Raw genomic sequence first — 112231 nt, 5'->3', positions numbered from 1 at the left:
GCGGTGTTACGGTCCTGCTTCGACATGCCGGCGCAGCCGGTCAGGCCCAGGGCCACGGTTGCCAGCGTTGCGGTCGCGATGATGTGCTTGATGGTTTTCATGTTGATCTCCTTAAGGTGGGTTGCTTGCTCACTTCAGGCGCAGCTCATTCCTGACCGATCTGACGCCCCTCACGGTGCGCGCGGCCGCGGCGGCCGCCGCCACGTCGTCCGCGGAGCTCACGAATCCGCTCAGCCGGACGACCCCCTGGTCCGTATCGACGTCGATCTCGCCTACCTTCAGGCTGGCATCGCCGAGGAGGGCGGCCTTCACGCCGGCCGTGATGCCGGCGTCATCGGTTTGCCCTACGACAGCCTTCGGGCTGTCCGTTGCGCATCCCGTGATCCCGCACAGGGCCAGAGCCGCCAGCAGTGCCGATGTCGATAGTGCCGCCGGGGTCCTGCCTGTACTGAATCGTTTCATGCCTTCTGCGCTTCCTCGCGATGCCGGCCTGCTGTTCGGGAACGGCGCCGGCCTTACCATGACTCCAGATTACATGTGCATCGCATAGCGGTCTGTACGACAAATAACACTGTGACATCACAGCATCAGCGTTTCGCGCTCTTGCCCGGCGGCGGCGCAACAGGCTTCGCACCCGCCTTCGCCAGCAGCGCGTTGCAAGGGCTGTCCTTGCCCGGTCCCGTGTTGATCAGCGGGAGCAGGGCGGCGGCCGGTGCCGCGACGACGGCCAGCGCGGCCGCGGCGCCGCCTTTCAGCGCCAGCACCTTCTTGTCGAGCGACAGGTCCGGATTCTTGAAGGTACCCCGCACGTAGAACGGCGTGCGCAACGTGAACAGGCGCAGCCCTTTGGTCTCCGGTTTGATGCGCAGATCCATCTGCTCGGTCGACATGTTCACCCAGCCATTGATGTCGACGATGGCTTCGTCCGTGTCGAGCACGAATGTGCGCGTGCGGGCCACGCCATCCGTCACGGCCAGGTCGGCGGCGAGGCAGTTCAGCTGGACTTGCTTGTCGCCGAACAGTTTCGTGATGATGATGTTGCCGACGTTCAGGCCGGCCTCTTCGAGCAACAGCTTGCTGACGACGCCCTGGCTGACGAGACCCTTCACTTCGCCATTCGCATCGGCCAGCATCGCGCCGACGGAGTCGCCCGTCGCCGACAGCTTCGCTTCGCCATAGATCGAGCCGACGGTCGCCTGCATCTTTTCGATTTGCGGGAACAATTCCTTGATGTGGATGTCACGCGCCTTGACGTCGGCCGTGGCCTTGATCGGGTTGCTGGCGTTGCTGCCGTCCAGCTTGATGTTCGAGTTGACGTTGCCGCCGGCCATGACGAAATTCAGTGGCTCCAGGGTCAGCACACCGTTGTTCATCACGACATGGCTTTGCAGCTTGCTGATGGGGAGGTCCTTGTCCTTGACGATGCGGTCCGCGGTGAAGCGCACGTCGGCGTCCAGCACCTTCCAGCGCTCCGTATGAAATTTCTCGACGGGCAGGGCCTTGTTTTCCGGCTGCACGGCCTCGACGCCCCGTGCGCGCTTGCTCGCGTTGGAATCGGCGCCGATCAGCGGGCCGAGGTCGGCGAAGCGCAGCTGGTGCGACACGACGTTGCCGGTCAGCTTGTTGCGGGGCTTGCCGGTCGCGAATTCAAAGCGGCCCGCGATGTCGGACTGGCCCACCTTGCCCTTGAACTTGTCGTACACCCAGCGGCTCTTGTTCTCGCCCACTTCTCCCGTCAGGTGGCCCTGGGTCGAGAACGCGGGCGTCTCGGGCAGCAGCACGCCCGTGAACGGATACAGCCGCGCCATCGACGGCGCCGCCAGCGTCAGTTTCACATCGATGCCCGCGAGGTGGGCGGGGCGCGTGACCGTTCCTTCGACGGCGACGCGCGTATTGGCCGAATGCACGTCGGCCTGGACGGGGAACGGTTCGTCCTGGTCGCGCAGCGACAGCACGGAACCCGTCTTGCCGCCGCCGCCCACCGGCGCGCCGTTGTACTCGCCGCGCAGCTTGAAGGCGATGCCATAGGTCGGGTCGTTCGCGATCGTGTCGATGTCGGCGGTGACGTCGGCCTTGGTGACGGCGTCGATCACGTGAATCGTCCCCTTGTTCAGCACCACGCGTTCGAGGTCGAGGGTCCACTTCGATTTCTTTTGCTCGTGCTTGTAGACCCAGTTGTAGTGCGTGGCGTCGGTGCGCAGCAGCTCGGCCTGCGGGCCGTCGAAGCGCAGCACGGGCACGTGGATGCGGTGGCCGAGCAGGGCGAACGGATCGAGCGAGAACGAGAACTGGCGCACGCTGGCCATGTCGCGCTGGGGCAGGCCTTCCGGGTTGCCCACGTGGACGTCGTCCGCGTACAGGTGCGGCCACGGGATGTAGTCGCGCCACGTCCGCTGGCCTTTCGGTATGCTTTTCGACGGCTGCTCCCAATGCACGGCGAGATTGCCTCGGATGGCGAACGGGCGCTCGATCGCGTCGCTGACCTTGTCGTTGAGCCAGGGCTTCACGCGGTTCCAGTCGAACGTGAGCAGGATGATGATGGCGATGACGGGAATCGCCACCAGCACGCCGAGGATGCCGAGCGTGATCTTCACCGGGCGCGACATGCGCGCGCCCTGCCTGGGCTGTTGGGTGGGCTGGGCTGTCATGGCCTTCCTTCTGGTGGGATGGGTTGAACGCAGATTAACGTAAAGGTCCGGGCGTCAATGTGCGGTGCCGCACCGTAGCCCGGCCGTAGAGAGGCCAAGGCGGTGTCTATGTGCGCCAGCGAACCGATCTGGTCTGGTGCGAGGGTTATAACGTTACCAACACAATTTAAAAACAGGAGTCGCAAGATGGATACGAAATCGATGAACCTGCTGATGCGGGTCGGCGCAGCCGCCGCGGTACTTTCGCTGGCCGCCTGCGCCAGCCCGGAAAAGACCCCGGCCACGGCTGCCGTCGCGGTTTCGCACAATGCCGTCGAAAACGCCGTCACGGCGGGCGCGCCCGAGCTGGCGCCGGCCGAGATCTCGGCCGCGCGCGACAAGATGATGCGCGCCAACCAGGCGCTCGCCGCGAAGGATTACAAGACGGCGCGCGAACTGGCGGTCCAGGCCCAGGCCGACGCCAAGCTCGCGCAGAGCAAGGCCAATTCCGCCAAGGCCACGGCCGCCGCCGACGCGCTCAACGAGGACCTGCGCGTGCTGCGCCAGGAAGTCGACCGCGCCAATTCCGACCAGCAGCAGTAACGCCCAATAACAAGAACTGGAGAAAGGAAGCATCATGAAAATGAATTTCCTGAAGGCCATGGTATTCGCCGGCGCCGTCGCGCTGGCCGGCTGCAGCACCGTCCCGACCACCACGCCGACCCTGGACGAGGCACGCGCCGACTTCGTCGCGGCCAACAACAACCCGCAGGTCGCGACGTACGCGCAGATGGAATTCAAGCAGGCCGGCGAAGCGCTCGACCGCGCGAACCAGGCGGCCGCCCAGCGCGAAAGCCTGGACACGATCGACCGCCTGGCCTATGTCGCGAAGCAAAAGATCGCCACCGCCCAGGAAGTGGCGAAGGCGAAGGCTGCCGAGGCCGAGGTCGCCAATGCGGGCCGCGAACGCGACCGCGTCCAGCTGGAAGCGCGCACCGCCGAAGCCGACCGCGCCAAGCGCGATGCCGCCGCCGCCCAGGCGCAGGCCGCTGCCGCCCAGGCGCAGGCCCAGGACGCGCAAGCCCAGGCCGCCGCGGCCCAGCAGCAGGCTGCCCAGCAGGCCGATCGCGCAGCGCGCCTGGAAGCCCTCCTCGTCGAACTGCATGCGCAGAAGACGGAGCGCGGCATGGTCGTCACCATCGGCGACGTGCTGTTCGCCACCGACCGCGCGGAACTGAACGCGAACGGCATGGCGACCGTGAAAAAACTGGCCGAGATCATGACGCAGAACCCCGACCGCACGGTCATGGTCGAAGGATTTACCGACAGCACGGGCTCCGCGGCCCACAACAAGGACCTGTCCGAGCGCCGCGCGGCGTCCGTGGCCCAGGCCCTCGTCGGCCTCGGCGTGCCGCGCGAACGCATCGGCATGCGCGGCTATGGCGAGGCGTTCCCGGTCGCATCGAACGACACGGCCTCGAACCGCCAGCTGAACCGCCGCGTGGAGATCGTGCTGTCGAACGCCGGCGCACCGATCCCGCCGCGAGCGGCACAGCGCTGATATTTTAAGACCCCACTGAAAGAGGAAGATTCATGGAACAGAACGCATCCAACCTGGCGCACGGCTTCGACATCGCGGAAATCCGCCGCGCGGCCGCGAATCTCGAAGACGGCGCCGTGACCGAGGGCTACGCGGCCGACCGCGAAGCCGTCATCGCCATGCTCAACGCCGCACTGGCGACGGAACTGCTGTGCGTGCTGCGCTACAAGCGCCACTACTACACGGTCAGCGGCCCGAACACGGGCCACATCAAGGCCGAGTTCCTCGAGCATGCGCAGCAGGAGCAGGACCACGCCGACCGCATCGCCGAGCGCATCGTCCAGCTGAACGGTTCGCCGAACTTCAACCCGGCCACGCTGACCCAGCGCAGCCATGCGGAGTACGACGAGTCGGAAGACGTGCAAGCCATGATCCGCGCCGACCTGATCGCCGAGCGCGTGGCGATCGAATCCTACCGCCAGATGATTCAAGCCATCGGCGACAAGGATCCGACCACCAAGATCATGCTGACCGAGATCCTGGCCACCGAGGAAGAGCACGCCGACGACATGCGTGACCTGCTGGCCTGAACCTTTACCCACCACTACCTACAACAAGGAGTACATCATGTTAGAGTCCATCCGCGCCAACGCCAACGCTTCCCAACTGAACGGCGCAGCGAACAATGCTTCCGGCGACGTAAAAGCGCTCGTCAAGGACGCACAGTCGCTGCTGAGCGCCGCCGCTTCCCTCACCGGCAACAAGGCCGACGAACTGCGCGAGCGCGGCATGGAACTGCTCGACCAGGCGTTGGGCAAGGCCGGCAAGTATCAGGATCAAGCCCTCGTCAAGAGCAAGGAACTGGCGCGCGCAACCGATGTCTACGTGAAGGACAACCCATGGCGCACCGTGGCCGTGGCAGCCGGTGTCGGCCTGCTGCTGGGTGTCATTCTGGGCCGCAAATAATTCCGGTCGGGGGCAGCCATGGATAACAATGAAACCGTCGTGCATAGCCCCGGCCTCATGGGTGGGATCACGGGCCTGGCCAAGAACCTGTTCGGGCTCGTGGTGTCGCGCGTGGAACTTGCCGCGCTCGAACTGTCGGAAGTGCGCAACCACGTGATCGAACTGGTGGTCATCTTCGCGATGGCCGCCCTGGCCACGTGGTTCGCACTGGCCTACGGCACCGCGACGATCGTGGCCCTGGCCTGGGACGAAATGGGCTGGAAGATCCTGCTCGTCATGTTCGTCGTGTTCGCCGTCATCACCCTGATCCTCGTGATGAAGGGACTCTCGCTGCTCAAACAGGGCAAGCTGGCGTTCCCCGAGACCATGAAGGAATTGCGCAACGACCGCGACATGCTGTTGTAACCGGAGGAACGAGCTATGGAAAAAACGATCGGCCATCACACGCATGGCTCCCTTGAAGAGCGCAAGCGGGCATTGTTGCGCGACGGCGAGTTCTACCGCAGCGGCGTCGCCCACGCGCGCGCCCAGATCAAGCACGGGGCGCGCCCGGAAGTGATCTTTCATTCGGCGCTCGACCACGCGACCTGGGTGCTGCGGACCCGCGCCGATGCACTGCTCAAGCCGACCGGCACGAGCATCTCGGTACTGGCCCCGTATGCACTGACCGTACTGGGCTTCATCCGCAAGCGCAACCTCGGCAAGCCGGCTCTGGGCGTGGCCGCCATCCTGGGCGCGCTCGGTTGGTACTTGCAGCGCAAACGCGCGCAGCAAGTGGCATACTAGGGACAACGCGGCGTGATTCCCCACCGGATCGCGCCATGCACGAATATGGTGGGGCTTGAGCGGCGTCGCAATCTTCGATTGGACGCCGTCTTTTTTTGCCTCGCCGCAATCACTCGCCCATGAAAAAAGCCGGCAGAGCCGGCTTCAAAGTGCACGCGGCGCGCCGCTCAATAACGGTAGACGCGACCGTCGACGATGCGCACGCGGTTGCCCACGCGCAGGTCGTACACATTGTCCTGGACGATGGTACGGTATTCGCCATTGTCGAGACGGACATTGACTGCAAACTGCTGTTGTCCTGCTCCATCGCGGTTCGCTTCCACACGGTTACCGATCGCCGCGCCCGCCACGCCGCCGGCGACGGTCGCCGCCGTGCGGCCGCCGCCGCTGCCGACCTGGTTGCCGGCGAGCGCACCGACGAGGCCGCCGACGACCGCGCCGGCACCGCTCGTGCGGCCTTCACCGCTGGTCACCTGGATCGATTCGATCGTGCCGTAGCCCGTCGAAGCCGTGTTGTCGTAGCCGCTGCGGTAACCGTCGTTGGCGTAGTAGGGCTGGGACGACTGGCTGGCGCAGCCGCCGAGGAGCGCACTGGCCGCGACGAGGGCGGCAAGGGTACGAGTAGCTTTCATGACTTGTTCTCCTGGCAAAGATGTAGGGCCAGATTACGCAGTCATGCGTATGGGGTCTGTGCGATGACGCACTCACCTTCGGGTGCTCATCCGATGCTTTTTCATCATCTTTTTTCGTGTGTTCGGCAGCGAACAGAAATCGTCGTTACGGCAGAGTAAAACGTCAACATCGGTTGAAAAAAAGAGTGTCAAAAGGAGAACAAGAATGCGCACACCACACATGATCCTGCTGCTGGCTGCTGCCCTGTTGTGGGCGGCAGGCCATGTCCGCGCGGCGACGCCGGAAGCAAAGCTGGCCTACCAGCAGGCGCGCGACGCGGCGGCCGCCGAGTACAAGAACGCACGCGCCCGCTGCGATGCCATCACGGGCAATCCGAAGGATGTCTGCGTGCTGGAAGCGAAGGCTGCGCGCGTCCACGCCGACGAAGAAGCACGGGCGAAATACGAAGACACGCTGAAGGCCTATACGCGGGCACGGATGCGCATCGCCTCCGCCAACTACGACCTCGACAAGGCACGCTGCGCCGGGCTCACGGGCAACGACAAGGACGTGTGTCAGGAGCAGGCGAAGGCCCGCCTCGTCGCCGCGCAGGCCGATGCGAAGGCCGACCAGAAAACGATCGAAGCGCGCAACGAAGCGCGCGAGGACAAGCTGTCCGCCGCGTACCGCGTCGCCATGGAGAAATGCGATGCGTTCGCCGGCGCCGCCAAGGATCAATGCGTCTCGGCTGCGAAGGCCGAGTTCGGCAAATAAGCGGAATCATCCGCACCCGCTCGTCAAGAGCACAACCATGTACCACCACTAACAGGAGTTCACCATGAACGTCACCAAACGCATCGCCACCGCCATCTTCACCGCCACCGTCGCCTTCACCATCGTCGGCTGCTCGTCGAGCCCGACCAAGGAAAGCACCGGCGAGTACATCGACGATGCCGCCATCACCGCGAAAGTGAAGGCCGCGATCTTCAACGAGCCGACCCTGAAATCGACCGAGATCAATGTCGAGACCTACAAGGGCGACGTGCAGCTGTCGGGCTTCGTGGCCCAGCCGCAGGATGCACAGCATGCCGCCGACGTCGCACGTGGCGTGAAAGGTGTGTCGTCGGTCAAGAACGACATCCGCGTAAAATAAGCTGACCGGGCGGCTCGCGCGCGGGCCGGCCCGACAGTCGTTTCGATTGCCGCGCCATGCGGCATCCGCCTCGGCAGGAGACTGCCGGCGGATGCCCGGGACCGGCATTTTTTTCAGGCAGGTACCATGCAGCTCGCCCAATCCGGCCCCGCAACGTCCGAGGCATCCAACCCAGTCACTCCGGTTGCCGCGGCGTCCGCGGATGTGGAACAGGCGGCGCGTGAAGCCGGCCTCGTCAACACCGGCGGGGCGCCGACGGGCGAAGAGCTCGGCGCCGCCCACGGCAACCTGCGCCTGCCCATCCATGTCAACGCGCGCGGTCTCACGCTGGGCGTCATTGCCACCGTCGCGTTCGTCTTCGGCCTGCAGTGGGCCAAGAATTTCCTGGTGCCGCTTTTGCTCGGCATCTTTATCGCCTACACCCTGAGTCCCGTCGTGCGCTGGCTCGAGCGCTGGCACATCCGGCGGGCCATCGGCGCCACGCTCGTCACGGGCCTGATCCTCGTCGGCATGGCGCTCACGATGCAACGGGTGCAAGGCGAAATCCTCAACATCGTCGACGAACTCCCGACCCTGACCCACAAGGTCACGCGCATCCTCACGGATGGCTCGGACGGGCCGTCGACGATCCAGCAAGTGCAAGCGGCCGCGGCTGAGCTCGAACAGGCCGCCGCCAATGCCGCCAGTGCGAAGCGCAATGCGCCGCCGAGGCGGGCATCGGCCCCGGCCGTCGCACAGACGCCGGGCGGCAGCAACTTCCGCATCATGGACTGGCTGCTCGCCGGTTCCGTCGGCCTGGCCAGCTTCGTTTCGCAGGCCACGATGGTCGTGTTCCTCGTATTCTTCCTGCTGCTGGCGGGAGACACGTTCAAGCGCAAGCTCGTCAAGCTGACGGGGCCGTCGCTGACGCAGAAAAAGGTGACGGTGCACATCCTCGAGGACATCAACACGTCCATCCAGAACTATATGTTCATGCTGCTCGTCACGAACGTGCTGCTGGCGCTGCTGATGTGGGTGGCGCTGCGCCTCATCGGCCTGGAAAACGCGGGTGCCTGGGCCATCTTCGCCGGCGTGGCGCACGTCATGCCTTACTTCGGCCCGCTGTTGATCACGTCCGCGACGGGCCTCGTCGCCTTCCTGCAGTTCGAATCGCTGCAGATGGTGATCCTCGTGGCGGGCGCATCGCTGGCGATCGCGACGCTCGTCGGCATGGTCGTCACGACCTGGATGACCGGCAAGATCGCCAAGATGAACCCGGCCGCCGTGTTCGTCAGCCTGCTGTTCTGGGGCTGGCTGTGGGGCATGTGGGGATTGCTGCTCGGCGTGCCCGTCGTCGTCGTGATCAAGGTCGTGGCCGAGCGCGTGGAAGGGATGGAAGTCATCGCCGAACTCCTCGGCGAATGACGGCGCCGCCCGGCAAGGGCAGCGCCGTGGCGGTTCAGTGCACGGGCGACGGGCGCGCCTCCGGCGGGGGTGCGCCGGGCACGTGCTTGTCCTTCAGGCTGCCCATCTGCAGGGCGTACTGGCGGGCGAACTCCGCGCCCAGGAAAAAGATCTGCGCCGAGTAATACACCCACAGCAGCAGCGCGATCAGCGAACCGGCCGCGCCGAAGCTGCTCGCCGTACCGCTGTTGCCGATGTATAGGCCGATCGCGAACTTCCCTACAGTGAACATGATCGCGGTGCCGAGGGCGCCGATGGTCACGTCATGCCACGACAGTTTTACGCGCGGCAGCAGCTTGTAGATGGCGCCGAACATCACGGCGATGACGAGGAAGCTGATGGCCCAGGCGACCCAGCCCAGGATGATCGTCGCGGAATGCCACATGCCGCCGAGGTATTTTTCCAGCAGGGTCAGCGCGGCCGACACGACGAGCGTGAACATCAGCAGCAGGCCCAGGGTCAGGATGAGGCCGAACGAGAGCAGGCGGGTGCGCACGGTGTCCCACCAGGTGGCGTCCCTGGGCGGCGGGACGTCCCAGATTTCATCCAGGCTGTCCTTGAGTTCCGCGAACGCACTCGTCGCACCGATCAGCAGCAGGACCGTCGCGATGATCGTCGCCAGCTTGCCGCTTTCCTTGTTGCGGGCACCGGCCAGGATCGCCTGGATGGTTTCCGCGCCCTGTTTGCCGACGAGGCCGCGCAGTTCGTCCAGCAGCTGGCCCTGGGCGGCTTCGGTGCCGTAGAAAAAGCCGGCGATTGCGATGACGAGCACGAGGATGGGCGCCAGCGAGAACAGCGTGTAGAAAGCGAGCGCGGCGCCTTTGCTCGACGCCCGGTGCGCCAGCCATTCGGTCACGGCGCAGCGCATCACATGGACAACCTGGCGGGAGAAGGGGATCCAGTTTTGTACTGCCATCAGGTATCTCCAAAAAGACGAACGCGCCCGAAGGCGCGTTCAGGGGCGTACGCCCAGAATCGGTAGCGTGAGCGGTAGCACGAGCGGGACGCCGCGATGCCGCGCCCCGCATGCCCGTGTTACTGTACGCGGCGCTCGATGGTGATCGGCTCCACTTCCACGCGGCGGTTCGGTGCCAGGCACTCGATCAGCTCCTTGCGCTTCTTCTGGTTGCAGTCGGTCACGACCGGGTTCTGCTCGCCTTTGCCGTAGGCCTTCAGGCGCTTGGCGTCGACGCCCTTGGCGATCAGGTAGTCGCGCACGGCGTTGGCGCGGCGCTCCGACAGCTTCTGGTTGTACTTGGTCGAGCCCAGGCGGTCGGTGTAGCCGTTGATGTCCACGTCGGTGATCGACGGGTCGGCCTGCAGTGCGGCGGCGATGTCATCCAGCTTCGGCTGCGGCGACGAGAGGGTGGCGCTGTCGAAGGCGAACAGTTCGCTGGCCGACAGGGTCACCTTCTCGAAGCGGGCCGGCGGCGGCGGCGGCGGAGCGGCCGGTGCCGGTGCCGGTGCCTCGACGACCGGGGCCGGAGCAGGTGCCGGGGCCGGCGCCGGTGCCGGGCGCGGCGGCGGGTTGAAGGCGTAGTTCAGGCTGAACGTCGCGTACTTGGTGTTGGCGCGCGAGAAGCCGAACTCGTCGTCGTCGCGCAGGTGGGCGCGCACGTCGCGCACGTCGGCCTGCAGGGACCACTGCTCGTTCATGCTGACCTGGAAGCCGACGCCGGCCTGGTAGTACGGCGACCAGCCGGAGGCGCTACGGAGCGGATTGCTCACCTTGTCACGCTCGCCGCCCACGCCGATCAGCAGGTACGGACGGAAGGTCTTGCGCGACAGCATCAGCAGGGCATCGACGCCGACGAGGGTCTGGCGGTAATTGACATTGTTGTCGTCGACGCGGGCCTGGGTGGCACCGATCTGGATGTCCCACAGCGGATGCACGGCCTTACCGAACTTCAACCCGCCGCCCCAGTCCTTCTTCGACGTGCCGAAATCATGGTCCGGCTTGATGCCGACCACCGTCGGGGCGATATACCACGACGGATTGATGACCTCGGTGTCCTGAGCCAGGGCCGTTCCGGCGGAGCACAGAATGGCGGCGGCCAGAGCGATCTTCTTCGTATTATTCACAGGTAACTCCCATAAGTTGTAAAGGTACTTGACATCGCATGCTTGCAGTGATGTTGATGTCAAGCTTACAAGTCGGCCATTTTTCGGGTCAGTGCGCTAGCGCACCTAACAGCCGGTTGTTGTGGCGATTTTACAACGTAGCCATTTATGCCATGGCTGCTGTTTGTTTCAGGATGTTACGAACTGCGGGGTAATCGTCGCTTACTGCGTATAACGTCGCCCTTCCTGCTTCCACGCTTACCTTCATTACAAGATTGTCATGTCGCACGATCGGGTCGATACCGCTTCGATTGCAAGGCACACAACAGGTTCCCGTTGAGCACCACCAATTTGGTATTTGTCAATTCAACGCTGGAATTCGCTTGCTTTGAAGGACGAATAACTTTCCAGAAATTTTTAGAAATGTTGGATGGCGCACAGACCGGGCATGGTGAGGCAGGCAATCTTGTACCCAGTTAAGCGGAACCGGCGTGTTGTCAGGTGGTCATACACGAATACGGCGGTCCGGGCCATACACAGAACATCGTCCTTTTCACGGAGTAGACCAATATGCATGCAGCGACTCACCACAATGCGGTACAAGGCGAACTCAACGCGGTGCACACTTCCAGCAACTCTGCGCTGATCGAACGCGTCCCACCGCAACCGACCGAGCGCGCTCCGATTTCGCTCGCGCCGATCGAGCGGGTGCGGTCGACGTCGGCTACCCAGCGCCGTATCGAAAACATGCAGAAGCTCATCGGCGAGCTGCAGACCCACGAGATGCTGGCCGATGAAATCGCCTGGTTCCTCAAATTCTCGCCGTCGGGCGCCCGCAAATACATCCGCGACCTGCGCGAAGCCGGCGTCATCGAACTGGCGCGCTACATCGAAGGTACCGCCACCTACCTGGGCAAGGCCGTGTACCGCATCTCGCCGGATCCGGACCGCGTCAAGGCCTTCCTGGGCGCCATCTGCCAGCCCAAGCGCGAAGGCGCTGCCCCGCGCAAGGAGCGTCCGGGCCTGCGCGAGCAGAGCATGGCCGGCACCGGCCGCCACTTCCACATCCTCGCCGACGACACCCATTACGCGATCCGCGTCAACCGCAGCCCGGTGACCCGCGATCCGCTCGTCGCCGCCCTGTTCGGCCCGCCGCCGAGCCAGGTCGCCAAAGAGCGCGCCTGAGCGCGCTGGCGTTGATGACGGCCGCGTGACGTGCCGCCATCAGCTGCGCCACCCCGCCGCGAGGCCGGGTGGCGCTGTTTTTTTTGCAGGATTCCAATTGAAAAGGCGACAAGCGTGCTCATATGCCGGGTGCGGCACCCCGACCGCTTACCCCATCAAGGAGACTCCATGCTGCCGAGTGCCGAATCCCTGGAAGGCCAACCCGTTCCCCAGGTGAGGTTCAAGGCGCGCCCCGACGACCAGTGGCGCGACATCACGACCGATGAACTGTTCAAGGGCAAGACCGTCGTCGTGTTCGCCTTGCCCGGCGCTTTCACCCCCACGTGTTCCTCGGCACACCTGCCGCGCTACAACGAGCTGGCACCGGCGTTCCGCGAGAACGGCGTCGACGAGATCGTCTGTGTGTCCGTCAACGATGCCTTCGTCATGCAGTCCTGGCAGGCCGGGCAGGAAGCGGGCAACATCACCATGATCCCCGACGGCAACGGCGACTTCACGGAAGGCATGGGCCTGCTCGTCGACAAGCGCGACCTCGGCTTCGGCAAGCGGTCGTGGCGTTATTCGATGCTCGTCAGGGACGGCATCATCGCCAAGGTCTTCATCGAGCCGGACAAGGAGGGCGATCCATTCGAAGTCTCGGACGCCGATACCATGCTGCGCTACATCAACCCGAACGCCGCGCCGCGCGAGCCTGTCGTGATGTTTTCCAAGCCCGGCTGCCCGTTCTGCGCGCGCGCCAAGGCCGTACTGAAGGCGAACGGCATCGTCTTTACGGACATCCCGCAGGATGCGAAGATCACGACCAGCGTACTGCGCGCCGTCTCCGGCGCCACCACGTGGCCGCAGGTCTTCATCGGCGGCAAGCTGATCGGCGATGCCGAGGCGGTCGCCGCTTATTTCGCGCCGCGCGCGCCTGAGGCCCAATAACGCCGGTATCGGGAGAACACGATGGAAGCCGCTATCGTTTGCGCCGTGCTCGCGCTCGGCGTGCTGCTGGCCTGGGGCATGCCGCGCTGGCGCCTGCACCGCGTGCTGGCGCGTCCGCTCACCGCGACCCAGCTCGGCATCATCGAGCGCAACGTCGACCAGTACCGGGGCATGGCGCCCGACCTGCGCGCGCAGTTGCAGCGCCTCGTCAAGCAGTTCCTGCACCAGAAGACGTTCGTCGGCTGTGCCGGGCTCGAGGTGACGGAAGAGATGCGCGTGACGATCGCCGCGCAGGCCTGCCTGCTGCTGCTGAACCGGCCCAGCCGCGTGTATCCGGGCCTGCATGCCGTGCTCGTCTACCCGGGCGCCTTCCTCGTGCCGCGGCGCGAGCAGGACGCCGCCGGCGTCGTCACGGAAACGCGCCAGGACCTGCTGGGCGAATCGTGGGGCGACGGGCGCGTCGTGCTGTCGTGGGAACACGTGCGCCGCGCGGGCCTGGCGGCCGAAGGCACGCACAACGTCGTGCTGCACGAGTTCGCGCACCAGCTCGACAGCGAATCGGGCAGCAACAACGGCGCGCCTTTCCTGGGCAGCCCGGAGCGCTACCGAAGCTGGTCGGAAACGCTGTCGCGCGATTTCGCGCTGCTGCGGCGCGACGCGTACTGGGGCCAGCGCGACGTGCTCGATCCGTACGGTGCCACCAATCCGGCCGAGTTCTTCGCCGTCGCGACAGAAAGTTTCTTCGAGCAGCCGCACGAGCTGGCCACGCGCCATCCGGACCTGTATGCGGAGTTCCAGTCGTATTACCGCGTGGACCCGCGCGACTGGTTCCCCGCGCCCGCGCCGGAACCGGAGCACTACGGCATGGCCTACGGACAGTGGCGCTAGCGGCGCCGCTGCGTGCGCTCGCGTACAGAGGCTCAGCCGGGCGGGAGGCATCATGGCCACACCTTTTCATGCAGGAGGTCATCCATGTCCACGATCATTGCAGGGCACTTCCAGCTGCAGGATGACGTCGAGCGGGCGCGCCGTGCCCTGGTCGACGCCGGTTTCGCGAGCGAACGCATCAGCGGTTTCTACCTGAGCCAGCCGGGCCAGCACGACCTGACGCCGATCGGCGGCGACAACATCCACTCGCCGGGCGCCAAGGAATCGCCGGAAGGCGTGGCCCAGGGGGCCGGCGCCGGTGCCGCCGTCGGCATCGTCGCCGGTGCCGCCACATCCCCCGTGACCGGTCCGCTGGGTCCCGTGGTAGGCGGCCTCCTGGGCGCCCACCTCGGCTCGCTGTTCAGTTTTTCGAAGATGAAAGATCCCGGCGAACGCGAAGAGGGCGGCCGCGCGCCCGTGGAAAACCGTCCGGCCGGCATGCTCGTGGCCGTCGCTTTCGACGATCCCGGCCTGGAGTCGCGCGCCGTCGACCTGCTGCGCGACCTGGGCGCCCACCACATCGAGCGCGCCAGGGGCAATATCGTCGACGGCGACTGGGCCGATTTCGATCCGGCGTCGCCGCCCGATATCATTCACTGAGTACCCACTGAGCATCCACTGACCCTGCCTGGTCCGATCCGCCGGTACACCGTTTATCCGGCTACCGGCGGCCGCCTTGGCCATATTCCTCTTTGCGTTTCGTCAAGAACGTCTTTGTCCATCACCCTAGACTCGGTGGTTCGTGCTGCGCACCCGGCGCGGCAGGTTGATCACAGGACGACGAAACCATGCACGATAACAAAGTAGCCTTGGTGACTGGAGGAATGGGGGGACTGGGCACGGCGATCTGCCGGCGCCTGCAGGCGGAGGGGTTCCGCGTGGCGGCAACCTATTCGCCCGGCAATGCCACGCCTGACGCGTGGCTGGCCGCCCAGCGGGACGAAGGGTACCGCTTCACGACGTATCGCGTCGATGTCACCGACTACGGCGACTGCGAATGGGTGATGCAGAAACTGCTGGCCGAAATGGGCCGGCTCGACGTGCTGGTCAACAATGCCGGCATCACGCGCGACCGCAGCCTGCGCAAGATGACACTGGAGGATTGGCAGGACGTCCTGCGTGCCGATCTCGACAGCGTGTTCAACATGAGCAAGCAGGCGATCGAACCGATGATGGCGCAGCAATTTGGCCGCATTATCAATATCTCGTCCGTCAACGGCCAGCAGGGTGCCTTCGGCCAGGCCAATTACTCGGCCGCCAAGGCCGGCATGCACGGCTTCACGAAGGCGCTGGCGCTGGAAATGGCGCGGCACGGCGTGACCGTGAACACGGTGTCGCCCGGCTACCTGCGCACGAAGATGGTCGAGGCCGTGCCGGCTGACGTCATGAACGGCAAGATCCTGCCGCAGATCCCGATGGGCCGGCTGGGCGAGCCGGACGAGATCGCCGGCCTCGTCGCCTATCTCGTGTCGGAAGACGCCGGTTTCATGACGGGCGCCAACATAGCCATCAACGGCGGCCAGCACATGTATTAACTAGCGACGCTCGGCCCGCGTCTGGCAATCGATGCACAGGCGCGCTTCGGGCCGGGCCAGCAGCCGCGATGCGCCGATCGGCTGGCCGCATTCCTCGCAATAGCCATAGCTGCCGTCTTCGATCCTGGCGAGCGCCTGGCGCAGCTGGCGCATCTCGGCCGAATGATGGCCGGCCGCTTCGCGCGACAGATCGTTCAGCAGGCGGACAGTCGCACGGTCCAGCGGCGACGCCTCCACCTCGTCCACAGGCAATTCTCCCGCGTCCGGGTGCGGTTCCTCGACGCGGGACAGGGCATCGAGGCGCTGCTCGAGCATCGTCTTGAGCAGCGCCAGCTGCTCGGATGTGAGGGCTTCCATGGTCACACGACAGGAAAGGCGTGACGACAGGCGCCGGATTCGGCGTGCGGAGTGGCTTTCATGGATGTCCCCTCGTTCGTGTCATTGGAAGCCGCGCGGCGGCGATTTCAGTGTAGCGCGGAACGAGGGGCATGGATACGGTTGCACGGCGGGCGGCACAGGGGACCGCATGGCGGCGGCATTCAGGCCGAGGAGGCGGGCAGGGGCGGCGCGTTGTCGATGGCGACGATGTCGAGCTGGGTCTTGAGCCCGTCGACGGCGGCGAGGATGGGCACGACCTGGCCCGTGCTGGCGGCCGCGGCCAGCCCCAGCAGGCGCGCGACGAGCGTGATGCCGTCGCCGATGCGGGTGATGCGCTTGATCTTGTCGGCGGCGTCCACCGTCAGCTGGATCAGGTGCGCCTGCGGCTGGCCCAGCGACGACACGATGCATGCCGCCGCCTCCGCATACAGCCGGTTGGCGCGCTGGCGCAATTCCATCTCGGCGTTCAACAGGGCGCGGGCGGCCATCTGCTCCGGTTCCGGCACGTCCTGGCCCTGGTGGCGGCGGATGTCGCGCATCACGCGCTGGTGGATGCTGTCCGCGCACTCCGACAGCTTGTCCGCCAGTTCCTCGACCTCGTGCGCGGTCGACATCGCCTCGGCCGGGCTGGGCGGCGGCGGCGCCTTCGCGCCGTCCTGTTTCGCGCCGTCCTGTTTCAGTTTATCGTCGTTTGCCATGGTCTCTCCTCGTGCGCTCAGTCGGACAGGGCGTCGCGCAGTTTCGTCAGGTCGCGGGCATAGGTGGCCAGCAGCTTGCGCACTTCGTCGCCGTGCATGTTATTCAGGTTTTCGCGCAGTTTCTGGTGGCCCTGGGCGACTTTGGTCAAACCCTGGAGGGCAAGGTCGTAGCGTTTGTCGACCAGTTTGTATTCCGTCGACTTGTTGAGATAATGGACCTTGGCCAGGGTCACGAGCATGCGGTCCGATGTCTTGGTGGAAAAGGGGATTTCGACGTCGAAGATGCCGAGCACCGTCTTCTTTTCGTTGTCGTTGGTCTTGGCGTACAGGCGGGTCAGCGCGATCATCGATTCGAGCAAGACCTGCACGTCGGCGTCGCCGTCGCGCACCATCGTCTCGACGCTGCGGGCCTGGTAGCCGGACGCGATCACCCGCGTCAGCAGCCGCGTCAGGCCCGTGTACGCGGCAATCTGGCGCTGCTGCAGGCCGGATTCCGCGTTGGCCTTGAGGCCATTGCCGAGGTCATCGATGCGGTCGGACAGGTCGTAGCGGGCATCGCCCGCCAGCACGCTGAGCGTCTGCATGTACAGCACGACGGTCTTCTGGATGCTGACGAAGTCGTCGTACACGGCACGCCGGCGCGCATCGTTTTCCTTGGCGATGCGGTCGGCAGCGGGCGACAGGTAGGGTTGTTCGCGCTCGTAGGTGTCGCGGTAGCGGCGCGACAGTTCGCCATAGCCGCCCAGCCTGGCCGAGGCGTCCGCGAATTGGCGCACCTCGGCCAGGCTCACCGGGCCGGTACTGGCACAGCCACCAAGCAGCAGGCTGGCGGCAAGGACGAAAAGGGGAAGGCAGCGTCGCAGGTCCATGGGTCCCTTCTGGACGGCAAAATGCCGGCCTGAAAAGCCCCATTCTTTCAAACCTGCGGCGCGTCGATATTGCCGACGATCAATCCGACGCGGGACGCCAGCCGAGGCCGGCCACGGTGTCGCCCAGCGGGATGTATTCGCAGCCGACCCAGCCGTCGTAGCCCAGCTCGTCCAGGGTGCGGAACAGGAAGGGGAAATTGATCTCGCCAGTGCCCGGCTCATGGCGGCCCGGCACGTCGGCCAGCTGGATGTGGCGGATGAGCGGCAGGCGCTCGCGCAAGGTGTTGGCGAGATCGCCCTCCATGCGCTGCATGTGATAGATGTCGTATTGCAGGAACAGATTCGGCACCGCAGCTTCCGCGATGATGGCGGCGGCCTGTGCGCTCTTCGTGAGGAAATAGCCGGGAATGTCGCGGTCGTTGATCGGCTCGATGAGCAGGTCGATGCCGTGCGACGCCAGCGCGGCGGCGGCAAAGCGCAGGTTGTCGACGAACGTCGCGTGCGCGCGCTCGGGCGCCACGTTCGGCGGCAGCTTGCCGGCCAGGCAGTGCAGGCGCTTTACGCCCAGGTCGAGCGCGTATTCCAGCGCGAGCTCGACGGTGTCCTGGAATTCGCCCACGCGGCGGGGATCGCAGGCCATGCCCCGTTCGCCGGCCGCCCAGTCGCCGGCCGGAAAATTATGCAGCGCGAGTTCCAGCTGATAGCGCTGCAGGCGGCCGGCGATCTGATCCGCGTCGAAAGCGTACGGGAACAGGAACTCGACGCCATCGAAGCCGGCCGCGCGGGCGGCGGCAAAGCGTTCCAGGAAGCCGAGCTCGTTGAACATCAGGCTCAGGTTGGCGGCGAAGCGGGGCATGCGTTGTCCTTGGCGGTGAGATAACCCCCTATGTTACAGCTCATTATGCTAAACCATCGTGCCGGCCGGCGCATCGCGCAGCGCGCGCATCGGCGTGAACATCCAGGCCAGCAGCGCGGCGCCCGCGAGGAACAGGCCGGCACCGCCGAACAGTGTCGCCAAGGTGACGCGGCTCGCGATCCATCCGGCCGCGACGGCCGCCAGCGGCGCCAGGCCCATGAAGATGAACATGAACAGGCTCATGGTCCGGCCCAGCAGCTCGCGCGGCACCCGTTGCTGGATCCACGTGAACACCGCGACCTGCACGAACCCGCCCAGTACGCCGATGGCGACGTTGATCAGCATGCCTTGCCAGCTGGCGGTGATCATGCCCAGCGGTACGAGGAGCACGCCGGCAATGCCGTCGATCAGCAGCAAGGTCATGCCGAGGTTGCCAGCGCGCCGTTTGCCGGCGATGCCGCTCGCGGCCATGCCCAGCAACGCACCGGCGCCATGCGCGCCCATCAGCAGGCCCAGCGCGGACGCACCGTGCAGGCGGCTGCTGGCCAGCAGCGGCAGCGCGACTTGCATGACGCCGCCGATCACGCAGGCGCACAAGCCCCAGTAGATGAAGCAGGTGCGCATCATGGTGTCGCGCCAGACGGCCGCGAGACCGTCCGCGACGGATTTCAATACCGGCTGCCTGGCCGCCGGTGCGAACGGGCGCGGCTGGACTTTCGCGAGCGTCCAGGCGGACACGGCGAAGCTGACGCAGTCCAGGCCGAATGCGAGCGCGAGGCCGCGCATGTGCTCCGGACCGTCGCTGCCGTCACCGGCCAGCGCGAACAGCAGGCCTGCCAGCAGCGGCCCGGCCAGCATCATGATCTGGCGTATTCCCATCATCATGCCGTTTGCGGCCTGCAGGTGCTGCGGGGCAACGGCATGCGGCAGCATCGACGTGCCCGCCGGGATGCTGAACGCCGACGCGAGCGACAGGCCCAGCGCCAGCGCGAGCACGACGGGCAGGTGCGCCTTTCCGGTATAGACGAGGAGCGCGAGCACGGCCAGCAGCACCGTGTTGACGTGCTTGGTGAGCATCAGGATGCGCTTGGGCGAGTGGCGGTCAACGAGTGCCCCGCCGAACAGGATCAGGATCGCGCGCGGAATGCCCATCAGCGCGACGGCCATGCCCAGCGCGACGGCGTCGCCCGTCAGCTTCAGCACGAGCCAGGGCAGGGCGATCTGGCTGAACTGGTCGCCGAGGGCGGAGATGGCGCCGCCGCTCATCAGCCAGGTGAAGTTACGGTCGCGCAGCAGGGCGGTGCGCGGGTTCGGTGCGTCTTGCATGACCGGTCTCCTTGTCGTTGTACGGGCGTGCGGGGGCCTGGCCGGCACGCCATCGTGTTGGTGGTACGAAGGTGGATTAGCGCTGGATGCCGGCGAGCTGCGCCAGCAGGTCCGACGTCGCCCGCAACTGGTCGCTGGACGGCGCGCCCAGCATGGCGCGGCTGATGTTGTCGACGACGGTCGTTGCGTTCGTCACGAGTTCGTCGCCCGTCGGCGTGATCAGGGCATAGCCGACGCGGGCATCGCGCGGGTCGCTCTGGCGCGTAACGAGGCCAATCTTTTCCAGCGGCAGCAGGGAGCGGGTGACACCGGACGCGGTCAGGCCGAGCCGGTCGGCCAGGTCGACGCGGCGCAGGCGCCCGCCCGGTGCCCGCTGCAGATGCAGCAACAATTGGTAATCGGCAAAGCTGATGCCGTGATGTCCGCCCAGGGCGCTGTCGAGACGGCGCGCGAGCGTCGCCCAGGCACGCGCGAGGCGCAGGCAGAATTCGGTGGTAAGACTGTCGGACATGATCGCTCCAGGTACTTATTGGTTACTTGATCCGTCAAGTATATGGAGAATATCGACCGTTGGCAAGTACTTGAGTGCACAAATAAATTCGGGGTCAGGTCCCATTTTTCTGCAACTTCGGGTCAGAGCTCATTTTCGTGAATGATCTTTGAAGCAAGTTTTGCCGGCCGAAGCTGATCTGCTCAGGGGCGCAACCCGCAAAACGTACGCGTTCCTGGCTTGCTGGCCATTGATCGAAAAAGTGCTCTGAGGTGTACCGGGTTTAGTGGACATCCCAAATAGAGGACAATGCGTTCCCATGGATAAGACTAAACCTGCTCCTACCGAGCGCAGAGAGTTCACGAAGGCTTTCAAGCAAGAGGCGGTCACACGCCTGAAGGCAACTGATAACGCGACAGCCTTGGCACTGGAGCTTGGCGTGCGGCGCAACGTGCTCTACAAATGGGCCGAGACGCTTGAGAAAGCTGGCGCCGAGAAGGCGTTCAACGGCCCAGGGCGGCCGTTGGCACAGGACGAGGATGAGTTGACCCGGCTGCGGCGGGAAAATGAGCGGTTGAAGATGGAGAACACCATCCTAAAAAAGGCCGACGCGTACTTTGCGAAACGCAAGCCGTAAGGTACGCCTTTGTTCATGAGCATCGCAAAGAGTTTCCGATTGCGATGATGTGCCGGTTGCTGGAGGTGAGCCGAAGCGGTTGTTATGCCGCACGTGAGCGCGAGCCGAGCATACGCAGCCGCGAAGACGTGGCGCTACGTAGTCGCATCGAAGAACTGCACGCAGAGCAATGGCACGCGCCAGGCGTCATCAAAACATGGCGTTTGCTACTTGCTGAAGGTGTAAATTGCAGTCGTAACCGCGTGGCCAGGATACGTCGGATCGCTGGCATCGAAACCCGCCGCATGGCGCGGTTCAAAAAGATGCGGACGTATCAAAAGACCGAGCCGCCGGCGGAAGACCTGGTCAAACGCCAATTTGCCGTAACGCTGCCCAATCGGGTCTGGGTCGGCGATATGACGCAGATCGCAACAAGGAAGGGACCTTTGCATCTTGCCGCCTTCGTCGACCTGTGCACGCATCGTGTCATCGGATGGGCCACTGCAACGAGCCAGACAGCGAACCTGGCCGTGACAGCGCTGCAAGCTGGTATCGCACAGCGAAAGCCTGTCAACGGGATGATCTGCCATACGGATCAGGGCTCGCAGTTTTCCTCAGCCATGTTTCGCAATCATCTGCGCGACAACCAGATACGCCCAAGCATGAGCCGCAGAGGAAACTGCCACGACAACGCCGTGGCGGAGAGTTTCTTTTCGAACCTGAAGAACGAGCTGACGCACCACACGATCTATGAAGATCAGCAGTCGGCACTAGCCGCCATTACCGCCTACATCGACGTGTATTACAATCAGCAACGACTTCATCAGACGCTCGGCTACCGTACGCCAGCTGAAGTCGAAAAAATGCACGGGTGTACCTGATTTAACCTGTCTACCAAACCGGTGCATCTCACTCTGACCCCGAATTTTGGCGAAAAAGTGCTCTGACCCCGAATTTGAGTCTTTGTTTTGGGTAAAAAAAGACCGGGAGCTGGTCCCGGTCCTTGTTGATGAGCTGTGCTGCGTGTCAGCGCTCGCCGCCCGAACGGGCTGCGGATGCCGGACGCGGGCCGCGGCCCTGGCCGCGACCGCCGCCATTGCCACCATTGCCGCCATTGCGGTTGCCACCGCCGTTACCGCCACTGCGCTGGCCCGCCGCCGGCGCGCCCTGCACGCGCGGCTTGCCGCCGCCGGCTGCGCCTGCGCCATTGCCGGCGCCGCGGTTGCCGCCCGGGCGGCCGCGGTTCGGATGGCCCGGCACGCCGCTGCGCAGCTGGATCGGTTGCGGCTTCGCCGTTGGATCCGGCTCGAAGCCTGCGATCACCTGGCGCGGCAGCGTCTGCTTGATCAGCTTCTCGATGTCCTTCAGCATCTGGTGCTCGTCCACGCAGACGAGCGAGACTGCCTCGCCGGTGGCGCCGGCACGGCCCGTGCGGCCGATGCGGTGGACGTAGTCTTCCGGCACGTTCGGCAGGTCGTAGTTGACCACGTGCGGCAGCTGGTCGATGTCGATGCCGCGTGCCGCGATGTCGGTGGCGACGAGCGCCGTCAGGCTGCCGTCCTTGAACTCGGCCAGCGCCTTGGTGCGTGCCGACTGGCTCTTGTTGCCGTGAATCGCCATCGCGCCGATGCCGTCCTTGCCGAGCTGCTCGACGAGTTTATTCGCGCCGTGCTTGGTGCGGGTAAACACGAGCACCTGTTTCCAGCCGTGCGTCTTGATCAGGTGGGCCAGCATCGGGTGCTTCTTGTCGCGGTCGACCGGGTGGATCTTCTGCGCAATGACTTCGACGGTCGAGTTGCGCGGCGCCACTTCGATCATGGCCGGGTTGTCCAGCAGGCGGTCGGCCAGGCCCTTGATCTCGTCCGAGAACGTGGCCGAGAACAGCAGGTTCTGGCGCTTCGGCGGCAGCACGGCCAGCACTTTGCGGATGTCGTGGATGAAGCCCATGTCCAGCATGCGGTCGGCCTCGTCCAGGATCAGGATCTCGATCTTGTCGAGCTTGATCGTGCCCTGGGACACGTGGTCGAGCAGGCGGCCCGGCGTGGCGACGAGGATGTCGACGCCGTTCGCCAGCAGCTTGATCTGCGGATGGATGCCGACGCCGCCGAAGATCACGGCCGAGTTCAGGTTCGTGTGCTTGGCGTACATGCGCACGTTTTCCTCGACCTGGGCCGCGAGTTCGCGGGTCGGGGCGAGTACGAGGGCGCGGATCGGGCGCTTGGACGTCTTGCTGGTCAGCGCGGCGCCGAACTTGTCGGTCGACAGGCGGTGCAGCACGGGCAGTGTGAAGCCGGCGGTCTTGCCGGTGCCGGTCTGGGCGCCAGCCAGCAGGTCGCCTCCGCCCAGCACGGCGGGGATCGCCTTGGCCTGGATCGGAGTCGGAGCGGTATAGCCCGCTTCAGTGACGGCGCGCACGATGGCGTCGGACAGACCGAGAGTATTGAATGACATAGTTATCTGGTAGGGATCGGCCCGTCGCTTCTCGTGTTCCCACGGAAGCGCCAGTCCAGCCGATCGGTTTACACACTCAGGGCGGCCGGTACTGGTGCCGGGCGCCAAGACGCGAACGTGAAGACAAACGTCAACGATCACGCGACATTATAGTTAAAAATGTTTCGCTATGGAAATTTTAGCGCGGCCTGTGTCGTTTATGACAGGACCGGTGGAAGCGGGGGCGCGGCACCTCGTGGGTGCCGGAGGCAATCTTGACAGGCCGACAACGCCGCCTGTGGCGGGAAAGCCGCGCGGCCAGCAAGGCCCGCGGCATTCCCCGGACTTACACAGGGTGTATTTTACGCGAAACGGCGCGACGCCGCTCAGGCGAAGGGCTTCAGCAGCGCGACCATGCCGGCGAAGACCTTCGGGCCGGCGGCGATGATGTCGCCCTTGTTCAGGTATTCGGACTCGCCGTTGAACTCGCCGACGATGCCGCCCGCCTCGGTCACGAGCAGCGAACCGGCGGCGATGTCCCAGATCTTCAGGTTCTTTTCGAAGTAGCCGTCGACGCGGCCGGCGGCCACGTTCGCCAGTTCCAGTGCGGCCGAACCGCTCGAGCGCAGGCCGTGGCAGCGCGGGGCGACGACTTCGTACATGCGCAGGTATTCGGCCAGGTCGCGCGGCTCGGCGCCGTGGCCGGAGCCGATCAGTGCCTTGTTGATGCGGTCCGGATTGCGCACGCGGATGCGCTTGTCGTTCAGGTAGGCGCCGGCGCCCTTGGTGGCGGTGAACAGGTCGTTGCGGACCGGGTCATAGATGACGGCCTGCGTGATCACGCCGCGCTGTTGCAGCGCGATCGAGATGCAGTAGTTCGGGTAGCCGTGGAGGAAGTTGGTGGTGCCGTCGATCGGATCGATGATCCAGACGTATTCGCTGTCGTCGTTCAGGTTCGCGGTGGGGCCCGATTCTTCGCCGAGGATGGCGTGGTCGGGGTAGGCTTTCAGCAGGGTTTCGACGATCGCCTGTTCCGACGCCTGGTCGATGTCGGTCACGAAGTTGTTGTGGCTCTTTTCGCTGACGGTGATGCGGTCGAGGTCGAACGATGCGCGGTTGATGACGGTCGCGGCGCGGCGGGCGGCCTTGATGGCCGTGTTGAGCATGGGATGCATAGAGGGCTTCCGTAAAAAAATGCTGACGCCCACCGCGCAAGGGCGCCGTGAACGATCTGAACGAGAAATAATTAAAGAGCAAAGCGGTGCCGAAGCCGTTAAAATCGCGAGCTTCTTGCCCGCATTTCAACGCTCGTCACCGCGCGATGGCGTTATTTTAAATGAACCCGACCGAAACTGTCTCTTCTCTTTTCAAACGTTTACGCTTCGTGCTGGTGGAGACGAGCCGCGCCGGCAACGTCGGCTCGGTGGCGCGCGCCATGAAAACGATGGGATTTTCCGACCTCGTGCTCGTCGCCCCGCGCTGCAACGACCCGTTGCACGACCCGGAGGCGGTCGCCTTCGCCAGCGGCGCCATCGACGTGCTGCAGGGCGCGCGGATCGTCGATTCCATCGGCGAGGCGCTGGACGGATGCAATTTCGCGGCGGCCGTCTCGGCCCGGCTGCGCGAGTTCTCGCCGCCCGTGTGGGCGCCGCGCGAATTTTCCGCGCATGCGGCCGGTGCGCAAGAATTGCGTCCGGCCCTGATTCTCGGCAACGAGCGCTTCGGCCTGCCGAACCAGATCGTCGAGCAGTGCAACGTGCTGATCAACATTCCGGCCAACCCGGAATATTCGTCGCTGAACCTGTCCCAGGCCGCCCAGGTGCTCGCTTACGAATGCCGGCTGGCGGCGCAAGGCGATAATGCTCAACTGAGCCGCACGCAGGAAGGCATCGGCTTCCACGGCGAGACGGCGAGCGTCGCGCAGATCGAGGGCATGTACGCCCATCTGGAAGAGGCGCTGGTCGCGATCGGCTTCCTCAACGCCAGCAACCCGAAAAAGCTGATGCCGCGCCTGAAGCGCCTGTTCGCGCGCACGCAGCTGGAAACGGAAGAAGTCAATATCCTGCGCGGCATTGCCCGCCAGATGATGAAATCCACGGGGCAGGATTCCTAGACGGCTTGCTCTAGTCCGAGTTGGTCGCCTGACCTGTTCTTTCGCTTACACTTTGAAAAACACATACAAAGGGTAGGCATGGAGACAACCCGCAGAACCTTCCTGAAGGCCGGCCTGCTGTCGGCGGCATTGCTGGCCGCGGGCGGCGGCTGGTACCGGTACACCCATCCGGCGCCCCCGCGCGGCTTCGTGCTCGACGGCGAGGCCCGCGCCGCGCTCGACGCCATCGTCGCCGTCATCGTGTCCGGCGCCTTGCCGGATGCGCACGCCGACCGGGCCCGTGCCATCGCCGCGACAACGGCGCGCGTGCACCAGACCATCCTCGGCCTGCCGCTTCTGGCCCAGCAGGAAGTGCAGGACCTGTTCGGCCTGCTCGCGCTCGGCCCGGCGCGGCGCCTGCTGACGGGTATTCCGGACGGCTGGGCCGCAGCAAAGGAGGCAGACGTCGCCGCGTTTCTGCAGGACTGGCGCGTGCACCGTTTGTCGCTGCTGCGCACCGCCTACGCGGCGCTGCACGACCTTGTGCTGGGCGCCTGGTACAGCGAGCCCGCGCACTGGGACGCGATCGGCTATCCCGGCCCGTTGAAGGAGTTGGCATGAGCAACCAGGCCGTGATTCCCGATCCCATCGCTGCCGGCCTCGCGCGCGGCTGGAAGATCATCGACGGCGCGCGCGAGACCGCCGACCGCGCCCTGGACGCCGACGTCGTCATCGTCGGCAGCGGCGCGGGCGGCGGCGTGACGGCGGAGATCCTCGCGCTGTCCGGCCTGTCCGTGATCGTCGTGGAAGAGGGCGCGCTGAAATCGTCGCGCGACTTCAAGATGCGCGAAGCGGACGCGTACCCGGCGCTGTACCAGGAATCGGCCGCGCGCAAGACGCGCGACAAGGGCGTCAACATCCTGCAGGGCCGCACGGTGGGCGGCTCGACGACTGTGAACTGGACGTCGAGCTTCCGCACGCCGCCGGCGACGCTCGCGTTCTGGCAGCAGCGTTTCGGCCTGTCGACGTATGGCGAGGCCGAGCTGGCACCGTGGTTCGCGCTGATGGAAGCGCGGCTGCACGTGGCCGACTGGCCCGGCGCGCCCAACGAGAACAACGACCTGCTGCGGCGCGGCGCGGAAAAGCTCGGCATCCCGACGGGCCTCATCCGCCGCAACGTCAACGGCTGCTGGAACCTCGGCTATTGCGGCATGGGCTGTCCGACGAACGCGAAGCAGTCGATGCTCGTGACGACGATCCCGTCCGCGCTCGACCACGGCGCCACCCTCGTCACGCGCGCCCGCGCCGAACGGCTCGTACTGAAGGGCGACCAGGCCGACGGCCTCGATTGCACGCTGCTCGATGCGGCCGGCCTGCACGCCACGGGCCGCCGCCTGCGCCTGCGCGCGCGCCATTACGTGCTGGCCGGCGGCGCCATCAACACGCCGGCGCTGCTGCTGCGTTCCAAAGCGCCGGACCCCGGCGGGCAACTGGGCAAGCGCACGTTCCTGCATCCGACGCTCGTGTCGGCGGCGCTGTTCCCGCAGCGCGTCGACGGGTACGCGGGCGCGCCGCAGACGGTCTATTCGGACCATTTCCTGCACACGCAGGCGATCGATGGCCCGCTCGGCTTCAAGCTCGAAGCGCCGCCGCTGCACCCCGTGCTGCTGGCGACGACGATGCAGGGCTTCGGCCGCGAGCACGCGGAGATGATGCGCCACTTCCCGCACCTGCAAGGCATGCTGGCGCTGCTGCGCGACGGCTTTCATGCTGAGTCGCAGGGCGGCACCGTGGGCCTGAACGGGGACGGCTCGCCCGTGCTCGACTACCCGCTGAACGATCCGGTGTGGGACGGCACCCGGCGCGCCCTGCTGACGATGGCCGAGATCCAGTTCGCGGCCGGCGCCACCGGCGTGCAGGTCGCGCACGAACGGGCGCCGCGCTACGCGAGCTGGAACGAGGCGAAGGCCGGCATTGCCGCGCTGCCGTTCGAGCGCCACCTGACGCGCGTCGTGTCGGCGCACGTGATGGGCGGCTGCGCGATGGGCGACCGCGACGGGGTGACGGGACCGGATGGCCGTTACCGCGGCATCGCCAACGTGTCCGTGCACGACGGCTCGCTGTTCCCGACGTCGATCGGCGCCAATCCGCAGCTGTCTATCTACGGCATCACGGCACGCCTCGCCAGCGATCTGGCGCAATCCCTCACGGGACGGCCGGCCGCGCGGCCTGTGTGATCATGGCCAGCGCCCGCACGTTGCTGCGCCTTGTCCTGCTCGTGCAGCTGGGCGCGGCGCTGTCGATCGCGTGGGCGCTGCTGCACCGGGGCGTGCCGGCGTGGGGCGCGCTGCTGGCGGGTGCCGGCGCCGTCGTCGTGGTGCGCCTCGCGATCAACATGAACAATTTTGCCATGGCCGCGCGCGCGGCGAGTGACACGCCGCCCGAGTACCGTCTCGGACCGGCGGCACGCGTGCGCATGCTGGCCGAGGAATTCTGGGCCAGCATGCTGGTGACGTCCTGGCACGTGCCGCGCGGCTGCGCGCGCATGACGGTCCACCGCGACAGCAGCCGCGTGCCCGTGCTGCTCGTGCACGGTTATGGCTGCAACAGCGGCTTCTGGGCGCACCTGGAACCGCTGCTGAACCGCGAGCGCATCAGCCACGCCAGCATCGACCTGGAGCCGGTCGCGGGCAGCATCGACGATTACGCGCCGCTGATCGAGGCGCGGGTGCAGGCGCTGTGCGCCGCGACGGGCGCCGCGCAGATCGCCATCGTCGCCCACAGCATGGGCGGGTTGGCCGCGCGCGCCTGGATCCGGGCGCACGGTAGCGCGTGCGTAGCCAGGTTGATCACGCTCGGCACGCCGCACCATGGCACGGTACTGGCGAACCTCGGCCTCGGCGCGAACGCGGCGCAGATGCGCCGGGACAGCGCCTGGCTGCGCGACCTCGCAGCGGGCGACACCCAGGACGTCCGGTCGCGCATCGTCTCCATCTACACGCACCACGACAACATCATCGCCCCGCAGGATTCAAGCCTGCTTCCGGGCGCGCGCAACGTCGCGTTCGGCGGCGTGGGGCACGTGGCGCTGGGCAGCAACCCCCGCGTACTGGCCGAGGTGTTGCGCGTTCTGCGCGAACTTCAGCTTGTCCACGCCTGAGGGGGCGGCCGCTGTGGCCGCGGCGTCCGGTCGATGATATCCTTGTGGGTGAGTCAACCCATATTTCTTTCCATGCAACAGAAAGCCCCGCGCCGAACCCGCGAACGCATCCTTGAGCTGTCGCTGCGGCTGTTCAACGAATTCGGCGAACCGAACATCACCACGACCGTGATCGCCGACGAGATGAACATCTCGCCGGGGAACCTGTACTACCATTTCCGCAACAAGGACGACATCGTGAATTCGATCTTCGTCCAGTTCGAGGCGGAGATCGAGCGCATGCTGACCGTGCCGGCCGGCCGCCGCTCGAACATGGAAGACGTGTGGCTGTACCTGCACCTCATGTTCGAGCTGATCTGGAAGTACCGGTTCTTCTACCGCGACCTGAACGACCTCCTGTCGCGCAACCGCAAGCTGGAGCTGCACTTCAAGGCGATCCTCGCCCACAAGATCAAGGTCGCGCGCCAGCTGTGCGAAGACCTGCGCAGCGAGGGCTCGCTCGAAGCGGGTGACGCCCAGATCGGTGCCATGGCCACGAACATGGTCGTCGTCGCGACGTACTGGCTGTCGTACGAATACGTGCGCAACCCGCGCAAGTACAGCGAACAGCAGGCCATCGCGGACGCGCTCGCGCGCGGCTGCTACCAGGTGCTGTCGATGCTGGGCCCTTACCTGCGCGGCGAGACGCTCGCGCTGTTCCAGCGCCTGTCCGACGACTTCCTCGCGAAGCTGCCGCCTGAATCAACCTGAGGAACACATGAAATCCATCGCCGTCTACTGCGGCGCCTCGCTGGGCGCCGATCCCGTCTATGCCGACGCCGCCCGTGGCCTCGCCCGCGCCCTCGTCGAGCACAACATCGGCCTCGTCTACGGCGGCGGCAAGGTGGGCCTGATGGGCGTGATCGCCGACGAGGTGCTGCGCCTCGGCGGCGACGCGACGGGCGTGATCCCGAGGCACCTCGTCGAGCGCGAAGTGGGTCACGCCGGCCTCACGCGGCTGTTCGTCGTGAAGGACATGCACGAACGGAAGGCAATGATGTCCGACCTGGCCGAAGGCTTCATCGCCATGCCGGGCGGGATGGGCACCCTGGAAGAACTGTTCGAGATGGTCACGTGGGCCCAGCTGGGCATCCACGCCAAGCCCATCGGCCTCCTCAACGTGAACGGCTTCTACGACGGCCTGGCCGCCTTTGTCGACCACCTCGTCGGCACGGGCTTCGTGCGTCCCGCGCATGCGGCGTTGCTGCTGCGCGACGCCGACCCGGATGCCCTGATCCGCCGCCTGAGCCAAGCCTGATCCAATCGCTCGATGTTTGCGAAAACATTGAGCGTTTCCTGACTGATGCGCGAGTGCGGCGGCGTGTCTTCCTGCGCCTCGAAATGATATCGATCGCGCGTTCCTAACAGCTTTGTTGTGCGCTATCATGGTCTTCCGCGATCCGGCATGGGCACGATGAACGCGATACGCGTCGATCCCCATCCACCACCTAAAAACGGGGCCGCCGCATGCCGGATCGATTTCGATATCGAGAAGGAGACACCATGATCAACAAGCGTCGCAACCGCCTGCTCAAGCTGCTCGACGAGCGCAAGGCGGCCACCGTGCACGAGCTGGTCGAATCGCTGGATGCATCGCCGTCCACGATCCGGCGCGACATCAGCTGGCTCGCCGCCCGCAACCTCATCCACCGCACGCGCGGCGGGGCCGAAACGTCCCCGCAGAAGAAGCGCCTCGGCGGGCTCGCCAACGACACCTTTGCCGACAACCTGCGCGCCAACGCCGCGCGCAAGTACGCCATCGCACGCCACGCCGCCGCACTGTGCGACGATGGCGAAACCATCATCATCAACGGCGGCACGACGACGTTCATGATGGCCGACTTCCTGGCGGACCGCAGCCTCAAGATCATGACCAACTCGTTCCTGATGGCCGACCGGCTGCTGGCGACGAGCCAAAACGAAGTGCTGATCCCGGGCGGCACCGTCTACCGCGACGAGAACGTCATACTGTCCCCGTTCGACAACGATGCGACGGGCGACCAGTACGCCTCGAAGATGTTCATGAGCGTGTCCGGCCTGTCGATGCTGGGCCTCGTCGAGACCGATCCGCTGCTGATCCGCGCCGAGAAGCGCCTGATCGGCCAGGCCGAGAAGCTCATCGTGCTGGTGGACAGCTCGAAGTTCGCGCGCCGCGCGGGCCTGATCCTGTGCAGCCTGAAGCAGGTGCACACGGTGATCACGGACAGCGACGTGGCCGACCTGTCCGTGCAATGGCTGGAGCAGGCGGGCGTGAAGGTGATCGTCGTGACGCCCGAGGTGCCGCCGGAGCGGCACTGCATCGCGCTGGATGGTGCACACCTCGGCCTGCAGGGCGCGATGTGCACGATGCTGGCCTAGGGCAGCGGCGTCAGTCCCTCCGCCCGCACGATCCAGGTCCCGTCGTGCGGAAAGCCGGGGGCCGCCCCGGCGGGCGCGCCATCCCAGCCGCCCGCCATCATCGCGACGGCGGCCAGCAAGGCGCCGTTTCCGGGCAGGTAGACGGGCAAGTCCGTGTTCGGATTGTGCCCGGCGGCCGTGTAGCCGTTGTTCGGTACGCCCGTCTTCATCAGTACGTCGACGGCCGTTTCCGGCCGCCCCAGGCGCGCGGCCGTCATCGCGATCATCGGATAATCCCAGCCCCAGATCTTCGCCTTCCAGTCCCATCGTGCGAGGACGGCATCCAGCGTGCGGTCCATCACGGCGCGGTCGACGCCGGCCCCCGGCAGCTGGCCCAGCGCCATCAGGAACGACGGGTGGTCCTGGCGGCTGGCGACGTCGTCCCACGTGTCCGGGATCGATTCGAGCGCGACGTACTTGCCGTCCTTGACGGGCAGCGCGGACAGGTGGCGCCGCTTTTCGTCCCAGTCGCCGTTGCGCGGCAGGCCGAGGCGCGTGCGCCAGCGCTGCGCGATGTCCAGCGCCGTCGACCAGTACGACAGTTCGTAGGCCGGATTCATGCTGGCGGCCGGATCGTGGATCTCCTGCGCGATCCACAGCGGCGGGCCGAGGACCGAGCGCTGGTTCCTGTCGTCCCACGCGAGCATCGACGCCATCGCATCGGCCGTCGCGAACACGAGGTCGCGGTAGCGCTGGAGCGTGGCGCGCGTGGGCGTGTCGCGGTACAGCAGTTCCGCGAGGTGGATCGGGTGCGGCTGGTTCCACACGATCAGTGGATTGCCGCCGGGGCTCTCGCGTCCCTGCGGACTCGTCATCTTGGGCCAGCGCGCACCCTGCAGCCCGCGTGACGCCGCGATGGCGCGCGCGGCGGGCAACGTGTCGCGGAACCAGTCGAGTGCGCGTTCGAGATAGGCCGGACGCCCCCACAGCGCGAAGTGCGCCGTGTGCCACCAGATCATCTCCGTGTGGTGCTTGCCGTACCACGTGGACGTCGTCAGCCCGCTTTCCTGCGGCGGAAAATCGCCGCCCGCCTGGATCGCCGTGAGGTATTGCGACAGCACGACGCGCCGTTCCAGCTCGGCCGCGCGCGGGTCCGTGCTGCCGCTGAAATCGACGGCGCCGCCGCTCTGCCAGAACGTCGGCCAGTGCGCGGCGCTGCGGCCGAAGACGTCCGCTGCATCCGGTGCCGGCGCATTCGGCGCATACGCCAGCGTGAATTCGAGCACCTGGCCGGATACCGGCCGCAGTTCGAACGTGTGCGGTGCCGGTGTTGCGATGTTCACGGGGCTTGAGGCGCGCAGCGCCACGCCGTAGCGCCAGCCGTCGCGTGCGTGCGCGAGCACGAGGGTTCGATCCGTGCGCGTCACGACGGCCGTCGTGTGCGATGCCGGCTGCGACCAGTCCAGCGGCGGGTTCTGCTTGATGCCCCCGACATAGCCGCGCGGGAGCGCCAGCCGCACGGCCAGGCCCCGCGCGAGCAGCTTCGATTCGATGCGCACGGCCAGCGTGTCGCGCTCCGGGTCGGCGGCCGTCGTCACGACGACCTGCTCGCCGTCGATCGTGTACGCGCTCGTGAGGATGCCGCGCCACAGGTCGAGGCGCTGGTCGATCGCGCCCACGTCCGCCAGTGCGAGCGGCCGGCCGTCGCGGTGCGTGTAGGCGATCGCGAGCTGGCCGAGCGGTTGCGGATGCGGGTTCTCGCGCAGCCAGGCGGCGGCCGGCACGTCCATCCTGGTCGGATAGTCGACCGTCCGGCCGTGCGCCGTGTAGGGTTGGTTCGCGTCCGCGAGCCTGTACCCGTGCGGATTCGGGTCTTCGTGCCACGCCCACCGTGCCTGGGTCTCGAGGCCGATGCCATGTTCGCGGTAGTGATCCGCGAAGGTCTGCAGGCCCGTCACGTCGGCGGTAAAACAGAAGCGGCCGTTGCCGACGCTGAGCGGCGCCCATGGGTCGGGCGTCGCCAGGTGCGGAGAATGGCGCGCGACGAGGGCCTGGCGGTCGATGCGGCCGGCCGCGTGCGCGGGCAGGATCGTCACGAGAATCAGCAGGGCGGCGATGGCAAAGGCGGGCATGGTGTCTCCAGGGGTGCGACAGCCGATGATAACCGCCCGTTTTTCCCTTTGTGATCACGTTTTTGACCAGATTTCCTTTCGGTCAGTCCACTGAGCGGTCGCCGATTGACCCTGTTCGCGGCGGCTGTCTACCATCTTTACGCCATCGAAAACACATAAGGACAAACGGCATGAAGACGAGACGCAAGCACAAGCGGGCCCGCGCCCACCACACGACAACGATGTCCGCGCTGCTCATTGCGGCGAACCTCGGCTGCCACGCCAGCGCGCAGGAGGCGGACGCACCGAAGGTCGAAGAAACGAAGGTGATCGTGACCGGCACGCGCCTGGCCAGCCGCGGCTTCCTCGCCCCGACGCCCGTGACGACGGTCGACGCGCAGGAACTCAGGCTCGCCGGCACGCAGAACCTCGAGGTGATGCTGTCGGATACGCCGCAGTTTACCGCGAACCAGCTCAGCAGCCCGACGGCGAACACGGTGCAGCCGGGCCAGCCGTCCGGCACGTCGACCCTCAACCTGCGCAACCTGGGACCGACGCGCAACCTGGTGCTCGTGAACGGCCGCCGCTTCGCCATCACGGGCCCGGATTTCACCACCGACGTCAACACGGTCCCCGCCGCGCTGGTCAAACGCGTGGAGACGGTGACGGGCGGTTCGTCGGCCGTGTACGGCTCGGACGCCATCTCCGGCGTCGTCAACTTTATCCTGCGCGATAATTTCGAAGGCGTGGAGATCAACGCGCAGAGGAGTGTCGACCAGCCCACGCGCACGCCGAACGATTCGGTCGACCTCACCGTGGGCGGCAATTTCGGCGGGGGCAGGGGCAATGTCGTCGTCTCCGTCAACTACATGGACCGCGACGGTTTTACGCGCGGCGAACGTGGCGGCTGGGCGCTGCCGTCGATGGGCGACGGCTGCGTGACGGCGTCGTCGTGGTCGTCCACCCGTCCCGGCACGCCGCTCGCGGTGCCGGCCGGGCAGACCTGTGTGTCGGCGGGCGGGCGTCCGGGCCTGATCTTCAGCGGCTCGTCGAACGTGCCGACGGGGCGCATCGGCAACCTGCCCGTCGTCGGTTCCGCCGCGTCGAACCCGGCGCTGAATGCGGCGCTGATCGCGGCCGGCCTGCAGAACATGTCGACGCTCGGCGCGATCTTCGACCCGACCGGCAGGACGGTGCGTCCGTACGCGGCGCCGGGCGACGCGTACGACCTCGGCCCGCTGTCGTACATGGTCACGCCGCAGAAGCGCTGGATGAGCAATGCGTTCGCCCACTACGATTTCAGCGACCGCGCGACCGGCTACATGGAAGCGCACTTCAGCAGCAATTCGGCCAGCGTGCAGATCGGCCCGACGAGCGCCAGCGGGAACTTCCTCTTCAATACGAACAACCCGTACCTGAGCCCGCAGATGCAGGAGGTGCTGCGCCAGCTGGACCTGCGCGAGACGGGTACGACGCGCGTCACCAACGGCACGTCGAGCCTGACCACGACGCCGGGCGACGGCCTCGCCGTGTTGAACTACAACCGCCGCTTCTCCGACCTGGGCGGACGCGTGGCGGACACGGATCACCAGGTCTACCGCATCGCGCTCGGCCTGCGCGGCAGCCTGCCGGACGTGTCGGACCGCTGGCTGCGCGACCTGAAATACGACGTCTACTACACGAAGGCGCGCACGACGGAGACGCAGGACCAGGCCGGCTCCATCTCGCTGAGCCGCTTCCAGAACGCGATCCTGGCGCAGAACGGCGCGGCGCCCGTGCTGAATCCGTTCGGACAGAACCTGACGGAGGCGTCCGCCAATGCGATCTCGGTGGCGTCGAAGTCGAAGATCACGGCGGAGCAGAACGTCCTGGCCGGTAACGTGGCGGGGTCGCTGATGGACGTGCCGGCCGGCGCCATCGACTTTTCGACGGGCTTCGAGCGCCGCTACGCGTACAGCGCCTACAGCCCGGACGTGTTCCTCGCGTCGGGCGACGTCTCCGGCTGGAACGCGGCCCGCGCGACGAAGGGCTCGACGACCGTGAAGGAGGTCTATGGCGAGGTACGCGTGCCGCTGCTGGCGGATAAACCGTTCGCGAAGAGCCTGTCGGTATCGGGCGCGTTCCGCCGCTCCGACTACGACGTCGCTTCGGTCGGCAAGGTCTGGACCAGTTCCATCGGCTCGGAATGGGCGCCGACCCGCGCGCTGACGTTCCGCGCGCAGAAGCAGAAATCGATCCGCGCGCCGAACGTGGGCGAATTGTTCGGCGGGCAGGGCACGAACGGCCCGACGGCCACCGACCCGTGCTCCAGCCGCGCGCCGCTGGCGCAGCAGACCCAGGCGGTGCGCGTGCTGTGCGAGGCGACGGGCGTGCCCGCCAACCTCGTGTTCGACCCGGCCGTGCAGCCGTCGCCGTTCATCACGCAGGTCGTCGGCGGCAACCCGGACCTGTCGGCGGAAACGTCGCACACCGTCACCGTCGGCGCCGTGTTCATGCCGCCGTCGGTGAAAGGCCTGCAGCTGAGCGTGGACTGGTACCGCATCACCGTCGACGACGCCATCTCCACGCTGGGCGGCGGCGGCATCCAGTCCGTGCTGGACCTGTGCTACAACACGATCCGCAATGCGGCCAGCGTGTACTGCCGCGCGATCAACCGCGATCCGATCACGGGCCAGATCGCGGCGCCGACGTACGTGATGACGACGAACGCCAACATCGGCGGCATCGCGACGCGCGGCGTGGATCTCGCGGGCCACTACAATTTCACGCGGGACGGCATCCAGTGGACGCTCGATTCCAACTGGACGTACGTGAACGCGCTGACGTTCACGCCGATCCAGGACCTGCCGACGCTGAAGAACCGCTGCGTGGGCACGTGGGGCGCCACGTGCGGCCAGCCGGTGCCGCGCTGGAAGGGCACGACAAGGATCAGCATGAAGCGGGGACCGCTGCTGCTGTCCGCCCGTGCGCGTTATACGGGGCCGGTCACGGTGGATTCGTACGCGCTGGCCGCGAACCCGCCCGCGCTGGAATCGCTGACGAATCCGAAGATCAAGTCCTATACTTGGCTGGACCTGACCGCCGGCTGGGAATTCAGCCGCATGGTCAACCTGACGGGCGGCGTGCGCAATGTGCTGGACAAGGACCCGCCGATCCTCGGTTCGTCGCAGCTGCCGTCGAATAACACGATCCCGGCCACGTACGACACGCTTGGACGCCAGCTGTTCGTCACCCTGAACGTCAAGCTGTGAAGGAGACCCGCACGATGATGGAACGACGTACCCTGCTGCAGGCCGCGCTGCTGGCGCCGTGGCTGCTGCCTGCCGCCGCGCGGGGCGCGGCATGCGCGGCGCCCGGGTGGGCGGACGCGCTGCGGCGCGACCTCGACGCGATGGCGGAGGAACTCACGCGCACCCTGCGCCCGTGGCCCGTGCCGGACAAGGTGTTCGTGCCGGAGTCGTACGGACTGCGGTCCGGGGAGCCCGCGACGGCCGCGATCCGGCGCGCCGTCGACGCCTGCGCGGCGGCCGGCGGCGGCGTGGTCCGGTTGGCGCAGGGCGACTACGTCAGCGGCACCATCGACCTGCGTTCCGGCGTGATGCTGGAAGTGGCGGAGGGCGCGCGCCTGCTGGCCAGCACGGACCTGGACGACTATCCCGAGCGGCGCGCGCGCCGGCCCACGGTCCAGGACAGCAACATGGGAATGAACCAGTCGCTGATCTTCGCCGAGGGTTGTACGCGCGTGGGCATTCGCGGCAAGGGACTCATCGACGGGCGCGGCACGCCGGACAACTTCCCCGGCCAGGAAACGACCGGCGCGACGCCGGGACGGCCGTTCGTCATCCGCATGCTCGATTGCAGCCAGGTCGTCATCGCGGACATCCGGTTGAAGGATTCGCCGTGCTGGATGCAGAACTACCTGAACTGCGAGGACCTGATCGTGGACGGCATCCACGTCGAAAACCAGGCCAACCACAACAACGACGGCATCGACATCGACGGCTGCCGCCGCGTTATCGTGCGCAACTGCTTCATCAGCGCCGAGGACGACGCCCTGTGCTTCAAGGGCGCGAGCCAGCGGCCGATCGACCGGGTGCTCGTCGAGCACTGCCGCCTGTACAGCACGTGCAATGCGCTGAAGTTCGGCACGGACTCGCAGGGCGATTTCCGCAACGTGCTCGTGCGCCACGTGGAGGTGGGCGGACCGTCGGCCGACATGCGGGCCATGAAGCGCCGCAAGGCCGACGGCGGCATCTCGTGGGAATCCGTCGACGGCGGCACGGTGGAGCGGGTGCTCGTGCACGATGCCCGCATCGTGCGTGCCGAGAGTCCGCTGTTCCTGCGCCTGGGCGACCGGGGAAGAGTGCGGCCGGAACAGGCGCGCCCGCAGCCGGGCCGGCTGCGCCGCATCGTGTTCGACCGCATCACGGGCAGCGACAACGGCAGGCGCGGTTCGTTCTTCACGGGCGTGCCGGGCCACGCGATCGAAGACGTGCTGCTGCGCGACGTCGACCTCCCGATGGACGCCGCGACCGAACCGGCGATCCGCCAGCAGGACATCCCCGAGGCGCCCGCCGAGTATCCCGATCCGCACATGTTTTCCACGGTGATGCCGGCCCATGGCCTGTGGACGCGCCACGTGCGCGGCCTGACCCTGCAGCGCGTGCGCTTCACCACCACCGGCCCCGATCCGCGCCCGATGCTGTCGACGGGCCCCGACGCCGACTCTCCCTGCACACCATGAAACGACTCGTCTTCCTGCTCGCTGTCGTACTGGGCGCCGCGCATGCCGCGGAACCCGTGCGCACGTATCACAACCCGATCCTGTACGCCGACTATTCCGACCCGGACGTGATCCGCTCCGGCGACGATTACTGGCTCGTCGCATCGAGCTTCCACTTTTCTCCGGGCCTGCCCGTGCTGCACTCGAAGGACCTCGTGCACTGGACCGTCGCCGGCCACGTGCTGCCGCGGCTCCCGTTCGACCCGGCCTACGACATGGTCCCGCCGTACACGCTGACGGACAGCACGTCGAAACCGGTCACGGGCCAGCGCTACGCGCGCGGCGTGTGGGCGCCGTCGCTGCGCGAGCACGCCGGCAAGTTCTACGTGTACTGGGCGACGCCGGACGAGGGCATCTTCATGAGCACGGCCATTAACCCCGCCGGGCCGTGGAGCGCACCCGTCGCCGTGATCTCCGGTCCGGGCTACGAAGACCCGTGCCCGTTCTGGGACGACGACGGCAAGGCGTATCTCGTCCATTCGAAAGTCGGCGCCGGGCCGCTGATCCTGCACGCGATGAGCCCGGACGGCACGCGCGTGCTCGACCCGGGCAGGACGATCGTCGAGGACAAGGCCAACCTGCCGACGCTGGAGGGCCCCAAGGTCTACAAGCGCAACGGGTATTACTACATCTTCGCGCCGATCGGCGGCGTGGGCCACGGACCGCAGGCCGTGCTGCGCGCGCGCCGCATCGACGGGCCGTACGAGGCGCGCAAGGTCCTGCTGCCGGGGAACGGCGTCGACGGCCCGCACCAGGGCGGCTGGGTCGAGACGCCGTCGGGCCAGGGCTGGTTCATCCACTTCAACAGCACGGGCGCGTTCGGCCGCATCGCGCACCTGCAGCCCGTCGTGTGGAAGGACGACTGGCCGGAGATGGGGCGGGCGGGCCTGCCCGTGACCGAGGCGCCGGTCCCGGACACGGGCCGCAGCGTGCCCGCGGACCGGCTGCAGGACTCGGACGAATTCTCTGCCGCGACGCTGGGCCTGCAATGGTCGTGGAACCACAATCCGGACGACGCGCACTGGAGCCTCGCGCAGCGGCCCGGCTACCTGCGCCTGCAGGCCAACGAGGCGAAGTACCTCGTCGGCGCGCGCAATGTCCTCACGCAGATCCTGCAGGGACCCGCGTCCGAGATCACGACGCGGCTGGAACTGAAGGGGCTGGGCGAACGCCAGCGCGCGGGCCTCGTGCTGTTCGGTGTCGGCGTGCCGTGGGTGGGCGTCGTGCACGAGGATGGGCAGGACTACGTGACGGTGGCGAACGGCGGCGTGGAGACCCGGGTGGGCAGGGTCGACGGCAAGGCAATCGTCCTGCGCGCGGCCGTGGCGGAAGACCAGACCGTGCGGTTTTCGTATGCGCGCGACGGCTCGGACGACTTCCGCGCCGCCGGCGCGCCGGTGAAGCTGGCGCCGTTCTCGTGGTGGAAGGGCAGCCGGCCCGCGGTCTTCACGTGGATCAAGGCCGAGTCCGACGCGCCGCGGGAAGGCGGCGGCCCGCGCCTGATCACGCGCGACTACGTCGACGTCGACTGGTTCCGCGTGACCCGGCGCTGAAGGCAGTCACGCCCCGATCACGCGGTCGCGTCCCGCTGCCTTGGCCGCGTACAGGGCCTTGTCGGCACGGTTGACGGTGGCGCTGAACGGCTCCCGGTCCTGGCGCGCGGCGAGACCGGCCGAAAAGGTCACGCGCAGGCGCGCATCCAGCCCCGGCACGGCGAGGTCCGCCATCCCGGCGCGCAGCGACTCGACGAACGCGTGGGCCTCGACCAGGGACGTGGCGGGCAGCAGCATGAGGAATTCCTCGCCGCCCCAGCGCGCCAGCGCGTCGCCGGGACGCAGGCCCGCGCGCAACCTGTGGGCGACGGCGCGCAGCACGGCGTCGCCGGCCGCGTGGCCGTGGCGGTCGTTGATCTGCTTGAAGAAGTCGATGTCGATCAGGGCGACGCACGCCGGCCCCTGTTCCGCGTCCAGCAATTCGTTCATGTGGCGGCGGTTCGACACGGACGTCAGTTCGTCCGTGGTGGCGAGCAGACGGATCGTGACGAGTGCCGCTTCCACGATTTCACGCTTGGCCTTCAGGCGTGCGCGCAGCTTGTTCATCTCGCCTGTGAGGAAGGTTACCGTGAGCGAGCACCCGGCCATGATGACGAACGTGACGGCCTCCACCCGCGGCGGGTAATGCAGCGGATCGCGCATCTGGTGCCACCACATCGTGGCGCCCATGCCGGCCAGGCCGCATACGGCGAGGAGCAGGGTCTGGCGCGGGCGCAGGGCGAACGTGCAGAACACGACAACGACCATCAACCCCATCAGGGTAGCGCCGCGCAGCGGCCCCGTGATGGAATAGGCCCACATGTTGCAGGTGATGCCGAACAGGCCTTGCAGGGTGGCGAGGGTGTGCGGCCGCAGGCCGAGGTGGGCGTTGGCGCGCACCAGCGCATAGAAGGTCGAGGCGCCGAGCGCAGCGTACAGGCCGAGACCGAGCACGCCGTGGTATGGCACCATGCCGGCGGCCGATTCGACGGCCAGCAGGGTCACGAACAGGGCGTACAGCGTGGCAGTCGCGGCCCAGTAAGTGAGCATTCGGCGCAGTTTCGGGTCGGTGCCGATGGCAAGGGTGACGACACGTGCGCGCAATTCCATGACTCTCCCTATCCTGGTATGCAGATAGCCCTGCATCTCGTCGCAATCGTTCGCGAGCAGGGCATCGCGCACGAACGACTTGTCGATCCTGAGCGTCGAGATCGGGAACGATTTTAACGCACTGACGGCGTCAGGCCTCGATCACCCGGTTGCGTCCCGCCGCCTTGGCCGCGTACAGGGCCTTGTCGGCGCGGTTCACCGTCTCGACGATGGGCTCGTCGGGGTGCCAGATGCTCAGGCCGGCCGAGAAGCTGACGCGGTGTTCCGCGCCGCTGCAGGGCTCCACCGCGGGCGCCAGTGCCGCCACGCGTTCGCGCATGCGCTCCAGCACGGCGCGGGCGTTGGCGGGCGTCGTGTTCGGCAGCATTAGCAGGAATTCCTCGCCGCCCCAGCGCGCCAGCGCGTCGCCTTCGCGCAGCTCGGCGCGCGTGGCGTGCGCGAAGTCGCGCAGCACGCTGTCGCCCGCCGCGTGGCCCAAGCTGTCGTTGATCCGCTTGAAGAAGTCGATGTCGAGCACGGCGATGCAGGTCGGACCGCGAGCGGCGTCGCGACGGCGCTCTTCCTGCGCCAGCAGCTCGTTCATGTGGCGGCGGTTGGTCAGCTTGGTCAGCTCGTCGATGGTGGCCAGGGTGCGGATCGTGTCGAGCGCCGTCAGCAGCTCGTCCTTCTGGGTCTTCAGGCGTGCGCGCAGCTTGCTCATTTCGCCGGTCAGCAGGGTGACCGCAAGCGAGGCGACCGCCACGAACACGAAGTTCACGGCTTCCGCCGCCGGCGGAAAATGCACCGGATCATGCGCTGCGAGCCACGACATCGTGCCGCCCATGACGGCCAGGTTGAAGGCGGTCAGTGTCAGGGTCTGGCGCGGACGCAGGGCGAACACGCAGAAGACGACGATGACCGGCAGCCCCACCAGGGTCGCGCCGCGCATCGGCCCGGCGATCGAATAGCCCCACACGTGGCAGCTGATGCTGAAGACGCCCTGCAGTCCCGCGAGGATCGTCGGGGCGAGCCCGATGCGGACGCCAATGCGCACCAGCGGGTAGAACACGGCAACGCCCGCGGCGACGTACAGGCAGATGGCACGGGCCTGCGGCTCTCCGGCGAGCGCGCGCGGGCCGAACATCACGCCGATGACGATGGTGTACATGACGGCGGTGCCGGCCCAGTACTGCAGCATGCGGTGCAGCTTGCGGTCCGCGCCGAACAGCATGCGCGCCGCTTCGTGGCGGGAGATCAAGCTCACGCCCTCACCAGTTGCGCAACATCGCGCGGCTGGCGTTGCTGGTCCTGCAGCATCTCCGTGATGCGCTCGGCCGGCACCGGTGGGCTGAACAGGTAGCCCTGCATCTCGTCGCAGTCGTTTGCCAGCAGGAAGTCGCGCTGCTCGACCGTCTCCACGCCTTCGGCGATCACGCGCAGGTGCATGCGGTGGCCCAGCGAGATCACGGCCAGCGCGATCGCCTGGTCGTCGGAGCTGGAGGCCAGGTCGCGCACGAACGACTTGTCGATCTTGAGCGTCGAGATCGGGAACGATTTCAACGCCGACAGGCTCGAATAACCGGTGCCGAAATCGTCGATCGACAGGGTCACGCCCATCTCTTTCAGTTCGCGCATGCGTTCGATCGCCTGGTTCAGGTCGCGCATCAGGAGGCTTTCCGTCACTTCCAGGTCCAGCGCACAGGGCGGCAGGCCGGTGTCGCGCAGGGCGCCGGCGATGCGCTCGACGAGGCGCTTTTCCTCGAACTGGCGCGCCGACACGTTCACGGACACCGTGAGCGGATCCAGCCCCGCCGCGCGCCACAACCGGGCCTGGCGGCAGGCGGTGCGCACGACCCATTCGCCCAGGCCGACGATCAGGCCCGATTCTTCCGCGAGGCCGATGAAGCGCATCGGCGGCACGATGCCGTGTTCCGGATGGCGCCAGCGGATCAGTGCTTCCACGCCGAACAGGCGGCCCGTGCGCAGGTCGACCTTCGGCTGGTACAGCAGGTAGAAACGGCCTGCCGGCGCGTCGTTGGCGGGGGCCTCGCCATCGCCCGCGTCGCATGCGTCGTCCGCCAGCGTAGTGTCCAGCGCCCTGCGCATGTCCTCCAGCAGCACGAGCTTTTCCTCGACGCTGGCATTCATCTCGCGCGTGTAGAACTGGAAGTTATTGCTGCCCAGGTCCTTGGCACGGTACATCGCGGCGTCGGCGTTCATCATGAGGGTCTTCGGGTCCTCGCCGTCGCGCGGGTACACGACGACGCCCATGCTGCAGCTCACGCGCACGGCCTGGTCGCCGATCTGCACGGGCTCCGTCACGGCTTGCCGGATCTTTTCCAGCACGGGCGTCAGCGCGAGCGGGCTTTCGCCGGCGTCCGGCAGCAGGATCACGAATTCGTCGCCGCCCAGGCGGCCGAGGGTGTCCGTGCGGCGCAGGCAGGCCTGCATGCGGCAGCCGACGACCTTCAGCAATTCGTCGCCGGCGTTGTGGCCGAGGCCATCGTTGACGAGCTTGAAGCCGTCCAGGTCGACGAAGGCGAGGGCCAGGTGGCCGCCGTTGCGCTGTGCGTTGCGCACGGCCTGGTCGAGGCGGTCGCGGATCAGGCTGCGGTTGGGCAGGCCGGTCAGCTCGTCGTGGTGGGCCATGTGGCGGATGCGCTCTTCGGCCAGCTTGCGCTCCGTGATGTCGCGCACCATCGCCACGGCGCCGCCTTCGACGGGCACGATCTGGCGCTGCAGCCAGCGCCCGGACGTGGGGCCGGACGTCGCCTGCCATTCGGCCTCGATGACGCGCTGTTCGAGCACCACCTGCACGAGATGGTCCCACATGCCGTTCGTGCGGTAATAGGGCAGCACGTCGCCCAGCAACTGGCCGCGCAGCGCCTCGCTGGCGATGCCCGTGAAGAGTTCGGAGCGGCTGTTCGAACCCTCGACGAGGAAGTCGACGATGGCACCGTCCGCGCCGGTCACGCTGCGCAGCACGAAGAACGCGTCCGGGCTCGCTTCCGACGCGGCCGCATAGGTCTGCTGCGCCTGGCGCTCGCGCCGGCGCGCCTTGGCCACCTGCCATGACCACGCGCTGATCATCGCGACGACGGCGACCAGCAGCGAACTCGCGGCCGTGGCGCCGACGAGGTAGGTGCCGTAGTGCTGTTCGTACTGCGCCATCTGTTCGCTGTCGGCCAGGCCGACGACGGCCGTGAGCGGGAAACCCGTCAGGCGGCGCGCGCCCGCATAGCGTTCGATGCCGTCCGGCGCCGTCGGATGCGGGGCCAGGGCTTCCTCACCAAGGCCGTCGAGCGCGATCGGCTGGCCCCACGACACCTTGTCGCCGATCCGCACGGCGCGCGCGACGCCGTCGCTGCCGACGAGCGCCAGCAGGCCCAGTTCGCCCGCGCGCGAGCGTTCGTACGAGCTCGTGAAATAGGCCGGGTCGACTTCGACGATGGCGACGCCTGCGAAGCGGCCGTAGCCGTCCTCGATGCGGCGCGTGAAATGCAGGTGCGGCTCGGACCGGGCCGTGTCGCCGACGGTCTGGCTGACGAATACCCCGTGGCCGGTGCCGTTGGCGTGCACGGTGAAGTAGGGGGCGCGCGACACGTTCTGCGTCGGCACGGACGGATTGCTGTCGACGATGGTGCCGTCGCGGTCCGCCACGCTCACCTGGAACACGAGGCCGGGCGGCAGCAGCTCTTCCGCGCGCAGCGTGGGCAGGGCGGCGTGGGTGCCGTTCAGTTCGACGGAATACTTGATGACCTTTAGCGTCTGGTCGATGGCGTTCAGGTTGCGCGCGACCTGGGCCTCGTACGTGTCGAGCTGCTCGCGTACGGCATCGTGGGCGGCGTCGACGGCCGCGCGCCGTTCCGTTTCGATGAAGTGGAACGTCGCGACCCAGATCGCCAGCAGTGGCAGTACGGCGAACAGCGGCAGCGCAAAATGGGTTTCGAGGGCGCGCGCGAGCCAGCGGGGACGGCGGCGTTCGGAGGCGGCGGGCGACGTCATCACTGCACCACGAGGACTGCGCGCACGCTCGTGTCGAGCGCGCTCCGCTCGATATACCCGATCGCCTCCGGATCGTCGGCCACCTTGCGCCGCACGGCCGCGCTGTCCGGCAGTTCGCTCGGCGGCTGGCCGCGGCCCGTGAACACCATCTTCGACCAGTGCGCCTTCAGCAGCGCGGGCGTCTTGTTCGTGACGCGCGCATAGAACTCGTCGCGCATCGGCACGCCGAGGCGCAGGTCGAACGGCACCGCTTCGGTACCATCGGGGAAGCGCACGGACTGGCCGAGGAAGATCGCGGCCACCTGGTCGGCGCGCAGTGTCGCGACGGGATTGCGCGCGGAGACGATCACGACGAGATCGGCCGCGCTCGCGGGCGCGCCGGCCAGGATGCCGAGCAGCAGGGACGTGCCCAGCAGGCGGGAATACTTGAGCGTCGCCATGCTAGTACACGAAGTCGAGTGCGACGCTGGCCACGTGGACCGGGTGCCCGGGCGCGAAGCGCGGCGTCGGGTTGATGAAGGTCCCGCGCGAGTCTTCCAGCGGCGTGACGCGGTCGTATTGCAGCTTGAGGGCCATGTTCGTGCGCAGGTCCCAGCGCACGCCCACCGCCTGCGACGTCTGTTGCGGGATCGTCCACAAGAGGAAGTTCAGGCCGCCGTTGAGCGCCGCCGCCGTCGGCGCCAGCCCTGGGGGCAGGGCGGCCACCGGCAGGCCGGGATCCGTCGTCGCGCCCGCGGCGCGCACGCGCGCGTACGTCGCGTACGGCGTGAACGCCTGCCAGCGCCAGCCCGCGCTGACGTAGGCGCTGCGCGTCGCGCCGAGGAACGAATGGCTGACCGTGCGGCCCGCTTCGGCCATCACGAACCACGAACCGGGGTCGTAGTTCACGCCGATATTCGCGAGCGTCATGCGCTTGTGGTCCATCGCATAGCGCCGGGTCAGATCCTGGCCGATGGGGCCGAAGGCGTCGAAGGCATGGAACAGGTCGGCGCCGATGTCGCTGGAGATCTCGGCGCTGAGCACGTTGGCGCGCACGCTGAGCGCGCCCCAGTCGCTCGTGTTGGAGATGCCGATGCCGCGCCGCCCGTACACGTGCAGCGGCGCGATCAGCGGCACCGAGCTGTGGCCGTAGAACACCTGCGACGCATTGCGGACCGGTCCCAAGCCCCAGCGCAGGGTGGCGTCGATGCCGTCGCTGCTCGTCACGGGCATGACGTTGTAGCCTTCGACCGGCGGGCGCACCCACGGATACGCATAGCCGACCTTGCGGTAGTCCGCCGTCAGGAAGATGGGCAGGGCGATACGGCCGACGCGCAGCGCCAGCTCGGGCGTCGCCTGGTACTTGATGTTCGCCCATTCGACGCGCGGCCGGTACGTGTTGTCGAGGCCCTGTTCGCTGACCACCTGCAGCACGGCCGTCCAGTGCCGCGCGAGCGTGGCGTCGAGTTGCACGCCGAGGCGCGTGTCGACGTCGGTGCTCCAGCGGCGCGTGGCGCCGGTGCCGCTGATCTTGAAGACGGACGAGGTGTAATCCGCCTCGCGTTCGCTGGCGTGCGCGACGCCCAGCGTACCGAAGCCGGAAATGCGCCAGTCCGGCTTGTCCTGGGCGCGGGCGGCGCCGGCCAGGGCAAGTCCGGACAGCGAAAGGAACAGGAATTGAACGAGGCGTTGTTGCTGCATGTGTGTCGACGGATGGGCCGGCTGGACCGGCGGATTGCGCTGCGGTCGAGACGACCGGGAATTCACATCAGCCTGCGGAGATGGGCAGACACGGGGCGCAGGGAGCGCGGAATTCACTGTAATACTTGCGCATGGGAAAGTCGACCGCTTTCGGCCGGGAGCGGCCGACGTTCAATATCCTGTTGTGTTACGACAACGAGGGATTGCCCCACAATCGGCCACCGCCGAGCTCCAGTTGTGTGAGATATAACCGCACGTCGAATTCGAACTGATGGTAGTCCGGCTCCATCCAGCAGCACAGTTTATAAAAGGCCTTGTCGTGGTCCTTTTCCTTCAGGTGGGCCAGTTCGTGCACGGCGATCATGCGCAGGAAGGCCGGCGGCGCGTCGCGGAACACGGTGCCGATGCGGATCTCGTGCTTGGCTTTCAGCCGGTTGCCCTGCACGCGCGAGATCGCGGTGTGCAGGCCCAGGGCCTGCTGCACGATGCCGATCTTGCTGTCGTAGGCGACCTTAGCGACGGGCTCGGCGTTGCGCAGATATTCATCTTTCAAATCCTGCACGTAGCCGTACAAGGCCTTGTCCGTGCGGACGTCGTGCGCGTCGGGATAGCGCTGGCGCAGGTGGTCGGCCAGCCGGTTGTCGGCGATCAGGCGCTCGACCTGGGTCAGGATGTGCGCGGGGTACGCCGCCAGGTATTTGAGGTGGGAAACGGTGGACATAAGTATGGAACTGTAGCACGCCCATGTGCCAGGTGCATCTCTTGCAATGCGATGAACGACCGCGCCCGGCACGGCGGCGCGGTCGGCGCTTGCGCGCTGTGGTGAGGGGACCGGCCCGGGCGCGGCCGGGAGCCCCGGATGTCATGACTCCTTGCCGCCCTGGCGGTTGCCCGCCTGGTTGCCCGATTGGTTGCCCGATTTCGCGGCGGCGGCGGCGCGGTTGGCCGATTGCCGGCTTTCCCCGCCCTTGCGGCCGATGTCGGCCATGTGGGCGCGGTTGCGGCTGACCACTTCCCCGCCTTTCTGGCCCGCCCGGCGCGCTTCTTCCGAATCGAATTCGTGCGCCGTGCCCTTCTGGTGGGCGGCCTGGCCGCCCTTGCTGGCGATTTGACGCTGCTGGTTCTGGTCCATCGCAGCGAAACCGCGCTTGGCCGGCTGGCTTTTCTGCTCGTTGCCGCCGGAGTCGGCAGCGCCCTTGCCGCCTTCCTTGCTTGTCGCCATATCGATCTCCTTGTGCCTGAACTATCAACGAGCGTTCATGGATGCGCTCGTGCGGTTAGAGAGGCAGGGGATCAAATGGTTCCGGCGGCGTGCGGTTGGTTCAATGTGCGTCGTCGGCGACCTTCAGCACCAGCTTCCCGAAGTTCTTCCCTTCGAACAGCATCGTGAGGGCATCCGGGAAGTTGTCGAGGCCTTCGACCACGTGTTCGCGGCTCTTGATCGCCCCTGCCTGCAGCCAGGCGCCGAGGCGTTGCACGCCCTCCGGATAGCGCGCGGCGTAGTCGAAGACCACCATCCCTTCCATGCGCGCCCGGTTCACGAGCAGCGACAGGTAATTGGCCGGGCCGCGCACGGGCGTCGTGTTGTTGTACTGCGAGATCGCCCCGCAGATCACGATGCGCGCCTTCAGGTTGATGCGGGCCAGCACGGCGTCGAGGATGTCGCCGCCCACGTTGTCGAAATAAACGTCCACGCCCTGCGGGCAATGTTCCTTGAGGCCCGCGGGGACCTCGCCCGCCTTGTAGTCGATGCACGCGTCGAATCCGAGTTCCTCGACCACGTAGCGGCATTTGTCCGGCCCACCGGCAATGCCCACGACGCGGCATCCCAGCTGCTTCGCCACCTGGCCCACCGTCGCGCCCACGGCGCCCGCCGCCGCCGACACGACGACGGTGTCGCCGGCCTTCGGCTGGCCGATGTCCGTGAGGCCGAAGTACGCGGTCATGCCGGGCATGCCCAGCACGTTCAGCCAGGCCGGCAGCGGGGCGAGGGCTGGATCGATCTTCATGGCCGCGGCGGCCTTCGCGTCGACGGGGCCCGTCCAGTATTGCTGCACGCCGAAGCTGCCGGTCAAGGTGTCGCCCACGGCCACGTGCGGCGAGTTCGACGCCTCGACGACGCCGACCCCGCCCGCGCGCATCACTTCGCCGATGGCGACGGGACGGATGTACGATTTGCCCTCGTTCATCCAGCCGCGCATGGCCGGATCGAGCGAGAGGTACAGCACGCGCACGCGCACCTCGCCGTCCTGCAGCGGCGCGAGGGGTTCCTCGGTCGGCTGCCAGTCGGTGGCCTTGGGCATGCCGACGGGGCGGGCGGCGAGGCGGAACTGCCGGTTGATGGTCATTGACGTCTCCTGTTGAAACCGGGGTCAGAGCCCGGTTTTGGGCAATTTCTTTAAATCGGGCTCTGACCCCGGTGTTGGGGAAATGCCGGAATGGCAATCCATGCGACAATGGCCGGGCTAAGTCAATCTCAACCATTCTGAAGTTTCCAGCAATGTATCCAGAATATATCCTGACCTTGTCCTGCCTGGACCACCGCGGTATCGTGCTGCGCGTCTCGGGCTTCCTGGCCGAACATGGCTGCAACATCATCGACTCGGCCCAGTTTGGCGATCCGGAATCGAAACTGTTCTTCATGCGCGTGCACTTCGCGCTGGAAGACGATGCGATGTCCGACGAACTGCTGCGCGCCGGCTTCGGCTCGCTGTGCGAGGACCTGGGCGCGGACGGTGCGTTGCACGACGCCAAGCGCAAGCCGCGCGTGCTGATCATGGTGTCGAAGATCGGCCACTGCCTCAACGACCTGCTGTTCCGCTACCGCAGCGGCCTGCTGCCGGTGGAGATTCCGGCCATCGTGTCGAACCACATGGACTTCTACCAGCTCGCGGCCAGTTACAATATCCCGTTCCACCACTTGCCGCTCGAGGCCGGTGCCAGCGAATCGGCGAAGCTCGCCCAGGAGGCGCGCATCATCGAACTGCTGGACACGCACCGCATCGACCTGGTCGTGCTGGCGCGCTACATGCAGATCCTGTCGCCGGGGCTGTGCGATGCCTTGAAGGGCAGGGCGATCAATATCCACCATTCGTTCCTGCCCAGCTTCAAGGGCGCACGTCCGTATGCGCAGGCGCATCGCCGCGGCGTCAAGCTGATCGGTGCGACGGCCCACTTCGTCACGGGCGACCTGGACGAAGGGCCGATCATCGAGCAGGACGTCGAGCGCGTCGACCACGCCATGAGCGTGGACCAGCTGACGGCCATCGGCCGCGACGTCGAGAGCGTCGTGCTGGCGCGCGCGGTCAAGTGGTTCGTGGAACACCGTATCCTGCTGAACGGCGACAAGACCGTCGTGTTCAGCTGAACCATAAAACATAGGCAACACTTAAGCATGGCCCTGAAAGCTACGATTTACAAGGCAGACCTCAGCATTGCGGACATGGACCGCAACTACTACCAGGAGCACGCGCTCACGATCGCGCGGCATCCTTCGGAAACCGACGAGCGCGTGATGATCCGCCTGCTCGCCTTCGCCTTGCACGCCGACCCGGCGCTCGCGTACGGCAAGGACCTGTTCGACGTCGAAGAGCCCGCACTGTGGCTCAAGGACCTGACCGGCGCCATCGACCTCTGGATCGAGGTCGGCCAGCCCGACGAACGCCGCCTCATGAAGGCGGCCGGCCGCGCCGAACACGTGGTCGTGTACAGCTACAGCGCCACCAGCAACATCTGGTTCAAGGGCCTGGCCAGCAAGCTCGAACGCACCAGGAAGATCTCCATCATCAATATCCCGGCGGAAACGAGCGCCCAGCTGGAGCAGATGGCCCAGCGCTCGATGCAGCTGCAGTGCACGATCCAGGACGGCCAGGTGTGGCTGACCGACGGGCAGCAGACCGTGCAGGTCGAGCGCGAGATCCTGATGGCCGAGCGCTGATCGACTGGACAATTTGTCACAGGCCGCGCGTGCGCCACGCGGTGCAACCGCGGCTATAATCGGTTCATGCTGATTCGTTCGACAAGACGCCTGCGTTTCGTGTGGCTGGCACTGTTCGCCGTGCTGCTGAACGCGCTCGCGCCGACGGTCTCGCATGCGCTGGCCGCGAGCCGGCCCACGATTCCGCTGGACGTCTGCAGCGTCGACGGCGGCGCCTCGTTCGCCGCCGCGGCCGCGCTGCTCGTGCAGGACGACCATGCCGGCATGAGCGTCCTGGACGATTGCGGCTACTGCCTCACCCATGCGGGCAGCCACGGCCTGCCGCCGCCCGTGCACGCGCCGCTGGCGCCCGTCGACGGCGCGGAAATGCGTCCATTCCTGTTCCATCATGCGCCCCGTCCGCTCGCCGTCTGGCTGGCGGCCGTGCCGCGCGGTCCTCCCGTCTTTGCCTGACTCCGTTTTTCTTCGATCCATTTTTTGTCAGGTAAAGTCATGTTCAAATCATTCCTCGTGCTGGCCGCGGCCAGCCTGTTCACGTCGTCCGCCGCGTTCGCCCAGGTGACCGTCGGCGACCCGTGGATCCGCGCCACCGTGCCGGCCCAGAAGACGGCCGGCGCCTTCATGCAGCTGCGTTCGCCCAAGGCCACGCGCCTCGTCGACGTGCAAAGCCCCGTCGCGGGCCGCGCCGAAGTCCACCAGATGGCCATGGAAGGCCAGACGATGCGCATGCAGAAAGTCGACGGCATCGACCTGCCGGCCAACCAGCCCGTCAACCTGTCGTCCGGCGGCTACCACGTCATGCTGTTCGACCTGAAGCAGCAGCTCAAGGAAGGCCAGCAGGTGCCGCTGACCTTGACCTTCGTCGGGTCCGACAAGAAGCGCGAGAACGTCACCGTGCAGGTGCCGGTCAAACCGCTCACCTACACTGCAGCGCACTGACGGGAGCCTGTGATGAAAGCATTCTGGATCGCCGCCTTGCTCGCGGCGCCGCTGGCGCACGCCCATATCACCATCGCCCCGGCCAGCGCGCCGGCCGGCGCGTATCAGACCCTCGTGTTCAAGGTCGGTCACGGCTGCGCCGGCAGCGCCACGACCGGCATCACGGTGCAGTGGCCGGAAGGCGTGACGGCGAAGCCGATGCCCAAGCCGGGCTGGACCATTGCGCTGGCCCCGCATGAGATCAGCTGGCGCGGCGGGCCGCTGCCGGACGCGTACTACGACGAGTTCACGCTGCAGGCGAAGTTGCCGGACGCGCCGGGCCGCCTGGTGTTCAAGGTCGGCCAGCAATGCGAGAAGGGGCGCATGGACTGGGCCGACACGACACCCGAATCGAAGACGCCCGCGCCGGGGCTGGAAGTCACGCCCGCCGCGATGCCCATGCACCATCACTGAGGTGCCCATGCGATTCCAACATCATCGCCTCGCGCTCGCCGCACTGGCGTGCGTGGCTGCGCACGTCCATGCCGACGACACGCACCTGGAAACCGTGGTCATCACGGGCGGCCGCCCCACGTCGCTGCCCGCACAGATTCCGACGACGATCGAAGGCATCACGGGCGCCCAGGTCGAGGACCGGATCAACGCCGTGGACAGCGAGGACGCGCTCAAATACCTGCCCAGCCTGAACGTGCGCAAGCGCTACACGGGCGACTACGACCACGCCGTGCTCGCGAGCCGCGCGTCCGGCACGGGCAACAGCGCGCGCTCGCTCGTGTACGCGGATGGGATCCTTTTGTCCAACCTGCTCGGCAACGGCGCCACGTACACGCCGCGCTGGGGCCTCGTCACGCCGGAAGAGATCGAGCGCGTCGACGTGCTGTACGGCCCGTTCGCGGCCGCGTATCCGGGCAATGCCGTCGGCGCCGTCGTCGACTTCCAGACCCGCATGCCGGTGAAGCGCGAAGCCCACGTCAAGCTGTCCGGCTACGCGCAAGATTTCAACCTGTACCGCACCGATGATCGCTACAACGGCTGGCAGGGCAGCGCCTCGCTGGGCGACCGCAGCGGCGCGTGGTCGTACTGGATCGACGTGTCGCGGCTCGACAGCGATGCGCAGCCCATCGGGTTCGCGAACAAACTTTTGTCGACCGGCGTGCAAGGTGGGAGCACTGCGGGCGGCGGCGTGCCCGTGACGGGCGCCGTGGCCGGCCGCAATCCGTCGAACAGGGACTGGTGGCTGATCGGCGCGACGAGCCAGACGCACACCGTGCAGGACCACGCGAAACTCAAGCTCGCGTGGGACATCACGCCGCAGCTGCGCGCCAGCTACACGTTCGGCTGGTGGCGCAACGAGGCGAAACGCGTGGCCGAATCGTACCTGCGCGATGCGGCCGGCAACCCGGTCGTCACCGCGCCTCGCGTGAACATCGACGGCCGCACGTACGACATCCGCGCCTCCGATTTCGCGCCCAGCCGCGGCACGCTGGAACACGCGATGCACGGGCTGTCGCTGAAGAAGCACAGCCGCGACGCGTTCGACTGGGAGATCGCCGCGAGTCTCTACGACTATGCGCGCGATCTCGTGCGCACGCCGACCGTGCTGGTGCCCGATGCCGACACGAACGGCGCGGGCCAGGTCACGGACATGCACGGCAGCGGCTGGAACACGTTCGCATTGAAGGGCATCTGGCGGCCGGAAGCCCACACGGTCGAATTCGGGCTGCAGTCGGACCACGCGCGGTTGCGCACCCGCGTGTTCGGCAGTACGGCAGACTGGCTGCACGCGGGCGACGGCCGGCAGGTCTCGGTCTTCAACGGCAACACGTGGCTGGAGAGCCTGTATGCGCAGGACAACTGGCGCATTGGCGACGCCTGGCGTGTGACGGTCGGCGCCCGCTTCGAACGGTGGCGCGCGTACGGCGGAGAATTGTCGAACGCCGTGCTGGCGGCGCCGCTGGCGTTCCCGTCACGGAGCGAGACGGCGTGGTCGCCGAAGGCCGCGCTGTCGTGGCGCGTGCATCCCGACTGGACCTTGAAGGCGTCGACGGGCCGCGCCGTGCGCAACCCGACGGCGGCCGAGCTGTTCCAGGGTTCCATCGTCGACAACGCCATCGTCAACAGCAACCCGAACCTCAAGGCGGAAAAATCGTGGACGAGCGAGCTGTCGGCCGAAACGCTGCACGACAAGGGTTCGCTGCGCGTGACGCTGTTCCGCGAAACGACGCGCGACGCGCTGTACTCGCAGCCGCTGCTCGTCGCCGCCGGCACGACGGTGAACACGGTGCAGAACGTGGGCCGCATCCGCACAAATGGTCTCGAAGCTTCTGCGCAGGCGGACGACGTCGGGGTGAAGGGACTCGACCTGACGGGCAGCCTCACGTACGCCGATTCCATCATCGCCGAGAATGCCGGGTTCCCCGCCAGCGTGGGCAAATGGCAGCCGCGGGTGCCGCGCTGGCGCGCGACGATGCTGGCGACGTGGAAGGCGAACGACCATTGGACCGCGACCCTGGGTGGGCGCTACAGCGGCCGCCAGTACGGGACGCTGGACAACAGCGACCCGAATGGCGACGCGTACATGGGGGTGTCGGACTACCTCGTGTTCGATGCGCGGGTGCGCTACCGGTTCGACCGCCACTGGAGCGCGGCGGTCGGGGTGGACAACCTGGGCGACCGCACCTACTGGGCGTTTCACCCGTACACGCAGCGGACCGTCGTGGCCGAGGTGCGGTGGGATTTGTGAGGCAGAAGGTGGGCACCACGTGCCCACCGAACCCTCACTTCGGCGAGGCGCCCAGGCGTTTCACGTTGCCCGAGCCGACCACCGAGCGCGTGACCTGCGGATCGCCGTAGTAATTGACGTCGCCGGAACCGGCGACAGTGAGGCTCAGGCTGTCGCGCACCCACAGCGTGGCGTCGCCGGAGCCGGCCACGGTGACGCTGGCGTTCTCGGTGCGCACATGGCCCATGTCGACGGTGCCGGAGCCGCCGATCGAGATCGACGTACTGCGCGCCGTGCCGTCCTCGACTTGCAGGTTGCCGCTGCCGCCGAGGGCGACGTTGACGGATTCGCCTTCGAGCTTGCGGACCTTGATGGAACCCGAGCCGCCCACGTCGAAGCGCACGCGGCTGCCGCGGACGACGTCGGCGTCGATGTTGCCGGAGCCGCCCAGCGCCAGGCGGTCGATGTCGCGCGCCTGCACGACGACCTTCAGGTTGCGGGTGCGCAGGTTCGTGTTGCGCTTGGCGCGGATCTTCAGGGTGCCGTCTTCGACGACGGTTTCGATCAGCGGCAGCAGGTTGTCGTCCGCCTCGACCGTCACGCCTTCGCGGCCGCTGCCGCTCCGGATTTCGACGTTGCCCTGCAGGGACAAGGCGAGACCGCTGAAGTGGGCGACGTCGCGTGCCTGGCTTTGCACGCGGCCGCTGCCTTGCACCTGTTCGCTCTTGCTCCAGGGCCAGTCACCGGCTTGGGCCTGCGGTGCGAGGGCGATGCAGGCGAGGGCGCAGGCTGCGAGCAGGAAACGGCGGGTCTTATTGTTCGTCATGATGTTCTCCCTGGTGTGCATGGATGGTGTCGATGTGCACATCGTATGCGGGAGCCGGCGGGCGGGGTACCGGTTTGCGACAAAACGCATGAAAACCGGAGCGGAATGCACGCACGCGGGCTGAAACGCGCACGTATCACGTCGTCCCCGCGGAGGCGGGGACCCAAGTTCTGCATGCGTTTCGGCTGCTGATGCAAAATTGGATCCCCGCCTGCGCGGGGATGACGGTCTCTCGGTAACGTGCCAAAGCTTACTTCGGCAGGTTCGACGCCGCCCCGGTCACCGCCAGCGCCGCCTTGACCGTCTGCGCATGCGCCGGCTGGCCGCCGCCCACGTAGACCGTGTACGCGCCCGGCACGACCTTGCGCGCGCCGGCCGCGTCGACCTGCGACAGGGCGCGCGCATCCAGCGCCAGCGTGACGCGCTTGCGCTCGCCCGCCTTCAGGTGGATGCGGCGGAAGCCCGCCAGGGTCGGGTTGGCGCCGTCGCCCGGCTTGGCCACGTACAGCTGGACGACTTCGTCGCCGTCGCGCTTGCCCGTGTTGGCCACCTCGACGTCGACATTCACCGGGCTGCCCGCCGCGACGGACGGTGCCGACAGTGCCGGCGTCCCGTAGCGGAACGTCGTGTACGACAGGCCGTGGCCGAACGGGTACAGGACGTCGCCCTTGAAATAGCGGTAGGTGCGGCCGTCCATGCGGTAGTCGGTGAACGCCGGCAGACCCTCCACGCCGCGGTAGAACGTGACGGGCAGGCGGCCCGCCGGGCTGTAGTCGCCCGCGATCAGGCCTGCCACGGCGTGGCCGCCTTCACCGCCCGGATACCAGGCCTGGACGATCGCCGGCACGTGCTTGTGCGCCCAGTTGACGGACAGCGCGCTGCCGCTCATCAGCACGAGCACGGTCGGCTTGCCGGTGCCGACGACCTGTTCGAGCAGGCGCTCCTGCGGCGCGGGGAGGTCGAGGCTCGTGCGGTCCCCGCCATTGAAGCCAGGCACCTGCAGTTTCAGTTCTTCGCCTTCCAGGTTGGCGGACAGACCAGCCACGAACACGACGAGGTCCGCGCGGCGCGCCAGGTCGACGGCTTCCTTGCCGCCATCGATCGGCGTGCTCCACAGGAGTTTCTGGTCGCCGCGGGCGCCGCGCTGCACGGCCTCGATCCGGATCGGATACGTTTTACCTGCCTGCAGCTTCGCCTTGCCCGACTCGATCGACGGCGAGTCCGTGACGTCCCACGCATCGACGACCTGCTTGCCGTCGATCCAGATGCGGTAGCCGGCGTTGCTCAGGTAGCGCAGGCTGTAGTCGCCCGTGCGGGGCGCTTTCAGATAGCCGGTCCAGCGCGCGGACGCATTGTGGCCGCCTTCCTGCCACGCGGCGCGGGCGTTCTTTTCGACGGCACTCTGCGCCGTGCCGGCCAGGTCCGGGCCATCGAAATGCTCGGCCTTCAGGCCCGGCGTGCGGCACGCGGCGTCCACGCACAGGTTCGCATCCGGCACGGGCGGCTCAGCCGGGCCGACGAGGCCCGTGCCCGGCGCGTACACGACCTTCGCGTCCGGGAAGCGGGCGCGGATACCGGCCAGCACCGTGACCGGATGCGACGGCTGGCCGTTGTAGTTGCCGACCAGCGCATCCTCGCTGTCCGCGTTCGGGCCGATGACGGCGATGGTCTTCGGCGTCTTTTTCAACGGCAGCAGGCCGTCGTTCTTCAGCAGCACCATCGCTTCCTGGGCCGCCTTCAGCGCGACGGCGCGGTGCGCCGGGGTGTCGTTGTCGGTCGGCTTGATGGCGGCGTACGCCTGCGGCGGATTCGGGTCGAGGAGGCCGAGGCGGATGCGGTATTCGAACAGGCGCACGAGCGCGCGGTCGACGACGGCTTCCTTCAATTCTCCCTGGCGCACGGCGTTGACGATGGGACCGGCCTCCGTCGTCATCTTGTTGCGGTAGTCGCCGCAGATCAGGTCCATGCCGGCGCTGAACGACGCGGCCACGGCCTGCTCGGGCGTCTTCGTGTAATGCAGGCTGTCGTCGCGGTAGATGTTGGCGGCGGCGCCGCAGTCCGACACGACGAAGCCCTTGAAACCCCAGGCGCGGCGCAGGTGCTGCTCCATCAGGTCGTCGCTGGCGCACGCGGGGATGCCGTTGACGGCGTTGTAGGCGCACATGACGGAAGCGACTTTACCTTCCGTGACGGTGGCGCGGAACGCCGGCAGATACGTGTCCTCGAGGTCGTGCGGCGACGGGTGGACGTCCTCACGGTGGCGGTTCGATTCGGGGCCGCTGTGCACGGCGAAGTGTTTTGCGGTGGCGATCGTCTTGTACGAAGCGGCGTCGTCGCCCTGCAGGCCGTGGATGAAGTTGATGGCGATGCGTGACGTCAGGTGCGGGTCTTCGCCATAGGTTTCCTGGCCGCGGCCCCAGCGCGGGTCGCGGAAGATGTTGATGTTGGGCGACCACACGGTGAGGCCGCGGTACCAGTCCGTGCCGCCGTCGGGCGCGCGCGTGGCGAGATACTTGGCGCGGAATTCCGTCGCGATGACGTCGCCCACGTCGTGCATCAGCGCCTCGTCCCACGTCGCGGCCATGCCGACGGCCTGCGGGAACACGGTCGCGTAACCGGCCCGCGCGACGCCGTGCAGGCCTTCGTTCCACCAGTTGTATTTCGGGATCTTCAGGCGCGGGATCGCGGGTGCGTCGTTGCCCAGTTGCGCGGCCTTTTCCTCGAGCGTCATCTGGGCGACGAGGTTGGCGGCGCGGGCTGCCGGATCCTGCTGGGCCAGCGCGGGTGCGGTGGCGAAGAGGGCGGCGAGTGCCAGCGGTGCAAGCGGAAAGGGGATGTGGCGAGTCATCGTAGTCTCCTGTTATAAATTTTCAAAGATGCTAACACGAAAATGTATAGCGCTAACAGTTGATGCGATGTGGCGGCCAAGGCACGGTCGAAGCTTGGTGTTAGAAAAAATATCTTTCCAGTTGGAATTTTGACAGGATGCCGGTTTTATAATGAATGAATCGCTCAGCCGAGCCTGTTTGAACACGTCGAAGCATGATGGAATACCACCAGTCCTCGCAGATTCCCACCCTGTCGTATATCGAAAACGAAGACCATCCGGTGTTCGGCACCCTGGTCGAGCAGATATTGCACCTGCTGAATTCGAAGCTGGTGTTTTCCGACATCATCATTCACCAGAACAGTCCGCTGATGCTGCGCCAGCCGAAGGGCCTCGTCGCGGTGACGGACTCGCCCATCACGAAGGAAGAGCTGGAAGAGTTCTTCGACGTCATCGAGCCGAACTGGGCCGAGCGCATCGTCGACCGCGCCTTCGACCGCTCGATCGACCTGCACACGGCGCGCATCCGCGCCAACTGCTTCAGCTTCCAGGGCAAGAAGCGCCTGGGCTGCGTGATCCGCCGCTTCCCGAAGGAACCGCTGGCGCTGGACACCCTCGGCCTGCACGCCGACGAGCGCGAATTCGCGCGCCTGACCAGTGGCCTCGTGCTGATCATCGGCGACACGTGCCAGGGCAAGTCGACGACGATCGCGTCCATGCTCGACGAGATCAACAAACAGCGCTCGGGCCACATCATCACCATCGAAGACCCGGTCGAGACCCTGATCCCGCAGCGCAAATGCATCATCACGCAGCGCGAGGTGGGTATCGATGGCGACGTCGAAAGCTATTACCTCGGCGCGCTGGACGCGCTGCGCGAGCGTCCGGACGTGATCGTCATCGGCGAGATCCGCGACGCCCAGACCGCGCAGGAAGCGCTGGCGCTGGCCGAGTCCGGCCCGCTCGTGCTGGCCACCTTGCACGCGCGCTCGACGGAGCTGGGCCTGCAAAAGATGCTGCGCCTGCTGGGCAATTCGGACGCCCAGGGCCAGGCCCTCGCACACGCGCTGCGCGGCGTGCTGTGCCAGGCGTTGCTGCCGTCGAAGCAGGGCAATCGCTATCACCTGGCGACGGAGTGTCTCACCATCAACCCGGCCGTCGCGGCGATGATCGAGGAGGGCGACCTGGGCGCCATCCGCGCGCACATGAACGCGGGGCGCGGGCCCGGCTGCCACACGATGAACAGCGTGCTGGAAGCGCTGCTGGCCGCGCACGTGGTCGGCGTGGACGAGGCGCGCGCGGCGACCACGGACCGGATCGGGTTCGCGGAGATGGTGTAACGGGCGTTAGCCCACGATGTGTTCCTTGATGAGCGCCGCCATGCGCTTGCAGGCCGGGGAGGGCGTCGCCGCGCCGCTGTACAGCGCGAGCCGGATGCCCGGCAGCGCCGGCAAGCCGTCGAGCACGCGCACGTCGCCGGGTAGCCCCAGGTTGGTCCGGACCGTCACGCCGAGCCCCGCCGCGACCGCGGCCCAGATGCCCGCCAGGCTGGCGCTCGTGTAGACGACGCGCCAGGGAATGCCGGCCCGGTCGAGCGCATCGGTCGCCGCCTTGCGCATCAGGCAGGGCGCCTGCAGCGCGACGAGGCGCACCGGCTCGCGAGCGGGGTCTTGGGTGGCCGACCCGATCCAGCGCATGGGATAGTCGCCCAGCAAATCCACGTACGGCAGCGTCGCGTCCGTATGCCAGCCCAGCGCGAGATCGATCTTCCCGGCCTGCAGTTGCGCGATGAGTTCGCTGTTGCGGGCGATGACGGCCTCGATCTGCAGGTCCGGATGGCTGCGCGTGAAGCGGCCGAGGACGTTCGACAATAGCCGCTCTCCAAAATCTTCCTGCAGTCCCAACCTGACGGTGCCTTCGAGCTCCAGCCCGGCCAGTGCCGTGCGTGCCTCGTCGTTCAGGTCGAGGATGCGGCGCGCGTAGCCGAGCAGCGTTTCGCCGGCCGCGGTCAGCTCGAGGCCGCGCCCCGACTTGCGCAGCAGGTCCGTGCCGGCCTGTCCCTCCAGCTTCTTCATCTGCATGCTGATGGCCGACGTCGACCGTCCCAGCCGGTCGGCCGCCTTCGCGAAACTGCCGAGGTCCACGCCTTCGCAAAAACTGCGCAGGGCATCCATGTCGAAATTCGTGCGACGCATGATCATCCCGATTTTTTGAATTATCAGTTCAAATATATTCGATTTTCTAAATCATCGTGCGCTCCTATCATGGCGTGGTCAACCAACCAAGGAGCTGACGATGACGACTCTGACAGGCCTGGGCCGGCGCGCCCTCGGTGCCGTTCCGGCGCTGGCCGATCTCTCGGACCGCGTGCTGTTCGGCGAAGTGTGGGAACGGGACGCGCTGAATAAACGGGACCGCAGCCTGGTGACGGTCGCCTGCCTGGTCGCGCTGTGCCGCGACGGCCAGCTGCCGTTCCACCTGCAGACCGCGCTCGACAACGGCGTCACCCGGCAGGAGCTGGAAGAAGTCGTGACGCACCTGGCCTTTTATGCCGGCTGGCCCGCGGCCGCCACCGCCGCGCGCCTGCTCGGCGACCTGAATTGAGGAGACCACCATGCCCTTCGCCCGCATTTCCCTGCGCCGCGGCAAATCGCGCGACTACCTGCGCGCCGTGTCGGACGCCGTGCACCAGGCCCTCGTCGACGCCTTCCGCATTCCCGTCGCGGACCGCTTCCAGGCCATTCACCAGCACGACCCCGAGGAACTGATCTTCGACCGCGATTACCTCGGCGGCCCGCGCAGCGACGACTTCCTGCTCGTCTGCATCACGGGCGGCAAGCCGCGCGACGCGGACACCAAGCAGGCGTTTTACCAGCGTCTTGCCGACCTGCTGGCCGAAGCGCCCGGATTGCGGCCGGAAGACCTGATGATCATCGTCCAGACGACGGACTACGCCGACTGGTCGTTCAGCAACGGCATCGCGGCGCCGCTGGCGGAGCAGAGACCATGATCGCGATGCAGTACCGCTTTCCGCTGCCGGCCGACTACGACATGGGCATCATCGACCGGCGTATCGCGGACAAGGGCCATCTGACGGATGGTTTTCCGGGGCTGCTGTTCAAGGCCTATCTCAGCGCGCGCAAGAGCGGACCGGCGCAGGACAACGCGTACGCGCCGTTCTATGTCTGGAACACGGTCGAGGGGATGCACGCGTTCCTGAATGGCCCGGGATTCGCGGGCGTGTCGCAGGCGTTCGGCAGGCCGTCGGTGGCGACGTGGCTCGTGTGGCAGGCGCAGCTCGGCCCCGGGTTCGCGAGGGCGCGCTTCGCGTCCGTCGAGCGGATTCCGATCGCGCCCGGCACCGACCTGGAAGCGTTGCGCAGCGGCGAAACGCGCCTGGCCGTGGACGCGGTCGACGGCGGGGGCGCGCTCGCGGCGGTCGCCGGCTATGAGCCGGGAGGCTGGACGCTGGTGCGTTTCCGGTTGTGGGACCGCGAACCGGGGGCCAACGCCGCGGTGTGCGTGTACGCGGTCGGCCATGTGTCCGCCGCGCCGGCGTGATCCGCTACCAGATCGCGTTCATCTCGCTTTCGTCTTCCGTGTAGCGTACGGGCGCCAGGTTGTGGCTGGCGACGAGTTCCTGCAGGTTCGACGCGCCCCGTTCGATGCGCTCGTGCTCGAGGACGTGTTCGACGATTTCGGCTTCGCTGATGCGGCCCGGGGTGGCGAATTCCAGCGGTTCTTCGTTGTTGCGGTACCAGACGCGATAAGTCGGCATATGACTCTCCTTGTGATCAATCGAGCGGCACCGCCCGCCACCGGTTGACTTCCGACGGCGTGACAGCCGGTGCCGCATTGCCCCAGCTGTTCCTCACATACGTCACGACGGCCGCCACTTCCGCATCGTCCAGCACGGGACTGTAGGGCGGCATGCCGAACGGCCGCGGATTCCCGGCGGTGCTGGGCGGGAAGCCGCCGTTCAGCACGATGCGGATGGCGTTCACCGGGTCCTCCATCGTCAGCGCACCATTGCCCGCCAGCGGCGGATACGCGGGGTGGCCGGAGACGCTCATGCCGCGGCCGTCGGCGCCGTGGCAGTCCGCGCAGTGGTGCTCGTAGAGCTTCCTGCCCGCCTTCATGACCTCGTCGGGCGGCGGGTCGGACGGGCGGCGCGGCGACGGATCGGCCGGCAGCGATTTCAGGTAGGTCGCCATCGCGCCCGCATCCGCGTCCGTCAGGTATTGCAGGCTTTGCCCCACCACTTCCGCCATCGGTCCGAACACGGCGCCGCGCGGCGCGACGCCCGTGCGCAGCAGTTGGACAATGTGTGCCTGGTCCCAGTTGCCGAGGCCTGCTTCGTTGTCGGCGTCCAGCGCGGGCGCGTACCAGCCGATTGACGGGATGTGGCCGCCGGACAGCCGGGAGGCCGTCGCGCCGAGGCCGTTGCGCGGGCTGTGGCAGGCGCCGCAGTGGCCCAGTCCTTCGACGAGATAGGCGCCCCGGTTCCACGCGGCGCCTTTCGCCGGCTGCAGCGCGTACACGCCCGGCTTGAAATACAGCAGGCGCCAGCCGGCCAGCACGATCTGCCGGTCGTACGGGAAGCGCAGCGTGTGCAGGCGATTCGGCTGGCTGACCGGCGCGAGGCTGCGCAGGTACGCGTACAGCGCGTCGGCGTCGTCGCGCGTGACCTTCGTCGTGTTCGTGTACGGGAAGGCGGGGTACAGCAGCCGGCCGCCTTTCCCGATGCCGTTGTGCAGGGCGTGCCAGAAGTCGTCCGCCGTCCAGGTGCCGATGCCCGTCCGCGCGTCCGGCGTGATGTTCGGGGCGTAGACGGTGCCGAACGGCGTGGCCAGTGCCCGTCCGCCCGCGTACGGCGTGCCGCCGCGCGCCGTGTGGCAGGCCATGCAGTCGCCCGCGCGGGCGAGGTAGGCGCCCCGGGCGATGTTGGCCGGCGTCGCCGCCCACGCTGCCTGCGAGCGCGACGGGATGAATTCGGCGCGCGGCCACGCGACGAATACGGCGGCCAGTGCCGCCACGATGAGGACCAGGACGACGATGCGCTTCATGGCCGCTCCCGCTTCTGCTCCACCTTGCTGCCGCATTCGAGCGGCATCGGGTGAGGCACGTCGGGCGCGGGCGTGGCGTCGTCCGGCACCGGCTCGCTCGCGAGCCAGCCCGAGATCGCGGCCACGTCCGCCAGCGACAGGCGCCCGGCGATCGTCGCCATGCAATCGGGCGCATGGGCACGGCGGGTGCCGTTGCGCCACGCGCCGAACTGGGCGTTGATGTAGTCGCGCGGCAGGCCCAGGAGACCCGGGATAGCGGGCAGGGCGCCCGTCAGGCGCTGGCCGTGGCACGCGATGCAGGCGGGCACCTTGAGGGTCGCATCGCCGCGCATGACGAGTTCGTGCCCCCGTTCCAGCTGGCCCGCCGGCAGGCCGGCGCGCGCCAGCACGGGCGCGGGCACGTGCTGGGTCGAGAACCACGTCGCGATCTCGCGCAGGTAGTCGTCGGACATGTGCTCGACCATATAGGTCATCAACGGATACTGGCGGCGCCCGGCGCGGAAGTTCTGCAGCTGGTTGTACAAATAGCCGGCGGGCTTGCCCGCGATGCGCGGGTAGTAGTTCGGGCCTGCGGACGGCAGCGGCGCCGGCGCGGACGGACTCCCGTGGCACGACGTGCATGCGGCCACGCGGCGTTCCAGCGTATCCGGCACGGCTTGCTGGCCAAAGGCCGGGCCAACGTGCAGGGCAGCCAGCAACAGCAGGGTGGGGCGCAAATGCATGACGTTCCTGGGGGCGACGAGACAGTACAAGCGGCATCATACCGCGTCGACTTGAATTTCACGCAATCTTTTGAAATCGATAACGTCAGTGCGCGTCCTGGAACGTACGCAAATACGCCAGCAGCGCGGCCATCTCGCGCTCGTCGTGGATGCCCCAGAAGCGCATCTTCGTGCCCGGCACCATCTTGTCCGGATCGCGCAGGTAGGCGGCCAGCGTGCGCTCGTCCCACACGATGCCGGACGCTTTCATCGCATCGGAATACTTGAAATCGGGTGTGCTGCCCGCGCGCCGGCCGAACAGGCCATTCAGTTGCGGTCCGAAGCCGCCGCGCGCGTTGGGGCCGACCTGGTGGCAGGATGCGCACGGCTTGAAGACGGTGGCGCCGTCGACCGGACCCTCGTGGCGCGAGCAGCCCGCTAGCAGAAGCAGCAGGACGAGCACCCGTCGCATGTCACGAGGGCGGCTTGGGCTGCGCGGCGCGCCGCGGTCCGCCGGCGACAGGTTTTGGCGGCAGCGGCGGCGGTGGATTCGCGCGCCAGTGGCGGTAGATGCGCAGGGCGACGTGGGCGTCGTCGGCCGCGTACAGGATCTGCTTGTCGGACAGGCGCGGCAAGGCCCAGTTGGTCGTCGTGATCTTGCGCGACTTCTGCAGGCGCTTGCCGAAGAAGCGCGCGACGGCCGTCTTTGCGCCCAGCGCGTTGCGTTCGCCGCGGCGCAGGGCGGTGGACAGGTCCAGCACGTTGCACGTCTCGATGCCGAGTTTGGCACGCAGGCGGCGCAGGTCGTCGCCGAGGCCGAAGCCGACTTTTAATATCGACGGCGATTCCAGCACGGCGCGCAGCACGTCGACGCCTGGCGGAATGTCAGGGACGGCATCCGGCGCGCGCGGCTTGAGCGTGCCGATCTGGAACAGATAGGCGTGCTGGTCGGTGGCGAGCTGGACGAGGTGCGGCCCCGTCGATTGCTCGCCCTTCTGGAACGTGGGCTTGGATTCGGTGTCGAAGCCGATGACGTCGGACGCCAGCAGCGCGGCCAGCGCGCCGTCCGCATCCTGGCGCGTGCGCACGAGGCGCACGTCGGCCAGGGTGATGCCTTCGTAAGGGGGGAGGGCGTCCTCGGCCTCGCTCATCCGTGCTGCCGGATCAGCGTTTCGCGAACTTGGAGGCCAGCTGCTGCAGCTTTTCCTGGCGCTTGCGGTCGGCTTCCACCTGCGCGGCGGCATCGCGTTCGGCCTTCTTGCGCTCGGCTTCTTTCTTGAAGCGTTCCTGCAGGAGTTCCTTGGCGTGCTGGCGGTGGGTGTCCGTCACCTCGGCGCCCGGATTGCCGTCGAGGTCGTAGCGCACGGTGGCTTTTTCCATTGCGCGCAGGTAGCGCATCGAGCCCGTGTGGATGCCCAGGGCGGCGCGCATCGTCTTGCGGTTCAGGTCGGGCAGGCGGGCCAGCACCTGCTTGTCGATGCCGATCGCCAGCGGCAGGCAGTCGCGGAAGGCCTTGAACTGTTGTTGCAGCTGCTTGAGCAGGGCGCGGGGCGACTGGGCGGCTTCCGGGGCCGCAGCCGGCGCGTCATTCGCAGGCGCGTCGGGCGTGGCGTGGGTGGCGTTTTCGGTGGCCTCGGGGAGCTCGGCGACAGGACTCATCGTATTCATTGACTTCATGGTAAGAACGGGAAGCGGAAGGATAGCATGGCCGCGCCGCGCGCGTGCCGCTCAGCCATGTAACGGATCGTTTTATTGACCAGATGACTGTAATTTCACGCATGTGCAGCGGCGCGCGGGCGAGAAATCGTGTATGATCCGCCCCTTTCCTTGCGCGCGGTTTGCGCCGACGCATCCAGGGTCGGGAAGAGGAAAAGGAAATATGCGTCTGAGTGATATCCATTATCGGATATTTCAATTATCGCTAAACATTTCCTTAAGGCATAATGCCTCTGTCTCCTCTATTTCTCCTCTGGAAAATAGATTCAAGCCCGTTGTCTGACGGGCTTTTTTTCGTTCCGACATGCTAACCCGCGATTTCGACCACGTTCCGTTCCGCTTGAACCCACTGTGCACGCGCGCCGCAGCCCATCCCGGCTGTCCGGGGCGCCCGCCGGGCAGCGGCAGGAGTGCTTGATATCCGGGCCTTCGTCCCTAGCTAGGGCCTTCCCCCTCATCCCCGCCCACAAGGACCGCATCGCGGACCCGGTGGGTTATTGACTTCGCAGGCACTGCGCCACGCCTCGACTGGAGAAAGTTTATGAAAAACACCGCCAAGACCCTGACACTGACAGCGAAGAAAGCGCCGGCCAAGAGCACGGCCCAGCTGTCGGTGCCGAAGACCGCGACCTCGTATTTCCTCGAAACGGAAGCGGCAGCCAAGGTGACGGTGGTGAAGACGCGTTCGCGCCTGGCGTCGCTGAAGGCAGTGCAGGCCGAGGAAGCGTCGCGTCTGCAGCCGGAGCAGTTCGACGAGGCCGCCGACGCGGGTGAAGCGCAGGCCGAGGCCGTCGCCGCCGACGTGCAGGCAGCGGACAACGTCGCCGAAGTCGCCGAACCCGTCGCCGAACCCGTCATTGCCCCGGTCGCCGCCGTGGCCTTCGACGAAGCGGACGACGCGATCCCGACGCCGACCGCGCCCGCCGCGCCGCCGGTGATCGTCAAGAAGCGCGTCTCGCGCCTGGCCGCGCTGAAAGCCGACGCCGCACCCGAAGCTGCCCCGGCCGCACCGGAACCGGTCGCCGCCGCACCGGCAGTGCCGGCAGCCGTTCTTGCGGCCGCCGCTGAGCCGGCCGCCCGCGTCGTGCGCACCCGCACCGCGCGCCGCATCGAGCCGTCCGTCGCGACGACGTCCACCCAGCCGACCGGCACCGTCAGCACGACGACGGACGCCGCCACGCTGGCCGCGATCGACACGTCCGGCTACCTGCTGCCGCAGGTGAAAGTGCCGGGCCGCCGCGGCCGCAAGCCGAGCGAATTCGTGCCGGAGAACGACGAGATCGCGGCGCTGAACGCCGTCGAGCGCGCCGAACTGAAGGCCGCGTCGAAACTGCGTGAGCGCAAGGCCAAGGGCGGTGCCTCCCTGTTCGGCGCGGCGGAAGGCTTCTCGGCCGAGGAATTGGAAAAGCGCCGCCAGCAGCTGAAGAACCTGATCAACATGGGCAAGGAGCGCGGCTACCTGACCCATGCGGAGATCAACGACCATCTGCCGGAAAACATCATCGATCCGGAAGCGATCGAAGGCATCATCGCGACGTTCAACGACATGGGCATCGCCGTCTACGAGCGCGCGCCGGAAGCGGAAATGATGCTGCTGTCGGACGCGGTCGTCACGGCGACCTCCGAGGACGAAGTCGAAGCCGCGGCCGCGACCGCACTGTCGACCGTCGACTCCGACTTCGGCCGCACGACCGATCCGGTCCGCATGTACATGCGCGAAATGGGTGCCGTGTCGCTGCTGACGCGCGAAGGCGAGATCGCCATCGCCAAGCGCATCGAGGACGGCCTGAAGGACATGGTGCAGGCGATCTCCGCGTGCCCGGTGACGATCTCCGAGATCATCGCGCTGTCGCACAAGATCGCCAAGGACGAGCTGAAGATCGATGACGTCGTGGACGGCCTGATCGACCACAACGAGGGCGCCCCCGCCACCGCGCCGGTGACCAGCGCGAGCGACGAGGACGAGGACGAGGAAGAAGAAGACGTCGAGGAAGAGGAAGACGAGGGCGGTGCCGGCGGCAGCGCAGCGGCGGGCTACTCGGCCGAGCAACTGGCCGCGCTGAAAAAGGGCGCGCTGGACAAGTTCTCGATCATCGAGAAGCAGTTCGACAAGATGGGCCACGCGTTCAAGACGCAGGGCTACGGCTCGCCGGCCTACACGGCGGCTCAGGAAGTGATCTCGTCGGAACTGCTGGGCATCCGCTTCACGGCCAAGGTCGTGGAAAAGCTGTGCGACACCTTGCGCCACCAGATGGACGAAGTGCGCGCCATCGAACGTTCCGTGCTCGATATCTGCGTGAACCGCTGCGGCATGCCGCGCGCCCACTTCATCAAGGTCTTCCCGGGCAACGAGACGGACCTGGAATGGGTGCAGCGCGAAGTCGACTGCGCGTATCCGTACAGCGCCGTGCTGAAACGTAACGCCCCGGCGATCCTGGAACTGCAGCAGCGCATGATCGACCTGCAGGCGCGCGTGGCGCTGCCGCTGGCGGACCTGCGCACCATCAACCGCCAGATGGCGGCCGGCGAAAAGCGCGCCCGCACGGCGAAGCGCGAAATGACCGTGGCCAACCTGCGTCTCGTGATCTCGATCGCGAAGAAGTACATCAACCGCGGCCTGCAATTCCTGGACCTGATCCAGGAAGGCAACATCGGCCTGCTGAAGGCTGTCGATAAATTCGAGTACCGTCGCGGCTATAAATTCTCGACGTACGCGACGTGGTGGATCCGCCAGGCGATCACGCGTTCGATCGCCGACATGGCCCGCACGATCCGCGTGCCGGTGCACATGATCGAGACGATCAACAAGATGAACCGTATCTCGCGCCAGATCATGCAGGAAACGGGCACCGAGCCGGACATGGCGACCCTGGCGACGAAGATGGAGATGCCGGAATCGAAGGTCCGCGAGATCATGAAGATCGCGAAGGAACCGATCTCGATGGAAACCCCGATGGGCGAGGACGGCGATTCGCAGCTGGGCGACTTCATCGAGGACAACGCGACCCTGGCCCCGCTGGACGCCGCGATGCATGCGTCGATGCGCAACGTGATCAAGGAAGTGCTGGACTCGCTGACCCCGCGCGAAGCGAAGGTCCTGCGCATGCGCTACGGCGTCGAGATGTCGAACGACCACACGCTGGAAGAAGTGGGCAAGCAGTTCGACGTGACCCGCGAGCGTATCCGCCAGATCGAAGCGAAGGCGATGAGCAAGCTGCGCCAGCCGTCGCGTTCGGACAAGCTCAAGACGTTCCTGCAGAACCAGTAAGACGTACCGGCATGATGCAACGCCGCGCCGCCCGCGAGGGTCGCGCGGCGTTTTTATTACTATTTGGATAGGAAGTGGCTTGGCGCGCGTCCAGCCGGAGCCATCCTTGGCATACTGTCGGCAACCGTATTCATCAATATTTTCCGATGCCTACCCGCCACTTTTCATGCGCCTGCCTGCTGGCCGGCATCCTTGCCCTCCCGGCCGCGCGCGCCGCCGACGATGACATCATCAACCCCGATCGCCCCGACGTCGCCGAGTCCAGCCAGGTGGTGGGCGCGCACCGCGTGCAGCTCGAAGCCGGCCTGCAATGGGACCGTCAGCGCGACCCGGATGCCCATGTGCGCACCCTGACGATGCCCACGATGCTGCGCATCGGCTTGTCGCCCACGCTGGAATTGCGGCTGGAGACGGAAGGCCGCACGATCGCGCATGCGAGCAACCCGGACACGGGCGTGCACACGGTGGACGCCGGCTGGGCGGAGAGCGCCGCGAGCGTCAAATGGCATGTCGTCGACCAGGACGGCATGCGCCCGTCCGTCGGCCTGATCGCGGGCGTCGCGCTGCCGACAGGCAGCCGCGCACTGCGCGGGACGGGTTTCCGGCCTTCGTTGATGCTGCCGGCCGATTGGGACCTCGGCCATGACTGGTCGCTGAGCGTGATGCCGGGCGTGGGGCGCGACAGCGATGAAGGCAATAGCGGCGCCGGCGCGCACTACACGTACGGCGTGTTCGCCGCGGCGCTGGGCAAGGCGTTCAGCGAGCGCTTGCGCGGTTTCGTCGAAGTGGCCGCCCCACGGATCGCGCGCGCGGCGCACGGCGGCACGCAGGCGGTGGCCGATGCCGGCGTGTCGTGGCTCGTGAACCGCGATTGCATGCTCGATGCGATGGTCGTGCATGGGTTGAACCGGAATACGCCGGACCTGAGCCTGGCGTTCGGCATATCGGTCCGGCGCTGAACGACAGCGTCGCCCCGCTGGAAACGGGGCGACGCCGACACGGCGTCAGCCCGTGTTGCGCAGGCCCGCGGCGACCCCGTTGATCGACAGGTGAATCCCCCGATGCACCCGCTCATCGACCTTCTGCTCGGCCGACAGCGACCGATGCCTTTGGATCAGCTCGACCTGCAGGTGGTTCAACGGATCGAGATAGGCAAAGCGGTTCTGGATCGAGCGCGCCAGCAGCGGGTTGTTCACGAGGCGTTCGTCCGTACCGGTGACGAGCGCCAGGCAGCGCAGCGTTTCCGCATACTCGGCCGAGATGCGCTTGAAGATGCGCTCGCGCAGTTCGGCATCCGGTACCAGTTCCGCGTAGCGCGACGCGAGCGCGAGGTCGGTCTTGGCCAGCACCATGTCCATGTTCGACAGCAGCGTGGCGAAGAACGGCCAGTGCTGGCCCATCTCGCGCAGCAGCGCCAGGCGTTCGTCGCGGTTGCCCTCGGCGAGCCAGCCAGAGACCGCCGCGCCGAAGCCGAACCACCCCGGCAGCAGCAGGCGGCACTGCCCCCACGAGAAGCCCCAGGGGATCGCGCGCAAGTCTTCGATGCGGCGCGTCGACTTGCGTGACGCGGGGCGAGAGCCGAGGTTCAGTTCCGCGATCTCGGCGATCGGCGTGGCGGCGAAGAAGTAGTCCGTGAAGCCCGGCGTTTCGTACACGAGGTCGCGGTAGGCCTTGTACGCGCGCTGCGACAGCTCGGCCATCACGGGCTCGAAGCGGGACAGGCGCTCGATCTGATCGCGGTCGGCATCGTGCGGCATCAGGCCCGCTTCCAGCGTCGCGGCGACGAGCAGTTCCAGGTTGCGACGGCCGATTTCCGGATTGCTGAACTTGGACGAGATGATCTCGCCCTGTTCCGTCAGGCGGATCTGGCCGTTCACGGTGCCCGGCGGCTGCGCGAGGATCGCGTCGTAGCTCGGGCCGCCGCCGCGGCCCACCGTGCCGCCGCGGCCGTGGAACAGGCGCAGCTTGACGTTCGCGTCCGCGAACACCTTCACCAGCTTCAGCTCCGCCTGGTACAGCTCCCAGTTCGACGTCAGGAAGCCGCCATCCTTGTTCGAGTCCGAATAGCCCAGCATGACTTCCTGCAGGCGGCCCTGGTGCTCGATGACGTCGGCCACGATCGGCAGCGCCATCCACGTGTTCATGATCTCGGCCGCGCGCTGCAGGTCGGGGATGGTCTCGAACAGCGGGATCACCATCGCGTCGCTCTTCTTCTCGCTGGGGCGGAAGAGTCCCGTTTCCTTTTGCAGCAGCAGGACTTCCAGCAGGTCGGACACCTCCTCCGTGTGCGAGATGATGTAGTTGCGGATCGCGCGCGTGCCGTAGCGCTTGCGGATCTCGCGCGCCGTGCGCAGGATCTGCAGTTCGGAATTCGTGACGTCCGAATAGCTTTCGTACGGCGTGTACAGCAGGCGCGGCTGCGCCAGTTCGTCCAGCAGCAGTTTTACCTTGGCGGCTTCGCCCAACGCGGCGTAATCGCTTTCCACGCCGGCGCGCGCGAACAGCTCGGCCAGCACTTTCTCGTGCACGTCGGAGCTCTGGCGCATGTCGAGCGAGGCGAGGTGGAAGCCGAAGATGCGCGCGGCGCGTACGAGGCCGTTCAGGCGCGGCACGGCGAGGATGGCACCGTGGTTCTCGTTCAGCGAATCGACGAGCACCTGCAGCTCGGCGCGGAATTCGGATGCATTGCGGTAGGCGTCCGCATGGCCCACTTCCTTGCGCAGGATGTTGGTGGCGCCCAGCTCGCGCGCCGTCGACGCGAGACGCGCGTAGACGCCGATCAGCGCGCGGCGGTACGGTTCGTCGCTGCGGTGCGGAGAATGGTCGGGCGAGGCGTCGGCCAGCGCCAGCAGCGCGGGGCTCGCGGCCACGAGCAGGGTGGACGGCGACAGCTCCGCGCCCAGCGCGTGCACTTCGTCGAGATAGAAATCGAAGATGGTCGTGGAATGGCGCACGAGCGCGCGCTGCATCGTCGCGGCGTTGACGTTCGGGTTGCCGTCGCGGTCGCCGCCGATCCAGCTGCCCATCTGCATGTACGCCGCGTCGTCGAGGCCGTGGGCCGCCGCGCCGTACTGCGCCGCGATCTCTTCCTCGACGTCGTCGTACACGGCCGGCAGTTCGCGCAGGAACGTGGTGCGGTAGTAGGACAGGGCGTTTTCGATTTCGTCCGCCACCGTCAGTTTTTCGTAGCGCAGCATGCGCGTCTGCCACAACGTCGCGATACGGGCCTGCAGCAGCTGCAGGTTGCGCGCGCGTTCCTTCGGCGTCAGCGGCAGGTCACGCTCGGCCAGCAGGCGCGCGATGTCGTGCTCGGCGTCGAGCGTCGATTTGCGCTGCACTTCGGTCGGGTGCGCCGTCAGCACGGGCGCGATCAGCGCGTCGCGGAGGAAGCCTTCGACCGTATCCTGCGCGACGCCGGCGTCCTTCAGGCGGGTGAGGGCGTAGGCGACGCTGGACGGCTGCGGCTTCGAGCCGGCCAGCAGGTGGGCGCGGCGGCGGCGGATGTGGTGCTGGTCTTCCGCGATGTTGGCCAGGTGCGAGAAGTACGAGAAGGCGCGCACGACGGAGTTCGTCTCTTCGCGCGACAGTGTCGACAGCAGTGTCTTGAGTTCCGAGCCGGCTTCCTGGTCGTCTTCGCGACGGAAGCGCACGGCGGTCTGGCGGATCGTTTCGACGAGGTCGAACACGGCTTCGCCTTCCTGGTCGCGCAGCACGTCGCCGAGGAGGCGGCCGAGCAGGCGGATGTCTTCTTTCAGCGGCGCGTCCTTGTCGACATTGCCGGGCGGTTGGGAGTTGAGTGCAGCAGGATTGTCCATATCGACCATGGTTGAATTGTTGAAACTACAGATACAACGAAATCGGTATTACAAAAGTGCTCCTGCGCGGCGCGGTGGCGGTTCGCCATGGCCTGCGGGTGGGCCCATGCTAGAATTTGTGGTCTCAGCATGGGCTAGTGAAAGAAACCGTTTTGAACTCCAACGACACGACGCAGCACGTTCCCGCGCAACTGATTATCGCATCGCGCGAAAGCCGGCTGGCCATGTGGCAGGCCACGCATGTGCGCGACCGGCTCGCAGCATTATATCCGCAGTGCCAAATCGACATTCTCGGCATGACCACGCGCGGCGACCAGATTCTCGACAAGACGCTGTCGAAGGTGGGCGGCAAGGGCCTGTTCGTGAAAGAGCTGGAAGTGGCGATGGCCGACGGCCGCGCCCACCTGGCCGTGCACTCCCTCAAGGACGTGCCGATGGAATTGCCGGAAGGCTTTGAGTTGGCCGCCATCCTCGAACGCGAAGACCCGCGCGACGCCTTCGTCTCCAACGATTTCGACAGCCTGGCCGCGTTGCCGGCCGGCAGCATCGTCGGCACGAGCAGCCTGCGCCGCCAGGCCCTGATCGCCGCGCGCTACCCGCAACTCGTGATCAAGCCGCTGCGCGGCAACCTCGACACGCGCCTGGGCAAGCTCGACCGTGGCGACTACGCCGCCATCATCCTCGCCGCCGCCGGCCTCAAGCGCCTGGGTCTCACGCGCCGCATCCGCGCCTACCTGTCGACGGAAGACAGCCTGCCGGCCGCAGGCCAAGGGGCGATGGCGATCGAGATCCTGTCCGGCAATGCCGCCGGCTTCGACGTCCGCGCGCTGCTGGCGCCGCTGAACCACACGCACACGGCGCAGGCCGTGCAGGCCGAACGTAAAGTCTCGCAAGTGTTCGGCGGCAGCTGCCAGATCCCGCTGGCGGCGCACGCGACCGTCGACGGCGACACCCTGCACCTGCGCGCCATGGTCGCCACGCCGGATGGCCGCCGCAGCGCCTTCGCGGACGCCAGCGGCCCGGCCGCGTTGCCGGAAGCCGTGGGCGAGCAGGTGGCGCAGAAGCTGGCTGCGCAGGATGCCGCCGGGATCCTGGCCGAGTGCAAGGCGACCGCCGCGGGCGATGCCTGACGCGGTCGTCATCACCCGTCCGCGCCAGCAGGCCGAGCCGCTGGCCCGCGCGGTGGCGGCACTCGGCCGCACACCGCTGATCTTGCCATTGCTGGAAATTTCTCCGCTGACGGACGAGGCCCCGCTGCGCGCTGCGCTCGCCCGATTGCGCGATTACGCGCTGGTGGCGTTCGTGTCGCCGAACGCGGTCGATGCCGCGTTCGCTCATATCGAACAATGGCCGCCCGAGGTGGCGCTCGCCGTCGTGGGCGAGGGCAGCCGCGCCGCGCTGGCCCGGTACGGCATTGCCGGCGACGATTATCGCGTGTACGTGCCGGTCGACCCGGCCCGCAGCGATTCCGAACACCTGCTGCAGGCGCTCGACCTGGCCGCGCTGGCGGGCCGCAAGGTGCTCGTCGTGCGCGGCGAGACGGGCCGCGAAGTGTTGCCGGATGCCTTGCGCGCGGCCGGCGTCGATGTCGAGACCGTGGCCGCCTACCGCCGCGCCGTCCCCGGCCTGACGCCGGACCTCGCTGCGTCGTTACGCGCCTTGCTGGCAGGCCCGAACGACTGGATAATCACGAGCTCGGAAGCCCTGCGGGGTCTGGCCGGCCTCGTCGGGCAGCTTGACGGTGGGGCAAGTGTGGCAAATCTGCAACGGCAGCGCCTGATCGTTCCGCATGCCCGCATCGCGGAAACGGCCTCTGCACTCGGTTTCACCGCTGTGACGCTCACGGGGTCCGGCGACGAGCGGCTGCTTGCCGCGTTACAATCACGAGCATGAACGAATTGCCCAACAATCCAGAAAAACCAAACATGGGCGGTCCGGTCGTTCCGCCGGAAAGCTATGTGACGCCGGCGCCGGCGGGCCCGGGCGAGCCCCGCGTTCCCGAAGGTACCAGGGTCGGCGGGCTACTGCAGAAGCCGCAGAATGTCGCCATCCTCGCGCTGGCCGTCCTGCTCGCCCTCCAGACGTGGTCCACGCACAGCCGATTCAACAAGCTGCGCGAGGATGTCGCGCGAACACTCCAAAAGGACAATGCCTCGAACGCCGAGACGGCGCAGGCCGTGCGCGAGATCCGGGAAACGGCCAAGGATCTGCAGGTCAAGGTCGGCGTCCTGGAAAACCGCCAGACCGAGGCGCAGAGCCAGCAGGCCGCGCTCGAGCAGATGTACCAGGACATCTCGAAGAACCGCGACGAATGGGCGCTCTCGGAGATCGAGCAGGTGCTGTCCACCGCGAGCCAGCAGCTGCAGCTGGCCGGCAACGTGCAGGGCGCGCTGATCGCGCTGCAGAACGCCGACCGCTCCCTGTCGCGCTCCGACAAGCCGCAATTCATCACGATCCGCCGCGCCATTGCGCGCGACATCGAAAAGCTGAAGGCGCTGCCGTCCGTCGACCAGCCCGGCATCGCGCTGCGCCTCGACAACGTCATCTCGCAGATCGACAACCTGCCGCTGCTGTCCGACGAAAAGCCGGCCGAGCCGATCGCGCCGTCACGCGTGAACTCGACGCCTGTGGCCGGTAAAACGGCGGCGCCGGCCGACCGGACGCTGGGCCAGCGCATGTTGGAAACGTGGCGCAACTGGAGCCACGAGATGTGGGACGACATCCGGCAACTGATCCGCGTGCGCACGGTCGACAATCCGGATGCGCTGATGCTGTCGCCGAGCGAATCGTATTTCGTGCGCGAAAACCTCAAGCTGCGCCTGCTGAACGCGCGCCTGGCGCTGCTGTCGCGCAACGAAGGCACGTTCCGCGACGACCTGAATACCGCACAGCAGCAGCTCGTGAAGTACTTCGACACGAAGGCACGCTCGACGCAAGCCGCGCAGGCCTTGCTGCGCCAGGTCCAGGCCAACAACGTCACCATCGACGTGCCCGACTTGTCGGAGAGCCTGAACGCCGTGCGCAATTACAAATCGAAGCCGTGAAGCGGGCCTGAACGATGCGTTTATTACTCTGGTTAGTCGCCTTGATGGCCGCGGCCATCGGCATCGCCGTGACCGCGCGCTTCAATCCCGGCAACGTCGTCTTTTTCTACCCGCCGCACCGGATCGACCTGTCGCTGAACCTGTTCGTCGTGCTGGCGTTCCTGCTGTTCCTGCTGCTGTACGGGCTGGTGCGCGCCGTGCGTGCCACCCTGGGCATGCCCGAGCGCGTGGCGCAGTACCGCTACCGCAAGCGTGAACGCGAAGCGAACCGCGGCCTGCGCGAAGCGTTGAAAGCCTTGTTCGAAGGCCGTTTCGGCCATGCCGAGAAGGCCGCCATGCGCGCCGCCGACCTGCCCGAGAACGCCGGCCTCGCCGCGCTGATCGGCGCCCGTGCCGCGCACCGCATGCGCGAACCGGCACGCCGCGACGCCTGGCTCGCCGGCATCGTGCACGACCAGTCCCTCAAGACGGCGCGCCTGATGACGGTCACGGAACTGCTCGTCGACGACCACAAGCCGGAAGGCGCGCTGGAAGCCGTCGCGGAACTGAACGCCAGCGGCCAGCGCCACATCCACGCGCTGCAATGGGCCATGAAGGCCAACCAGCAGGCGCGCAACTGGCCCGAGGTGCTGCGTCTCGTGCGCATCCTGGACAAGCGCAACGCCTTGCATCCCGCGCTGTCCGCGCGCCTGCGCGAGCTGGCGTACGACGCGCTGCTGTCCGAAGGCGGCCACGACGCGGAGTCGATCCGCCGCGTGTGGAGCACCGTCCCGGCCGGCGACCGCGTGAAACCGTACATCGCGGCCCGCGCCGCGGCCGCCCTGAATGCGCGCGGCCTGCACGACGAGGCCCGCGGCATCGTCGAGGATGCCCTGAAGGCCGGCTGGGACGAGCGCGTCGTGCGCGCCTACCGCGAGGCGGCCGGTCCGGAAGGCTCGGCCACGCTGCTGGCGCAGATCGAAAATTGCGAGACCTGGCTGCGGGCGCATCCGAACGATCCGGAACTGGAATTGACCCTGGGTTCCCTGTGCCTGCGCCAGAAACTGTGGGGCAAGGCGCAGCGCTACCTGGAGCAGGCGCTGTCCGACGCCACCGAGCCGCACATGGTGCGCGACGCCCACCTGAAACTGGCGCAGCTGCACGAGGCCCTGGGCCAGCGCGAAGACGCCGACCGGCACTACCGCCTGTGCGCGCTGGCGACGGTGCTGTGACCGTCACGCGCGCTTTGCTTCCCGCTTGCCGCGCACGATGATCACGGCCATGTGACCCGGCGTCCCGATATTGTTCGCGACCGGGACGGCCGGCGTCGCCCGGGCATCCGGCAGGCGGTCGATGACGATGGATCCGGCGCCGACGATCGCCAGCGTGGTGATGAAGATGGCTTCCATGTGTTTCTGGATGTTCATGCTGTTCCCCTCGGGTTGGTGAGTGCGCGAAGCGGCTGCCCGGCTATGTCCATACAGCAGAAGGCGTGCCAACCCCGCGGCAAGGGGAGACGACGGGCTGTAGTGGCCTGCCGAGTCGGTGCGGTGCCAACAACCCGCTCACGTGTGTGGGGCGCGGACCAACAGGCGGCTTTTCGGTGCCCCTGCGACCTTGTGCGGCGCACAAGCCCAAGGCGATTCGTTATAATCGACCTTTTATTGTTTCCCCAGCAACCAAGGACTATCCATGAGCCTGAATAACGTCAACGCCGGCCGCGATGTGCCGAACGACTTCAACGTCGTCATCGAAATCCCGATGAACGCCGACCCGATCAAGTACGAAGTGGACAAGGAATCCGGCGCGATCTTCGTCGACCGCTTCATGGGTACCGCCATGCACTATCCGTGCAACTACGGCTACATCCCGAACACGATCGCCGACGACGGCGACCCGTGCGACGTGCTGGTGATCACGCCGTTCGCGCTGATCCCGGGCGTCGTCGTGCGTTGCCGCGCACTGGGCGTGCTGAAGATGACGGACGAAGCCGGCGGCGACTCGAAGATCCTGGCCGTGCCGGTCGAAAAAATCCTGCCGATCTACTCGCACCTGCAAAAGGTCGAAGACGTCCAGGAACTGACCCTGCGCCAGATCCAGCACTTCTTCGAGCACTACAAGGACCTGGAAAAGGGCAAGTGGGTCAAGGTCGAAGGCTGGGAAGGCCCGGACGCGGCCAAGGAAGAGATCCTGGCCGGCGTGAAAAACCACGAGTCCAAGGCAGAGTAAGCCCCGTGCGGGCGCGCCGCCCGCATGCATCGGATGTTGACCGGTCGCCTGCGGGCGGCCGGTTTCATTTTTTGCTCACCATTCATTCATGACGACCTCCACCCTGATACCCCGCGTCGACCATACCTGGCCGCTGCACGTCTCCATCTCGGCCGACGGCCGCTACATCGTCTTCGCCAATTACTTCGCGCTGGAGCAGGCCAATCTCGTGGCCGAGGGAACGCTCGACGTGTTCCGCGTGGATACGCAGACCGGACAGCTCCAGATGGTCAGCGGGCCGCACGGCCCCGGCCTGTCGGGCGCCGACATGCCCACGATCTCGGCCGACGGCATGCGCGTGGCCTACCGCAGCTGGGTCTACAACGCGGACGGCACGGGCCAGACCGGCGTCGCCGTCAAGGACCTGGCCACAGGCGCGACGGTGCAGTTGGCGGGTTCGGCGCCAGTTTACTACGACAGCCTGAGCATGTCGGGCGATGGGCGTCTCGTCGCGTACTCGCTGCGGCCAGGCGACAGCGATTTCACACCCAGGAGCATCGTCGTGCAGGACGTCCAGACGAAGCAGGTCGTGATCCGGCTGGACAACCAGGCCAACGTCCACCAGGTGCAGTTGTCCGGCGACGGCAAGTCGCTGTTGGTCGGCGACGACGGGCTGCGCGTCGTGAACCTGGCGAACGGCACGAGCCAGGTCCTTGCCGATGCGCACGACGACGCCGGCCACACGACGGCAGCCATCTCCGCCGACGGGCGCTACGTGCTGTACGCGGCGGATGCCGGCACGGACATCGCGCTCGTGCGCAAGGACATGCTGACCGGGGACGTGAAGGTGGTGCAGCAGGTGTCGGGGACGTACTGGGATCCGAACTACCACCACGATCTGATGTCGCCGGATGGCCGGTTCGTCGCCTTCAGCGCCGACCCGGTCAGTCATCAATATTCCCTGGGCAGTACGGCGACGGCACTGGTGATGGACATGGAAACGGGCGGCGTCACCCAGCCGGTGGCACCCGGCGGCCAAGCGTGGCCCGAGGCGCTGGGCAACGGCACGATCGTGTACCAGGTGCCCAGCGTCGTGCATCCGGAATACATCACGGAAGGGACGCTGAAGATGGCGACCATCGCAGCGGGCGCTGTGCTCACCGGTGGCGCGGGCGCGGATGTGCTGGCGGGCACCGACAGCGCGGATAAGCTGTCCGGCCAGGGCGGCAACGACCGCCTGACGGGCGGCGCGGGCAACGACGTGATCGATGGCGGCACGGGCGTGGACACGGCCGTCTACGCGGCCCGCCACGACGCCTACGCGATCTCGGCAGGAGCCGACGGCACGTGGACCGTACAGGCCAGGGCCGGCAGCGACGGCACCGACCGGCTGGCGGGTGTCGAACGCCTTCATTTCGCCGACGTCGACGTCGCGCTGGACATCGCCGGCACGGCCGGCCAGGCCTACCGCATCTTCCAGGCGGCCTTCGCGCGTGCGCCCGACGAGGGCGGCCTCGGCTTCTGGATGGCGATGATGGACAAGGGCGTGTCGCTGAACGCGGTGGCCCAGGGCTTCGTCGATTCGGCCGAGTTCGCCGACCGGTATGGCGCAAAGCCGACCCATCGCGAACTCGTCGAAAAATTCTACGAGAACATCCTGCATCGCCCCGGCGAGGCCGCCGGCATCGACTGGTGGACCGGTCAGCTGGACAAGAAGCTCAGCACCGTCGCCGAGGCGCTGGCCGGCTTCAGCGAAAGCCACGAAAACCAGGCGGCGCTCGTCGGGGTGCTGGCCAACGGCATCGAGTACAAGCCCTACGGTTGAGTTCACCACCCGATGTCGCGCAGCAGCGGATACGTCAGGTCGCGCGGCGGCGTGACCTCGTGCGGCAGGTCGGTGTTGATCGCCGGCTCCATCAGCTGGTTCGGCTTGGCCTCCGTCGTGTAGTGTGACACGGTCGAGCCCGGCGAGTACGCGGTCGGCGTGTACATCAGGATGCGGCCCGCGTTGTCCGTGCCGGCCAGCCGCGTCGTGTCGAGGCCGAGGCTGGCCACGACGCCCGACTGCGTGCGCGAGCGGCGCTGCAGCGCTGCCTTCAGCCGGATGCCGTCGGCCTGCGTGACGCGCACGGACGGGATCGTAATGCCCGCATCGTTGCCGCTCATGCCGGCGACGTCGCCCGGCTGGTTGTCCGCCACGACCATGCCCAGCGCGCCGGCCGCCTGCACGTTGCGCGCCTTGGTGACGAAGTCGCACGTGCCGCGGTCCACGAGGGCGATATTGCCGCGCACGGCGAGGCTGTTCACCGCGTTCAGCGGATCGCAGGCCAGGCCGGTGCCGGCGGGCTGGTCGACGACGGGCATCAGCTGGCCGGCGACGGGCGGATTGGACAGCGGCGGGCCGAACGCCGCATCGCCCACCGCGTAGTTGCCCGCGGCCGTGCCGGCGGCGGTGCCGCCGACACCCAGGTTCGAGACCGGGACCAGCACCTGCGGCACGGCGGCCGTCACGATGGGCCCGTTCCAGGACAGCCCGCGCCACGTCACGGCCGACGCGGCGCGCTCGGCGTCCGTCATTTCCACCCACAGCTTGCCGGTGCGGTTGTCCAGCAGGTAGTAATCCCAGATCGACGGCATGCCTTGTATCTCGGCGCCCGTCTCGTGGTTCGTGAACGTCTGGAAGCCGAGCCCGTGCGCGAATTCGTGCAGCAGGACCGTGACGAGATCGATCTGCTCGCCGAAGTTGTTGTCGAGGCCGAGGTAGAAGCCGGAGCCGGGCAGGCAGTCGGGGAACAGGCCGAGGCGCGCGTTGAAATGGGCGATGATGTGCGGCTCGCCCGGCGACGAGATGTCCTGGCCCGCGAGCTTGCTGGCCAGCGCGCCCGGATACCACGTCCCGGCGCGCGGCGCGTTCGGGAAGTCGTTCCAGATCTCGTTGGCGCCGGCCGAGCCGAGGACGGCGCTCGTTGCCGTGCAGGCCAGCGGCACGAACGACGCGCCGATGCGGATCGGCACGCTGCTCGTGAGCGTCGCGCCCCAGATGTCGGCCGCGCGCTGGAACGCATTCAGGCGCTGCTGGCCGAGCGTGGTGCCGGTGTTGCCGCCGACGGGCGCGACCGGGGTCGGGTCGTTGAAGCCCGTGCCGGGCTCGTTCTGGTTCACGATCACGATGGTGGCCGCGGCCCGTGCCGGGGCGGCCGCGCCGAAGGTAAACGCACAGGCGGCGGCGATGCAGGCGAGGGCACCGGCTGCCCGTTGCAGGCGCGACGTATCAGCGGCTCTCATGCTTCGACTCCCCGTGGTTGTGATCGAGGTCCTCGCCCTGCACGCATTCGTGCGTCAGCTTGCCGTCGGGCCCGCGCGTGACGACGTCGTAGACCATGCCTTTTTCGCCGAGGCGCACGCCGCGCGAGCCGTCGCCGCGGGTGATCGTGGCAGGCGTGCGGGGCGCGGCGAGGCCGGCGGTGGCGGGTGTTTTCGCGCGCAATTCCTTCAACTCGTCGGCCGTCGGCGCCCGCAATTGACCGGTCTGCGGGTCGCGCACGACGACCATGCCTTCCTGGCCGGCGGCCTTGGCGTGTATCGAAAAGGCGGCCAGCACGCACAGGGCGGCCAGCGTGCCGATGGTGAGCAGTTTTTCCTTGGACATGGCTTCCTCCCGTTCAAAGGTGCGGCCGGCGGCGCAGCAGGGTGATCATGCCCAGGCCCAGCGCCAGCATCATCCAGTGGGCCGGCTCCGGCACCGCCGTTACGACCGAGACCGTATCGAGGCCGACATAGTTCAGGGTATCGGCCGGACCCAGGTAGCGGAATGCGAAGCGGCCGTTGCCGCTGTTCGTGACAGTGGCCGTGAATTGCTGCCAGTCCGTCGGGTAGCCGGCCGTGCCGCCGACCGTCGTCAGCAGGGTCGTGAAGTCGGCCATGTCGGTGCCGGTGCCTGCCGCGTAGCGTACTTCGAGCAGGTCGTTGAAGCCGGGCTGCGTGTCGTGCCGCGTATAAAAGTTCAGCACGGTGGTGCCGGACAGGTCGAGCACCGGCGTGATGAGCCAGTTGTCGACGCTGCCGCTGCCGTTCGCGGCGCTGAGGAAGTTCACGGCCGCATAGGCGCCGGGCGCGCCGGACTGGGCCGGGAACAGCGCCGGGTTGCCTTGGAACCAGGCGTCGCCGGCCGGGACGCTGCGGTTGACCTGCGCCCATCCGGCGAGGCCGGCCACGTCGTCGAATCCTTCGTTGAGCACTTCGACCCCGGCCGCGCGCGCGGTCGTCGCGCCCACTGCGGCCAGCGACAGCGCGGCTGTCGCCAGCAAGGTTTTTACGGGTTTCATGGACGCCCTTTCACGGAATATGAATGGGCTCATCTTATGAGTCGGATGACAACGACTCTTGATTTTCAGCTAACGAACCGGCTGGACAAGACCAGGGTATCGACGGGCGGGCCGCGACGGGGCGCGAGACGGGACCGGAGGGCAGCGACGGCCCTCCGGCGGATGAACATCAGCGTGCGAGGCGGCGCAGACGCAGCTTGCCGACGATGCCGATCGGGAAGAAGTAGATGGAGAGGATGAACAGCACGCCGAGCCACAGCATCCAGCGGTCCGGATGCAGCGCGGCGGCCAGCAGCGGGATGCCGGACAGCATCTCGGATGCCTGGCCCATCAGCGTCTTGAGATAGTTCTGCGCAAGGATGAACAGGGTCGCGCCCACGACGGCGCCATACATCGTGCCCATGCCGCCGATGACGACGATGAGCAGGATGTCCGTCATGACTTCGAAGCCGAGGCTCGTCTTCGGGCCCACGTAGCGCAGCCACAAGGCCATCAGCGCGCCCGCCAGCGCGGCGACGACGGCGCCCAGCACGTTGGCCCAGATGCGGTAGACGACCGTGCGGTAGCCGAGCGCCTCGGCGCGGAATTCGTTCTCGCGGATCGCCTGCAGCACGCGGCCGAACGGCGAGTTCACGAGCCGCAGCAGGAACAGGAACAGCACGAGGCAGCCCGCGAACACGAGGTAATACGTGATCAGCTTGCCGTCGACGCTGCGCCCGAACACCTCGTTCTCCATCAGCGTGAAGCCCGGCGACAGGACGTCCGGCACGCTGAACGTGCGGCCGTCCTCGCCGCCCGTGAAGTCGGACAGCTGCGACGCGAGCACGGAGAACGACGACGCGACGGCCAGCGTGATCATCGCGTAGAAGATGGCGCGCACGCGCAGGGCGAACAGGCCGATGACGAAGGCCAGCACGACGGTCAATGCCAGCGCGCCGGCGAGCCCCGTGACGATGGCGCCCCACGTCGGCTCGTCCACGCTCGACAATGCGATGCCGACGCCGTACGCGCCGATGCCGTAGAACATCGTGTGGGCGAACGACACGATGCCCGTATAGCCCAGCAGCAGGTCGTACGAGGCGACGAGCACGATGTAGACGCAGATCGTGGCCGCCGTGTTCAGCGGGCGCGCACCGGAAAAGAGGAACGGCGCGAACAGCAGGCCGAGCAGGATGACGACGAGGAGGGCGGTCAGCGCGCGGCTGCGCGGCAGGTCGCCGGAAAGAAGCTTGATCAGCATGTCAGTGACGTCCTTTCGTGTACAGGCCGGCCGGGCGCCACAGGAGGACGGCGATCATCAGCACGATGTTCGAGACGAGCGCCACCTTCGGCGCGAGGAAGCCGGCATAGTTGGCGACGAGCGCGATCAGCAGGGAGCCGATGAAGCAGCCGCCGACGGAACCCAGGCCGCCGATGATGATGACGATGAACGTCAGCACCATGATCTCGCTGCCCATGTGCGCCACGAGCGTCTCCTTGTACAGGCCCCACATGACGCCGCCGAGGCCCGCCAGCGCGGAGCCTGCCGCGAAGACGCCCACGAACAGGCGGCGGATGCGGTAGCCCAGCGCCTCGACCATCTCACCGTTCTCGACGCCGGCGCGGATCAGGAGGCCGATCTTCGTGCGGTTCAGGGTGAGGAACATCGTGGCGAACACGACGACGCCGACGACGACCGCCAGCAGCCGGTATTTCTCGATGGCCGCCTCGCCCAGGAACACGGCGCCGCGCAGCGCGGCCGGCAGCGGCAGGGCGATCTGCTCGGCGCCCCAGATCACGTTGATGAGTTGTTCGGACACGATCATGCCGCCCATCGTGATCAGGATCTGCTTCAGATGCTGGCCGTACACGGGCATGATGACGACCCGTTCGAACGCCCAGCCGAGCAGCGCCGTGACGACCATCGCGAGGAGCACCGCGAGGCCCAGTACGCCGAGGTTGGCGAGCAGCGAATCCATCTCGAGCCAGCCGCGCATCGGCAGCAGCACGAACGTCGCGGTGAACGCGCCGACGGAGACGAACGCGCCGTGGCCGAAGTTCAGCACGCTCATCAGGCCGAACACCAGCGTGAGGCCGCTGGCCATAATAAAAATCATCATGCCCATCGCGAGCCCGGCCACCGTCAGGGTGATCCAGGTCGGGAAGCTCATGAAGGGCAGCGCCGCCAGCACGACGGCTGGCACGAGCAGCAGCGGGGCGATGTCGCGCCGTGCCGCCGGCAGCGGGGCATCCGCCTGGGCAATTGGGAGGGTTGCACTCATCGTTGTCTCGTTCATTGATGGGAGTCGAGCGACAGGCCGAGCAGGCGCTGCTGCAGGGCGTCGTCGTGCGCCAGGTCGTGCATCAGGCCCGCGTGGACGACACGGCCGTCGTCCATGACGCCCACGCTGTCACCGAGCGTGCGCACGAAGTTGAAATTCTGTTCGACGAGCAGGATGGTCGTGCTCGTGTCCTTGAGGTCGCGGAACGCCGCCATCAGGCTTTGCACGATGGCGGGTGCCAGGCCCTTGGTCGGCTCGTCCACGAGCAGCAGCTTCTTCGGCTCGACGATCGCGCGGGCGATGGCCACCATCTGCTTCTGGCCGCCCGACAGGTTGCCCGCCGGGTAGTTCCAGAATTTCTTCAGCGCGGGGAAGAAGCCGCAGATCCAGTCCACGCGCGCCGCGTCCAGCGGGCCGTTGCGCGCGGCGAGATACAGGTTCTCGCGCACCGTGAGTTCGGAAAACACGGCCATGCTTTCCGGGACGTAGGCGATGCCGGCGCGGGCGATGTCCGGTGTGGACAGCTTCGTGATGTCGCGGCCGTCGAACGTGATCGTCCCGCGGCTGGCCTTCCACAGGCCCATGATGGTGCGCAAGGTGGTCGTCTTGCCGGCGCCGTTGCGGCCAAGCAGCACGGCCAGGCCGCCGCGCGGGACCACGAGGTCGACGCCCTGCAGGATGTGGTACTGGCCGATGTGGGTGTGGACGCCGGACAGCGTCAGGATGGGTTCGGTCATGGGCAGCTTCGTTCTCAGCGTGTCATGCGGGTTCGGGGGTGCCAAGATAGGCCTCCTGCACGATTTTCGATTGCATCACCTCGGCCGGCTCACCATCCGCCACCAGCGTGCCGTTGTGCAGCACGACGATGCGGTCGGCCAGCGCGCGCACGACGTCCATCTTGTGCTCGACGAGCAGGACAGTCCTGTTGCGCTCGGCCTTGACCTGGTGGATCAGGTCGAGCACCACGGGCACCTCGTCCACGCTCATGCCGGCCGTGGGTTCGTCGAACATCAGGATAGCCGGCTCCAGCGCGAGCAGGATCGCCACCTCCAGCTTGCGCTGGTCGCCGTGCGACAGCGTGCCGACGTAGGCGGCGCGTTTTCCGATCATCGACACGCGCTCAAGGTAGTGTTCGGCGCGCTGGATGACTTCCTTGTGGCCGAACCACAGCGACAGCATGCTCATGCCGATGCCCGCGCGGCTCTGCACGGCCAGCCTCACGTTTTCCAGCACGGTCAAATGCGGGAACAGATTCGTCAGCTGGAACGCACGGCCCACGCCCAGGCGCGTGCGGCGCGCGGGACCGAGCCGGGTGACGTCCTGGCCGCCCACGAACACGCTGCCGGACGTCGCGGGCAACTGGCCGGAGATCAGGTTGAAGTACGTCGTCTTGCCGGCGCCGTTCGGGCCCACGATCACGGTCAGCGTGCCCGGGTAGAACTCGGCCGTCACCGCGTTGACGGCCACGTGGCCGCCGAAGCGGATCGTCAGGTCGCGCGTGAAGAGCGAAGGCGTGGCCATATCAGCGTTTGTTCCGGACGGGCAGCGGCAGCTCGCTGGCCGGGATTTCGCGCACCAGTTCCAGCAGGTCCCATTCGCTCTTCTGGTCCTTCTTGATGCGGAAGTGGTACATCGGCTGCAGCGCCTGGTGGTCTTCCTTGCGGAAGGTCATCGTACCCTTCGGCGTCTCGAACGACGCGCCTTCCAGCGCGGTGACCATCTGGTCGCCGTTCCCGGACGGGACTTTCTGCAGCGCCGCGACGACGGCCGCTGCTGCTGCCATGCCGCCCGCCGTGAACATGTCGGGCGGCGCCTTGAAGCGCTTCGTGTGCTCGGCCACGAGCCAGTCGTTCATCTTGTTCTTCGGGAAGCCGTAGTAGTAATTGATCGTGCCTTCCGTGCCGGCGTACGCCTTCCACGTCTTCATCACGGGCAGGATGTTGCCGCCAGGGGCGAGCGAGATGCCGTAGCGTTCCGGCTTCATGTCCGCGATCTTGTTCATCGGGTTCGGGCCGGCCCAGACGATGGCCAGCACGCGCGGCTGTGGTTTGTCTTTCAATGCATCGAACAGCCGCTGCGTGGGGGCCGTGAAGTCGGTCGCGGCGGCCGGCGCGTATTCCTCGTGCACGACGTTCGCCTTGCTGCCCGTGGCGGCCAGCGCTTCCTTGCCGGCCTTGATGGCGTCGCGGCCGAACGCATAATCCTGCGCGAGGAACGCCACGCTGCCGTTCTTCAGCGTCGACGCCGCGGCCAGCGCGTCCTGCATCGAATTGCGGGCGGTGCGGAAGATGTACTTGTTCCACTTGGCGCCCGTGATCTCGTCGGCCACGGCCGGTTCGACGATCAGCACCTTCTTGTATTCCTTCGCGACGGGCAGCATCGCGAGCGCGGCGCCGGACGACGTCGTGCCCACGGCGATGTCGGCCTTGTCGTCGCCGTATGCCTCCGCCAGCAGGGTGCGCGAGAGGTCGGGCTTGCCCTGGTCGTCCTTGACGATCACCTTCAGCTTGCGGCCGTTGATTTCCATCTTGCCGCCGGTGAGGTATTCGAGGCCCAGCATGAAGCCGGTCTCCGTTTCCTTAGCATAGGATTCCAGCTGGCCCGTCTTGCCGGCGATGAGGGCGACTTTCAGGTCGGGGGCGGCCAGGGCGGAGCCGGTCGCCGTCAGGGCGAAGGCGGCGAACAGGGCCAGGGGCAGGGGTTTGATCATTCGATTCATGTTGTCTCCTTTAGGGCACGGTGGCCAGGAACTTGAGGATGGCGTCCAGCGCGACGGGCTCCGTCAGCATCGGCGCATGGCCCACGTTCGGGACTTCCACGCAGGTCATCGTCGGCGCCGCGCGCCGCATCCATGCGGCCTGGCGTTCTTCGAGCAGGTCCGACAGCGTGCCGCGCACGAGCAATACGGGGCGTTCCTGCGTGAGCTTGCGGAACGCCATCCGCAGCGGCAGCGACGTCGGCCTGAGTTTACCGGTTTGCAGCGCGATCGCAATGTTCGGGTCGTAGCGTGGCGCCAGGCGGCCGGCGGCGTCCGGGGCGAAGGCGCGGCGCGCCCATTTGTCCCAGTCGGCATCGACGTTGTCCGGGAAGGCGCAGGCGTTGATGTCGCGGATGCATCCGGCGGCATCGGCCCACGAGTCCACGGCGGCCGTCCTGCCCGCGTAGCCGGCGATGCGCGCCAGCCCTTTTTCCGAGATCACGGGGCCGATGTCGTTGATCACCGCGGCGGCGATCAGGTCGATGTGCTTCGCGGCCAGGGTCATCGTGATCAGGCCGCCCATCGACGTGCCGACGAAGACGGCGCGCGGGATGTTCAGGCCTGCCATGAACCGGGCGACGTCCTCGGCGTACACGCCCGGCGTGTAGTTGTCGGGGTTCGGATCGCGCTGCGACTCGCCGCGTCCGCGCACGTCGAGCGCCAGCACGCGGCGGCCCTGGCGCGCGACGATCGGTGCGAACTCGTCGAAGTCGGATGCGTTGCGGGTCAATCCGTGGATGCAGATCACGGGCAGGCGGTTCCGGTCGGCGTCCGCCGCCGGTGCGCCGGCCGCCGGGTAGTCCCGCGCATGCAGCGCGAGGCCGTCGTTGCTCGTATAGCGGATGGAAGTGTAGTTGGCCACGCTGGCGATATCCTGTCGTTCGATGTCGGTGGTGCGGCGGATGCCGGTGCGGGGCGCGTGGCCGGGCGGGCTGGCCACGCGGTGGGACGGGTCAGAAGCGGTACTCGATCGTCCCCTGCACGGTGCGCGGCGCACCGTAGAAGGCGGTCAGCGTGCCTTCGTTGCCCAGGGTCGGGAACAGATAGCCCGCCGTCTTGTAGTGCACGTCCGACAGGTTCTTGCCGTGGATGCCAGCGCGGATCTTGCCATCGGCGCGGGTCCAGACGATGCTGGCGTCGTACAGCTTGTACGCATCCTGGTCGATGATGGACGGGGTCTCGAACTGGTACGTCTGGCCTCGGTACGATGCGCTGCCGATCAGCGACAGGCGGCCGTTGTAGCCCACCAGCGGCATCGGCACCTCGTAGGTGGCGCGCAGGTTCGCCGAGTTGCGCGGCGTGTTCTGGAAGTGGCGCTGGTCGGCCACGTTCACGCCCGCCACGATGTACTCGTTGTACTTGGCGTCGATGTAGCTGTACATGCCCGACAACGAGAATTCCTTCGTCAGGTGGGCCACGGCCTCGAATTCGAAGCCCTTGATCTTGGCCTTGCCGGCGTTGGTCGTGATGCCCGCGAAGCTGTCGTCCTTGCCGTCGCCGTTGGTGTCGATCGCCACCGAACCCGGGATCTGCACGTCCTTGTAGTCGCTGTAGAACACGGCGGTGTTGGTCGTGATGCGGCCGCCGTTGAACGAGGATTTCAGGCCCAGTTCATAGGTGCCGATCGTCTCGGGCTTGTAGCCGGCCCGGGCCTGTGTCAGCGGGATCTTCGTGCCGACCACGTTCGTGCGCGGATCGAAGCCGCCGCCCTTGAAGCCCTTCGAGTACGAGGCGTAGACGTTCTGCGTTGGCGTCGCCTTCCAGCTCAGGGCGATGCGCGGCGTGAACTTCTTGTCCTCGCGCTCCAGTCCGCGCAGGTCGGTGTCGGTGCGGAACAGCAGGGCGCCCGGGTTGCCCATCTCCGGCGTGCCCTTGTTGCCCAGGTAGATCTGGCGGTAGATGTCGGCCTCGCGCTTGTCCACCGTGTAGCGGCCGCCGAGCGACAGCTGCAGCGCGTCGGTCAGGTTGTAGCTGCCGTCCGCGTACGCGGCCCACGCCTTCGTGTCGATGTTCCCGCTCGTGAAGGTGCTGGTCGGGACGGCGCCGGCGAGGATCGTGTCGAACTTGTTGTACGCGTTCGCGTCGATATAGTAGACGCCGGCCACGCCCTGGATCTTCGGACCCGTATAGGTCAGGTTGAATTCCTGGCTGAACTGGCGGTTCGTGTACAGCGCCGGCACTTCCATGTCGACCACGGGCAGCGAATCGAAGTCGATCGGCGCCCACGACTTGTCCTGGCGTTGCGCGGTGATCGACTTCAACGTCAGCTCGGGCGACACGTTCCACTCGACGGTGGCGGCGACGCCGTGCTGGCGCACCGACTGCTTGTGGCCGAGGGCCGTCAGCATCTCCGCGTTCGAGTCGTACACGTTGGACAGGATCGGCGCGCCGCTCGTGCGGCCGACGATGAGGCGGTGGCCGTTCTTCGGATGCGAATCGTCCTGCGTGATGTCGCCGGCGAGGCGGATGAACAGGTCGGGTGTCGGCGTCCATTCGGCCGACACGCGCGCGGCCTTCAGGTCCTTGTCGTAGTTCGGCGAGCCGTCGAACAGGTTCGTGCCGTAGCCGCCGTGCTTGAATCGTGCGACGGTGCCGCCCACGCGCAGCTGCTCGCTGACGGGCGTGCTGGCCGTGATGACGGCGTCGCGTTCCTGGTAGTTGCCCAGGGTGCCGCGCAGGCGCACGTCCGTCTGCGGGGCCAGCTTGCGGGTGACGTACTTGACGGCGCCGCCAATGGTGTTGCGGCCGTACAGCGTGCCTTGCGGGCCGCGCAGCACCTCGATGCGCTCGACATCGTAGATGTCGGCCACGGCGCCTTGCGGGCGGGCCAGGTAGACATCGTCCAGGTAGATGCCGACGCCGGATTCGAAGCCGGCCAGCGGGTCGGCCTGGCCCACGCCGCGGATGAAGGCGGTGAGGGTGGAGTTGGTGGCGCGCGACGCCTTCAGGGTGGTATTCGGCAGCGCCGTCGCCAGGGCGACGACATCGGGGACGGCCTGCTTCGACAGCTGGTCGGCGCTGAACGCAGTGACGGACACCGGGACATCCTGCAGCGTCTCCTCGCGGCGGCGCGCGGTGACGACGACTTTCTCGATATTGCCTTCAGGCGCGGCGACGGCACCGCTGGCGCTGCCCGCATCCTGGGCGTGCGCGGCGCCGGCGGCACCGCCGGACAGGACGAGCAGGGCGGCAGCCGAGCGCTGGATCAGCTGCTGTTTTTTCTTGCTAAGACGCATTGATGTCTCCTGATTTTGTTGTGGTGTCATGCGTTCAGTCTTCGCATGCATCACAGTGTGCCTCGGATGAATTTGGCTGAAAAGACAACGCCGCGCCCACAGGGTGTGCATTTATGCACAATGCCGCGGGACGTCCCGTGAGGGGCGGCGCCAGAGGGCGCGGCGCGTCGCGACGTCCGGAAAACGGGTTTGCTGTGCATACGCAAGCCCTGTTCCGAAAACGTTGCAGCGGCAATGTGCACTGGTGCACAATATGTCACCTTGATATCAAACAACGGTTCCCGAAAAAGCCGCGGCGAATGGCGATCCCATGCGTAACGGATCGGAGAACGGGGGGAGACAGACATGCACAGCCTGCCGGAATGGACGGACCTGCGGTTTTTCCTGGAGCTGGCGCGCGCCGGCACCCTGTCCGGGGCGTCGCGCCGCCTGGACGTGGAGCACACGACGGTGGCGCGCCGCATCGACCGCCTCGAGCAGCAACTGGGCACGACCCTGTTCGACCGCTCGCGCGAAGGCTACGAGCTGACGGAGATGGGGCAAGCCCTGCTGCCGCATGCCGAGGCGATGGAAGGGGCGGCGCTGGCGGCCACCGAGCAGTTGGGCGGCGCGGAGGTGGCGGCGGCCGGCGTCGTGCGGCTGGGCGTGCCCGAAGTGTTCGGCACGCGCGTCGTGGCACCGCTGCTCGTGAAGCTGTTCGAGGACCATCCGGACCTGTCGATCGACCTGCTGGCGCTGCCGCGCTTCGCCAACCTCGCCAACCGCGAAGCGGATCTCGGCGTCATGCTCGACCCGCCGTCGACGGGGCGCTACATGGTCACGCGCCTCGCCTCGTTCCGCTTTTACCTGTACGCGGCGCCCGTGTACCTGGCCAAGCACCCGCCGATCCGCACGCACGCGGACCTGGAGCGCCACGATTTCGTCGACTACGTGCAGGACCGCCTCGCGAGCCGCGAGCTGTCGTACCTGAACGAACTGGGATTCACGCCGCGCCGCCGGCTGTGCTGCTCGGGCATGACGGCGCAGATCGAGGCCGCATCGCTGGGCATGGGACTCATGATGGCGCCGCCGTACGCGGTGCCGGATGACGGCCGCCTCGTGCCCGTGCTGCCGGGCTTCTACGCGGAGCGCTCGTTCTGGCTCGCGGCGCCGACGGACCTGTACCGCCTGCGCCGCGTGAAAGTCGTGTGGGACCTGCTGCGCGACCTGGCCGACAACAATCCGAAGCTGTGGTGGCATAACGGCGACATGGGGCGGGCGGCGTGAACCCGACGACGATCCGCGCTTACCGGGAGGCCGACCGCGCCGCCGTCAACGCCGTCGCGCTGGCCGCGTTCGCGCAATACGCGGGCGATTACGACGATTGGCCCACGTTCAGCGCGGGCATCGGCCGCATGGCCGACCTGGCCGCGGACGGCGACCTGTTCGTGGCGGAGCGCGGCGGCGTCATCGCGGGGCCGTCGTGCACGTGGGACCCGGACGGCCGCGCAGCGCGATCTTTCCGGGCGACTGGTCGGTGATCCGCATGCTGGTCGTGGATCCCGCGGCGCGCGGCGGCGGCATCGGCCGCGCGCTGGTCGCGGCCGCGCTCGAACGGGCCCGGCATGCAGGGGCGCCCGCCATCGGCCTGCACACGAGTCCCATCATGGCGACCGCGCTGCGGCTGTACGAATCCATCGGCTTCGTGCGCGAGCATGACCTGCCCTCGAACCGCGGCGTGCCGTATGCGCGCTACACGTTGCCGGCAGCGGACATTCCTGCGGCGCTCGCACGGCTCGCCGGGTGCAGCAGCACCGGAATCGACTTCGACGTCGGCGTACCGGCGCCCACGGCCACGCTGTCCAGCGGCACGAGCGGATTCGTCTCGGGATAATAGGCGCCGACGCAGCCGCGCGGGATGTCGTATTCGACGAGCAGGAAGCCGTCCGCGCGGCGTTCCACGCCGTCGTCCCACACGCTCGTGATGTCGACCTTGTCGCCCGCCTTCAGGCCCAGCATGGCGAGATCGTCGCGGTGGATGAAGACCACGCGGCGCATGCCGAACACGCCGCGGTAGCGGTCGTCCAGCCCGTAGACGGTCGTGTTGTACTGGTCGTGCGAGCGGGTCGTCATCATGGTCAGCAGGCGCTCGCCGTGGATGGCGCGGGCGCGGTGGATGGCGGTGTCGCGGTCGATCGCGTTGACGACGAACTGGGCCCGCGCGCTCGGCGTCGCCCAGGCGCGCTCGCGCGACGCCACGCGCAGGTGGAAGCCGCCCGGCTTCGCCACGCGCGCGTTGTAGTCGTAAAAGTCGTCGAAAACCTTCTCGATGTCGTCGCGGATCAGCGCATAGTTCGCGGCGCGCGCAAGCCAGTCCACCTTGCCGCTCCCCAGCGTGGCATGCGCCATGCGCGCGACGATGGCGATTTCGGACAGCAGGTTCGGCGACGCCGGACGGTTGATGCCGTACGAGATGTGCACCATGCTCATCGAGTCTTCCACCGTCACGCCCTGCGCCACGCCGTCCTGCAGGTCGATCTCCGTGCGGCCCAGCGTGGGGAGGATCAGCGCGTCGCGGCCGTGCACGAGGTGGCTGCGGTTCAGCTTCGTCGACACCTGCACCGTCAGCGCGCACTGGCGCAGGCCGGCCCACGTCAGCGGGGTGTCGGGCGTGGCGGCCGCGAAGTTGCCGCCCAGGCCGATGAACACGTTCACGCGGCCGTCCACCATGCCCCGGATCGTGGCCACGACGTCGAGCCCGTGGTGGCGCGGCGGAGAGAAGTCGAACACCTGGCCCAGGCGGTCGAGGAAGGCCTGGGTCGGACGTTCCTCGATGCCGACCGTGCGGTCGCCCTGCACGTTGGAGTGCCCGCGCACGGGGCACAGGCCGGCGCCGGGGCGGCCGATCTGCCCGCGCATCATCATCAGGTTGGACAGCATCTGCACGGCCGCCACCGATTGCCGGTGCTGGGTCAGGCCCATGCCCCAGCACGCGATCACGCGGTCGGCGCTCGCGTACAGCCGCGCCAGGCGCTCGATATCGGCGCGCGGCACCCCCGATTCTTCCAGCAGCATGCCCCAGTCCTCGGCGCGCAGGTCGGCCGTGAACGCGTCGAAGCCGGTCGTGTGGGCATCGATGAATGCCATGTCGAGCACGCGCGCGTTTCCTGCGGCGTGGGCGTCGTCGTCCAGTTCCAGCACGCGCTTGGCCACGGCCTTGATGAGGGCGAGGTCGCCGGACAGGCGCGGGCGCACGAACATGGAGCTGATCGGCGTGCTCGCATTGGTGAGCATCTCGGCCGGGCTTTGCGGATCCTGGAAGCGTTCCAGTCCGCGCTCCTTGAGCGGGTTGATCGACACGATGGCGGCGCCCCGTTTCGCGCACTCGCGCAGCAGGCCCATCATGCGCGGGTGATTCGTGGCCGGGTTCTGGCCGAAGATCAGGATGGCGTCGGCCTCGTCGAAATCGTCCAGCGTGACGGTGCCCTTGCCGATGCCGACCGTGCCGGGCAGGCCGCGGCTCGTCGCCTCGTGGCACATGTTGGAACAGTCGGGGAAGTTGTTGGTGCCGACCATGCGCGCGAACAGCTGGTACAGGAATGCCGCCTCGTTGCTGGCGCGGCCGGACGTGTAGAACGCGGCGCGGTCCGGGTCCTCCAGCGCGTTCACATGGCGCGCGATCAGGGCGAAGGCGTCGTCCCACGCGATGGGCACGTACTTGTCGGTGGCGCGGTCGTACACCATCGGGTCGGTCAGGCGGCCGTGCTGTTCCAGTTCGTAGTCGCTCTGCGCCATCAGTTCCGTCACCGTGTGGCGCGCGAAGAATTCGGGCCGGACGCGCTTGGATGTCGCTTCCGCCGCCACGGCCTTGACGCCGTTCTCGCAGAATTCGAACGTGGACGTATGGACGCGGTCGGGCCAGGCGCAGCCGGGGCAGTCGAAGCCGTCCGGCTGGTTCTGCGCGAGCAGCGTCCCGATGCTGTTCCTGCCCACGCGTTCGCGGACCAGGTTCAGCGCCACGTATTTCAGCGCGCCCCAGCCGCCGGCGGGGTTGTGGTACGGGGCGATGCGCCCTGCGGTGTCGTTGTCGGCCATGCTTGCCTCTCTGTTGCGATGGCAACAGTGTCATGGATGCGCGGGCCGCTGTGCGGGTACAGTTGGGCACGCGGAAAAGGAGTACAGTTGGCGGCCCGCTGCCGCAACTGTACCGCTGCGCTATACTCGGCCGCATGAAGCTCTACGAGTCCCTCGCCGCCGAAGTCGAAGGCCAGGTCGCGCGCGGCGTGCTGCTGGAAGGGGAGCGGTTGCCCTCCGTGCGCCAGGCCAGCCTGCGCCGCAAGCTGAGCATCAGCACGGTACTGCGCGCGTACTCCCTGCTGGAGAGCAGGGGCGTCATCGAGAGCCGGCCGCAGTCCGGCTTTTTCGTGCGTGCGCGGCCGCGCGTCACGCCCCGTTCCGCCGAGCCGACGCCGGCCCTGACGTTGTCGTCGGAAGTGGACGTGAGCCGGCTCGTGCTGTCCACCTTGCGCACCATCCGCACACAGGGCGCGGTGCCGCTCGGTTCGCCTTATCCGGACCCCGCCGTCTTCCCCGCCGCGCGCATCAGCCAGTACGCCAACGCGATCGCGCGCCGTCGCCACGTCAGCGTGCTGGACGACCTGCCGCCGGGGAACCCGCAACTGATCCGCCAGATCGCGCGCCGCTACCTGGAACATGGACTCGCCGTCGATCCGTCCGAAATCATCGTCACCGTCGGCGCCACCGAAGCGATCAACCTGTGCCTGCAGGCCGTCGCAAAGCCCGGCGATACCGTCGCCGTCGAGTCGCCGACGTTCTACGCCATGCTGCACGCGATCGAACGGATGGGCATGCGTGCGCTCGAGGTGCCGACGGACGCGCGCACCGGCATCGACGTGGACGCGCTGCGCACCCTCATGGCCGGCCAGCGCGTGGCCGCCGTGATGGTCATGCCGAACTTCCAGAATCCGCTCGGCTTCATCATGCCGGACGAGCGCAAGCGCGAACTCGTGGCACTGCTCGCGGAGCACGGCATCCCCGCCATCGAGAACTGCGTCTACGACGAACTGTATTACGGCGACCGCCACCCGTGCCCCCTCAAGACGTGGGACACGCGCGGCCTCGTGCTGCACTGCGCATCGTTCTCGAAGAGCCTGACGTCGAACTACCGCATCGGCTGGGCGCTGGCGGGACGCTACGCGGCCCAGGTGGAAAAGCTGAAATTCCTGAACACGCTGAGCACGCCGTCGCTGCCGCAGCTGGCCATCGCCGACTATCTGCAGAACGACGGCTTCGACCGCCACCTGCGCCAGGTGCGCAAGGGGTATGCGCAGCGCGCCCGCATGATGGCGGCCGCCGTGCTGCGCTTCTTCCCGGACGGCACCCGCGTCTCCGAACCGCAGGGTGGCTATGTGCTGTGGGTGGAACTGGCGGGCGGCGTCGACGCGATGCGGCTGTACGCCCGCGCCCTCGAACACGGGATCACGGTCGGCCCCGGCCACATGTTTTCCGCGCGGGGCAGCTGGACGCACTGCATCCGCCTCAACTACAGCTACCCGTGGACGCCGGCGACGGAAGACGCGTTGCGCACGCTGGGCCGGCTCGTTGCCGAGTTGGCGTGAGCGGTTATAATCCGCACCGTCTGGTGCCCGCGCGTGCGTTCGGCACGCGCAGTTAAACGGGAAACACATGGCGGACGTTCCTATGTCCGCCAGGGTGTGCTGCCCCCGCAACGGTAAGCAAGCGCCGTCTTTCGACGGCAGGCCGGTCCTCGAACCACTGTGCGCAGCCGCGCATGGGAAGGTGGGCCGGTCCGCCTTGCCAGCCCGGATACCGGCCAGACAGGTGGCGGACCTTCGTATAGGCCCGCCGTTCCAGTCGCGCCCACGGGGAAGTGGGCGGATTGCCTGTCACCGTCATCATCATGCCTGATCCGTCCTTTGACGGCGCCGTGCGCGCCGTCGAAACCGTGCTGTATTCCGTTTCCTCCGTCCTGTACCTGCCGGTCCTCGTGGCCATCGCCGCGCTGCTGCTGTACATGCTGGCCTGCCTCGGCGCCTTCCTCGGCGAATGGCGCGAGCGCCGGCGTGGCGCGCGCCTGCTCGTCGACGGCGCCCGCGCCGCCATCGACACCTGCCTGCGCGAATCCGCCGCGCCGCTCGACGCGCACCTCGAACGCATCGTGCAGAGCGCCGAGGGCGCCGGCCTGCGCCGCCTGGACGCCGTGCGCTTCGTCGTGCGCGTCGGCCCCGCGCTGGGCCTGATGGGCACCCTGATCCCGATGGGCATCGCACTCGCGGGCCTCGCCCACGGCGACCTGCCGCACATGGCGCAGGACATGACGACGGCGTTCACCGCGACGGTCGTCGGTCTCGCGTGCAGCGTGCTCGCCTACGTGCTGGCGCTCGTGCGCGAGCACTGGCTGCGCGCCGACATGCTGGACGTTGCCTTCGCGGCCGAGCAGGCGCTCGCCGACGTGCCCCGTGTGCACGCCATCCGCGCGTGAGGCGACCATGCGCTATCTGAAACAACGCCGCGGCCAGTATGCAGCGCACGGCGAGGATCCGCTCGCCGGTGTCGCCAACCTGTTCGACGCCAGCATCGTGTTCATCGTCGCGATGATGCTCGCGCTGTTCTCGGCCTGGAACATGCTCGACCTGCTCGACCCGTCGTCCGAAGTCACGATTGCCAAGAAGGGATCGGATGGCAAGGTCGAAGTCATGACGAAGAAGGGCGCCGAGATCAAGGTCACGCGCGTGTCCGACAAGCCGCTGTCCGGCGCCGGCAAGCGCCTCGGCACCGCGTACCAGCTGCCGGACGGGAAGGTCGTGTATGTGCCCGAATAAGTTCATCCGCCTGCTTTTCCTGCTGGCCGCGCTGACGTTGGGGCAGATCGCCCAAGCCGCCCCGCGCACGCTGGCCCTGCTGCTGGGCGACGTCGAATCGCGTCCCGCCGTGCTGGCCGTCCGTGCGCTGAAAGCCGAACTTACCGCGGCCGACGTGGCCGTGCGCATCGTCCCGGCCAGCGGCATGACCCCGGCCGACCACGCCGCGCTGGCCGGCGCCGATGTCGCCGTCGTCAACGTCAAGGGCAGCCAGTTGCTGCAACTGGTCGCGCCCGACCTGGACGCGCTGCTGCGCCGCGCGCGGCCCGTGTACGCGGTCGGGGCGCAGCCGGACGACGCCCAGCGTGACCTGGGCATTCGTGCGGACCCCGCGATTCTTGCGTTCCACCGCGAAGGCGGCATCGAGAACATGGAAGGCCTGCTGCGGCGCGTGCTGGTCGCCGGCTTCGGCGCCCGCGTCGACGTGCCGCTGCTCCGCACGATGCCGGAAGCCGGCCTGTACGACGTCGACGCGCGCCGCGGCGCGGCCACCTTCGACGACTACGTCGCCCACTACGCGCACCACCGGCCCGGCGCGCCGTGGATCGGCGTGATGTTCTACCGCGCGAGCCTCGTCGCGGGCCAGACCCTGCCGCTGGCCGCCATCGTGCACGCGCTGGAGGGCGCGGGCTACAACGTGCTGCCCGCGTACGGCTACCCGTACGACGTGCCGTTGAAGCTGTTCCTCGATGCGGACGGCAAGAGCCGCATCGACCTGCTCGTGGCGCTCGGCATGAAGGTCGGCGGCACGGCGGCGACGGGCGCGCTGCTGGACCGGATCGGTGTCCCCGCCATCAACGCCATCACCCTGAGTCAGCACGGCGTGGCGCAATGGGAAGATTCGAAGGTGGGACTGGACCTGATGGAGCGCACGTGGCAGATGGCGGGTGCGGAGGTCGCGGGGCTCGTGCAGCCGACCGTCGTCGCGAGCCGCGAAAAGGTCGTCGATGCGGCGACGGGACTCGCGTACGTGGAAGAACAGCCAATTCCCGAGCGGGTGGCGCGCCTGCGCGCCCGCGTGGACGCCTGGCTCGCGCTGCGGCGCACGCCCAACGTGGACAAGCACGTGGCCATCGTCTACTTCAATTATCCGCACGGATCCGAGACGATCGGCGCGGCCTACCTGAACGTGCTGCCGGACAGCCTGTGGCAGATCACCGAGCGCCTGCGCGCCGTCGGCTACGCGAGCGGCAACCGCTATCCCGCCACGCCGGCGGCGCTGCAGCGCGAGGTCCAGCAGTGGGGCAACTATCCCGGGAAGACGGGGGCCGACTACCTGGCCGGCCTCGCGCGGCTGGCGTCCAGCGGCGAAGCGCTGCTCGTCCCGCTGGCCGACTACCGGCGCTGGTACGAGGCGCTGCCCGCGAAGCTGCGCGCGGCCGTTGAGGGGGCGTGGGGCGCTCCGGAGAAATCGCCCGTGCTGTGGAAGGATCCACATGGCGTGCCGCACTTCGTGTTTCCCGCGCGCCGCTACGGCAATCTGCTGCTGGCGCCGCAGCCGGGCCGCGCGTGGGAACAGAATCTGGCCAAGCTGCACAACGACGTGACGCTGCCGCCCGGGCACGAATACATCGCGTTTTATTTGTGGCTGCAGCACGGCCTCAAGGCGAACGCCGTCGTCCACGTGGGCACGCACGGCACGCAGGAATGGCTGACGGGGAAGGAGGCGGGCCTGTCGGCCAGCGACCCGACCGAAGCGCTGATCGGCGCCATGCCGAACATCTATCCGTACGTGATGGACGACGTGGGCGAGGGCATCCAGGCGAAGCGGCGCGGCATGGCGACGATCGTCGACCACATGACGCCGCCGTTCGACGCGGCCGGGCTGAACCCGGACCTGCGCGAGCTGGGCGCGCTGCTCAACGACTACCGCGTGGCGGAGCAGAAGAGTCCCATGCTCGTAAAGGCGCACCTGACAGCGCTGAACGCCCTGGCGCAGAAGGCGGGCGTGCTGAAGGACATGGGCAAGACGGCTCTGTTCACCGAGGCCGACATGGAAGCTTTGGAAGAATACCTCGACGACACGGGCAGCAAACTGACGCCGTTCGGCCTGCACACCTTCGGCGTGGCGCCCGCGCCGGACCTGCGTGCCGCCACCGCGCGTGCCGTGGTGAGCCTCGAGCCGCATCTCGACGATGCCGGCAAGGCGGCCCGCGCCGCGCAGCTGGAACGGGACATCGAGGCGAGCGCCGCGGCGGAACTGGCCCGTCTCGTGGATGCATTGGACGGCAAGTTCATCCCGACCGGCCCCAGCGCGGACCTCGTGCGCAATCCGGCCGCGCTGCCCACGGGCCGCAATTTCTTCGGCCTCGATCCGGCCCGCATCCCGGGCCGCGCCGTCTACGAGCAGGGCCGGCAGCTGGCCGCGACACTCGTCGAGGATTATCGGCGCCGCCACGGCGTGTATCCGGACAAGCTGACGATGAACCTGTGGGGCGTGGAGACGCAGCGTCACGAGGGCGTGATGGAAGCGCAGGCGATGGCGCTGATGGGCGTGCGGCCGACGTGGGACGAGCGCGGGCGCGTGACCGGTGTCGAGGCAATCCCCCGTCGCGAGCTGGGACGCCCGCGCGTGGACGTGACGATGGTGTCGTCCGGGCTGTTCCGCGACCTGTTCGGCAACGTGCTGAAGCTGCTCGACCAGGCCGCGCAGGCGGCGCGCGCGCAGAAGGATGACGAGGACCCGGGCGGCAACGTGCTGGCCGCGCACGCGCAGGCGATGGCCGCGAAGCTGCGGCAGGACGGCGTACCGGCGGAGGAAGCCGAACGGCTGGCCGGCGTGCGCATCTTCGGCCTGCCGTCCGGTGCGTACGGCACCAACATCGAAAAACTGCTGCCGCTGTCGAATGTATGGCAGGACGAGCGCCAGGTCGCGGACGTGTTCATCAACCGCATGAGCCACCCGTTCGGCAACGGCTACTGGGGCGACGACGAGGGCGATGCGGGGCGGCGCCGGGAAGTGTTCCGGCTCGCGCTGTCCGGCAGCCGCATCGCGCTGCACAGCCGGTCCAGCAATTTGTTCGCGACGCTCGACAACGACGATTTCTTCCAGTACCTGGGCGGCACGGCGCTCGCCATCCGCAGCGTCGACGGCAGGACGCCGGAGGTGCTCGTGAGCGATCTGTCGAACCCGCGCCGCGCGGGCCACAAGACCCTGAACCAGTACATGGGCCAGGAGATGCAGAGCCGCTACCTGAACCCGCGCTGGGCCGACAAGATGCTGGCCGAGGGCTATTCCGGCGCGCGCTTCATCAACCGCGTCGTCGACTATTTGTGGGCGTGGCAGGTGACGGTGCCGGAAGCCGTCGACAACGGGACGTGGCAACGCATGTACGACACCTATGTCGCCGACCGCCACGGCCTGCGCGTGCGCGAGCGCATCGCACAGGCGGGCAACCTGCGTGCGTGGCAGGCCGTCACGGACCGGATGCTGTCGGCGATCGAGAAAGGCTACTGGAAGCCGGATGACGCCACGCGCCGCCGGCTGCTGGCCGAGAACGCGCGCGCCGTCGCGGAAAGCGGCGCGGCCTGTGGGGCGGATTCGTGCAGCCGGGCGACGCTGACGTTGCAGCCGTTGCTGGCGGGACGGGCGCCGGGGCAGGGTGGGGCGGCGCCGCGCGTGTCGGCCGCGCCGGCCGCGGCACCGGCTTCACCGGTCAAGGTGCCGGAACCGGCGGTAGAAGGCAAGGTCGCCGGCTTCGAGATGGAGAGCGTCATGGCCATGACGCCCGTGCAGAAGACGGTCGGCGCGCTGGCCGTGCTGGCATTGGCGATCGCCGTGGTCGGCGGCGGTTACGCGTGGCGCCGCCGCGCGGTCACGTTCGGAACGGATTCCGGTCGTTGAGCTCATCGATGTAATCGTCGATGCCGCCGGCCTCCCGTTCCAGGAAGCGCTCGACGGCATCGGCAAACGACGGATGCGCGAGCCAGTGCGCCGACCAGGTCCGCGTCGGCAGGAAACCCCGCGCCATCTTGTGCTCGCCCTGGGCGCCGCCCTCGAACACCTGGATGCCCTGCTCGATGCAGAATTCCAGCGGCTGGTAATAGGCCGCCTCGAAGTGCAGGCAGGGCACGTGTTCCAGCGCCCCCCAGTAGCGGCCGTACAGGGTCGTCTTGTCGTGCACGACGAGGGACGCCGCGATCGGGTGGCCGTCCCGTTGCGCGATCACGAGCAGCAGGTTCTCCGGCATCGTCTTGCCGATGCGGCGGAAGAAGTCCAGGTTCAGGTAGGGCTTGGAGAAGTGTTCCGAGTAGGTGTTGCGGTAGCAGCGCGTGAAGAAGCGCCATTCCTCGTCGGTGATGTCCGGCCCGCGCACGCGCCGCAACGTCACGCCCGCCTCGCGCACCTTGCGCCGTTCGGCGCGGATGTTCTTGCGCTTCTTCTGTTCGAGCGTCGCGAGGAAGTCGTCGAAGGTCGCGTAGCCCGCATTCATCCAGTGGAACTGCACGCCGCTGCGCAGCAGGAAGCCGGCGTCGGCGAGCTGCTTCGCCTGCTCGTCCGGCGGGAACAGGACGTGCGTGGACGAGACGTCCGTCGCCTTCTGCGTTTTCACGAGCACGTCGACGAGCGCCGCCCGCGCATGCGCGTCGCGCGCGAGCAGGCGCGGGCCGCTCACGGGCGTGAACGGGATCGCGGACAGCAGCTTCGGGTAATACTCGAGTCCATGCTCCTGGTAGGCGTTGGCCCAGGCCCAGTCGAACACGTATTCGCCGTACGAATGGCCTTTTACGTACAGGGGCAGGGCAGCGGCCAGGCGCTCATCCTTGTCGTACAGGGCGATGTATTGCGGCTGCCAGCCCGTCTCCGGCGTCGCGCTGCCGGATTCGTGCAGGGCATGCAGGAAGGCAAAGGACAGGAAGGGGTTCGGCGAGGCCTGCAGGGCCACGAGGGAGTCCCAGTCCGCCTGCCCGATCTCGGACAGAGAAGAAACGATATGCGTGCGATAATTCAAGATGACTTCCGTGAGCTGTTGAGACCTATGGATAAGCGATTCTTCAACCTGTATTCCCATGACTTCGCGCGCGTCGCCGTCGCCAGCCCGCGCTGTAAGGTCGCCGACCCCGCGTTCAATGCGCAGGAAACGATCCGCCTGGCACGCCAAGCCGCAGAGCAGGGCGCCGTGCTGGCCGCGTTCCCCGAACTGGGGCTGTCGGCCTACACGTGCGACGACCTGTTCCACCAGCGCGCGCTGCTCGACGCCGTGCTGGACGCGCTGGCCGAGGTGGTCGCGGCATCGAGCACATTGCCGCTGGCCCTCGTCGTCGGCGCGCCGCTGCGCGTCAACCACGTGCTGTTCAACTGCGCCGTGGTCGTCGCGGGTGGCCGCATCCTGGGTGTGGTCCCGAAAAGCTATCTGCCCAATTATGGCGAATTTTACGAAAGTCGGCAGTTCAGTCCCGCGGACAACGCGGCCGTCGACCGGATCACCCTGCTGGGCCAGGACGTAGCCTTCGGTCCGGAACAGATCTTCGAGCTGGAAAACCAGCCGCTGTTCCGCTTCCACGTCGAGATCTGCGAAGACGTGTGGGTGCCGGTCCCGCCGTCCTCGTATGCCGCGCTGGCCGGCGCGACGGTGCTGGTGAACCTGTCGGCGTCGAACGTCGTGGTGGGCAAGAGCGGCTACCGGCACCAGCTCGTGTCGCAGCAGTCGGCGCGCTGCCTGGCGGCCTACCTGTACACGTCGGCGGGCCGGGGCGAATCGACGACGGACATGGCGTGGGACGGCCAGTCGCTGATCTACGAAAAGGGCGACAAGCTGGCCGAGTCCGAGCGCTTCCTGGCCGATTCGCACATCATCTTCGGCGACGTCGACCTGGAACGCCTGTCGGTCGACCGCATGCACACGACGACGTTCGCGCAATCCGTGCGCCGCCATGCGCACGAAGTCGAAAAATTCCGCGTGCAGACCTTCGCCGTGCCGCTGCCGCTCGACAAGGACCTGCCGCTGGCCCGCCTCGTCGAGCGCTTCCCGTACGTGCCGGCCGACGGCCGCCGCCGCGACGAGCGCTGCACGGAGGTTTACAACATCCAGGTGCAGGCGCTCGTGCAGCGGCTGCAGTCGTCCGGGCACCAGAAGGTCGTCATTGGAGTGTCTGGCGGCCTGGATTCCACGCATGCGCTGCTCGTCTGCGCCAAGGCGATGGACAAGCTGGACCTGCCGCGCACGAACATCCTCGCCTACACGATGCCGGGCTTCGCGACGAGCGAGCGCACCTTGCGCCAGGCGCGCGAACTGATGCGCGTCGTCGGCTGCACGGCGCACGAGATCGACATCCGCCCCAGCTGCATCCAGATGCTGAAGGACCTCGGCCACCCGTATGCGGAAGGCGCCGAGCAGTACGACGTCACGTTCGAGAACGTGCAGGCGGGCGAGCGCACGAGCCATTTGTTCCGCCTCGCGAACCACCATCATGCGATCGTGATCGGCACGGGCGACCTGTCCGAGCTGGCGCTGGGCTGGTGCACGTACGGCGTGGGCGACCATATGTCGCACTACAACGTCAACGCGAGCGTGCCGAAGACGCTCATCTCGCACCTCGTGCGCTGGGTCGCCGACACGAACCAGATCGGCGACACGGGTTCCGACGTCCTGATCAACGTGCTGGAGACGGAGATTTCGCCGGAGCTGGTGCCGGGCAAGACGGGCACGGGCAAGGAAGAGGGCAAGCCGGCGCAGGTGACGGAAGACTTCATCGGTCCGTACGAGCTGCAGGATTTCAACCTGTACTACACCTTACGCTACGGCTTTGGGCCGGCGAAGGTGGCCTTCCTGTCGTGGAGCGCGTGGCAGGATCGCGCCGCCGGTCCGTGGCCGGAAGGCGGCAGCCCGGCGCGCAATCAGTACGACCTGGCGGCGATCAAGAAAAACCTCGGCATTTTCCTGTGGCGCTTCTTCAAGACGAGCCAGTTCAAGCGCTCCTGCGTGCCGAACGGGCCGAAGGTCGGCAACGGCGGCTCGCTGTCCCCGCGCGGCGACTGGCGCGCGCCGAGCGACTCGGAAGCGACCGTGTGGATGGACCAGCTGGCGAGGATTCCGGACTGACCGGGTGCCATGCGATAATCCCGGGAAATTCTTAGGAGATACCCATGAAACAGATTACCTGCGTGATCAAGCCGTTCAAACTGGATGAAGTGCGCGAAGCGCTGGCCGAAGTGAACGTCACCGGCCTGACCGTCACGGAAGTGAAGGGCTTCGGCCGCCAGAAGGGCCACACGGAACTGTACCGCGGCGCCGAATACGTGGTCGACTTCCTGCCCAAGGTGAAGATCGAAGTGGTGGTCGACGATGCGCTGACCGAGCAGGTCGTGGACGCCATCATCAAGGCTGCGCGTACGGGCAAGATCGGCGACGGCAAGATCTTCGTGCAGGAAGTGGAGCAGGTGATCCGTATCCGTACGGGCGAGACGGGGCCGGACGCCGTGTAACGCATTACAGGGCCAGTCAGTTACTGACTGGGCTTCTCTTGTGCCTTCGCGAGGTTCGCATAATATCCGTCGCGGGCCAACAGGTCGTCATGCGTGCCGGTTTCGACAATCGCGCCGTTACGCATCACGACGATCCGGTCTGCGTTTCGGATGGTAGAGAGGCGGTGCGCGATAACCACCGTCGTACGGCCTCTCATCAGTCGTTCAAGGGCCGCCTGCACCTGGCGTTCCGATTCCGTGTCCAGCGCGCTCGTGGCTTCGTCCAGGATCAGGATCGGCGCATCCTTGTACAGCGCGCGGGCGATCGCGATACGTTGGCGCTGTCCACCCGAAAGCCGCAGGCCGTTTTCACCGACTTCCGTCATGTAGCCGTGCGGCTGGCGCACAATGAATTCGTCCGCGTAGGCCGCTCGCGCGGCGGCGACGACGCGGTCCTGGTCCGGATCGGGATCGCCGTACGAGATATTTGCGGATAACGTATCGTTGAAGAGCACGACATCCTGTCCGACGAGCGCAATCTGCGCACGCAGGTCCTGCAACCGGTAGTGTCGAATGTCTTCGCCGTCCAGCAGAATGCGGCCGCTGCTGACGTCGTAGAAGCGCGGCAGCAGACTTGCAAGCGTCGTCTTGCCGCTGCCGGAGCCGCCCACCAGCGCTACCGTTTCGCCGGCGGCGATATGCAACGACACGTCGCGTAAGGCGGGGGTGGTGTCGACGTTCTGCTTGCCGTAGCTGAAACCCACCGACTCCAGCACGATATCGCCGGATGCACGGGCCAGTGAACGCAGCCCGCTGTCATCTTCCGCTGGAGCGTCGATGATGCCGAATACGGACGTTGCCGCCGCGAGGCCGCGCTGCAGCGGTTCGTTGACCTTGGTAAGATTCTTGATCGGCGATTGCATCGCCATCAGCGATCCCATGAAGGCGACGAACGCGCCCGGCGACAGAGCGCCTGCCTGTGCACGCAGCAACGCGAAATAAATCACGGCTGACAGGGTAATGCCAACCAACATCATGATCACGCCCGAGTTCAGTGCGGCTGTGGCGGCATGCTTGACGGACAACTGGCGATTCCGTTTCACCACGTTGTCAAAGCGCTGCTGCTCGTAATGCTGGCCTCCGAAGATCTTGACGACGCGCTGGCCACCAATGCTTTCGTCCAGCACATGGGTGAGTTCACCGATTGCATGCTGTGCGTTACCGGAAATGCGACGCATCCGGCGTCCCGCCACGACGACGACGAGTGCGACCATCGGCAGCAGGCCGAGGCAAAAAACGGCGAGCTGCAAGTCGATCCGGCACAGCAATACAATGTACCCGGCCGTGGCGATTGAATCCCGTACCACGACGTTAACGACATTCAGCCCTGCTTGCGAAACCTGATTGGCGTCGAACGTAACACGCGACAGTATGGTGCCGGTCGACGACTGATCGAAATAGCCGTTGGGAAGACGCAGGATGCGTGCAAACATTTTGCGGCGCAGGTTAGCCTGCACGTGGTTGCTGAGCCAAGCCGAGCCATAGTCCCCGGAAAAGCTGCTCACCATTCGCAGAATGGCCAACGCCATGATGGTCGCGGGAATCGTCCATAGCGCCGTTCCAGCAGTCGCCGCTGGAACGATGTGGCTTATCCATTCTTTGATGACATGCGGCAGGCCACTTGCGACCATGCCGGACATGACGTTATGCGGGTTTAACGCGTTGACTACATTCTCCAACTGCCGGATCAGGAGGACATCGGTCACGGACGCTATGGCAATCGCCACCAATGTCGCGCACAGTTGCCCGGCATAGGGACGGAATTCAAGCAGCAGACGAAAATACAGCAGGCGGTTTTTCAAGGGAAGGCTGCCGTCGCGATAAAAAGTCCATATTATGGTCGCCGGTATGTCAAGCGGACCGCAACGGTAAGAAATATTCTCAGGCTGGTGAATTTCGTAAATTCACCGCCCCACCCGCACATCGAACTTCCACGCCACCAGCCGGAACACGACGATGAACATCGCGCTGGACCACAGCGCGAAATCGTGCGGAAAGCCGTTCATCCCCAGCAGCAGAAACATCCAGTTGCCGAGGAATGCGCAGATCGCGTAGGGCTTGCCGTCCCTGAATACCATCGGCACTTCGTTGCAGACGATGTCGCGCATTACGCCGCCGAAGATCCCCGTGATCACGCCCATCATCGAGGCGATGAACAGGGGCATGTGCGCGTCCAGTGCGGACGATACGCCGGCCACGGAAAACAGGCCCAGGCCGACCGCGTCGGCGATCACGATCAACCGTTCCGACACGATCTGGCGCAGCGTCCGGATCAGCGGCGTCGCGACGAGGGCCAGCACGAAGATCAGGATCGCGTACTCCTGGTGGATCACCCAGAACAACGGCCGTTTATCGAGCAGGATGTCGCGCAGGGTACCGCCGCCGAATGCGGCGATGAAGGCGACCGTGAACACCCCCACCACGTCCATGCGTTTCCTGCGCGCCTCGATGAACCCCGAGAACGCGCCCACCAGGATTGCAACGATTTCAATGACGGTGATGAGATGCATGCGGGGGCCGATAGTCTCCATGTTGCTAGACTAGCATGCCGACCTCGGCCACGTCAGTTGGCGCGCGGTGCCAGCGGCAGGCGGACGGCGAAGACTACCAGGCCATCCTCGTACCGGTAACCGATCTCGCCCTCGTGTTCGCGCACGATCTGCTGGGCGATGTACAGGCCGAGACCCATGCCCGTGCGGTTGCGCGGATTGTTCAGCGAGCTGCGCTTGAACGGGTTGAACAGCGCGGCCTCGGTCTCCTCCGGGATCGGCGCGCCCGCGTTCGCGACTTCCAGTACGGCGACGCCATCGCGCGGCGCGAGGCGGATCGTGATCGGCTGGTTCGGCTCGCCGTGGTGGCGCGCGTTGGAGAGCAGGTTCGAGATCACCTGGCCGAGCCGGCCGCCGTCCGCCAGCACGAACGCCGGACCGACCGTGTGCAAATCGTAGACGATGGTCGGATAGGCAAGGCGCGCTTCCTCGACCATGTCCTCGACGAGGGCGGCCAGGTCGACGGGATGCAGGTCAATGCCGAGCGAGAGGCCGCGGTCGATGCGGCTCATGTCCAGCACCTGGCCGATCATGCGCTGCATGCGGTTGCTGGACGACTGGATGCGCTTGCCCAGCGTGCCCTTGTTGCTGCCGCCATCCGTCTTTTCCAGGACCATGCCGGCCATGTTGATGGAGTTGAGCGGGTCGCGCAGGTCGTGGCCCAGCATGGCGAGCAGTTGCGCGCGCGTGGATTCCGTCTGGGCGCGGCGGGCGTTCGAGACGCGCGCCAGCTCGCCCAGCATCATGCGCGCATGCGTGAGGACGCCGTCTTCCCACGGGTGAGCACAGCCGCGGACGGTCTCGTGCCAGGCCTCGAACGAGCCGCGCGGCGTCAGGCGCTCGCCCAGCGGGCCGGCCTGGGTCTTGTCCGGTTTGCCGCCCCAGGCCACTTCCTCGATCTGTTCCGTGCGCAGCAGCACGCACCAGCCGCCGGTGTGGCCGTCGAACGGCAGGCCCAGCATGCCGGCCCATTTGCCGAGCAGGGGCCGGACCGCTTCCGGCCAATCGTTCGCGCACGCGCGCGTCAGGATGGCGTGCGGCTCGGCCGGCAGCGACGCGATGATCGCTTCGCCCAGCGCCTGGTCGACGCCGCGGCACACGACGCGCCCGTACTGGCTGACGACGAGCGCCTGCGCATGCGTCGATTCCAGCAGGCCGTCGCCATGCTCGACGAGCGCTTCGAGCGGGTCTTCTTCCAGCAGCAGCGATTCCACGAGGCTCGTGCGCACCTTGGCCGCGTGCTCGACAAGTTCCGCGTCCTCGCGCGCCTCGATGCCCTGCACGGTGGACGCGATCACCTGCGCCAATACGTCGGCCGCCATCCGCACGGAGTAAGGCACGCGCTTGGGAGACATGTGGTGGCACGCGATCAGGCCCCACAGGCGGCCGTGGATGACGATCGACACGCTCATCGACGCGCCCACGCCCATGTTCTGCAGATACTCCACATGGATCGGCGACACGCTGCGCAGCACGGCGAAGCTCATGTCGAGCGGCGTGCCGCCTTCCGCGCCGAGCAGCGGCACGGCCTGGTAGCCGACGTCGGCGATCATGCGCAGGGTGTTCAGGACGTACAGGCGGCGCGCCTGCGGCGGGATGTCGCCGGCCGGGTAGCGCTGGCCGAGGTAGGGCACGAGGTCGTCGCGGCGCGCCTCGGCCACCACGTCGCCGGAATCGTCGCTGCGGAAGCGGTAGGCCATCACGCGGTCGAAGCCCGTGAAATCGCGGATCTGGCGCACGGCCGACTCCAGCAGGCCGTCGATGGTGCGCTGGCGGCGCAGGCGGTCGATCGACGAGTGCGCCTTGATCGCGAACTGGGCGACTTCCTCCATGCTCGCTTCGCGCGCCTCGAATTCGACGAGGACGCGGTGCATGTGCGCGTGGACAATGCAGTCGTATTCGCGGCCGCGGACGGACAGGGCCGCCACCGAAGCCGGCGCCGCGCCATCGTCCATCGTGGCTATGCATTCCTGGATGAGTTCGGTCACCGCCGTTGGCAGCCCGAGCGCGGCGAAGGGTTGTCCGAGCGCGGGTGCGCTGTCCGTGACCGCGGCGATGTTCGCGCTCCAGCCGTCGACGAGCCCGGCGTCCGACAGGAACAGCAGGGCGCCATGCGGCTGGATCGAGCCGGGGATATGGATCGGTTCATCGGCGCAGTTCTGCAAATCGACGCGCCGCGTTGCTGCCATCGGTACGGGGGTACTGGACTCCACTCACTCATCCTTATGCCGGCAGCGCCGCCTCGGCACCACGAAGTCTGCATCTTACAGGTTTCGTTAAATCATGACCGTCATTTGACAACGAAACGTGCTCGAATCGTCACGATTTAACAAAGTTATTTCGTGACTTGACAGAAGGAAAGATTGCTCAATCCAGCAATGCGGGGCGCAGGAGGACGATCAATGCGCCATTGCCCCCGTCGCCCCGGTTCGCGACGCAGAAGGCGACCACGTCGCCCGTCTGCACGAGCCAGCTGTGGACCATGCCGCGCAGGACGGGCTCGCCGCCGGCCGAGCCATAGCCCACGCCGTGGATGATGCGCACGCAGCGGATGCCGCGCTTGGTGGATTTGCGGAGGTAGGCGTCGACGTGGCGCCGCGCCAGGTCGCGCGTGAGGCCGTGCAGGTCCAGCTCGTCCTCGACGGGCCAGTGGCGCTTGCGCAGCTTTTTGACGACGTCCGGGCCGACGCCGGGCGCCGACCAGCTGAGGGACGGGTCTTCGTCGAGCAGGCCGTTCACGTCGAACTGGTCGGACAGCATCGACTCGCGCAGCACGGCCGCCGTTTCTTCCTCCTGGGTGCGGGGCCGCGTCGGCAGGGGCTGGCCGCGCGTTTCGAATTCGTGCATCGGCCGCCACACGTAGCGGTCCGATTCGGGCATCTTGACGACGTCCGTGACGGCCGAGCGGAATTCGACGGCGTGCTCGCGCGCGATGCGCTCGCGCTTTTCCCGCTCGGCCTTTTCGATGGCGCGCAGCCTTTCGTCTTCCTTGAGCTTGTCGCGCAGGGATTTCAGTTCAGCAAAGTCTTTCATGCCCGCCATCGAACAACCTATAAAAAATTACTCCAGGGCTTCCAGGTAACGCTGGGCATCCAGCGCGGCCATGCAGCCCGAACCCGACGACGTGATCGCCTGGCGGTACACGTGATCCTGCACGTCGCCGGCCGCGAACACGCCCGGAACGTTGGTCGCGGTGGCCATGCCTTCGCTGCCGCCGCGGGTCTTGATGTAGCCGTTGTGCATGTCGATCTGGCCTTCGAAGATGCCCGTGTTCGGCTTGTGGCCGATCGCCACGAACAGGCCGTGCACCTTGAGCTCCTTCGTCGAGCTGCCATCCGTCGATTTCAGCTGCAGGCCCGTCACGCCGCTCTGGTCGCCCTTGACCTCGTCCAGCGTCTGGTTCAGTTCCAGCGCAATCTTGCCTTCGGCGACCTTGGCCATCAGGCGGTCGACGAGGATCGGCTCGGCGCGGAACTTGTCGCGGCGGTGGATCAGCGTGACTTTCGTCGCGATGTTCGACAGGTACAGCGCTTCCTCGACCGCGGTGTTGCCGCCGCCGATGACCGCCACTTCCTGGTTGCGGTAGAAGAAACCGTCGCACGTGGCGCAGGCGGACACGCCTTTGCCCATGAATTCCTGTTCGCTGGGCAGGCCGAGATACTGGGCCGAGGCGCCCGTCGCGATGATCAGCGCGTCGCACGTGAACTCGTGCGAGTCGCCCACCAGGCGGATCGGCTTCTCGTTCAGGTAGGTCGTGTGGATGTGGTCGAACACGATCTCGGTATTGAAGCGCTCGGCGTGCTGCAACAGGCGCTGCATCAGTTCCGGACCCTGGACACCCAGCGGATCGCCCGGCCAGTTCTCGACGTCGGTCGTCGTCATCAGTTGACCACCCTGCTCGACACCGGTCACCAGCATCGGACTGAGATTGGCGCGCGCGGCGTACACGGCAGCGCTGTAACCGGCGGGGCCGGAACCGAGGATCAGGACTTTGGCATGTTTGCGAGTGGTCATGTGTGAACTTCTTCTATTGGATGATGCCCGGAAAGTGGGGCCGGGCAGTGCGGGAATCAAGAGGCGTTGAACCCGGGATTATAGTCGATGATGCAAACAAGCATGAATCGTGGGGCCAACGCGGCCTTATATCGCTTAGAATGGTCATCTTCGGGGAATTGTTACCCGGCAGTACCGTTTCACATCGCAATGAGCAAGAATAGTCCATCGACGAGCACGACCTATACTCACAAGCCGCGACCGCCGCGCCAGCCGCTGCCGAACCGGCTCGTGCGCCTGTTGTCGGAGGCGCGCTGGCTGGCCACGGCCGTCGCGCTGTTGTATTTCGTCCTCATTTTGCTCAGTTATAACAAGGCCGATCCGGGCTGGTCGCACGAGAACGCCGTCGCCCACGTCGCCAACCTGGGCGGCCGCGCCGGCGCCTGGCTCGCCGACTTATTGTTATTCATTTTCGGCTTTTCCGCCTGGTGGCTGTGCGTCTGCTTTACGCGCGCCGTGTGGAAGGGCTACCGACGGCTGCATACCCGGTTCATCGTGCAGGAAGCGGAACAGGAGCCCGAGCACCAGGGCGAAACCCTGATCCGCTGGATCGGCTTCGTGCTGATGTTTGCCGGCAGCGTAGGGCTCGAATACCTCCGCATGTGGTCCTTGAAGGTCGAGCTGCCGCGCGCGGCCGGCGGCGTGCTGGGCCAGCTGATCGGCCATTCCGCCCACACGGCGTTCGGTTTCACGGGCGCGACCCTGCTCCTGCTGTTGTTGTTCGGCCTCGGTTTTTCCTGGTATTTCCAGGTGTCGTGGCTGGCCGTGGCCGAGCGCATCGGCGAATCCGTCGAGACGACGTGGGACTGGTTCCGCCTGCGCTACGAAGACCGCGAAGACCGCCGCTACGGCGAAGTGGCGGCGCACAAGCGCGACGAAGTCGTCGTGCACGAGCGCGCCAAGTACGTGGAAAAACATGCCGGTTCGCCGGTCCGCATCGAAACCCCGCGCGACGACGAGTTCGACGAGCCGCACGCGGACGCGGCGCCGGCGCCGGGCTTCCTCGCCAAGATGAAGGCGAAGGTGAAGGCGCGCGGCGAAGCGAAGCTGGCCCGTGCCCGCGCCGAGCCGCAGATCGACGACGCGCAGGCGCCTGCCGCACCGTCCGCGTGGGAGCCGTCGTTCGACGAGCCGGACGAGGCGCCCGTCGCGCCGCGCGCGCCAGCGCCTGTGAAGTCGCCGCTGCCCCCGGCGTCGGCACCGAACCCGTCGCCGATCAAGATCGAGCCGGCGATGACGAGCGTGCCGCGTTCCGAACGCGCCGAGAAGGAGCGCCAGTCGCACCTGTTCGAAGTCCACGGCGACAGTACGCTGCCGCCGCTCGCGCTGCTGGACGAGGCGCCGCCCGTCCAGGAAACCGTCGCGATCGACACCCTGGAATTCACCAGCCGCCTGATCGAGA

At 67.0% G+C, this 112231-nt stretch carries 103 protein-coding genes, 2 pseudogenes and 1 riboswitch (2 of these 106 cut by a window edge); of the genes and pseudogenes, 54 read left to right on the top strand and 51 right to left on the bottom strand.

The genetic code is table 11. The annotated features are described in order from the left end of the window. The 3 genes from P0M04_RS32175 to P0M04_RS32165 all read right to left on the bottom strand — a co-directional run. On the bottom strand, positions 1 to 101 hold the 5' portion of the coding sequence (locus P0M04_RS32175; protein WP_036237051.1) for a YMGG-like glycine zipper-containing protein. The gene continues 121 nt to the left of window position 1, outside the view; only the first 101 of its 222 coding nucleotides appear in the window; its start codon is at positions 99 to 101; its stop codon lies off the left edge, out of view. A 28-nt stretch (positions 102 to 129) separates the two neighbouring features. Then, positions 130 to 462 (bottom strand): BON domain-containing protein, encoded by a 333-nt coding sequence (locus P0M04_RS32170; protein WP_259452112.1) that lies wholly within the window; start codon positions 460 to 462, stop codon positions 130 to 132. A gap of 125 nt (positions 463 to 587) precedes the next feature. Then, the gene (locus P0M04_RS32165) at positions 588 to 2648 is read right to left on the bottom strand and encodes an AsmA family protein (protein WP_259452113.1); all 2061 of its coding nucleotides are present in this window, start codon (positions 2646 to 2648) and stop codon (positions 588 to 590) included. A gap of 186 nt (positions 2649 to 2834) precedes the next feature. On the opposite strand from P0M04_RS32165, the gene P0M04_RS32160 reads away from it, so the two are divergent. Genes P0M04_RS32160 through P0M04_RS32135 form a run of 6 tightly spaced genes read left to right on the top strand, consistent with a single transcriptional unit; the run spans position 2835 to position 5919 of the window. Then, positions 2835 to 3230, top strand: coding sequence for a DUF4398 domain-containing protein (locus P0M04_RS32160; RefSeq protein ID WP_259452114.1), 396 nt, complete (start codon positions 2835 to 2837; stop codon positions 3228 to 3230). A gap of 34 nt (positions 3231 to 3264) precedes the next feature. Continuing rightward, positions 3265 to 4188, top strand: a complete 924-nt coding sequence (locus tag P0M04_RS32155) for an OmpA family protein (protein ID WP_259452115.1) — start codon at positions 3265 to 3267, stop codon at positions 4186 to 4188. A gap of 32 nt (positions 4189 to 4220) precedes the next feature. Beyond that, positions 4221 to 4757 (top strand): ferritin-like domain-containing protein, encoded by a 537-nt coding sequence (locus P0M04_RS32150; RefSeq protein ID WP_259452116.1) that lies wholly within the window; start codon positions 4221 to 4223, stop codon positions 4755 to 4757. Between the two features lie 37 nt (positions 4758 to 4794). Next, complete coding sequence (locus P0M04_RS32145) at positions 4795 to 5133, top strand: ElaB/YgaM/YqjD family protein (RefSeq protein WP_081984071.1); 339 nt, start codon at positions 4795 to 4797, stop codon at positions 5131 to 5133. A gap of 18 nt (positions 5134 to 5151) precedes the next feature. After that, positions 5152 to 5538, top strand: coding sequence for a phage holin family protein (locus P0M04_RS32140; protein ID WP_259452117.1), 387 nt, complete (start codon positions 5152 to 5154; stop codon positions 5536 to 5538). A 15-nt stretch (positions 5539 to 5553) separates the two neighbouring features. After that, complete coding sequence (locus P0M04_RS32135) at positions 5554 to 5919, top strand: hypothetical protein (protein WP_259452118.1); 366 nt, start codon at positions 5554 to 5556, stop codon at positions 5917 to 5919. A 167-nt stretch (positions 5920 to 6086) separates the two neighbouring features. On the opposite strand, the gene P0M04_RS32130 is transcribed toward P0M04_RS32135, so the two are convergent. Continuing rightward, positions 6087 to 6551, bottom strand: coding sequence for an outer membrane lipoprotein (locus P0M04_RS32130; protein WP_259452119.1), 465 nt, complete (start codon positions 6549 to 6551; stop codon positions 6087 to 6089). Positions 6552 to 6756: 205 nt separating this feature from the next. On the opposite strand from P0M04_RS32130, the gene P0M04_RS32125 reads away from it, so the two are divergent. The 3 genes from P0M04_RS32125 (at position 6757) to P0M04_RS32115 (ending at position 9088) form a co-directional block, all read left to right on the top strand. Beyond that, positions 6757 to 7305, top strand: a complete 549-nt coding sequence (locus P0M04_RS32125; RefSeq protein WP_259452120.1) for a hypothetical protein — start codon at positions 6757 to 6759, stop codon at positions 7303 to 7305. Positions 7306 to 7369: 64 nt separating this feature from the next. Next, complete coding sequence (locus tag P0M04_RS32120; RefSeq protein WP_259452121.1) at positions 7370 to 7684, top strand: BON domain-containing protein; 315 nt, start codon at positions 7370 to 7372, stop codon at positions 7682 to 7684. A 126-nt stretch (positions 7685 to 7810) separates the two neighbouring features. Continuing rightward, positions 7811 to 9088 carry an AI-2E family transporter gene (locus tag P0M04_RS32115; protein WP_259452122.1) on the top strand — a complete coding sequence of 426 codons (1278 nt, stop codon included), beginning with the start codon at positions 7811 to 7813 and terminating at the stop codon, positions 9086 to 9088. A 34-nt stretch (positions 9089 to 9122) separates the two neighbouring features. On the opposite strand, the gene P0M04_RS32110 is transcribed toward P0M04_RS32115, so the two are convergent. Both P0M04_RS32110 and P0M04_RS32105 read right to left on the bottom strand, forming a co-directional pair. Beyond that, entirely contained in the window at positions 9123 to 10043 is a 921-nt protein-coding gene (locus P0M04_RS32110; protein ID WP_259452123.1) for a YihY/virulence factor BrkB family protein, read from the bottom strand. Positions 10044 to 10162: 119 nt separating this feature from the next. Beyond that, positions 10163 to 11209 (bottom strand): OmpA family protein, encoded by a 1047-nt coding sequence (locus tag P0M04_RS32105; RefSeq protein WP_259452124.1) that lies wholly within the window; start codon positions 11207 to 11209, stop codon positions 10163 to 10165. 549 nt (positions 11210 to 11758) lie between these two features. On the opposite strand from P0M04_RS32105, the gene P0M04_RS32100 reads away from it, so the two are divergent. From P0M04_RS32100 to phbB, 5 genes are all read left to right on the top strand, one after another. Next, positions 11759 to 12373, top strand: coding sequence for a winged helix-turn-helix domain-containing protein (locus P0M04_RS32100; RefSeq protein WP_105378059.1), 615 nt, complete (start codon positions 11759 to 11761; stop codon positions 12371 to 12373). A 168-nt stretch (positions 12374 to 12541) separates the two neighbouring features. After that, complete coding sequence (locus P0M04_RS32095; RefSeq protein WP_259452125.1) at positions 12542 to 13300, top strand: glutathione peroxidase; 759 nt, start codon at positions 12542 to 12544, stop codon at positions 13298 to 13300. A 21-nt stretch (positions 13301 to 13321) separates the two neighbouring features. Continuing rightward, complete coding sequence (locus tag P0M04_RS32090; RefSeq protein WP_259452126.1) at positions 13322 to 14188, top strand: M90 family metallopeptidase; 867 nt, start codon at positions 13322 to 13324, stop codon at positions 14186 to 14188. 84 nt (positions 14189 to 14272) lie between these two features. Beyond that, positions 14273 to 14827 (top strand): hypothetical protein, encoded by a 555-nt coding sequence (locus tag P0M04_RS32085; protein ID WP_259452127.1) that lies wholly within the window; start codon positions 14273 to 14275, stop codon positions 14825 to 14827. A 224-nt stretch (positions 14828 to 15051) separates the two neighbouring features. Continuing rightward, complete coding sequence (gene phbB / locus P0M04_RS32080) at positions 15052 to 15762, top strand: acetoacetyl-CoA reductase (RefSeq protein WP_281042234.1); 711 nt, start codon at positions 15052 to 15054, stop codon at positions 15760 to 15762. On the opposite strand, the gene P0M04_RS32075 is transcribed toward phbB, so the two are convergent. The 6 genes from P0M04_RS32075 to P0M04_RS32050 all read right to left on the bottom strand — a co-directional run bounded on the left by P0M04_RS32075 (position 15763) and on the right by P0M04_RS32050 (position 20400). Then, a complete protein-coding gene (locus tag P0M04_RS32075) occupies positions 15763 to 16119 on the bottom strand; it encodes a TraR/DksA family transcriptional regulator (RefSeq protein WP_259452129.1) in 357 nt (118 codons plus the stop codon). A 182-nt stretch (positions 16120 to 16301) separates the two neighbouring features. After that, entirely contained in the window at positions 16302 to 16838 is a 537-nt protein-coding gene (locus P0M04_RS32070) for a hypothetical protein (RefSeq protein WP_259452130.1), read from the bottom strand. Positions 16839 to 16855: 17 nt separating this feature from the next. Further along, complete coding sequence (locus P0M04_RS32065; RefSeq protein WP_259452131.1) at positions 16856 to 17707, bottom strand: hypothetical protein; 852 nt, start codon at positions 17705 to 17707, stop codon at positions 16856 to 16858. Between the two features lie 79 nt (positions 17708 to 17786). Beyond that, positions 17787 to 18563, bottom strand: coding sequence for a 2-oxo-tetronate isomerase (otnI, locus tag P0M04_RS32060; protein ID WP_259452132.1), 777 nt, complete (start codon positions 18561 to 18563; stop codon positions 17787 to 17789). 48 nt (positions 18564 to 18611) lie between these two features. Continuing rightward, positions 18612 to 19889, bottom strand: coding sequence for an MFS transporter (locus P0M04_RS32055; RefSeq protein WP_259452133.1), 1278 nt, complete (start codon positions 19887 to 19889; stop codon positions 18612 to 18614). Between the two features lie 76 nt (positions 19890 to 19965). Next, positions 19966 to 20400 carry a MarR family winged helix-turn-helix transcriptional regulator gene (locus P0M04_RS32050; RefSeq protein ID WP_259452134.1) on the bottom strand — a complete coding sequence of 145 codons (435 nt, stop codon included), beginning with the start codon at positions 20398 to 20400 and terminating at the stop codon, positions 19966 to 19968. Positions 20401 to 20698: 298 nt separating this feature from the next. On the opposite strand from P0M04_RS32050, the gene P0M04_RS32045 reads away from it, so the two are divergent. Further along, positions 20699 to 21016, top strand: a complete 318-nt coding sequence (locus tag P0M04_RS32045; RefSeq protein WP_259452990.1) for a transposase — start codon at positions 20699 to 20701, stop codon at positions 21014 to 21016. Between the two features lie 20 nt (positions 21017 to 21036). Next, positions 21037 to 21876 (top strand): annotated as a pseudogene (locus P0M04_RS32040) (IS3 family transposase); the annotation flags it as partial. 145 nt (positions 21877 to 22021) lie between these two features. On the opposite strand, the gene P0M04_RS32035 reads toward P0M04_RS32040, so the two are convergent. Both P0M04_RS32035 and P0M04_RS32030 read right to left on the bottom strand, forming a co-directional pair. After that, positions 22022 to 23446 carry a DEAD/DEAH box helicase gene (locus P0M04_RS32035; RefSeq protein WP_259452464.1) on the bottom strand — a complete coding sequence of 475 codons (1425 nt, stop codon included), beginning with the start codon at positions 23444 to 23446 and terminating at the stop codon, positions 22022 to 22024. Between the two features lie 365 nt (positions 23447 to 23811). Then, a complete protein-coding gene (locus P0M04_RS32030) occupies positions 23812 to 24591 on the bottom strand; it encodes an inositol monophosphatase family protein (RefSeq protein WP_259452576.1) in 780 nt (259 codons plus the stop codon). A gap of 170 nt (positions 24592 to 24761) precedes the next feature. On the opposite strand from P0M04_RS32030, the gene P0M04_RS32025 reads away from it, so the two are divergent. From P0M04_RS32025 to P0M04_RS31995, 7 genes are all read left to right on the top strand, one after another. Continuing rightward, a complete protein-coding gene (locus P0M04_RS32025; RefSeq protein ID WP_259452465.1) occupies positions 24762 to 25538 on the top strand; it encodes an RNA methyltransferase in 777 nt (258 codons plus the stop codon). A 78-nt stretch (positions 25539 to 25616) separates the two neighbouring features. Further along, the gene (locus tag P0M04_RS32020) at positions 25617 to 26138 is read left to right on the top strand and encodes a hypothetical protein (protein WP_259452466.1); all 522 of its coding nucleotides are present in this window, start codon (positions 25617 to 25619) and stop codon (positions 26136 to 26138) included. Further along, positions 26135 to 27754: a GMC family oxidoreductase gene (locus P0M04_RS32015; RefSeq protein ID WP_259452467.1), complete on the top strand. Its 1620-nt coding sequence runs from the start codon at positions 26135 to 26137 to the stop codon at positions 27752 to 27754. Before P0M04_RS32020 ends, P0M04_RS32015 begins: the two co-directional genes overlap by 4 nt. Positions 27755 to 27756: 2 nt before the next feature. Beyond that, positions 27757 to 28677: a lipase family alpha/beta hydrolase gene (locus P0M04_RS32010; RefSeq protein ID WP_259452468.1), complete on the top strand. Its 921-nt coding sequence runs from the start codon at positions 27757 to 27759 to the stop codon at positions 28675 to 28677. A gap of 72 nt (positions 28678 to 28749) precedes the next feature. Continuing rightward, on the top strand, positions 28750 to 29427 hold the full coding sequence (locus P0M04_RS32005) for a TetR/AcrR family transcriptional regulator (RefSeq protein ID WP_036237014.1): 678 nt from the start codon (positions 28750 to 28752) through the stop codon (positions 29425 to 29427). Between the two features lie 7 nt (positions 29428 to 29434). Further along, on the top strand, positions 29435 to 29974 hold the full coding sequence (locus tag P0M04_RS32000; protein ID WP_259452469.1) for an LOG family protein: 540 nt from the start codon (positions 29435 to 29437) through the stop codon (positions 29972 to 29974). A gap of 245 nt (positions 29975 to 30219) precedes the next feature. Further along, entirely contained in the window at positions 30220 to 31074 is an 855-nt protein-coding gene (locus P0M04_RS31995) for a DeoR/GlpR family DNA-binding transcription regulator (protein ID WP_259452470.1), read from the top strand. On the opposite strand, the gene P0M04_RS31990 is transcribed toward P0M04_RS31995, so the two are convergent. Further along, positions 31071 to 33185, bottom strand: coding sequence for a hypothetical protein (locus tag P0M04_RS31990; RefSeq protein WP_259452471.1), 2115 nt, complete (start codon positions 33183 to 33185; stop codon positions 31071 to 31073). The two genes, P0M04_RS31995 and P0M04_RS31990, sit on opposite strands and share 4 nt — an antisense overlap. Before the next feature lie 170 nt (positions 33186 to 33355). On the opposite strand from P0M04_RS31990, the gene P0M04_RS31985 reads away from it, so the two are divergent. Genes P0M04_RS31985 through P0M04_RS31975 form a run of 3 tightly spaced genes read left to right on the top strand, consistent with a single transcriptional unit; the run spans position 33356 to position 39500 of the window. Beyond that, a complete protein-coding gene (locus tag P0M04_RS31985; RefSeq protein ID WP_259452472.1) occupies positions 33356 to 36415 on the top strand; it encodes a TonB-dependent receptor domain-containing protein in 3060 nt (1019 codons plus the stop codon). 14 nt (positions 36416 to 36429) lie between these two features. Continuing rightward, complete coding sequence (locus P0M04_RS31980) at positions 36430 to 37908, top strand: glycoside hydrolase family 28 protein (protein WP_259452473.1); 1479 nt, start codon at positions 36430 to 36432, stop codon at positions 37906 to 37908. Beyond that, a complete protein-coding gene (locus tag P0M04_RS31975; RefSeq protein WP_259452474.1) occupies positions 37905 to 39500 on the top strand; it encodes a glycoside hydrolase family 43 protein in 1596 nt (531 codons plus the stop codon). The genes P0M04_RS31980 and P0M04_RS31975 overlap by 4 nt, the downstream gene beginning before the upstream one ends. A gap of 6 nt (positions 39501 to 39506) precedes the next feature. On the opposite strand, the gene P0M04_RS31970 is transcribed toward P0M04_RS31975, so the two are convergent. From P0M04_RS31970 to P0M04_RS31935, 8 genes are all read right to left on the bottom strand, one after another. Beyond that, a complete protein-coding gene (locus P0M04_RS31970; protein WP_259452475.1) occupies positions 39507 to 40661 on the bottom strand; it encodes a diguanylate cyclase in 1155 nt (384 codons plus the stop codon). 58 nt (positions 40662 to 40719) lie between these two features. After that, positions 40720 to 41832 carry a GGDEF domain-containing protein gene (locus tag P0M04_RS31965; protein WP_259452476.1) on the bottom strand — a complete coding sequence of 371 codons (1113 nt, stop codon included), beginning with the start codon at positions 41830 to 41832 and terminating at the stop codon, positions 40720 to 40722. Continuing rightward, a complete protein-coding gene (locus tag P0M04_RS31960; RefSeq protein WP_259452477.1) occupies positions 41829 to 44573 on the bottom strand; it encodes a bifunctional diguanylate cyclase/phosphodiesterase in 2745 nt (914 codons plus the stop codon). Before P0M04_RS31960 ends, P0M04_RS31965 begins: the two co-directional genes overlap by 4 nt. Then, entirely contained in the window at positions 44573 to 45013 is a 441-nt protein-coding gene (locus tag P0M04_RS31955) for a type 2 periplasmic-binding domain-containing protein (protein ID WP_259452478.1), read from the bottom strand. Before P0M04_RS31955 ends, P0M04_RS31960 begins: the two co-directional genes overlap by 1 nt. Before the next feature lies 1 nt (position 45014). After that, positions 45015 to 46253, bottom strand: coding sequence for a porin (locus P0M04_RS31950; protein ID WP_259452479.1), 1239 nt, complete (start codon positions 46251 to 46253; stop codon positions 45015 to 45017). Positions 46254 to 46440: 187 nt separating this feature from the next. Beyond that, positions 46441 to 46974 carry a M48 family metallopeptidase gene (locus P0M04_RS31945; RefSeq protein ID WP_259452480.1) on the bottom strand — a complete coding sequence of 178 codons (534 nt, stop codon included), beginning with the start codon at positions 46972 to 46974 and terminating at the stop codon, positions 46441 to 46443. Between the two features lie 141 nt (positions 46975 to 47115). Next, the gene (locus P0M04_RS31940) at positions 47116 to 47475 is read right to left on the bottom strand and encodes a KGG domain-containing protein (protein WP_259452481.1); all 360 of its coding nucleotides are present in this window, start codon (positions 47473 to 47475) and stop codon (positions 47116 to 47118) included. 100 nt (positions 47476 to 47575) lie between these two features. After that, a complete protein-coding gene (locus P0M04_RS31935; protein ID WP_259452482.1) occupies positions 47576 to 48601 on the bottom strand; it encodes an NADP-dependent oxidoreductase in 1026 nt (341 codons plus the stop codon). 152 nt (positions 48602 to 48753) lie between these two features. On the opposite strand from P0M04_RS31935, the gene purU reads away from it, so the two are divergent. The 6 genes from purU (at position 48754) to P0M04_RS31905 (ending at position 53872) form a co-directional block, all read left to right on the top strand. Next, on the top strand, positions 48754 to 49620 hold the full coding sequence (gene purU / locus P0M04_RS31930) for a formyltetrahydrofolate deformylase (RefSeq protein ID WP_259452483.1): 867 nt from the start codon (positions 48754 to 48756) through the stop codon (positions 49618 to 49620). 27 nt (positions 49621 to 49647) lie between these two features. Beyond that, the gene (locus tag P0M04_RS31925) at positions 49648 to 50190 is read left to right on the top strand and encodes a YaeQ family protein (RefSeq protein WP_259452484.1); all 543 of its coding nucleotides are present in this window, start codon (positions 49648 to 49650) and stop codon (positions 50188 to 50190) included. A 66-nt stretch (positions 50191 to 50256) separates the two neighbouring features. Then, on the top strand, positions 50257 to 50643 hold the full coding sequence (locus P0M04_RS31920; RefSeq protein ID WP_259452485.1) for a DUF2946 domain-containing protein: 387 nt from the start codon (positions 50257 to 50259) through the stop codon (positions 50641 to 50643). A 39-nt stretch (positions 50644 to 50682) separates the two neighbouring features. Continuing rightward, entirely contained in the window at positions 50683 to 51129 is a 447-nt protein-coding gene (locus P0M04_RS31915) for a copper chaperone PCu(A)C (RefSeq protein WP_259452486.1), read from the top strand. A gap of 12 nt (positions 51130 to 51141) precedes the next feature. After that, a complete protein-coding gene (locus tag P0M04_RS31910) occupies positions 51142 to 51582 on the top strand; it encodes a YcnI family copper-binding membrane protein (protein WP_259452487.1) in 441 nt (146 codons plus the stop codon). 7 nt (positions 51583 to 51589) lie between these two features. Continuing rightward, the gene (locus tag P0M04_RS31905) at positions 51590 to 53872 is read left to right on the top strand and encodes a TonB-dependent receptor (RefSeq protein WP_259452488.1); all 2283 of its coding nucleotides are present in this window, start codon (positions 51590 to 51592) and stop codon (positions 53870 to 53872) included. Between the two features lie 34 nt (positions 53873 to 53906). Here the strand turns inward: P0M04_RS31905 and P0M04_RS31900 are convergent, their stop codons facing one another. Together P0M04_RS31900 and P0M04_RS31895 are read right to left on the bottom strand one after the other, a co-directional pair. After that, positions 53907 to 54677, bottom strand: coding sequence for a head GIN domain-containing protein (locus tag P0M04_RS31900; RefSeq protein ID WP_259452489.1), 771 nt, complete (start codon positions 54675 to 54677; stop codon positions 53907 to 53909). A gap of 250 nt (positions 54678 to 54927) precedes the next feature. Further along, the gene (locus P0M04_RS31895; protein ID WP_259452490.1) at positions 54928 to 57525 is read right to left on the bottom strand and encodes a glycoside hydrolase family 3 protein; all 2598 of its coding nucleotides are present in this window, start codon (positions 57523 to 57525) and stop codon (positions 54928 to 54930) included. A 197-nt stretch (positions 57526 to 57722) separates the two neighbouring features. Here P0M04_RS31895 and P0M04_RS31890 point away from each other — a divergent pair, with 197 nt between their 5' ends. Beyond that, positions 57723 to 58844, top strand: a complete 1122-nt coding sequence (locus P0M04_RS31890; protein ID WP_259452577.1) for a type IV pilus twitching motility protein PilT — start codon at positions 57723 to 57725, stop codon at positions 58842 to 58844. A gap of 6 nt (positions 58845 to 58850) precedes the next feature. Here the strand turns inward: P0M04_RS31890 and P0M04_RS31885 are convergent, their stop codons facing one another. After that, complete coding sequence (locus tag P0M04_RS31885; RefSeq protein WP_259452491.1) at positions 58851 to 59699, bottom strand: LysR substrate-binding domain-containing protein; 849 nt, start codon at positions 59697 to 59699, stop codon at positions 58851 to 58853. A gap of 100 nt (positions 59700 to 59799) precedes the next feature. Between P0M04_RS31885 and P0M04_RS31880 the strand changes: the two genes are divergently transcribed. From P0M04_RS31880 to P0M04_RS31870, 3 genes are read left to right on the top strand one after another with little or no spacing between them, the layout of a single operon-like run. Beyond that, positions 59800 to 60108 (top strand): carboxymuconolactone decarboxylase family protein, encoded by a 309-nt coding sequence (locus P0M04_RS31880; RefSeq protein ID WP_259452492.1) that lies wholly within the window; start codon positions 59800 to 59802, stop codon positions 60106 to 60108. Between the two features lie 10 nt (positions 60109 to 60118). After that, positions 60119 to 60514: a tautomerase family protein gene (locus tag P0M04_RS31875; protein ID WP_259452493.1), complete on the top strand. Its 396-nt coding sequence runs from the start codon at positions 60119 to 60121 to the stop codon at positions 60512 to 60514. After that, positions 60511 to 61065, top strand: coding sequence for a DUF4865 family protein (locus P0M04_RS31870; protein WP_259452494.1), 555 nt, complete (start codon positions 60511 to 60513; stop codon positions 61063 to 61065). The genes P0M04_RS31875 and P0M04_RS31870 overlap by 4 nt, the downstream gene beginning before the upstream one ends. A gap of 4 nt (positions 61066 to 61069) precedes the next feature. Here the strand turns inward: P0M04_RS31870 and P0M04_RS31865 are convergent, their stop codons facing one another. The 6 genes from P0M04_RS31865 to P0M04_RS31840 form a co-directional block, all read right to left on the bottom strand. Then, positions 61070 to 61282 carry a hypothetical protein gene (locus P0M04_RS31865; RefSeq protein WP_259452495.1) on the bottom strand — a complete coding sequence of 71 codons (213 nt, stop codon included), beginning with the start codon at positions 61280 to 61282 and terminating at the stop codon, positions 61070 to 61072. Between the two features lie 16 nt (positions 61283 to 61298). Beyond that, positions 61299 to 62570: a cytochrome c gene (locus P0M04_RS31860; protein WP_259452496.1), complete on the bottom strand. Its 1272-nt coding sequence runs from the start codon at positions 62568 to 62570 to the stop codon at positions 61299 to 61301. Further along, on the bottom strand, positions 62567 to 63292 hold the full coding sequence (locus P0M04_RS31855) for a c-type cytochrome (protein WP_259452497.1): 726 nt from the start codon (positions 63290 to 63292) through the stop codon (positions 62567 to 62569). The genes P0M04_RS31860 and P0M04_RS31855 overlap by 4 nt, the downstream gene beginning before the upstream one ends. Before the next feature lie 85 nt (positions 63293 to 63377). After that, a complete protein-coding gene (locus tag P0M04_RS31850; protein ID WP_259452498.1) occupies positions 63378 to 63743 on the bottom strand; it encodes a c-type cytochrome in 366 nt (121 codons plus the stop codon). Position 63744: 1 nt separating this feature from the next. Further along, positions 63745 to 64422 (bottom strand): 3'-5' exonuclease, encoded by a 678-nt coding sequence (locus P0M04_RS31845; RefSeq protein WP_259452499.1) that lies wholly within the window; start codon positions 64420 to 64422, stop codon positions 63745 to 63747. A gap of 13 nt (positions 64423 to 64435) precedes the next feature. Further along, on the bottom strand, positions 64436 to 64939 hold the full coding sequence (locus P0M04_RS31840) for a ProQ/FINO family protein (protein ID WP_371877393.1): 504 nt from the start codon (positions 64937 to 64939) through the stop codon (positions 64436 to 64438). Positions 64940 to 65528: 589 nt separating this feature from the next. On the opposite strand from P0M04_RS31840, the gene rpoD reads away from it, so the two are divergent. Continuing rightward, positions 65529 to 68255: an RNA polymerase sigma factor RpoD gene (rpoD, locus tag P0M04_RS31835; RefSeq protein ID WP_259452501.1), complete on the top strand. Its 2727-nt coding sequence runs from the start codon at positions 65529 to 65531 to the stop codon at positions 68253 to 68255. Positions 68256 to 68401: 146 nt separating this feature from the next. Then, positions 68402 to 69214 carry a transporter gene (locus tag P0M04_RS31830; protein WP_259452502.1) on the top strand — a complete coding sequence of 271 codons (813 nt, stop codon included), beginning with the start codon at positions 68402 to 68404 and terminating at the stop codon, positions 69212 to 69214. Positions 69215 to 69259: 45 nt separating this feature from the next. On the opposite strand, the gene ppc is transcribed toward P0M04_RS31830, so the two are convergent. Next, positions 69260 to 72070 carry a phosphoenolpyruvate carboxylase gene (gene ppc / locus P0M04_RS31825; protein WP_259452578.1) on the bottom strand — a complete coding sequence of 937 codons (2811 nt, stop codon included), beginning with the start codon at positions 72068 to 72070 and terminating at the stop codon, positions 69260 to 69262. A 224-nt stretch (positions 72071 to 72294) separates the two neighbouring features. Here ppc and hemC point away from each other — a divergent pair, with 224 nt between their 5' ends. Genes hemC through P0M04_RS31805 form a run of 4 tightly spaced genes read left to right on the top strand, consistent with a single transcriptional unit; the run spans position 72295 to position 76325 of the window. Continuing rightward, on the top strand, positions 72295 to 73200 hold the full coding sequence (hemC, locus tag P0M04_RS31820; RefSeq protein WP_281042467.1) for a hydroxymethylbilane synthase: 906 nt from the start codon (positions 72295 to 72297) through the stop codon (positions 73198 to 73200). After that, positions 73193 to 73963, top strand: a complete 771-nt coding sequence (locus P0M04_RS31815; protein ID WP_259452504.1) for a uroporphyrinogen-III synthase — start codon at positions 73193 to 73195, stop codon at positions 73961 to 73963. Before hemC ends, P0M04_RS31815 begins: the two co-directional genes overlap by 8 nt. Beyond that, positions 73960 to 75114, top strand: a complete 1155-nt coding sequence (locus P0M04_RS31810; protein WP_259452505.1) for a uroporphyrinogen-III C-methyltransferase — start codon at positions 73960 to 73962, stop codon at positions 75112 to 75114. Before P0M04_RS31815 ends, P0M04_RS31810 begins: the two co-directional genes overlap by 4 nt. A gap of 44 nt (positions 75115 to 75158) precedes the next feature. Then, on the top strand, positions 75159 to 76325 hold the full coding sequence (locus P0M04_RS31805) for a heme biosynthesis protein HemY (RefSeq protein ID WP_281042233.1): 1167 nt from the start codon (positions 75159 to 75161) through the stop codon (positions 76323 to 76325). A 3-nt stretch (positions 76326 to 76328) separates the two neighbouring features. Here the strand turns inward: P0M04_RS31805 and P0M04_RS31800 are convergent, their stop codons facing one another. Next, the gene (locus P0M04_RS31800) at positions 76329 to 76520 is read right to left on the bottom strand and encodes a hypothetical protein (protein WP_259452507.1); all 192 of its coding nucleotides are present in this window, start codon (positions 76518 to 76520) and stop codon (positions 76329 to 76331) included. A gap of 265 nt (positions 76521 to 76785) precedes the next feature. Here P0M04_RS31800 and ppa point away from each other — a divergent pair, with 265 nt between their 5' ends. Next, positions 76786 to 77322: an inorganic diphosphatase gene (gene ppa, locus P0M04_RS31795; RefSeq protein ID WP_259452508.1), complete on the top strand. Its 537-nt coding sequence runs from the start codon at positions 76786 to 76788 to the stop codon at positions 77320 to 77322. Positions 77323 to 77410: 88 nt separating this feature from the next. Beyond that, positions 77411 to 79126 carry a DUF4214 domain-containing protein gene (locus tag P0M04_RS31790; protein WP_259452509.1) on the top strand — a complete coding sequence of 572 codons (1716 nt, stop codon included), beginning with the start codon at positions 77411 to 77413 and terminating at the stop codon, positions 79124 to 79126. A gap of 2 nt (positions 79127 to 79128) precedes the next feature. Here the strand turns inward: P0M04_RS31790 and P0M04_RS31785 are convergent, their stop codons facing one another. The 10 genes from P0M04_RS31785 to P0M04_RS31740 form a co-directional block, all read right to left on the bottom strand. Continuing rightward, positions 79129 to 80586: a PA domain-containing protein gene (locus tag P0M04_RS31785; protein WP_259452510.1), complete on the bottom strand. Its 1458-nt coding sequence runs from the start codon at positions 80584 to 80586 to the stop codon at positions 79129 to 79131. Next, positions 80573 to 80950 carry a post-PEP-CTERM-1 domain-containing protein gene (locus P0M04_RS31780; protein WP_259452511.1) on the bottom strand — a complete coding sequence of 126 codons (378 nt, stop codon included), beginning with the start codon at positions 80948 to 80950 and terminating at the stop codon, positions 80573 to 80575. The genes P0M04_RS31785 and P0M04_RS31780 overlap by 14 nt, the downstream gene beginning before the upstream one ends. 13 nt (positions 80951 to 80963) lie before the next feature. Next, a complete protein-coding gene (locus P0M04_RS31775; protein ID WP_259452512.1) occupies positions 80964 to 81626 on the bottom strand; it encodes a choice-of-anchor J family PEP-CTERM protein in 663 nt (220 codons plus the stop codon). Between the two features lie 169 nt (positions 81627 to 81795). Next, a complete protein-coding gene (locus tag P0M04_RS31770; RefSeq protein WP_259452513.1) occupies positions 81796 to 82866 on the bottom strand; it encodes a branched-chain amino acid ABC transporter permease in 1071 nt (356 codons plus the stop codon). A gap of 1 nt (position 82867) precedes the next feature. Then, positions 82868 to 83887, bottom strand: a complete 1020-nt coding sequence (locus tag P0M04_RS31765; protein WP_259452514.1) for a branched-chain amino acid ABC transporter permease — start codon at positions 83885 to 83887, stop codon at positions 82868 to 82870. Between the two features lie 11 nt (positions 83888 to 83898). Next, positions 83899 to 84624 (bottom strand): ABC transporter ATP-binding protein, encoded by a 726-nt coding sequence (locus P0M04_RS31760; RefSeq protein WP_259452515.1) that lies wholly within the window; start codon positions 84622 to 84624, stop codon positions 83899 to 83901. Between the two features lie 22 nt (positions 84625 to 84646). Next, positions 84647 to 85408, bottom strand: coding sequence for an ABC transporter ATP-binding protein (locus P0M04_RS31755; RefSeq protein ID WP_259452516.1), 762 nt, complete (start codon positions 85406 to 85408; stop codon positions 84647 to 84649). Position 85409: 1 nt separating this feature from the next. Continuing rightward, positions 85410 to 86606 (bottom strand): substrate-binding domain-containing protein, encoded by a 1197-nt coding sequence (locus tag P0M04_RS31750; RefSeq protein WP_259452517.1) that lies wholly within the window; start codon positions 86604 to 86606, stop codon positions 85410 to 85412. A 10-nt stretch (positions 86607 to 86616) separates the two neighbouring features. Continuing rightward, positions 86617 to 87585: an alpha/beta fold hydrolase gene (locus P0M04_RS31745; protein WP_259452518.1), complete on the bottom strand. Its 969-nt coding sequence runs from the start codon at positions 87583 to 87585 to the stop codon at positions 86617 to 86619. A gap of 13 nt (positions 87586 to 87598) precedes the next feature. Then, positions 87599 to 89881, bottom strand: a complete 2283-nt coding sequence (locus P0M04_RS31740; RefSeq protein ID WP_259452519.1) for a TonB-dependent receptor — start codon at positions 89879 to 89881, stop codon at positions 87599 to 87601. A gap of 345 nt (positions 89882 to 90226) precedes the next feature. Here P0M04_RS31740 and P0M04_RS31735 point away from each other — a divergent pair, with 345 nt between their 5' ends. The 3 genes and pseudogenes from P0M04_RS31735 to P0M04_RS31725 form a co-directional block, all read left to right on the top strand. Further along, positions 90227 to 91147 carry a LysR family transcriptional regulator gene (locus tag P0M04_RS31735; RefSeq protein ID WP_259452520.1) on the top strand — a complete coding sequence of 307 codons (921 nt, stop codon included), beginning with the start codon at positions 90227 to 90229 and terminating at the stop codon, positions 91145 to 91147. Further along, positions 91144 to 91401: a hypothetical protein gene (locus P0M04_RS31730; protein WP_281042232.1), complete on the top strand. Its 258-nt coding sequence runs from the start codon at positions 91144 to 91146 to the stop codon at positions 91399 to 91401. The genes P0M04_RS31735 and P0M04_RS31730 overlap by 4 nt, the downstream gene beginning before the upstream one ends. Before the next feature lie 5 nt (positions 91402 to 91406). Next, positions 91407 to 91559 (top strand): annotated as a pseudogene (locus tag P0M04_RS31725) (GNAT family N-acetyltransferase); the annotation flags it as partial. A gap of 53 nt (positions 91560 to 91612) precedes the next feature. On the opposite strand, the gene P0M04_RS31720 reads toward P0M04_RS31725, so the two are convergent. Then, positions 91613 to 93955 (bottom strand): FdhF/YdeP family oxidoreductase, encoded by a 2343-nt coding sequence (locus P0M04_RS31720; protein ID WP_259452521.1) that lies wholly within the window; start codon positions 93953 to 93955, stop codon positions 91613 to 91615. Positions 93956 to 94089: 134 nt separating this feature from the next. On the opposite strand from P0M04_RS31720, the gene P0M04_RS31715 reads away from it, so the two are divergent. The 4 genes from P0M04_RS31715 (at position 94090) to P0M04_RS31700 (ending at position 100606) form a co-directional block, all read left to right on the top strand. Further along, on the top strand, positions 94090 to 95499 hold the full coding sequence (locus tag P0M04_RS31715) for an aminotransferase-like domain-containing protein (RefSeq protein ID WP_259452522.1): 1410 nt from the start codon (positions 94090 to 94092) through the stop codon (positions 95497 to 95499). A gap of 4 nt (positions 95500 to 95503) precedes the next feature. Continuing rightward, positions 95504 to 95733, top strand: a riboswitch (cobalamin riboswitch). Between the two features lie 68 nt (positions 95734 to 95801). Next, entirely contained in the window at positions 95802 to 96383 is a 582-nt protein-coding gene (locus tag P0M04_RS31710) for a MotA/TolQ/ExbB proton channel family protein (RefSeq protein ID WP_259452523.1), read from the top strand. 7 nt (positions 96384 to 96390) lie between these two features. Beyond that, positions 96391 to 96723, top strand: a complete 333-nt coding sequence (locus P0M04_RS31705) for a DUF2149 domain-containing protein (RefSeq protein ID WP_259452524.1) — start codon at positions 96391 to 96393, stop codon at positions 96721 to 96723. Further along, positions 96710 to 100606, top strand: coding sequence for a cobaltochelatase subunit CobN (locus tag P0M04_RS31700; protein WP_259452525.1), 3897 nt, complete (start codon positions 96710 to 96712; stop codon positions 100604 to 100606). Before P0M04_RS31705 ends, P0M04_RS31700 begins: the two co-directional genes overlap by 14 nt. On the opposite strand, the gene P0M04_RS31695 is transcribed toward P0M04_RS31700, so the two are convergent. Further along, positions 100578 to 101714 carry a GNAT family N-acetyltransferase gene (locus tag P0M04_RS31695; RefSeq protein ID WP_259452526.1) on the bottom strand — a complete coding sequence of 379 codons (1137 nt, stop codon included), beginning with the start codon at positions 101712 to 101714 and terminating at the stop codon, positions 100578 to 100580. The two genes, P0M04_RS31700 and P0M04_RS31695, sit on opposite strands and share 29 nt — an antisense overlap. Before the next feature lie 27 nt (positions 101715 to 101741). On the opposite strand from P0M04_RS31695, the gene P0M04_RS31690 reads away from it, so the two are divergent. Together P0M04_RS31690 and P0M04_RS31685 are read left to right on the top strand one after the other, a co-directional pair. Beyond that, positions 101742 to 103805, top strand: a complete 2064-nt coding sequence (locus tag P0M04_RS31690; protein ID WP_259452527.1) for an NAD(+) synthase — start codon at positions 101742 to 101744, stop codon at positions 103803 to 103805. A 44-nt stretch (positions 103806 to 103849) separates the two neighbouring features. Next, a complete protein-coding gene (locus P0M04_RS31685; protein ID WP_036236923.1) occupies positions 103850 to 104188 on the top strand; it encodes a P-II family nitrogen regulator in 339 nt (112 codons plus the stop codon). 20 nt (positions 104189 to 104208) lie between these two features. Here the strand turns inward: P0M04_RS31685 and msbA are convergent, their stop codons facing one another. The 5 genes from msbA to trxB form a co-directional block, all read right to left on the bottom strand. Further along, positions 104209 to 106029, bottom strand: coding sequence for a lipid A export permease/ATP-binding protein MsbA (gene msbA / locus P0M04_RS31680; protein ID WP_259452528.1), 1821 nt, complete (start codon positions 106027 to 106029; stop codon positions 104209 to 104211). 102 nt (positions 106030 to 106131) lie between these two features. Next, a complete protein-coding gene (locus P0M04_RS31675; RefSeq protein ID WP_036240718.1) occupies positions 106132 to 106737 on the bottom strand; it encodes a trimeric intracellular cation channel family protein in 606 nt (201 codons plus the stop codon). 53 nt (positions 106738 to 106790) lie between these two features. Then, a complete protein-coding gene (locus P0M04_RS31670) occupies positions 106791 to 108989 on the bottom strand; it encodes an ATP-binding protein (protein WP_259452529.1) in 2199 nt (732 codons plus the stop codon). A 154-nt stretch (positions 108990 to 109143) separates the two neighbouring features. Then, positions 109144 to 109809: a Smr/MutS family protein gene (locus P0M04_RS31665; protein WP_307727352.1), complete on the bottom strand. Its 666-nt coding sequence runs from the start codon at positions 109807 to 109809 to the stop codon at positions 109144 to 109146. Positions 109810 to 109836: 27 nt separating this feature from the next. Beyond that, positions 109837 to 110790, bottom strand: coding sequence for a thioredoxin-disulfide reductase (gene trxB, locus P0M04_RS31660; protein ID WP_259452531.1), 954 nt, complete (start codon positions 110788 to 110790; stop codon positions 109837 to 109839). Between the two features lie 189 nt (positions 110791 to 110979). Between trxB and P0M04_RS31655 the strand changes: the two genes are divergently transcribed. Beyond that, a protein-coding gene (locus P0M04_RS31655) for a DNA translocase FtsK (RefSeq protein WP_259452532.1) crosses the window boundary here: on the top strand, positions 110980 to 112231 show its start. The gene runs 1394 nt beyond the window's last position; 1252 of the gene's 2646 nt are visible here — the first part of the coding sequence; it begins with the start codon at positions 110980 to 110982; the stop codon falls past the right edge of the window.

The organism is Telluria mixta (assembly GCF_029223865.1).
Classification (GTDB): Bacteria; Pseudomonadota; Gammaproteobacteria; order Burkholderiales; family Burkholderiaceae_D; genus Telluria; species Telluria mixta.
This window is presented reverse-complemented; position numbering and strand designations above follow the sequence as displayed.

Coding starts and splice junctions, on each gene's coding strand:
- P0M04_RS31875 (WP_259452493.1), top strand. CDS start 60,119: ATGCCCTTCGCCCGCATTTCCCTGCGCCGCGGCAAATCGCGCGACTAC.
- P0M04_RS32065 (WP_259452131.1), bottom strand. CDS start 17,707: ATGGACCTGCGACGCTGCCTTCCCCTTTTCGTCCTTGCCGCCAGCCTG.
- P0M04_RS31805 (WP_281042233.1), top strand. CDS start 75,159: ATGGCCGCGGCCATCGGCATCGCCGTGACCGCGCGCTTCAATCCCGGC.
- P0M04_RS32130 (WP_259452119.1), bottom strand. CDS start 6,551: ATGAAAGCTACTCGTACCCTTGCCGCCCTCGTCGCGGCCAGTGCGCTC.
- P0M04_RS31675 (WP_036240718.1), bottom strand. CDS start 106,737: ATGCATCTCATCACCGTCATTGAAATCGTTGCAATCCTGGTGGGCGCG.
- P0M04_RS31840 (WP_371877393.1), bottom strand. CDS start 64,939: ATGAATACGATGAGTCCTGTCGCCGAGCTCCCCGAGGCCACCGAAAAC.
- P0M04_RS31830 (WP_259452502.1), top strand. CDS start 68,402: ATGCCTACCCGCCACTTTTCATGCGCCTGCCTGCTGGCCGGCATCCTT.
- P0M04_RS31850 (WP_259452498.1), bottom strand. CDS start 63,743: ATGCGACGGGTGCTCGTCCTGCTGCTTCTGCTAGCGGGCTGCTCGCGC.
- P0M04_RS32135 (WP_259452118.1), top strand. CDS start 5,554: ATGGAAAAAACGATCGGCCATCACACGCATGGCTCCCTTGAAGAGCGC.
- P0M04_RS31975 (WP_259452474.1), top strand. CDS start 37,905: ATGAAACGACTCGTCTTCCTGCTCGCTGTCGTACTGGGCGCCGCGCAT.
- P0M04_RS31690 (WP_259452527.1), top strand. CDS start 101,742: ATGGATAAGCGATTCTTCAACCTGTATTCCCATGACTTCGCGCGCGTC.
- P0M04_RS32165 (WP_259452113.1), bottom strand. CDS start 2,648: ATGACAGCCCAGCCCACCCAACAGCCCAGGCAGGGCGCGCGCATGTCG.
- P0M04_RS31815 (WP_259452504.1), top strand. CDS start 73,193: ATGCCTGACGCGGTCGTCATCACCCGTCCGCGCCAGCAGGCCGAGCCG.
- hemC (WP_281042467.1), top strand. CDS start 72,295: ATGTGGCAGGCCACGCATGTGCGCGACCGGCTCGCAGCATTATATCCG.
- P0M04_RS32000 (WP_259452469.1), top strand. CDS start 29,435: ATGAAATCCATCGCCGTCTACTGCGGCGCCTCGCTGGGCGCCGATCCC.
- otnI (WP_259452132.1), bottom strand. CDS start 18,563: ATGCCCCGCTTCGCCGCCAACCTGAGCCTGATGTTCAACGAGCTCGGC.
- P0M04_RS32125 (WP_259452120.1), top strand. CDS start 6,757: ATGCGCACACCACACATGATCCTGCTGCTGGCTGCTGCCCTGTTGTGG.
- P0M04_RS31870 (WP_259452494.1), top strand. CDS start 60,511: ATGATCGCGATGCAGTACCGCTTTCCGCTGCCGGCCGACTACGACATG.
- P0M04_RS31910 (WP_259452487.1), top strand. CDS start 51,142: ATGAAAGCATTCTGGATCGCCGCCTTGCTCGCGGCGCCGCTGGCGCAC.
- P0M04_RS32075 (WP_259452129.1), bottom strand. CDS start 16,119: ATGGAAGCCCTCACATCCGAGCAGCTGGCGCTGCTCAAGACGATGCTC.
- P0M04_RS31720 (WP_259452521.1), bottom strand. CDS start 93,955: ATGGCCGACAACGACACCGCAGGGCGCATCGCCCCGTACCACAACCCC.
- P0M04_RS31700 (WP_259452525.1), top strand. CDS start 96,710: ATGTGCCCGAATAAGTTCATCCGCCTGCTTTTCCTGCTGGCCGCGCTG.
- P0M04_RS31935 (WP_259452482.1), bottom strand. CDS start 48,601: ATGACCATCAACCGGCAGTTCCGCCTCGCCGCCCGCCCCGTCGGCATG.
- P0M04_RS31845 (WP_259452499.1), bottom strand. CDS start 64,422: ATGAGCGAGGCCGAGGACGCCCTCCCCCCTTACGAAGGCATCACCCTG.
- P0M04_RS32160 (WP_259452114.1), top strand. CDS start 2,835: ATGGATACGAAATCGATGAACCTGCTGATGCGGGTCGGCGCAGCCGCC.
- P0M04_RS31880 (WP_259452492.1), top strand. CDS start 59,800: ATGACGACTCTGACAGGCCTGGGCCGGCGCGCCCTCGGTGCCGTTCCG.
- P0M04_RS31860 (WP_259452496.1), bottom strand. CDS start 62,570: ATGAAGCGCATCGTCGTCCTGGTCCTCATCGTGGCGGCACTGGCCGCC.
- P0M04_RS31705 (WP_259452524.1), top strand. CDS start 96,391: ATGCGCTATCTGAAACAACGCCGCGGCCAGTATGCAGCGCACGGCGAG.
- P0M04_RS31940 (WP_259452481.1), bottom strand. CDS start 47,475: ATGGCGACAAGCAAGGAAGGCGGCAAGGGCGCTGCCGACTCCGGCGGC.
- P0M04_RS31715 (WP_259452522.1), top strand. CDS start 94,090: ATGAAGCTCTACGAGTCCCTCGCCGCCGAAGTCGAAGGCCAGGTCGCG.
- P0M04_RS31775 (WP_259452512.1), bottom strand. CDS start 81,626: ATGAAACCCGTAAAAACCTTGCTGGCGACAGCCGCGCTGTCGCTGGCC.
- ppa (WP_259452508.1), top strand. CDS start 76,786: ATGAGCCTGAATAACGTCAACGCCGGCCGCGATGTGCCGAACGACTTC.
- P0M04_RS31740 (WP_259452519.1), bottom strand. CDS start 89,881: ATGCGTCTTAGCAAGAAAAAACAGCAGCTGATCCAGCGCTCGGCTGCC.
- ppc (WP_259452578.1), bottom strand. CDS start 72,070: ATGGACAATCCTGCTGCACTCAACTCCCAACCGCCCGGCAATGTCGAC.
- purU (WP_259452483.1), top strand. CDS start 48,754: ATGTATCCAGAATATATCCTGACCTTGTCCTGCCTGGACCACCGCGGT.
- P0M04_RS32045 (WP_259452990.1), top strand. CDS start 20,699: ATGGATAAGACTAAACCTGCTCCTACCGAGCGCAGAGAGTTCACGAAG.
- P0M04_RS31735 (WP_259452520.1), top strand. CDS start 90,227: ATGCACAGCCTGCCGGAATGGACGGACCTGCGGTTTTTCCTGGAGCTG.
- P0M04_RS31885 (WP_259452491.1), bottom strand. CDS start 59,699: ATGCGTCGCACGAATTTCGACATGGATGCCCTGCGCAGTTTTTGCGAA.
- P0M04_RS32005 (WP_036237014.1), top strand. CDS start 28,750: ATGCAACAGAAAGCCCCGCGCCGAACCCGCGAACGCATCCTTGAGCTG.
- P0M04_RS31865 (WP_259452495.1), bottom strand. CDS start 61,282: ATGCCGACTTATCGCGTCTGGTACCGCAACAACGAAGAACCGCTGGAA.
- P0M04_RS31895 (WP_259452490.1), bottom strand. CDS start 57,525: ATGACTCGCCACATCCCCTTTCCGCTTGCACCGCTGGCACTCGCCGCC.
- P0M04_RS32090 (WP_259452126.1), top strand. CDS start 13,322: ATGGAAGCCGCTATCGTTTGCGCCGTGCTCGCGCTCGGCGTGCTGCTG.
- P0M04_RS32120 (WP_259452121.1), top strand. CDS start 7,370: ATGAACGTCACCAAACGCATCGCCACCGCCATCTTCACCGCCACCGTC.
- P0M04_RS32035 (WP_259452464.1), bottom strand. CDS start 23,446: ATGTCATTCAATACTCTCGGTCTGTCCGACGCCATCGTGCGCGCCGTC.
- P0M04_RS31920 (WP_259452485.1), top strand. CDS start 50,257: ATGCTGATTCGTTCGACAAGACGCCTGCGTTTCGTGTGGCTGGCACTG.
- P0M04_RS32155 (WP_259452115.1), top strand. CDS start 3,265: ATGAAAATGAATTTCCTGAAGGCCATGGTATTCGCCGGCGCCGTCGCG.
- phbB (WP_281042234.1), top strand. CDS start 15,052: ATGGGGGGACTGGGCACGGCGATCTGCCGGCGCCTGCAGGCGGAGGGG.
- P0M04_RS31995 (WP_259452470.1), top strand. CDS start 30,220: ATGATCAACAAGCGTCGCAACCGCCTGCTCAAGCTGCTCGACGAGCGC.
- P0M04_RS31950 (WP_259452479.1), bottom strand. CDS start 46,253: ATGCAGCAACAACGCCTCGTTCAATTCCTGTTCCTTTCGCTGTCCGGA.
- P0M04_RS31915 (WP_259452486.1), top strand. CDS start 50,683: ATGTTCAAATCATTCCTCGTGCTGGCCGCGGCCAGCCTGTTCACGTCG.
- P0M04_RS31855 (WP_259452497.1), bottom strand. CDS start 63,292: ATGCATTTGCGCCCCACCCTGCTGTTGCTGGCTGCCCTGCACGTTGGC.
- P0M04_RS32070 (WP_259452130.1), bottom strand. CDS start 16,838: ATGGCAAACGACGATAAACTGAAACAGGACGGCGCGAAACAGGACGGC.
- P0M04_RS32150 (WP_259452116.1), top strand. CDS start 4,221: ATGGAACAGAACGCATCCAACCTGGCGCACGGCTTCGACATCGCGGAA.
- P0M04_RS32100 (WP_105378059.1), top strand. CDS start 11,759: ATGCATGCAGCGACTCACCACAATGCGGTACAAGGCGAACTCAACGCG.
- P0M04_RS31665 (WP_307727352.1), bottom strand. CDS start 109,809: ATGAAAGACTTTGCTGAACTGAAATCCCTGCGCGACAAGCTCAAGGAA.
- P0M04_RS31905 (WP_259452488.1), top strand. CDS start 51,590: ATGCGATTCCAACATCATCGCCTCGCGCTCGCCGCACTGGCGTGCGTG.
- P0M04_RS31755 (WP_259452516.1), bottom strand. CDS start 85,408: ATGGCCACGCCTTCGCTCTTCACGCGCGACCTGACGATCCGCTTCGGC.
- P0M04_RS32030 (WP_259452576.1), bottom strand. CDS start 24,591: ATGCTCAACACGGCCATCAAGGCCGCCCGCCGCGCCGCGACCGTCATC.
- P0M04_RS32055 (WP_259452133.1), bottom strand. CDS start 19,889: ATGCAAGACGCACCGAACCCGCGCACCGCCCTGCTGCGCGACCGTAAC.
- rpoD (WP_259452501.1), top strand. CDS start 65,529: ATGAAAAACACCGCCAAGACCCTGACACTGACAGCGAAGAAAGCGCCG.
- P0M04_RS32020 (WP_259452466.1), top strand. CDS start 25,617: ATGGAGACAACCCGCAGAACCTTCCTGAAGGCCGGCCTGCTGTCGGCG.
- P0M04_RS31710 (WP_259452523.1), top strand. CDS start 95,802: ATGCCTGATCCGTCCTTTGACGGCGCCGTGCGCGCCGTCGAAACCGTG.
- P0M04_RS32110 (WP_259452123.1), bottom strand. CDS start 10,043: ATGGCAGTACAAAACTGGATCCCCTTCTCCCGCCAGGTTGTCCATGTG.
- P0M04_RS31760 (WP_259452515.1), bottom strand. CDS start 84,624: ATGACCGAACCCATCCTGACGCTGTCCGGCGTCCACACCCACATCGGC.
- P0M04_RS31925 (WP_259452484.1), top strand. CDS start 49,648: ATGGCCCTGAAAGCTACGATTTACAAGGCAGACCTCAGCATTGCGGAC.
- P0M04_RS31985 (WP_259452472.1), top strand. CDS start 33,356: ATGAAGACGAGACGCAAGCACAAGCGGGCCCGCGCCCACCACACGACA.
- P0M04_RS32095 (WP_259452125.1), top strand. CDS start 12,542: ATGCTGCCGAGTGCCGAATCCCTGGAAGGCCAACCCGTTCCCCAGGTG.
- P0M04_RS31810 (WP_259452505.1), top strand. CDS start 73,960: ATGAACGAATTGCCCAACAATCCAGAAAAACCAAACATGGGCGGTCCG.
- P0M04_RS31790 (WP_259452509.1), top strand. CDS start 77,411: ATGACGACCTCCACCCTGATACCCCGCGTCGACCATACCTGGCCGCTG.
- P0M04_RS31955 (WP_259452478.1), bottom strand. CDS start 45,013: ATGGCGACGCTCAAGTATTCCCGCCTGCTGGGCACGTCCCTGCTGCTC.
- P0M04_RS32085 (WP_259452127.1), top strand. CDS start 14,273: ATGTCCACGATCATTGCAGGGCACTTCCAGCTGCAGGATGACGTCGAG.
- P0M04_RS32015 (WP_259452467.1), top strand. CDS start 26,135: ATGAGCAACCAGGCCGTGATTCCCGATCCCATCGCTGCCGGCCTCGCG.
- P0M04_RS31960 (WP_259452477.1), bottom strand. CDS start 44,573: ATGACGTCGCCCGCCGCCTCCGAACGCCGCCGTCCCCGCTGGCTCGCG.
- P0M04_RS32025 (WP_259452465.1), top strand. CDS start 24,762: ATGAACCCGACCGAAACTGTCTCTTCTCTTTTCAAACGTTTACGCTTC.
- P0M04_RS32140 (WP_259452117.1), top strand. CDS start 5,152: ATGGATAACAATGAAACCGTCGTGCATAGCCCCGGCCTCATGGGTGGG.
- P0M04_RS32115 (WP_259452122.1), top strand. CDS start 7,811: ATGCAGCTCGCCCAATCCGGCCCCGCAACGTCCGAGGCATCCAACCCA.
- P0M04_RS31990 (WP_259452471.1), bottom strand. CDS start 33,185: ATGCCCGCCTTTGCCATCGCCGCCCTGCTGATTCTCGTGACGATCCTG.
- P0M04_RS31980 (WP_259452473.1), top strand. CDS start 36,430: ATGATGGAACGACGTACCCTGCTGCAGGCCGCGCTGCTGGCGCCGTGG.
- P0M04_RS31785 (WP_259452510.1), bottom strand. CDS start 80,586: ATGAGAGCCGCTGATACGTCGCGCCTGCAACGGGCAGCCGGTGCCCTC.
- P0M04_RS31765 (WP_259452514.1), bottom strand. CDS start 83,887: ATGAGTGCAACCCTCCCAATTGCCCAGGCGGATGCCCCGCTGCCGGCG.
- P0M04_RS32170 (WP_259452112.1), bottom strand. CDS start 462: ATGAAACGATTCAGTACAGGCAGGACCCCGGCGGCACTATCGACATCG.
- P0M04_RS31685 (WP_036236923.1), top strand. CDS start 103,850: ATGAAACAGATTACCTGCGTGATCAAGCCGTTCAAACTGGATGAAGTG.
- P0M04_RS31890 (WP_259452577.1), top strand. CDS start 57,723: ATGGAATACCACCAGTCCTCGCAGATTCCCACCCTGTCGTATATCGAA.
- P0M04_RS31945 (WP_259452480.1), bottom strand. CDS start 46,974: ATGTCCACCGTTTCCCACCTCAAATACCTGGCGGCGTACCCCGCGCAC.
- trxB (WP_259452531.1), bottom strand. CDS start 110,790: ATGACCACTCGCAAACATGCCAAAGTCCTGATCCTCGGTTCCGGCCCC.
- P0M04_RS31900 (WP_259452489.1), bottom strand. CDS start 54,677: ATGACGAACAATAAGACCCGCCGTTTCCTGCTCGCAGCCTGCGCCCTC.
- P0M04_RS31750 (WP_259452517.1), bottom strand. CDS start 86,606: ATGAATCGAATGATCAAACCCCTGCCCCTGGCCCTGTTCGCCGCCTTC.
- P0M04_RS31770 (WP_259452513.1), bottom strand. CDS start 82,866: ATGCTGATCAAGCTTCTTTCCGGCGACCTGCCGCGCAGCCGCGCGCTG.
- P0M04_RS31800 (WP_259452507.1), bottom strand. CDS start 76,520: ATGAACATCCAGAAACACATGGAAGCCATCTTCATCACCACGCTGGCG.
- P0M04_RS31780 (WP_259452511.1), bottom strand. CDS start 80,950: ATGTCCAAGGAAAAACTGCTCACCATCGGCACGCTGGCCGCCCTGTGC.
- P0M04_RS32145 (WP_081984071.1), top strand. CDS start 4,795: ATGTTAGAGTCCATCCGCGCCAACGCCAACGCTTCCCAACTGAACGGC.
- P0M04_RS32050 (WP_259452134.1), bottom strand. CDS start 20,400: ATGTCCGACAGTCTTACCACCGAATTCTGCCTGCGCCTCGCGCGTGCC.
- P0M04_RS32010 (WP_259452468.1), top strand. CDS start 27,757: ATGGCCAGCGCCCGCACGTTGCTGCGCCTTGTCCTGCTCGTGCAGCTG.